The following is a 115,343-nucleotide window of genomic DNA, read 5'->3' as shown; positions in this document are numbered from 1 at the left end:
GGCGCGTTCGTGGTCCGCATATCCGATCGTTCCGGAACCACCGATCGGAACCGGCGCGGGTGAGGACCGGGAGCGGCGATTCGCCGAGGTTCCCGAATCCGGATGGCACGCTTTGGTCACGTGGGCGATCGGTCCCGACCACGTGGTCCGCTGCCTGGACCTGCGTCCCCCCGAACCGGTCCGTGTGGTCTATGGAAGGAAAGGGCGGCGTACCGTCCAGGTCGAGGAGAGGACCCGCGGGGATCGGTCGGCCGTGGACGCGCAGATCCACGACTACCTCACCGATGCGCGGGTGCCCTCACAGCCGTGCGGGTACCGGTGGTTCGTCGAACTCCCCGACGGAGTCGACGACGGCGATCAGCTCTTCGGCCGTTTCAGAGCGGGACTGCTGGACATCCCGGCCGGCCACCGGCCCTCCCGCGAGCGCGACGCCATGATCGCGGCCGCCGAGGCTCTGTATGGGGCCGCACCTCGAAGACGGCCTGAGCAGCCCCCGGATGACTGACCCGGCATGGCGACGGCCCCGCGCTTCACGGCGCGGGGCCGTTTCGTACGTGAGGCCTCCCCGCCTCGGACACCCCCTCGGTCCCGCATTTCAGACCGGAGCGGCCGGGGCCTCCCACGGAACCCCCGGTTCCGGGCGGTCAAGGTGAGCGAGCACCACGGCGGATGCTCGTGTGCGGTCGCGGTCTGTCCGGCCTGGTGGGCGTGTTCCCACAGGCCGGCCACGCGCCGGGCGAGGGGCCGAGCGGGGCGGGGCGCGGAGTGCCCGGTGACGTCCAGCGCGTCACTCCCAGGTGAGGGTCATCGGGTTGTTCGGGCGGTCCAGCACCAGGCGGCCGGCGTCGCTGTCGGGCCGGGGACGGGTGTCCGGGATGCCGAAGCGGACGGTGCGGTCGCGGTACCCCTGATCCCAGGTGACGATCTCGCGCGCGACCTGTTCGGCGAGCCGCTGTCCTGCGATGCCGTGTCCGATGACGCCGACCTCGTAGCGTTTACCGCCGTCGGGGCCGGGGGCGGCGGCGCGGATGGTGAGGTAGGCGAAGCCGTCTGCGGCGGCGGTGGCCATGGCCACGGTGGGAAACGCCGGCTTGACCAGGCCGCTCTCCCTGGCCGAGGGGTCCACTTCCATGCGCATGAGGGGGTTGGGCAGCCGACAGGCCAGCCACAGGAACAGCCATTCGAAGGACTCCATCGGAGCGAAGCACGCCCCGGTCCAGCTTTCGTGGCGGGCTGTGGCGAACACCCCGGCAAGAGCGTCGGGGTCGGTGGCATGAGCGTTGTCCCGGTGGGTCTGCAGCCGCACCTCCGCGGTTCCGGTCAGGTCGATGACACCGCGGGCGTCGTCGCCGATGCCGCGCAGCGGCATGAACGTGCACATTTCACTACCGCGGTCGACCCAGCCGCCCTCACCGCGTTCGAAGATGATGCTGCGGGAGACGGCGCCGGCCAGCCGGACGGGAACGACCAGGCGGCCGCCAGGGGTGAGTTGCTCCAGCCAGGGGGTGGGGATCTCGAAACAGCCGACGGTGGCGATGACGCGGTCGAACGGTGCCGTTTCGCCGTGGCCGAGCGCGCCGTCGGAGACGACGACATCGACACGTGGGATACCGGCGGCGGCGAGGTGCTCGCGGGCGCCCGTGACGAGGTCGTCGTCGATGTCGATGGTGGTGACGTGACCGGCCGTGCCGGTGATCGTGGCCATGAGGGCGGCGTTGTAGCCGGTGCCCGCGCCGAGTTCGAGGATCCTGTGACCGGGGCGGATCTGGAGCTGCTCCAGCATCAACGCGACGATCCTCGGCTGGGAGGCCGCGCTGATATGAACGCCGGTCTCGTCGTATTTGGTGTAGACCGGCTCGTCGGCGTATGCCGTGGGAAGCGGGACGCCGGGCAGGAAGAGGTGCCGCGGCACCTGCCGCAAGGCGGTCTCCACAGCGGGGGTACGGACCGTGCCGTTCTCGACGAGCTCGTCGACGAGCTTGGCGCGCAGCTCGTCGACGGAGGCGGCGGAAGCATCACTCACAGTAGTCGTCACTCGGGAGACCTTACTGGTGTGGAACGGCGGTGGTAGCGGAAACGCCCCCGGAGTTCTCCCATGCCCGGCCCATCGGCCGGACCGGGCGCGTACCAGGCACTGATGTGGACCCGGGTGGGGACGGATCCGTCCTGTCGCCATCGCCTTGGCAAGGGCGCGCCCTCTCGCCGACGGTCATGGAGGCGGTGGTGGGCGGCCCAGCGTCTGCGTCGGCGCTCACGTACTGGTTCGCCCGGTCGGGCCTGGCCGACGCCGTCATCGAGCGGGCGAGCGCGGACAGGCCGATACCTGTCCCGACGCCTTCCGCGTGCGCGGTCAACGCCCGCGCGACCCCATCCCCGCCCTGCTCGCCGAAGTCCTCTCCGCGCACTGGGACGGTCCCTGATCATCGCTGATCCGGGCCATGGTCCTGCGGACGGCGACGCCTACCGGGGACCGGAGGAGATCCTCGCCGGCCCGGGCGGGATCACCGCCGCCCAGTTGGCCGCCGGGCCCCATCCGCCCCCTGAGGCGGCCGGACGCACCGGCCCGAAGCGGCCCTGGCCCGGCTGGAACAGTGGGCCTGCGGCGGAACCTGCCGCCTGCCCACCGGCGAGGGGCGGCAACGGTGCGGATCGGTCGATCCGTGAGCCGGCCAGGCCGGCGGTCCGCGGTGTGGCGGCGGTGGCCGTGGTGGTGTCCTGCCGGCACGCCCATGCCGTGGTCACCCGGTACGGCGAGACCGGGATGGCGGCGTGGATGATCCCGTTGACCGTCGACGGTCTGGTCCATGCGAGCTCGATGGTGATCCTGGACGCCGCGCGCAACCGGTCGAAGGCGCCGGTGCCGGCGTGGGTCCTGCCGTGGGCGGACCGTTCCGGCGCCCGAGGAGTCCGAGAAGAACCGGCCGGGCACCGTGACCCGGGAGACGGAGACCCGGCACGGGACATGCCGCCGACGGCCACCGGGTGAGCCCCTGGGCCCCTTCCCGGGGCCGGGATTCACGCGGTGGCCGTCGGTGCGCCGAGGAGGCCCCGCGGCGGCGGAGCCGAACCGCTAGCCGGGGTTACGCGCGGAGACCAGGGCGTAGCCGAGCTCCGGGGTGTGTTCGATCCTGCGCGCCTCTTCGACCCGCTTCTCGAACTCCTCGACGCCGATCGCCCGCACATACTCGTCGCGGCAGGAGAGCGCCCCTTCGATGAAGTAGCGGATCGAGCGCCGCGTGTTCCGCATGGCGTCGGTGACCTCGGTGGGGATCAGCCCGGCCTTTTCGAGGAGGTCACCGTACTCGTCGAACCTCGCCATGGCGTAGGTCTCCTCGGTCGAGGACGCGCCGGCGGAGTTGTAGCGTTCCTGCGCCGAGACCTCGTGCACGGTCAGGTCCGCGATGGAGACCCGGCCCCCGGGGCGCAGCACGCGGGCGATCTCGCGCAGCACCTGGACCTTGTCCGGCATGTGGACCATCGATTCCAGGGCCATCACGCCGTCGAACGAATCGTCCGGGTAGGGCAGTGACATCGCGTCGGCCACCTCGTAGCGCACCCGGTCGTCCAGCCCGGCCGCACGGGCGCCTTCGGTGGCGACCTCGATCTGGCGTGGGCTGATCGAGATGCCGACGATCTCGACCTCGTAGCGGCGGGCGAGGCGCAGGGCGGGGGAGCCGGTCCCGCAGCCGATGTCGAGGATGCGCTGCCCGGGGCGCGGGTCGAGGCGCGAGATGACCTCGTCCGTCATCCTGTCCAGGGCCTGGCCGAAGGTGCTCTGGTCGTTCTCGTCGTCCCAGTAACCGTAGTGGAGGTTGCCGTTCCACAGCTTCGCCACGACGGTGGTGATCTCGTCGTAGGCGTCGGCGACCTTGGAGCTGTCCGGGGCGTTCTGCGTCATTGGGCCTCCTGGTGTGTCAACGTGGTCGCTTTCCATAGGGGCGGGCGGGAGTGCGTCTTCGCCGGGGCCTTCGGGGTCAGTTCTTCTTGCGGGCGAGGGTGAGGCCGTCGCCGACGGACAGCAGCACCAGTTCGACCCGCTCGTCGGCCAGGGCGTGGTCGTTGAAGCCGCGGATGCCCTGGACGGCGTCGGAGGTCTTGGTGGGGTCGATGACCTCGCCCGCGTAAAGGGTGTTGTCGGCCAGGATGAGGCCGCCGGGACGGATGCGCGGGACGATTTCGTTCCAGTAGTCGATGTAGCTCTGCTTGTCGGCGTCGATGAAGGCCATGTCGAACATCGGGTCGCGGGGGAGCGCGCGCAGGGTGTCCACCGCGGGGCCGATGCGCGAGGTGATCTTGTGCGCCACGCCGGCCTTCTCCCAGTAGCGGCGGGCCATCGACGCCCACTCTTCGTTGATGTCGCAGGTCAAGATGGTGCCGTCGTCCGGGATTCCAAGGGCCAGGCACAGGGACGAGTAGCCCGTGAACGTGCCGATCTCGATGATGTCGCGGGTGTGGGACAGCTGGGCGAGGAGCGTCATGAACCTGCCCTGCTCCGGACTGATCTGCATGATGACCGAGTCCGGGTGCCGGCGCTCGTTCTCCGCGGCGAGTTCCTGCAACACCGAGGCCGGCGGAGTGCTGTGTTCGACCAGGTATTCGTAGAGCTTCGGGCTGAAGATCTCGGAGGTGATCACCGGGTTCCCTTCATGACGCGGACGAGTGGACGGTCGTCTCTTCTGGTGGAGCGCACGGGGTCAGGTCATTTTCCGCAGTGCCTCCAGGTCGGTCTTCCCGGTGCCGCTGATGGGCATGGTCGGCTGCCGGCGGAACAGCGCGGGGACCATCTGCCGGGGGAGGTGTTCCTGGAGGAAGGCGCGGAGTTCCCCCGCCGAGGGTGCGTTCTCCGCGGCCGCGACGAAGTGCGCCGCGAGCATGGTCTCGCCCAGAGGGCTGAGGACGTCGACCACCGCGCACTCCTCGACCCCGGGATGTCTGCGCAGGGCCGCCTCGATCTCCCCCAGCTCGATCCTGTGGCCGCGCAGCTGGACCTGGCGGTCACGGCGCCCGAGGTAGTAGAGCGTGGCGCCGTACAGCCTCGCCCAGTCGCCGGTGCGGTAGGCCGCCTCTCCGTCGACCGTCACGAACCGCCGCGCCGTGGTCTCGGGCCGGTTCAGGTAGCCCGACGCCAGCCCCGCCCCCGACACCAGGAGCTCGCCCGGTTCCCCTTCGGGGACCTCTTTCAGCGTGTCGTCGACGAGGCGGACCCGCAGATGCGGCAGCGGCCGCCCGATGGGGGTGTGCCCGGGATCGGCGCTCGGGGGTGGCGGGTCGAGCGGGCAGCTGCTGACGACGACCGCGGTCTCGGTGAGGCCGTAGAGGTTGTACATCCGGGCCTGCGGCGCGGCACCGGTCCGCTTCCAGCGGGCGACGGTCTCCAGGTTCACGGCCTCCCCGCCGAGGAAGACGCGGCGCAGCGCGGGCAGCGGAGCGGGGTCGCCCTCCAGGGCGGACACGAGGTAGCCGAATTCGGTGGGGACCTGGTTGAGGACGCTGACGCCTTCGGCCCGCAGCAGGTCGAGGAAGCGCACCGGGTCGTGCGTCCTCTCTTTGGAGACCACGATCAGCCGGCCCCCGCTCAACAGGGCTCCCCACAGCTCCCAGACGCTGAAGTCGAAGGAGGGGGAGTGGAAGAGCGTCCACACGTCACCGGGCGTGGGGGCGATGAGGGGGCGCGCCGCGTCGAGCATCGCCAGGACCTGGCGGTGACCGACGACCACCCCCTTGGGGTGTCCGGTGGACCCGGAGGTGTAGATGACGTAGGCGGCCCCCTCGGCGATCTCCTCCTTCGCGTGGGGGGGCCGGCCGGTGCGCGCCACGCGGGGAGCACCGCCGTCCTCGTCCCATTCCACGATGGTCGAGAGCCGGGCGTCCTCCTCGATATAGGTCTGCCGTTCTTCCGGGTAGTGCGGATCGATCGGGACGTAGGCGGATCCGTGCGCCAGGATGCCGATGATCCCCACCGCGATGTCCACCCCGCGGGGCAGGCGCAGACCCACCAGGCCGCCGGGGGGCACACCGGCGTCGTGCAACGCGCGGGCCAGGGCCGACGCCCGCTGCTTCAGCCGGGCGTAGGTCAGCGCCCGCGAGTCGTCGCGGACCGCCACCGCGTCCGGACGCTCACGCACGACCTGCCAGAGTCTGCCGTGCAGGCTTGTCGAGGACTGTCCCAAAAGCATGTTCCTCACCTCGGAGAGGGGCCGTGGGGCGTCGGGGCTAGAAGATCTCCGGGCAGTGCGGTTCCCGGTCCTCCAGGAACGCGGCGGACAGGTCGCGGGCGACGCCGCGATCGACGATGTCGACCGTGCCCGCCGCGGCCAGCGTCCCCAGCCGGGTGCCGCCCAACAGGAGGGCGCCGAGGTCGGCGATGTCCATCCGTAGGTGGGGGGCGGCGGTGACGGGGTGGGCGTTCGCCGTACCGTCCGATTCGACCCTCAGGCGCCACCGGCCCTGGTTCCATGGACAGAGGCGGTCGGTGACCTCCAGCACCGCCTCGACGGGGCGGGCGTAGCGTCGGGCGCCGAGCGCGCGCTCCAGGTCGACCACGCGCACCCAGAGGTTGTCGCTGAGCTGTGGCCGGGGCGCGCGCAGGTCGGAGAGCAGGTCGAGGAGGGGTTCGTCGGGCGCCACCGAGTCCACCGCGATCTCGGCCACCAGGTCCAGGTCGAGGAGGTGACGCCACAGGGACCGGTAGGCCTGCGGGGTGGCCGCGACCAGTTCCACCACCGTGACCGTGCAGGCGGCGCCGAGGTCGTTGAACGCCGGGGCGACCCGGTACACCGCGTACCCCTGCGGGTGCACGGCGAACCGGGGAGGGTCGTCGGGGGCGTCGGCGCCGAGGATCTGCGCCCAGTGCCGGTGGTCGCGCTGCAGCCACCCGGTCCGCTGGGCGGACACCTCCGTGTAGGGCAGGAGCAGGCGGGGGTCATCCGGCGCGCACTCCACCTCGTCGACCAGGCCGTCGGTGTCCAGGCCCGGCCGAAACGCCGCCCGGCCGGGCACCCGGATCCGGGCCTGGCGCGTGGCGATCCCATAACCGAACCGCCGGTAGATGCCGCTTTCCGAGGCCAGCAGGATGCTGATGGGCTGCTCGCCGCGCCGGTAGGTCTCGTCCAGCTGCGCGCGTACCAGTGCGGTGAGCCCGCCGCGGCGACGGTGGGTGGCGGTGATCGACATGCCGGTCATGGCCGCGGCCGGGCACTGACGCTCTCCGGGCAGTGTGATGGTCCGAGCGAACGCGCCCCCGCCGCCGACCAGCCGTTCACGGTGGAAGACGCCGTGGAAGCGCTCGGAGCCGAACCGGTCCAGGTAGCGCCGGCGCTCCTGGGGGCCGGGGCGGTTGAAGAACACGGCGGCGGCGACGTCGTGGAAATCCGCGATCTCATCGGCGTCGAGCCTGCGTGCGACCAGCCGATCGTCGGCCCGGCCGGTGCTGTCCGGCATTTCGCCTCCTGGTTGCTTGAACGGTCCGTCTCGCCACGACTTCGATGTCAGGAGGGGGAGACCTCGGAGGCGGAGGCGTGGAGCCCTTCGATGTGGGCGAGGCAGTGCGCCCTGGTCCCGGAGAAACCCGCGGCGCGCCAGCCCGGGGGGATGTCGCGGTTTCGCGGCCACAGCGAGCGGTCTCCGGCCTCGTTCACCACCACGGTGCAGGGGTAGTCCGGGTCGTCCGACAGGAAGGCGGACATGGGGGGCTCCTTTCGTGCGAGGTTCACAGGGTCTTCTCCGTGACGGCCAGGGTCCCGTTGGACCATCCCTCGACGTCGAGGCAGGCCGCGGGGGTGTGGGCGGGGTTCCCCGCGGGCGTGGGGAAGCGGTCGTCCCCGGCCGGGTTAGGGAGGCCGTCGGAGCGGTCGGCCACGCGCAGCAGCACCGGTTCGCGCGTCAGCTCCAGCACCAGGCGGAAACCTTCGGCGGGGACGGCGTGCAGCCACAACTCCCACGGCCCGTCGTCGGCGGGGGAGGTGGGGACGGAAGCCGGCCCCCCGACCAGTGACCAGGAGCGCACCGCGCCGGAACGCACGGCCAGCGAGATCTGGCGGGCTCCTCGGGGGGAGGACACGTCGACCACCACGCGCCGCCCGTGCTCGTGCGTTTTCTCCGAGACCACGTCGAGCACGGGGGGTGGCAGCTCCAGCAGGGCTGCCGGCGCGTGCAGGAGGTCCCTGTTCCACCCCGGGAAGTAGACGTCGAGGGGGCCTTTGCCGGGGCGGTCACCCAGGAACGGCCGGGTGGCCTCCCCCGGCGCGTCGTCGGTGCTCAGCCAGAACGCCCGCCGCCGGTCGGTGTCGACCAGGTACATCAGCGCATAGGGGTGGGGGCGGTCCGGCGTCGGGCGCGCCAACCGGAACTGGCGTAGGGCCAGCGCGCCGGCGGCCGTCAGGCAGGTCCCCAGCAGCAGGCGCCGCGTCCGCTTCCCGGTCTGGCGCCACATGAGCGGTCCGGCGAGCTCTCCGCCCAGCTGTAGCAGCGCCATGGCCGGTACGGCGATCCGGGGGGTCAGCCCCTGGTAGGTGAGCGCGGCGCGCGGGGCGAGCAGCGCCACGGCGGGGACGGCCGCCGCCACCTGCCCGAGGAGGCGGACGCTCGACCTCGGGGAGGTGGCCGTGAGCAGGGCGATCCCGCTGCCCACCAGGGGCAGGGCGGGAAGATGCGCGGCGCCGGGCAGCCACCGGGCGCAGCCCAGGGCCGCGGCGGCCAGCGGGACCGCGGCCGAGGCCATCCGGAGCTCGTCCAAGCCCGGTCGGCGGGTGGCCGCACCGGCCATCGAGAGCAGCCCCAGCGTGGCGAACAGCTCCTCGGAGCGGTAGAAGTCGCCGTGGCGGCGGAACTCCGGGCGGACCCGGCCCAGCAGGGACACCAGCCCCTGGGCGGCCAACGCTCCTCCCGCCAGCCGCCCCCACAGCGCCGCCTGCCCGCGCAACAGGTCGCGCGGCGAGATGCCGGACCTTCGCATCCAGCGCGCGAGGGCCCCCGCCCAGAGCGCGGCCGCGGCGGCGGCCAGCGGGCCGGCCGCCCACCGGGGATAGGAGAGGGTCACGCCGTTGGCGACGGTGAAGTAGGCCGACTCCCGCTCCTCAAGAGCGGACAGGTCGGTGTTGCGCAGCCGCTCGGCGAGCGCGAGTGCGAGCTCCCCGTGGTGTTGCAGACTGGCGGGATCGACATGTTCGATGTCGTCCAGGCGCGTGTGGTAGTAGGCGAAGTCGCCGATGTGGGCGAAGTTGAGTCCGGGAATCCCCCACGCGCGCGCGACGGCGAAGTCGGTGCTGTTGGGGATGCGCCGGTACACCTCGCCGAACAGGGAATCGACGAAATGGGGAAGGCCGCTGCGGGTCAAGGCCGCCACCAGGTCCGCTTCGCCGGACCCGGTCTCGAACATCAGGACGGGGCCGGAGGTGCCGCGCGCCTCGAAGTTCAGCATCGCGCCGACCCGCCGGGCCAACGGCTCCTCCTCGAAGAGCGCTTTGGCGCCCAAGAGCCCCAGTTCCTCGCCGTCGGTGAGGGCGATGACGACATCGTTGCGGCCCGGACCGCGGCTCTGCAACGCGCGGGCGACCTCGACCAGCGCCGCGGCCGGGACGCCGGCGTCGCTGGCCCCGGGCCCCTGGGCGACCGAGTCGTAGTGGCTGGTCAGGAGCACCGCCTTGCCTCCGGGGGACGTTCCCGGCAGGCGGGCCACGATGTTGTGGATCTTGCCGGCGGCCAGGTTGGCGGGGCCGTAGGGCATGCGGCCGTACCCCTCGGCGGCCACGGTCTCCTGCACGTGGACGTCGAATCCCGCCCGCGTCAACTCCTCGACCAGGTAGGCTCGGGCCTTCTCCGCGGCGGGGGAGCCGGTGGGCCGCGGCTCCCGCGCGATCGTGTGCAGATGGCGTTGCGCCCGCTCCGCCGAGAAGTGGTCGGGCGGAGCCTCGGCAGTGACCGGCGCGGGCGGGCGCATGGCCCGGATCGCCGCCGCCGCCCCGGCCACAAGGGCCAGCGGCAGCCCGACCCCGGTCAGTGCCTTGGCGATGGGGGGCATGGACGTTCTCCTTCTTCGGAGCCGACGGTGGTCTGGCGGGTTTCGGCGACAGGTCACTCCCGCGGCGGCAAGGACAGCAGCGACAGCCTTTGGCGGCGCAGCCGGCCCAGCACGCTGGGGCCCGACAAGGAGGCCGGACCGCGCGACCCCGAGGAGGCGAGCAGGCTCGGCTCCTCGCCGACGAAGTGCGCGCAGACGTTGCGGTGCGCGTCGTAGGTGGTCGCCAGGACCGACTCGAACTCCTCCACCTGCCCGGGGGCGTGCCGGGCGAACTGGGCCCAGGAACGGCTCACGGCTCGGATCTGACGGATCAGCTCCTCGTGGTCCCGCCAGTGCAGGCCGCTCATCCTCGGAGGGGCGACGGGCGGCATGAGGGTGGGACGGATCCGCGTGGTGTAGTCGGTCGGGCTGGCATCGGCGGCGAAGCGCAGCGTGGCGCGTCCGCTGCCCATCATCACGGCGGCCACCCCGAGGGCGGTGCGGGCGGATGCCAGGGCTCCGCGCTGCTGCGCCTGGCGGGCGTGGGCCAGGGCGAGCGCGCACGCCTGGCAGATCGCCATGAACAGGTGGTGGCCTCGCACCCACCGGACGAGGACGCCATCGTCGGCGTTGGACTCCGGCCCCTCCTCGGGCGGGAAGGCCAGGGGCGGCGGAGAGGACGGCCGGTCGTCCCCGCCGAGCCAGCCGAGCACCGTGTCGAAGCCGTGCACCAGGTCGGCCCACTCCTCCGCGGGAATGCGCGTCCCGTAGTCCGCCGCCGCCTCGACCACCCCGGCGGCGGCCTTGAGCAGACCGTCGAGCATCAGCAGCAGCGGCGGTCCGGCCACCCGGACGATGCCGAACGCCTCGTCGTTGTCCCGGTTGGCCTGCGACTCCCTCGGGTCCGCCTCGACCGGTTCGGGGGCGGGGAGGGGCAGCGTCTTGCGCGCGGCCCGCATCGCCTCGGCGAACAGGGAGAGATCACCGCGGACATCGATGGCGCCGGTCCGTTCGGTGATCGGCGCGACCAGGTCTGGCACCGGGCCGATCGGGGGCAGGGCGGTCAGCTCTTCGGGGATTCCCAGATGGAACGGGATGTCGGCCGACTGGGACGGACTCCAATCCATCAGTGGCTCCTTCCGTTCGCGCTGGAGCCCTCGCCGGTGGGGCTCGGCAGGAACCCGATCCCCTCCAGATAGCGAAGGATCGAATGCGCCATCGATTCGTCGATGGGCGGGCAGGAGATTCCCGACCCCGCCAGCTGGCGAAGGGTGTTCGCGCATTCCTCTTCGGGCCGGGTCTCGTGGATGTAGCGGGGGTCCAGGGCCCGGTAGGTCTCTACGGAGGCGTCTCGGACCAGCGGGGCGATGGGGTAGAGCGGGTGGGCCGGGCCGACTTCCAGGGCCCGCCGTCGGCCTTCCTCGAACGGGACGGTGTCGAATTCATAGCCGTAGGTTCTGACCCACTCGGCGAACTGCTGCGTCGGAATGGGGCGCGGATTGAACACGTGGTAGAACTCGCCCAGGGAATCGCTTTGCAGCGAGATGTGCACGATCGCCTGCGCGGTGTAGTCCACCGGCACGGAGTCGAGGATCCTCGGGAAGTCGGGAACGACCCCCATGGCCAGATAGCCGCGCAGCGCCACCAGCAGGTAGTCGGTGGTCTGGGTCACGCCCGAGCGCGTGTGGCCCATGATCAGGCCGGGGCGGAAGATGGTCACCGGGATGCCGCGCTCCCGCGCCATGTTCACGACCTTCTCCGCCGCCCACTTGCTCCCGGTGTAGCCGGCCGGCACACCGACGGCGGAGTGCAGTGGCGCGTCGTTCTCCAGGAACGGCCGAGGGCTGTGGGTGGCCAGGAGCGTGTCGATCGTCGAGACGTAGTGCACCGCCTTCAAGGTGCGGGTGCAGGCGAGCTCGATGATGCGGTGGGTCCCGACGACGTTGGGCTCCTTCAGCGCGGAGTAGGGGTAGACGAAGTTGACCAGCGCCCCGTTGTGGTAGATCGCATCGACCGTCTCGGCCAGCTCGTTCCACTTCTGTTCCGCCAGTCCGAGCCGGGGCTCGCCCAGGTCGCCGGCCAGGCAGCGGACCCGCTCGATGCGCCTGCCGACATCGATGCCATAGCCGCGCAGGCCCTCGACGATGCGCTGCTGCGCGGCCTCGTCGTCTCGCGCCCGGCACAGGCACACGACTTCCGCGTCCGTGCGGAGCAGGAGCTCTTCGAGCAGATGCAGCCCGAGGTAGCCGGTGGCGCCGGTCAGGAGCACCCGGTTCGGCGCCGTCCAGTTCGCGTGCGGGAGCCCGTCGGGGCTCACCCCGGCGTCCAACCGCCCGTCGGCCTCCAGGGTCGCCGAGTGCTTGCGGGCCAAGACGCCGTCCATCCCCTCCTTGCGGTAGATGCCGATCACCTCGGCCACACCGGCCACAGTGGGCACCTTGAAGAACTCGTGCAGCGGGATCTCCACCCCCAGGCGCTCGACCAGCACCGAGGTGAGCCGGGCGATGCTGATCGAGGTCCCGCCGGCCTCGAAGAAACCGGTGTGCACGTCGATCTCGTCCAGGCCGAGGACGTCGCAGAACAGGTCGGCGACCTCGCGCTCCACCTCGTCGCGCGGTGCGGTGCGCACCGGCGAGGTGGTCGGCGTCGAGAACAGGGCGGCGATGGCCGCCCGGTCCACCTTTCCGTGCGGGGTCCGCGGCAGCTCCGAGACGGTTTCCACCACATCGGGCACCATGTGCGCGGGCAGGGAGGCGCGCAGCGCTGCGCGGAAGCCCTCCGCGGCCGGCCCCGCCTCCTCCTCGGCGACGATGGCCGCGGCCAGCCGCGCCGAGGCGCTGCCCGCGTCGAGCACCACGCAGGCCGCCTCCCGGATATCGGCGCGGCTGGTCAGGGCCGCGTCCACCTCGCCCAGCTCCACCCGGTACCCGCGGACCTTGACCTGGTCGTCGACGCGGCCGAGGAACTGGACGGCGCCGTCGGGCAGTCTCCGGCCGAGGTCGCCGGTGCGGTAGAGGCGCGCGCCCGGGATAGGGCCGAACGGGTCGGGCAGGAACCGCTCCGCGGTCAGGCCGGGGCGGCGGTGGTAGCCGCGGGCGACCCCGGCACCGCCGAGCACGATCTCGCCGACCACCCCGTCGGGGACCGGCCTCAGCTCGGAGTCGACGACGTGGATCTGGGTGTTGGCCAGCGGCCCGCCGATGGGGACGGGGGCGGGGAGCCGTTCCTCGGCGGCTCCAAGGGGGATCCGGTAGGCCGAACCGTCGATGGTCGCCTCCGTGGGCCCGTACAGCTGGGCGACCTCGGCCAGCCACCGCCCGCGGACGCGGGTGATGAGCGCCTCGGGAAGGGCCTCGCCCCCGGTGAGCACGAGGCGGATCCGGCTGCACTCCCCGGCGGCCGGGTGCTCCGCCAAGGCCCCGATCAGCGACGGCACCCCGCCCAGGACGGACACGCCTTCGTCGCGCAGCAGCCGGATCAGCCCCACGGGGTCGCCCATCTCCTCATCGGAGGCGAGGACGACGGCGGCGCCGGCGGTCAGCGGCCACAACAGGGCCCACAGCGAGGGGTCGAAGGTGAAGGCGTGGTTGTGCAGGACGCGGTCCTCACGGGTGAGCCCCCAGGTTTCCTGGCGCCAGGCGATGTTGTTCAGCAGGCCCGCGTGGGGCACCTCCACCCCCTTGGGCGCGCCGCTGCTGCCCGAGGTGTAGATCAGGCAGGCGATGCCCTCCGGCCGGGCCTCGAACGGGGCGCCGCCGGCGGGGCGCGCGGTGAGCTGGTCGAGCCGGAGCACCCGGCCGGGTGGTTCCCAGCCCCCCGTGGCCGCGGACTCGGTCAGCACCACGCGCGGGGCGCAGTCGTCCAACAGGTATTCGACGCGCTGCCGGGGGTGCGCGGGATCGATCGGGACGTGGACCGCCCCGGCGCGCATGGTCCCGATCGCCGCCGCCAGCGCGTCGGGGGTGCGCCGCATCATCACGGCGACCCGGTCGCCCGGGGCCACGCCGGCCTCGGCCAGGATCGCCGCCACGACGGAGGCGCGGTCCCACAGCGTGGCGTAGTCGATGCCGGCGCCCCGGCAGCGGACGGCCGTCGCCTGGGGGGTCGTCCGTGCCCGCTCGCCGATGAGGTGGACGACCGTCTCCGGTCCCCGCTCCCGCCGCGGCCCCCGGCCGGCGGCCAGGACCCGCTCTTGCTCCTGCGGGGCGAGCAGCGGCAGATCCTCCACGCCCGCCTCCGGCGCCGGGCCCTGGAGCACCGCCTCCAGGGCCAGCAGGTAGGCGTCCAGCACCCCGCGGACGAACGCCTCGGTGTACAGGTCGGCGTCGAAGTCGGCCCGCACGCGCAGCACGTCCGCGTCCGCGTGCACGAGCAGCGCCACATCGGCGTCGGTGGCCGAGGGGACCTCGGGCAGGGGCCGCGGCCCTCGGCCGGCGCCCTGCGGACGGGGGCGGGCGTCGACGACGCGCAGCTGCGTCTGGAAGGACGGCGCCCGGCTCAGGTCCCGCTTGGGCGGGTGGCGTTCGAGGAGGTAGGCCAGCGGCGGACGCGGGGCGGTGTGGTCGAGCTCGGCCAGGGCGGCGCGCAGCACCTCGGCGATCGTGCCGCCCTCGGCCGAGGTCTGCACGGGACGCATCTCGTCCAGGGCCCCGAGCAGGGGACCATAGGAGTCGGGACGCGGCCGGAAGAGCCCGCTGCGCGCGGTGCGCAGCCCGCAGTGCCGCATGAGGACCAGGTGCCAGGCGGCGAGGGCGGCGGCGGTCAACAGACGGGTGTCGACCGCCTGGAGCGGCAGGCCGGCACGGTCCACGGCGGCGTGGGACCTGCGGGCTCCGCGGACGGCGGGGCGCGCCACGGGCGGCGGGATCTCGGTCGCCGCGGGCCGCTGCTCCCGCGCGGCCCACTCGGCCGCCTCCGCGCGCGCCTCGTGGCCCGCCAACCACTCCCGCCGCTGGGCCAGCACGGTGCTGAGCCGCGCTGCGGCGGCCCGCGGGGCGCCGGACACCGCTGCCGCGATGTGCTCCAGGGAGGTCTCGTCGAAGAGCAGCCGGTGCCCCACGAGCAGCAGCTCGGTTCCGCCCTCGCTCAGGACCGCCCGCAGGAGCGGTCCCGTGGACGTGGAGAACGGCTCCTCGGCGATGTGCGCGAAGGCCGCCGCGTCGGGGCCGCCCCGGAACAGGGCGATGTCGGCGGTGGGCAGCACCAGCCGCACGGGAACCCCGGCGACCTCGGTGAAGACGCTGCGCAACGCCTCCTCGGCGGCCACCAGGGCCCCGAGGTTCCGCTGCGCTTCGGCGAAGTCCAGCGGCTCCTCCAGGCGGAACCGGGCACGCACACCGGCCTGGGCGCCCCCGAGATCCTCCAGCAGCCACGCCCGACGCTGCTCGACGGAGAGCGGATGGGCGGCCGTCGCACCGAAGTCGGCGACAGCGCGGTGCAGCTCTGCGTCGAACCACGGCGTTGCGCCCGGGACGAAATCCCAGTCGGGGGAGGCGTCGCCCACGGGCGCCTGCGCCCGCGACCCCGTGCCGTCCAGGCGTCCCTGACCGCGCGCCACCGCCGCGGCGATCCGGTCCACCGTGGGTTCCAGGTACAGCTGTTTGACGGGGAGGCGGACCCCCAGTTCGGCGTCGATCCTCTGGACCAGCTGCGCGGCGAGCATGGAGTGGCCGCCGACCAGGAAGAAGTCGTCGTGCACGCCGACCCGCTCGGTGCCGAGGAGGTCGCGCCAGATATCGGCGACGCGGCGCTCCAGTTCGGTGCGCGGCTCGGTGTACTCGGCGCCCAGGTCCATGCGGCGTCCCAGCCCCGCGAGCGCGCGGCGGTCCACCTTGCCGTGCGGGGTGAGGGGCACGCGGTCGATCTCATACAGTTCGGCCGGTACGACGGCCTCGGGCAGCGTCTGCGCGGCGTGCTCCCGGACGGTGCGCGCCCACGCCTGGTCGGCGGCGGCCCCCGGGGCCGGCACGATGTGGGCCACGACGCGCGCCGAGGCCCCCTGGCCGGCGACGGTGACCGCGCAGTCGTCGACTCCGGGGGCGCCGCGAAGGGCGCTCTCCACCTCTGCCGGCTCCAACCGGTGGCCGCGGACCTTGACCTGGTCGTCGGTGCGGCCGACGAACTCCAACCGGCCGTCGGGGCGCCGCCGCACGATGTCGCCGGTGCGGTACAGAAGGCCCGGGCGCCACGGGTCGGGCAGGAAGCGTTCGGCGGTGGCGCCGGGGTGGCCCGGGTAGCCGAGACCGACCCCGCGGCCGCCGATCAGCAGTTCCCCGCAGATTCCCGGGGGGACCGGCCGCATCTCCGTGTCGACCACGACCGCCGCCGTGCCGGGGATGGGGGAGCCGATGGTCACGGGGGAGCCGGGGGTCAGCCGAGCGGCGCACGACCAGATGGTCGTCTCGGTGGGCCCGTACAGGTTCCACACCTGGGCGTCCGTGGCCGTCAGCTCCTCGGCGAGGTCGGCGGGCAGGGCTTCGCCGCCGCACAGTATGCGAAACCCGGCGGGCGGGCGCCAGCCGCCGTCCAGGGCCAGCCGCCAGACCGCGGGGGTGGCCTGCGCCGTGGTCACGCCCGGCCGGGAGAGCAGCGCGGCCAAGGTGGCTCCGTCGGCGGCCACGTCATCGCCCGCGACGTGCACGGTGCCGCCGGTGACGAGCGGGCCGAGGAGCTCCAGCAGGGAGATGTCGAAGGTCGTGGTGGTGAGCGCGAGCAGCGTCTCCTTCTCCGCCAGGCCGATCAGCGAGGTCAGGCCCTCGAGGAAGACGGCGAGGTTGCCGTGTGAGAGCAGCACCGGTTTGGGTCGCCCGGTGGTGCCCGAGGTGAACATCACATAGGCGGGCGCTGTGGCCTGCGGCGCCCGGTCGCCGGGGAAGTCCTGTCCCGGGCCGGAGTCGGCGGCCAGGGCGATGGGCAGGGTCGCGTTCGCGAAGGGCGGGGGGACCTCGTCCGGGGCGTCGCAGAGGACGGAACGGACTCCGGCCTGCGTGAGCATGGCCGTCCTGCGGGCCACCGGCAGGTCGGGGGCGACCGGGACGTAGACGGCCGAGGCGCACCAGCAGGCCAGCAGGGCCACCACGGTGCGGCGTCCGCGGTGGCAGTGCACCCCCACCCGGTCACCCGGGCGGATGCCGGCGGCCTGTAGTGCGGTGGCCGTTTCGCGGACGGCGGCCACCAGTTCGCGGTAGGTCAGCGTCCCGTCATCGGCCACCACCGCGGTGAGGTCGGGCCGGCTCTCGGCTCGGCGCAGCACCGCCGGCCAGGGCGCGTAGGCGGCATGGGGCTCCAGGTCCCGCTCAGGGGCCGACGGGGGTGAGGCGGAGCGGGCGGACTCCTGTCCCTCCTCGGCCCGGGACAGCGGCAGCACCGACACCGGGGAGGGGTCCTCGGCGCTCAGCCGCTCCAACAGGACCAGGAACTGCCGGACCAGCCGTTCGGCGGTGGAGCGTTCGAAGAGCTCATCGGAGTACTCCAGAACGCCGCGGCACCCGCCGGAGGCGCTCTCGACGAGGAACAGGGCCAGGTCCAGCCGAGCGGTACCGGAGGCGACCTCGGACACCTCGGCGGTGAGGTCCGGGAGCCGGTATTCGGTCGTGGCCTCCTGCTGAAGGCTCAGCATGACCTGGAACAGCGGGTTGCGGTCGAGCGTCCGTTCGGCTCCGACCGACTTCACCAGGTCGGAGAAGGGGAGATGGGCATGGGGGAGCAGGCCGGTGACGGCCCGTCCCATCCGCCGGGCAAGGGTGCCCAGATCCGGGTCGTCGCGCAGGTCGGCGCGGACCGGGCAGGTGTTGGCCAGGTAGCCGACGACGCCCGCCAGTTCGGGGCGGTCGCGGTTGGCCACGGGTAGGCCGATCAGCAGGTCGTCGGTTCCGCCGTTGCGGCTCAGCACAGCGGCGTAGGCGGCCAGGAAGACGCCGGCCAAGGTGGTCCGGTTGCGCGCGGCCCACGCGCGCAGGTCCGCGGTGAGGCCGGCGGGAACGGCCACCGGGACCTGTCCGCCCGAGAAGGAGGGCTGGGCCGGACGCGCCCTGTCGGTGGGCAGGTCCAATGACCGCGGTGCTCCCGCGAGGGTCTCCTCCCAGTACTTCTCGGCGGCCTTACGCGCCGGGGGCGCGCCGTCGGCCGGCTCGGGGTAGGCGTGCCCGACGAAGTCGGCGAAGTGCAGCTCGACCTCGGCCAGAGCGGGGGGCTGCCCGGCGGCGTGCGCGCGGTAGGCCGCCAACAGCTCATCCGCCACGATCTGCAACGACAGGCCGTCGCACACCGCGTGGTGCACGCACAACGCCAGCACGTGGTGGGCGGGGTCGAGCCTTGCGAGCAAGGCGCGCATCAGCGGCGGCCGGGCCAGGTGCCATCCGCGGCGGGCCTCGCCGGCGAGCAGCCGGGGCAGGTCTTCGGCGTCGGTGTCGGTACTGCGCAACGTCACCGCCGCGCTGGGGACGATCACTTGGAGCAGGCGGCCCTCGACGGTCCGCAGGCCGGTGCGCAGCGCCTCGTGCCGGTCCACGACGGTGTTGAGCGCCGCCTGGAGGGCGCGCTGGTCGAGCGTTCCCCGCAGGTCGATGCGGACGCAGACGTTGTAGGCGCGGGTCGCGGCGGCGTTGAGCTCGCCGAGGAACCACAGGCGCTGCTGCCCCGGCGAGGCCGGAACGGCGACCGGGCCGCTGTTCACAAGGTCGGTCACAGGGGTCTCCTTACGCGGTGGGGAGGTGATCGGCCGGGGCGCGTCCGCTGAGCGCGGGGCCGTCACCGTGCGTCTCCCGTCTCGCTGCTGAGGGAGGCGTCTGAGGCGAAGGTGTGCAGGGGGCGGCGGGGGATGGGACGGATCGCCTCGGAGGCGGGCGCCGGGCCGTTTCGCGTTCCGGGGGCGCTGAGACATCCGGCGATGAACCGGGCCTGCTCACGGACAGAGGGGTGGTTCGTCACGTCGCCGGGCCGGACGTCGACGCCGAACTCCACCGAGAGCGCGCGCGCCAGGGTGGCCGCCAGCAGGGAGTGTCCGCCCAGCGTGTAGAAGTCGTCGTCTGGGCCCACCGTGGGCAGGGAGAGCGTCTGCGCCCACGTTTCGGCGACGCGCTGGGTCAGCGCTTCGACGGGCGTCGCGGTGGCCGGGGCCGCTCCGGTCCGCGGCGTGGCCGCGGCGCGCGCCCGCCTGATCGTGGCCTGCGGGGGACCGATGAGGTCGTCGACGGCCTCGATCAGCTCCTCGCGCAGCCGCTCGGCGGTGTGCGGGGCGCAGCGGAGGGGGTCGAATTCGAGGCGCCCCACAAGGCGCCCTCCGTGTTCGGCGAGGGCGGTGACGATGGGGAGCGGTCCCACGCTGGGCAGCCCGAACACCGGGGTGAGGGTGAGCGGCCCGGACCGCAGGGCCCCGGTGCCCAGAAGCACACCGGCGGTGGAGTCCGGGGCGCCGGGGGTCCGCTCGTAGACGACCAGACTGAGCTCCGGCTCCGGCAGGTGCGCCACGTCCGCGCGGTGGTGCAGGGCCAACTCGTCGAAGTCGACCCACTGATGGGCCCGGGCCTCGCGGATGCGGCCGCCGACCGCGCGGATGATCTCCGCCGGGGTGGCGCCCCGCAGGTCAAGCGGGAGAACGTAATTGGACGAGACGAAGTCGACCACCGTCATCGTCGAGGCGGACCGGCGGTGCTGCGGCATCGTGAGGGGGAGGCGCTCCGCGCCGGTCACCCGGGCCGCGGCCAGGGCCTGGGCGGCGAACAGCAGGGTGTGCCGGGTGGTGTGATGCGCCTTGGCCGCGGCCGCCAGCGCGCTGGTCCGCTCCGGGCCCAGGTCGATGGGCAGGTGGACGGCTTCGCGGGCGAGCGTGGGGCTGTCGGCGGGGGTGGAGCCCGGAAACGGCGGGGAGGTGAGCCGCAGCGGCGGTGTCGGGTCGGCGTAGAGCGCGGTCCAGTAGGGCAACGACCGTTCGCGGCCACGGCGCGCCCTCTCCCGGGCCTGGCCGTCCTGCGGGCGGGAGAGGGGGAACGGCGCCGGCTCCCCGCCGGTCTCCTCCTCGTAGAACAGGCCGAGGAGAGATGCGAGGAGGCCCGTGGACCACAGGTCGACCACGCAATGGTGGATCGCCACCGCCAGGAAAACACCACCAGCCCCGGTGACCAGGTGAGCGCGGAACAGCGCGCCGGAATCAAGGGAGGGAACCACACGGCAGAATCGCCGTAGCGCCTCCGTCACCTCGCTTTCCGGGGCGGTGGGAGAAAACGTTTCCACAGACCAATGCCCATTACCGGGAACGCTGTTGCGAGACGGTATGTACACCTCCCACCCTGATTCACCGCGACGGAACACCGAGCGCAGGACCGGATAGCGCAGAAGCAGGCGGAGAACCGATGTTCTGAGCGCGTCGACATCGGTTTCGCAAGGCAGTCGGAATGCCACTGAGAGCATCAGCCCTGGAGTGGACGGATCGAGTTGGTGCAGCGTACACAGGGCGGCCTGGCGTGCGGTCGCCCGCTTCCACTCCCCGCTATCCGCGCCCGGGAAAGGCTGCTTCGGTGGCTTTCTCTTCGGTGATTCACGCCGATCCATTTCACCTCCGATAACACGCCTGAGCAGTAGAGAGAACGAACTCGACGCCCCTCTGAAGCTCTTCCAGGACGGCCTTGTGGTGTCGGGTCGCGGACATCGGCGCCAACAGGCGAGTTCCGTCCGAGCCACCGAGACCTTACGACCGCGATCGTCCAAGACGGCCGAACCTGTTTTTCTCTGGACAGGGAATGGACAGGTTTGAGAAAGATTTCACCTGTATCCGTCTGCCACCTGCTTCTCTGAGAACAGAGCCGATCAGTGGAATGCGCGGACGTCTTCTGGAGGCGCGGATATGTGCGGCATCGCCGATATGCAGGCCGCGACCTGGTGGCCGTTTGGACACGGAACGAAGGAGAGGCGTTGATGGCGGTGAGTGGAGATGCGCACGGACCCGACCGGCTTCCCGGCCCCGGGCTCCTGCCCGCAGCGTGGCCGCTGCGGGCGGCGTCCATGCTGCGCGACCCCTCGGCGGCACTGACCAGGATGGCCCGGCGCCACGGCGGCCTGTGCGCATGGAACCCGCGCGACCCCCGCCACGTCTTCGTGTTCTCCCCTGACCGCCTGCGGGAGGTCTTCTCTCAGCCCGACGTGTTCGTGGTCGACTCCTTCCGGGAGTTCCGAACCCCGCCGGGTTCCTCCTTCGACCGTCTCGGAGCCGGCCTGACCAGGCTGAACGGGGCCGAGCACCGCCGGCACCGCCAGATCATGCAGCCGCCGCTGCGCCAGCAGCGCGTGCTCGGGCACCGCGAGGCCGTCATCGAACTGACCGAACGCGAGCTGCGCCGCTGGCGGGACCGGCCGCTGATCCGGCTCGACCAGCGGATGTCCGCGCTGATCACCGAGATCGCGGTGCGCACCGTGTTCGGGGTGGAAGCACCGCGGCGCGCCGACCGGCTGCGCCGGTTGGTGAGCCGCTTCCTCGCCCAGGCCGGCTCACCGGCCACCCTGGCCCTGCAGCGGGACCTCCCCGGGACCCCCTACCGCCGGACCATGCGCCTGGCCGAGGAGATCGAGGCGACCATCCGGGAGATCATGGCGGAGCGCCGCAGACAGGGCGCGGAGGGCTCCGACCTGCTTTCCGCGATGCTCACCGCGCGCGATGAGCACGCCCCCGCGCTCACCGACGACGAGATCGTCAGCGAGGCCTACACGGCGTTCTGCCATGAGAGCAGCGCCTCCGCCGTGACCTGGACCCTGTTCCTGCTCGACCAGCACCCCACGGTGCTGGCCGACCTGCGCGACGAGTTGGACGGCGTGCTCGGTGGACGGCCACCGGATGAGGAGGACCTGCCCAAGCTCGAACTGCTCCAGGCGGTCCTCAAGGAGAGCCTGCGCCTGCTGCCGCCCACCCCGCTGTCGATGCGCTACGCGGCCGAGGAGTGCGAGCTGGGGGGCTACCGGATCCCGGCGGGCGCCACGGTCTTCTACAGCCCCTATGTGACCCACCGCAACGCGGCGGTCTTCCCCCGGGCGGCCCGCTTCGACCCCGGGCGGTGGCGGACCGCGCGGCCCACGGTCTATGAGTACCTGCCTTTCGGGGCCGGGCCGCACCACTGCGTCGGGCGGCACTTCGCCCTGCTGGAGATCACGATCGTGCTGAGCATGCTGCTCCAGCGACACCGCTTGTCCCTGGTTCCCGGCACCCGGATCGACCGGGCCAACCGCATGGCCCTGGTGCCCAGGAACGGGATGCCCATGAGGGTCCTCCCGCCGTCGTCGGCGGCCCCCGCGCCGTGGGTGCGGGGCGACATCCGAACCTCGATCGACCTCTCCTGACCCCCACAGCCCGGGAGGCACCATGCCGACCTCGTCCGTACTGATCGTGGGAGCCGGGCCCACCGGCCTGGCGCTCGCCGCCGAGCTCGCCGAGCTCGGCGTCAGCTGCCGGGTGCTCGAACGGCGCCGCGAACCCTCTTCCCTCTCCCGCGCCTTCAGCCTGATGCCGCGCACCCTGGAACTGATGGACATGCGCGGCTGCGCCGACAGGTTCGTCACCGAGGGCCTGCCCTACCGCTTCGCCCCGCTCGGGGATGGACGCCAGCGCAGCCTCGACTACGGGCTGCTGCGCGGCGGCTACCCCTACATCCTGGTCATGCCCCAGTCCAAGATCGAGGAGATCCTGGAGAAGCGGGCCGTCGCCGCCGGGGCCGAGATCCTGCGCGGCGCCGCGGTCACCGGTCTCGCCCAGGACGCGGACGGCGTGCAGATCCAGGTCGAGACGGATGAAGGCGAGCGCACCGAAAGCGCCGACTACCTCGTGGGGTGCGACGGGGTGCGCAGCACCGTACGGGACCTGCTCGGAGTGCGCTTCGTCGGCCGCTCCTACCGCGAATCGGTGATCGTCGCCGACGTGCGGATGGACCGCCCTCCCCGCCCGCCGGTCTACGGGCGCGCCGGGCGCCGGGGCAGCGTGGCGATCTTCCCCTACGGGAACGGCGTCTTCCGCCTCATCGTCCTCGACCACGCGCGGATGGGGATCGCCCCCCAGGTGCCGATCACCCGCGCCGAACTCGAGGAGAGCCTGGAGGCCATCGCCGGGGTCGACTTCGGCCTGCACGACCCTGTGTGGGCATCGCGTTTCCGAAGCGACCAACGGCAGTCCGCACGCTACCGGGTCGGCAGGGTGTTCCTGGCGGGCGACGCCGCGCACACCCACATCCCCTCCGGTGGGCAGGGGCTCCAGATGGGCATCCACGACGCCGCCAACCTGGCCTGGAAGCTCGCCGCCGAGCTGTCGGGCTGGGCGCAACCCTGGCTTCTGGGATCCTATGAGCGGGAACGCCGTTCCATCGCCGAGGAGACGCTCCGCAAGACCGATCTGGTCTTCCGGTTCGAAACGTCGCGCTCCGCGGCGGCCCGCGGGGCGCGCTGGCTCGGCACCCAGCTCATGGGGATCAGCGCTTTGCAGCCGCTGGTCATCGAGCAGTTCGCGGGGATGACGCAAAGGTACCCGCGCGGCAAGGGGGAACACCGCCTCACCGGGGCCCGCATCCCCGACCTCACGCTGCAAGACTATGACGGCGCCACCCACACGGTCTTCCAGCTGCTGCGCCGCCGTCGCTTCGTACTACTGGACCAGACCGCATCGGGCCGCTGCGCGGAGCGCGTCCGCTCCGGCTGGGGCGGCCGCGTCGTGGCGGTCAACGCCCTGGCCTCGGGGGGAGTCCGGTTGGCCGAGACCGTGCTGATCCGTCCGGACGGCTACATCGGCTGGGCCGGCCCCGGGGACCCGCGGAGGCTCCTGCGCGAAGTCACCCGTTGGTGCGGCCCAGCCGATGCGGGCGGCTGAGCGGACCTCAGCCGATGCCCTGCGCGAACCGGAACAGGCCGTCCGGGTCGTAACGGCGCTTCAGCTCCACCAGGCGGTCGAAGTTCTCCGCGTAGTAGGAGCGCTGCCAGTCGGTGAGCGCGGGGTCCACGAACCCCTGGTAGGACTCGCCCAGAGAGTGCGGATCGAAGGCGTCGAAACAGGCGTCCGTCCACGCCCGCGCGGCGGCCTGGTCCTCCTCGGTCGGCTTCTTGAACAGGCCGGCGCTGGCGCTGATCTGGAACTCCGCCGTGCGGTGGACATAGGCCGTCGCGGTCCGAGGCACCTCGTTGGCCCGCCCTCCGAGCCCGAACAGGCTGAGCGCGCGGAACTGGCCCTCGCGCCGGCGGGAGTCGAACGCGCTCAGGATCGCGTCGATGCCGTCGGCGGGTATGGCCTGGCCGCAGAGCCGGTTGCGTTCGACGGCGTAGTCCTGGCGGGGCAGCATCGCCTCGGGCGTGGTCCCGATCCGGTGGCACTGCTCAACGGTCTTGTCCGCGCACTGGTACCAGGCCATCATCGCCTGCTGGTAGGGCAGCTCGTCGAAGACCTCGCTGCCGGGCCGGGTTCCCACGGCCTCCACCAGCTCGTTGACGTGCTTGCGCGCGTCGGCCTCGCTCCCCTGCCAGGCGCCCTGGAGGATGAGCTGGGGAGCCGCCCCGGAACCCGCGTCCATCAGGGCCGCGGCGACCGTGCTGCCCATGGCGCGGGGCACCTGCTGGATCCAGCGCTGCCAGGCGTCGAAGAGGTCGGCGGCGCTGTCCCACTCCCACGTCAGGGTGTGGTTGACCAGGCGTGGAACACGGGTCGGACGGACCGTCAGCTCGGTGACCACCCCGAAGTTGCCGGGACCCGCCCCGCGCAGCGCCCAGAACAGGTCCGCTTCCTCGGTCTCCGAACAGCGCACGACCTCACCGCTGGCCAACACGACCTCGGCCGCCACCAGCTGGTCGCAGCCCATGCCGGCCTGCTTGGTCAACCAGCCGGTTCCCCCACCGAGGAGGTAGCCGGTGATGCCGACGGTCGGGCAGATCCCGCCGACGAGCGCGAGGCCCCGCCTGGCGACCTGGTCCACCGCGTCCACCTGCTGCACGCCGGCCTCCAGGGTCACCAGCTCCCCGGAGGGGTCCACGTGCACCCTGTTCATCCGGCTCATGGCTATGACCAGCCCCTGACCGGTCGAGTAGCCGCCCAGGGAGTGCCCGCCGCCGCGGACGGCGACGTCGACCCCGTGGGCGGCGGCGAACCGCAGGCACTCGCCGACGTCGGCGGAGTTCTGCGGATAGGCCACGGCCTGGGGAGCGATTCCGTCGAACTGCCCGAGGTGGAGGTGACGGGCGTTCGGGTACTCCGGGTCCTCGGGGAGCACCAGATCACCGGTGAGCTCCTGACCCAGCTTCCGCCAGTCGGGGGCGCCGTCGGACGAGGCGGGGGAGTGTCGTGCTCGGATCGAATTCATTCTCACGTCCTCAACTACCTGCTCGATACCTGCGATGAATCGGGCTGCGTGTGTGTCGTCACGGGCTCACCAGGCGACGGGGAGCTCCCGGAACCCGCGGATCACCAATCCTTCCTTGGTCCGCAACTCGGCTACGTCCACGGCGAGCCTCAACCGGGGGAAGCGGGCGATCAAAGCGCCCATCGCCTCTTGGAGCTCGACCCGCGCGAGTCCGGCTCCCAGGCAGTGGTGGGCGCCCAGGCTGAAGGTCAGGTGCGGACAGCGCTCCCGGGTGACCTGGAGCCGGTCCGCGGAGTCGAAGACCTCCTCGTCGCGGTTGGCCGAGATCGTGCAGGGGATGACGGCTTCACCGGCGCGGACCACCACGCCCCCCATCTCGATGTCCTCCTTGGCGACGTAGGGGCTTCCACCGATCGAGGACAGAGGGATGTAGCGCAGCAGCTCCTCGACCGCGCCGGGGACCAGCTTCGGGTCTTGCTGGAGCAGCGCCAGCTGGTCCGGATGCTGCAGGAGGGTGTAGGTCATGAGGGCGATCTCGCTGCCGGTGGTCTCATATCCCGCCGCCAGCACCCCGATCATGGTGTCGAGGATCTCGGTGTCGGTGAACCGGTCGCCTTCGTCGCGGGCCGTCACCACGTCGCTGAGCAGGTCGTCGGTTGGCGCGCGACGGCGCTCGGCGATCAGTTCGGAGAAGTAGGCGGTCAGCTCCGCCCACGCCTCCTCGATGACCTCGCCACGCCGCTCCCCGGTGGTGGCCACGGCGTCCAGGAAACGGACGAAGCGGTGCCGGTGCTCGTAGGGGACGCCGAGTATCTCGCACAGCACCTTGCAGGGCACCGGGAAGGCGAAGTCGGCGACGAGGTCGGCCGGAGGGCCCACCCGCTCCATCTCGTCCAGCAGCTCCTCGGCGATCTCCCGGACACGGCCGCGCCACTGCTCGACCCTGCGCCGGGTGAACGCCTGGGAGAGCAGTTTGCGGCGCCGGGTGTGCTCCGGCGGGTCCATGGTCCCCAGGCCGCCCACCACGGGCTCGGGGGTGAACCGGGGAACGTCGGGGCGCTCCAAGGCCGCGCGGCTGAACCGGGGATCGGTGAGGACCAGACGGTTCTCCTCCATCCGGGTGGCCAGCCAGGCCTCGCCGGCGTAGGGCAGGACGACCCGGGTCATCGTGGGGCGCCGGCGCAGTTCGGCGTACTCCGGTTCGATCTCCAGCGACGTGCCGTCACTGAAAGGGAACTTCGGGGGGATGGGTGAGGTCTCTGCTGTCACCTGTCACTCCTTGGGGGTCGGGGTGGTGGGGTCGCCGCTGCTCAGGGCGGCGCGCAGGAAGGGGGCGCTGGGGCTGGTGCCCGCCGCGACGTCCTCGGGGGGACCGGCCGAGACGACCCGGCCGCCGGCCTCCCCGCCGCCGGGGCCCATGTCGATGACCCAGTCGGCGCGCGACGCCACGTGCAGGTCGTGTTCGGCGATGAGCACGGTGTTGCCGGAGTCGAGTAGGACGTCGAACGCGTCGACCATGCGCTGCACGTCGGCGGGGTGCAGGCCGGTGACCGGTTCGTCGAGCACGACGAGACCACCGCCGCTGCGCGATCCGCGCAGGATCGCGTTGGACAGCTTGAGGCGCTGCGCTTCACCGCCGGACAGCTCGGTGGCGCTCTGCCCCAGGGTGAGGTAGCCGAGCCCGCAGCGCCGCATCGCCTCCAAGGTGGCGCGCAGCGACGGTGTGGAGGCGAAGAACTCCTCGGCGTCGTCGACCGACAGGTCGAGCACCTCGTCCACGCGCAGACCCTGATAGCGCACGGCCAGGACCTCGGGTTCGAAGCGTCGGCCCTCGCACGCCTCGCAGGTGACCCAGACGTCGGGCAGGAAATGCATGTCGACCTGGCGGCGCCCGTAGCCGCTGCACTCATGGCAACGGCCGCTCTGGCCGTTGAAAGAGAAGGCCGAGGCGGTCAGCCCGGCGGACTTCGCGGCGTCGGTGCCGGCGAACAGGCGCCGGATCACGTCGAAGGCCTTGGTGTAGGTGGCGGGCGTGGAGCGGGGGGTCCGTCCGATGGGGTCTTGGTCGACCACCGCCTGCCAGGTGACGGACGTGCCCAGGTCGACCCGCTCGACATGCTCAGGGCGGCGGCCCGCCAGCACCTCGGAGACGGCGCCGGCAACGGCGTCGTTGAGAACGGTGCTCTTGCCGCTACCGCTCACCCCGGTGATGCAGGTCAGCCGGTTGGTCGGAATGCGGATATCGACCTGGCGCACGTTGTGCACGTTGACGCCGCCGAATTCCAGCCACGTGGTCGCGGCCGTCACCGGGCGCGGCTTGCGCAGGACCCGGGCCTCACCGGAGAGGTATTGCGCGGTCACCGAACCGGGGGTGCGCCGGACCTGTTCGGGGGTGCCTTGGGCGACCACCCGGCCGCCGTGGCGTCCCGGCCCCGGGCCGATGTCGATCACATGGTCGGCCTGGGCGATGAGGTCGGGGTCGTGGTCGATGAACAGGACGGTGTTCCCGGCGTCGCGCAGCTCGCGCAGGATCTCTGAGAGCGGGGCCTTGTCCACCGGGTGGAGACCGGCACTGGGCTCGTCGAGGATGAAGATGATGCCGGTGAGCTCGGTGCCGAGCTGGGCCGCGACCCGGGAGCGTTGCAGTTCGCCGCCGGACAGGCTGGGGGCGCTGCGGCCGATCTGGACATGGCCCAGGCCCAGCCGTTCCAGCATTCTCAACCGTGAGATCAGCGGCGGCAGCAGCGTGTCGCCGAGTTCGGCCTGGACCGGGGTCAGCGACCGCCCCAGGTCATCCACCCAGGACCGGACCTCGGCGACGGTGCGCTCGGCCATATCGGCGTAGGTGGCACCGTTGAGGGAAGCGCTGCGAGCGGCCTCGCCGTAACCGCTGCCGGCACAGTCGCGGCAGGCGACCTGCTTCATGAAGGGCAGGTAGCGTTCCTTCGCCCGATCGGTTCCGGCGGCCCCGAACAGGCGCTCGACCTCGGCGAGCGCCCCGCGCAGCGGGTTGTTGAACTTGTAGACGAGTTCGGAGTCGCCCTTCTTGTTGGGCACGTTCACCGTTCCGGCGACGGGACGGTCACCAGTGCCGTAGAGAACGGCGTTGCGGAACTCCTCGGGGAGTTCCCGCCAAGGGCGCCCGATGTCGACCCCGTACATCTCGGCCAGCGGTTTCATCGCCACTTGCTCAGGAGATTTGAGCGAGTTGAACCACGGCGATGCCCCTTCGAGGAGCGGAAGGTCGGGGTCGGTGATGATGAGATCGGGAGTGGAATGCAGGGTCGCCCCGGCGCCGTGGCACGTGGGGCAGCCGCCCTCCGGGCTGTACCGGTCGAAATGCCCGGAACTCAACGCCCGCTGGCTGTCCGGGGCATTTCCATCCAGCGCGATCATGCGGGAGAACAACAGACTCAGATAGGCGTCGATTCCCGTGATCGTCGCCAGCGTCGAACGCGCATTGCGGTTGAGCTTCCGCTGATCGACGGCGAGCGTCGTGGTCAAGCCGGATATCCGGTCCACCTGGGGGCGGTCCCGCGGCGAGATGAAGCGCCGGACAAAAGGAGAGAGACCTTCGAGGTAACGCAGCTGCGCCTCGGAGTTGATCGTGTCCATGGCCAAAGAGGTCTTGCCGCTCCCGCTCACTCCGGAGAAGGCGACCAGGCGTCCCCGGGGGATTCGAACGGAAACATCTTGGAGATTATGCGTCCGGGCCCGGACGACTTCGATCCACGGTGGTGCGGTCGAAATCGGGGAAGGGCCGTCCGGGATGCGCCCATCGGGCTCCTGGGCAGGCGCAGACGCGTCATGGAAAGTATTCATATCGGTGAGTGAAGCATAGAGCGAGGAGTGGTCGGAACGAGTGATGCCCGCCTCCGATCGACCCCTCACCTGTCCCTTTCTAGTGGATTCTTCGTTTTATCGCGGAACGACACCGTGGGGAACGCGAAGGAGGCCGGAAGTCGGGCGCCGCCGGACTGCCGGCGCGGCGCCGTCGACTCCGGTCCTGTCTGTGCTAATCCTCCACGGCGTGCAGCCGATAACCCCGGCCGCGGACCGCTTTGATGGTGAGGCCGAGGGGGGTGAGCTTGCGGCGGATGCGCGTGACGTGCAGATCGAGCGCGTTCCTGGTAGGGGTCGAAGGCTCCTCTGACAGGCGCGCGACGAGATCGGCCCTGGAGACGAGCGCCCCGGGATTCTGAATCAAGCACTCTACGATTTTGGCCTGCACAGGGGATAATGCCACGGACTGCGACCTGTAGTGCAGTAATCCGTCTTCCCCGAGGCGCGGCTCCTGCTCGGCTCTGACTCGTTCTTGCACAACTCTTATTCTTTTCCGGAGGTCGTCTTCTGGGAACGGGGCGCGCACCCAGTCCTCGTACACGTCCCAGTAAGGTGGTGCTTTTTCTCCATGGTCGAGGATCAGGACGCGAGGGATTCCGAGCTTCCGGTACAGGTCAACTTTTTCTCTTTCGAGCGGCCAGCGGGCGATCTTGACATCCTGGGAAACGTTTATCCGTTTTCCTGCAAGTCGCTGCCTTCGCAATTCTCTCCCCTTGGTCGCCGATGGCGGGTGCTGATTCCGCGGCGGCTCCGGTGGGATATCCGCGCAATGGGGGATGAAGGCGGCGTGAGATCGGCCGCATACGGCGGATGCCTCCGGTGATTTGTGACTGGGGCGAATCGGGAACGCGCAGACGAGGAGGGGGAGAGTGACCTCTCCCGTCTCTGCCCAGGCAGAAAAGAAATCGGTCCCCCCGTTCCCCCACCTCGAAACCCGACTGAGCGGGCCGAATGGTTCCGTACTTCTTTCCCACCTGCTCTTGTGGGATTATTCGCCGCTGCCATTAACATGCCGCAGACGTACCGGGACAAGGATAGGAGGGAGATGATTGGACGTCCACATACTCTGATCTTGTGATCCCCTGATAACGCCAGGTGAGCAGGCGAATACGACGGATTGGCCGAAATAGGACACTCTGTCGTATTGCCGAGGTCCTCGCTTTGGGCTACGGCCGCCGGCCCGGCTCTTCCGAAGGTGACGACCTGGAGCTCCTCCTTTCCCGGGAAGTCGAAACGGGCTCAGGCCCGGTCGGGCGGCTCGCCAGCCTCGGTCGCCACCGCCTCCTCGGTGGAGGGCGTACTCGAACGCCCGAGACGGAGAACGAGGAGGACGCTGAGGGCGATGATGGCCGCGGCGATGAAAAGGCCGGTGCGGTAACCCGCCGTCAGCGCCTCAGGTGTGGCGCCGAACGTCGCCGCCGTGGCGATCGCTCCGATGACGGTGATACCGATCGCGGCGCCGAGCTCCTGCGCCGAGTTGAGGAGCCCCGAGGCCAGCCCCTGGTCCCGCTCGGGCACCCCGGTGGTGCCGGCGATGAGGATGGGCGCGTAGGACAGGGCGGCGCCGACCGCGATGAGCAGCAACGGGGGCAGCGCGTCCCGGAAGTAGTTCCCGTCGGTGGGCAGGCGGGCCATGAGCAGCAGACCGGCGATCAAAAGCCCGAACGCGACGAGGAGGACCCGTCGTGGGCCGTAGCGGGTGGTGAGCGTCCCCGCGAGCGGGGATATCAGCAGGATCAACAGGGTGATCGGCGCGAACGCGATGCCTACGGCCAACGGCGAGTAGTCGAGTACGACCTGAAGGTAGAGGGTCGTGAAGAACAGCGCGGCGGCGAGCATCCCCGCGCTGACGGCGAAGAGCACGTTGGCGCCCGCGACGTTGCCGCTGCGCACCACCCTGACGTCCACGAGCGGGGCGGGATGGGTGCGTTCGACCCGGAAGAACAGCGCGAACGCCACGATGCACGCGATGACCAGCCCGGCCACGACCGCGGTGTTCCTGCCCTCCGCGAGGCCCGTCAACCCGAGCAGCGTCAGGGCCAGCGCGACGGTGAGCAGCACCGCCCCCCGCACGTCGAGCGCGGGGCGCTGCTCGGCCCGGCTCTCCCTGAGGTAATAGCGGGCGAGGAGGAGAGCGGCGATCCCGATGGGGACGTTGATGAGGAAGATGCCCCGCCAGCCGACAGCGTCGGTGATCACGCCGCCGAGCAGCTGCCCGGCGATCGCTCCCCCCGAACCGACGGCTCCCCAGTACCCGAGCGCGCGGTTGCGGCCCGCGCCTTCACTGAAGGCCGTGGTGAGCAGCGCCAGCGCGGTGGGGGAGACCATCGCGGCCCCGACACCCTGTCCGGCCCGGCTGATGACCAGCTGCCACTCGGTCTGGGCGAGACCGGTCGCCAGTGAGGCGAGCGTGAAGACCGTCATCCCGATCATGAAGAGCCGGCGCCTGCCGACCAGGTCGCCCGCCCTGCCGAACGCGATGAGCAGGCTGCCGAAGGTCAGCGTGTAGGAGACCGAGACCAGCGGCAGCCGGCTGTCGGGGATCCCGAGGTCGGCGCGGATGCTCGGGACGGCCACATTGACCACGACGACGTCGACGATGAGCATGAACTGCGCGGCGCAGAGCAACAGGAGTGTCAGGAGCGCCGCCCCTGAGATGCGGCCACCCTCTGACGATGCCGAGGGGTCTGTCACGACAGGTTCTCCTTGATGGTGCGGTCTCGAAGCGCCATGCCGTCAGCCGGTCCCTTCAGTCGGGTGTCGTGTCCGCCGGGTGGGTCGCCGCCACGGGGACGTGCGGGGGCACGTTCACCGCGGGCAAGTGGTGGCCTGGCCGCCGATCGTGTCGGTGACTTCGGCGCGCTGCGGGGCGGGACGGCGTCGGTAGCGCCGAACCGCGTGCCGGCGCGCTCGGGCAGGGCCACGTGGTCACATTACTTTATTGCTGTTAATAAAGTAAAGCGGTTATCATCGATCCATGGCTGGACGACCGCGATCTGTTGATGACGAAGTGATCTTCGAAGCCGTCGCCAGCGTCGTCACCGAAGAAGGGCCCGCGGGGGCGACGCTGGCGACAGTGGCCGCCCGTGTGGGCCTCTCAGGGCCCGCGCTGACCCAGAGGTTCGGTTCCAAGCGGGGGCTCCTGGTCGCGTTCGCCGCCAAGGCGGCAAGCCGGGTTCCCGAGGTCTTCTCACAGGTGAGGGCGGTCCACGCTGATCCGGTCACCGCGGTCGTCGAGGCGTTGGTGACGATGCCGGGACGGGTCACCAGCCGCGAGCACCTCGCCAACAACCTCGCCTTGCTACAGATGGACCTCACCGACCCGGACCTGCGGGAACACGCGGTCTTCCAGAGCCGGTCGCTGCGTGCCGAAACCGCGGCCCTGCTCGACGAGGCCGTCCGGGCCGGGCGGCTGGCGGAGGGGACCTCGCCCGAAGCGCTGGCCATGGACCTTTACACGACCTACAGCGGCGCCATGCTCACCTGGGCGATCGACGGCGAGGGCACCTTGGAGGAGTGGATGCGCTCCAACCTCCTGCGGACGCTCGCTCCGCATCTTCGTGGTTCCGGTGGCGCAGACTCCCGCTGACGACCAGGCCGTGAGGTCGGCTCAGCGCGTTGCGCGCTTCGTGGCGAGCGAGGGCCGCTCGGGAACGGCCCTGATCCGCTCCCCGGAGGGTCACCGCGGGGTTGTGCGGTAACCCCGCACCGGCCGATGGCGAGCGCCGTGCCGGCCTGGCCCGCCAGGGCGTAGCGGCGGGTGGTGTCGAGATCGGCCTGCCCCACCGGGTCGGCCACCGCTCCCCGTCCACCGACTCGCTCACGAGGTCGGTGCCGAAGGCGCAGCGCGTGCGGCCAGGACAACCCCGCCGTCGTCGACCGGCCGATGGCCGTCCCGCCCCGAGCGGGCAGACCACCGCGTTCGCGGCCCGGGTGCGCAACCGTCTCCGCCGTCGCGGTCGCGCCCGAGCGGCCGGCGACCATCCGGGACGTTCCGTGCCGCGTGAACGAGAGAACGCCGCCGGTGGGGGGAGACCTCGCGATATGGGCTGAGAACACTCCGACCGGCTCACGGTGGAAGACGTCGCGTTCCGTCCTCGGGGCCTGTGCGCCGGCGGGCCGTCCGCAATCGGCTGAGCCGCGATGAAATCCGAGGCTCCGCTCGGTCGGGGATCTGCTCGTGGACAGACTAGTAGGCAGGGCCGCCGGGGTGCGGGTCGGGAGCCGGAGACGACCGTCACTCCGCCCTTCTTCCGCTACCACCCGGATCCCCTCGCAAGCGGGTCCATCCGCGCGGCGGCCGAGACGTGTGCCTGTTGCGGGCGCGACAGGGGATGGATCTACACGGCCGCCTTCTCCACCGCCCAGGACGTCAGTGGACGATTCTGCCCATGGTGTATCGCGGACGGGAGCGCGGCCGAACGCTTCGAGGGGCAATTCACCGACTCCTACGGACTCGACGGTGTCAGCGAGGACGTCGTGCATGAGGTCACCCGCCGCACCCCGGCTTCCACGCCTGGCAGGATCCGCGGTGGCTCGGGGACGCGGCCGCCTTCCTGGGCGAAGTCGGGTACGCCGAACCGGCGGCGCATCCCGAGGCCCTCGACCGGCTGCGGACCGATATGCGCCTCAGCGGTTGGCGCGACGAAGACCGGATCGAGCGCTTCCTGGCCGACCTGGGCAAGGGGCCGACCGCCATGCTCTTCCGCTGCGTCGTCTGCGGTACCCACCTCGCCTACGCGGACTCGTCCTGAGCACCGTCCGTGCCGGTGGGGCTGCGGTGGATGCGGGGGCGGGTGACGCCGGTGAAGACCGGGAGGTGGCCGGCCTCGCATCGGTGTCAGAGACGGAGACGCCGGGATCCGGCGGGCCGGGACATGACGCGTTCAACGGTCGTGAAGGGGGGCGGCTGTCGCCGGCAGGTGGGCCGGGCCGCGCTGGGGCCGACGCCCGTGGCTTGGGGAGGCCTGGTTCCGGCCCGTGATCGCCCAGGTGCTCGGGTTTTCCCCACGAGTTTCCCAGTTGGTACCCACCGGACATGGAAGAGGCCCTTCACTCTCCTGAGTGAAGGGCCTCTGACCTGCTACTTCTCTGTCGGGACGGCGGGATTTGAACCCACGACCCCTTGACCCCCAGTCAAGTGCGCTGCCAAACTGCGCTACGTCCCGTTGTCCTGCGGTTTCGTTTCCGTCCCCGCGAACAGGTTTAACTCTAGCGCATCCGCGAGGGTGGTCGTGACGCCTTCTTCGGCGTGGCCGGGGATCGCGGGCGCCACCGTGGTCGTGGCGGTGGTTTTCCGCTTCCTGGCCGGAGCGTGTCGGGGCGTCCGCCCTCCTGAGGGCGGAGGGGCTCCGGTACAACCCGGCCACGGTCCCGGGACCGGAAGGGCTCTTTCACGCCGGCCGCGGTTGAGGCCGCGCCGCCTCCCCAGGTTCCGGGGACGGCCCTGCTCAGGATGGTTCCCTCCGCCACTTCGGGTAGGTGCGGGAAGCGATGGAGGAGGGGAATCATGAACGATCACGCACACCTGGTGTCGGGGGCTCCGCCACGGGACGACGACGTGGTGGTGGGGGTGGACGGGTCCGCCGGATCGCAGGCGGCGACCGTGTGGGCGGCCGAGGCCGCGCACCGCCGCGGGGCGGGCCTGCGGGTCGTCCACGCGGCGAGCATGCCCCTGGTCACGATGCCGTTGGGGCATTCGGTGCGGATGCCACCGACCCCGGAGGTGGCCGAACGGGCCTCCGCGCTCCTCGGGGAGACGGTGGAGCGGGCCCGGCAGGTGGAGCCGGAGCTGCGGGTGGGCACCGAACTGTCCGCGCTGGACCCCTCTCACGCGCTCATCGCCGCCTCACGCCACGCCCAGCTGGTCGTCGTCGGCACGCGCGGGGCGTCGGGCGTGCGATCCCGGTTCACGGGCGCCGTGGGGATCCGTGTCAGCGCGCACGCGGAGTGCCCCGTCGCGGTGGTCCCGTCTCTGCCCCACACTCCCTTGGAGGTGCGGGAGCGGCGCCACGTCATCGTCGGCACCGACGGGTCGCCGGGCTCGGATGCGGCGCTGGAGTTCGCGTTCGAGGAGGCGATCCTCACCGAGAGTCCCCTGACGGTGGTGCACGCCTGGCGGATGCCCGCCATGTTCGACCCCGTGATGACCGGTGACGTGGCCGTCGACCTGCGTGACACCGTCGTCTCCCAGGCCGAACAGAGCGTGCGCACCCAGGTCGAGCAGATCCGGCCGCCCGACGCCGACGACCTCCCGGTCAGGATCACGATCGTGGAGGAGCAGCCGGCCCACGCCCTGCTCAGCGCCGCCGAGGAGGCGCGCCTCATCGTCGTGGGCTCCCGCGGCCGGGGCGGTTTCCGTGGCCTGCTCCTCGGCTCGGTGAGTCAGGCCCTGCTGCACCACGCCCACGTCCCCGTGGTGGTGACGCGGATCCCGCGCCATGCCGCCGACCGGGGGCCGGTGCCACCCTCCTGACGCGGCCGTCAGAGGCGCGGTGCCGGCCTTGTCACCGGAACGGCGGGGACAAGAGCCTGCGTGGCAGGGACCGGCCGGCGCGAAAGCGCGGTGGAGACGGCGCCGGCCCCTCGGGGCTGGACCGCTGTCCACCGCCCATCGCGAAGCGGTGGTGGAAGGAGACGCGGCGGCCATGCCGTCGGTGACGGTGGACGGCGACCTCGGGTGCATCGTCCCGGTGACGGCCGGGAGCATGCGGTGCCTCCGCCCGGCCCACGGCTTTCCTCCGGACCGGCTCACCCGTCGCGGCCCCCCGCGCCGGAGATATGCGGGGCGGTGCGTCGAAAGCACCCGCCCTGGTCGTCAGGGCCGGGGATTCCCCCGCGTTCCCGGCGCGCAGAGGGGCGGACGGACCTCGGTGCCGTCCCGGGCAGGCCCTTGCACGCTCGATCGGCAGAGGCGGGGTCGGACTGTCCGAGCCGGTCGAGGCACACCGATCTCACCCGGTCCGCCTCATCGGTCGCTTCGTGAGAACCCTCCTTCGGGACGGGCCGCCCACACGGGCGACGTCCACGCCGACGGCCCGCCCGACCGGCCGCCACGGGCACTCCGGCGGCGTAGGGTCCTAGGCGGTGCAACGCCGGAACCGACCGGTTCGGACGAGAAGGAGTGGTGGCCATGGTGAGGAAGCTCGTGCGGGATCGCGTTCCAGAGATCATCCGCGCCGATGGCGCGGAGCCGGTCATCACCGTCGCCGACGCCGAGGAGTACCGGCGCGAACTGCGCGCCAAGCTCGGCGAGGAGATCCGGGAGTACCTGGAGGCGGGCGAGGATACGGCGGTGGAGGAACTGGCCGACGTCTTGGAGGTCGTGTACGCGCTCGCCACCCTGCACGGCGCGAGCCCGGAGCGGGTGGAGGAGGTCCGCCGGGCCAAGGCCGACGAGCGGGGCGGTTTCGCCGACCGGCTCGTCTGGCACGGCAACCGCCAGCGGTAAGGACGCCGGCTTTCACCTCGGGCGGTGCCGGGCCGAGCGCCGCTGAGGAGCCGTCGAGCTCGCGGGCGGAACGGCGGCCGGACGGTGCGTGCCTCGCGTCCTGGGGGCCGGCCGTCGAGGGGACCCATCGGTCGAGGGGCCGTCGACGCCGGGTCGCCCACTCCGACCTCGCCCGACACCGATCCGCCGTACGGACTCCTCCGCGTTCCGCGCACGCTCGACGACCACGCCGGCCGTGAGCCCGGAGGAGGGACCGGACGCGGACGGCGCCTGCCCCCCTCCGGCCACCCGTCACGTCGGGACCGGCGCGCGAGAGGGAAGGCCGGGCCTGCGGTGGCCGGGCGCACCACTGAGCGCGTTCCCGGGTACACCGACCCGGGGTCTTCGCGTGGCCTCCACCGCCGTCCTGTCCGGAAGAACGACTCCGCCACGGCGAGCACCGGGCAGGGCGACGCGGGAGGTGGCGGGAACGGCCGGCTCTCAGCGACCGCCGGAGCCGACCGCGTCATCGGAGTCCCGCGGGAAGACAGCAGACCGTGGACGCACCCTCCAGCCGGCCTGGCCTCCCCTTGGAGTCCGTATCGCGCCCGTGGGAAGTGACGGCACGCCGAAGGAGACGGCCTGGGCGGCCACCGTCCTCGCCGTCCCACGCGGAGCTGTGGCTGCGCCGCGGTGGAAGGCGAGGGACCCAGGCCACGGTCATCCCGGCCGGCGGGGTCGGACGAGGGCCGCTCGCGATGTCGTGGCGGGAGCCGGGGAGCGGAGACCGCGCTCGAAGAACCGGGCCGGGCAACGACCGGAGCCGGCGCGAGGCCCCTGAGAGCGGCGGGACACCTCACGTCCTGTCGGGCCGGGAGGCCGAGGCCGATCTCAGGGAACCAGCCCCGGCCGATCGCCGCCTAAAGCCGGGGAGCGGGCCGGGCGCGCATCGCGCGGTCTCGGTGGGGAGGCGTCGCCCGCGCTCGTCCTCCGGCGCGTCGCGTCGCGGCTCCGGGACGGGCCGCCGGAGTCACGCGGAGCCGGGCGTGTCCGTCCGGGGACCGGGCGCGCGGAGGTGCCCGAGCGGACGGGGACGGCGGCTATCCGCGTGGGCGGTGGCGGCGGACGGCCCGGGCGTGGGCGTCGGTGAGCAGGTCCCGCACCCGCTCCCGGGTCGTGGGACCGGGATTGACGACGGCCACCCAGGACTGGGGGGCGTACACCGGGTGCGGGATGATCCGGTCGGTGACCGTGTAGTCGATCTCCGCGGCCTGGTCGGCGTGCGCGGCGGGCGGGTAGCCGACCAGCTCCTCGAAGGCGGTCCGCCCCACGGAGATGTTCAGTCGGAACACGCCGGGCCGGTTCAGCTCCGAGGCGGTGTCGAATCCGTCGTAGTCCTTCACGACGATCGTGGCGAACGGCATTCGCTGGGCGCCCATCCCCTCGCCCTCGGGGTCGTAGAGGAAGAACGTGTCCCCCCAGGCGATTTCGGGGGAGCCGTCGCCCTCGGCGGCGGTGAACGCGGTCACGCCCGGTAGTCCGGAGGTGAAAGCGATGATCTCTTCGGGGGCGAACACGGGCTCCTCGCCGGATCGGGCATCGGTGGTCGGGTCGTGGCGTGTGATCTCCATACCTTCGAGTTTCTCATTGAAGTCCTTATTGAACTTTGGGATCGTCTGTCTGCCGGATGACATGGGGGCGATGGAGGAAATCCTCAAATCGGTCTTGAAGCGGTCGGCGCCCTTCGGAGGCGGTCCGCCGCGGTACGCGGGAACGGCGCCGGTAGGCTCCGGGCCGGGTGAACGCTCGGGAGGGGAAGGCGCGTGGGCGACGGGGCGGGTGACGGTCGCGCTGTCCGCTGACGAGGCGCTGGTGCTGTCGGACGGGCTGGAACTCCTGCAGAGGACCGACCTGGGGAGCCTGGTCGACGATCCGGCGGTGTGGGCCCCGATCCATCGGATCGCCACGACGCTCGACACGGGGCTCCCCGACCCGTTCGCCCCCGACTACGCGCGGCGGCTGGAGGCGGCCCGCGGCCGCCTGTGACCGGAGCCTTGACGGGCGCCGACGTCTTCGGCGGCCGACACGTGCCTTCGGTAAGCGGGCCGGGCGCGCCCCCGAAGGCGGGGGCGCGCCCGGGGGCGGTCAGCTCGTCTCGCCGCTCGGAGGCAGGGCGATCAATGGGGGACGCCGCCCGAGTGTCCCCTGGTCGATGCGGCGCCACGCCGTGGCCCAGCGCTGGAACTCGGCCTCGTCGCCGCCGCAGGCGATGACGAAGGCGTTGAGCAGGGTGTAGCGGGGCAGCTCGTTGCCGCCGAGCATGGCGTGGAACGAGCTGGCCGAGCTGAGATGGCCGCAGTCATGGGCCATCTGCTGGAACGAGGGCTGGCCCGCCCAGCGCCGGTAGCGGCGCATCGCCTCGACGAACTCCGCCGGGGTACTGGCCTGCAACGGGTCGGGGCGCAAGTCGTATCCCTCAAGGTCGGCGACCACTCGGTGACGGTTCCTCTTGTCGGTGGAGGGGACGTCCACCTTGACCGCGATACGCAATTCGGTGCGTTCCTGGTGGCGGCTGGTCTCCTCGGCCACCACCGGGACGACGGGGACCTCGCCCCACAGGGTGCCGTCGGCGGCACGGCGGACCCGCCGTGGCTGGGCGTCGGCGGCGACCCGGTAGGTCGTGGGGCGCGCGACCGGGCGCAGCGAGCGGTTGGGGCCGGTGGGGTCGAGCAGGTCGGCTGCGCTCATCGTGCCTCCCGGGGCGCGACGCGCGCGGCGATCTCGCCGGCCAGGCCGAGCGCGGCCAGGCTGATCAGCAGCGCGGTGACGACGTCGTGGCCTCCGGCCTGGATCAGGCAGGCCAGTACCACCACCAGGAGGATCACGGTCACGCGTATGATCGGCGCGGCCGCAGTGAATTTCACGAGCATCGGCGCTCTTTTCTATGGAATTCCTCAACGAGGAGATTGCGTTTGGCCCAGACAATCCGGACGTGGGCCACGGAAAGAAAGCACGCCTGGGGTGGGAGACGGCGTGTTCGTAGCCTCACTCCGGAGGGCCGGTGCCCAGAAAGTACCGTATAAACAACGGCTTCGCTCGGAAAGAGTGCCTGATTCGTCACTCAGAGTCCATGGTGCGTGACATACGAATTCTGCTCCGTCCGGTGGAGAGTGAGACCTCGGCGTCCCGTTCATGTTCTGTTCCGTCCGGTCGCGTTTAAAGATGTCCAGAAACGTCCAGATGGCTCCACGCGCGTCCGAGGTGGTTTATGCCTCGCCGGCGCGGGGATGACGACGTTGGCTGTGAAATTGCTGAGAGGTGATTTACGGTCGGGTAGTATTTGGCGCATATGGCGTGAGCCATATGCGGTGCATGGAGCCGGTTGGCCCAGACAACGGGACGGCGACGAGCCGGGAGACCTCGGCGCCCTCCTACGGCCGGTCCTCGCATCCGGCCGTGCCCCCGCCGTTCGGGTGGGGACACGGCCTTCTTTCAGGTCTGCCGGCCCTCCGCACGGCCTTCCGCGGCCCTCGTGGACCGGTGCGCCGCCAGGTGGTCGGCGGCCCGGCGAGGGCGGCCGAACGGTCCAGGCCGCCTGCCGGCAACGGCGCCACGGGCCGTCCGCCGTGGGCGGGCCGACCTCGCCCCCTCAGCCGGAACGTCCCGGGTACCGGCATGACACGCGACCGTGGGGCATGAGGGCCGCACCGTTCCGGAGGCCGGCGCGGGCCACACCACCCGGTCGGGGTCGTCGGCCTCCGGCGCGCTCGTTGGGGGCTTCGCGGGCCGATGCCGGCGGTCGCGGCCCGCCAGGTGGGGCCGCCGGTGGACACCGTCCCGGCCACGCCCGGACCTGTCCCGGTTCGGTTCGGCGATGAGCGTCGTGCGTGTGGAAGGAGCCGTCCAGGGGTGCCTTCGGGGACGAGCAGGCACCAAGAGAGCGCGCATCGCGACGGTCACCGGCGACGAGGCGGCGGTTTCGTCCCCGGCCGGCCGGGCGGTGATTCTCGCCTGGGATGACGGTCCGGGTGGGGCCGGTGGCCGTGTGGTCGCTCATGCGGGACTCCTGATCGTCCTCGTAGGGGAGGGGCGCCTCGGTGTCCTGTGGGCCGGGTGAGAGGCGTGAAAACCAAGCTAGAGGCCGACGCGCCGCGCCGGCCGGACCGCGCGGGAACCTGTGGACGAACCCCGGCCCCGATTCCCCGGCGCGGGCGGACGGTTGCCGCGACGTCGCCCCGGGCCGCCGGGCGCCTGAAACGCGGCGCACCGGTCCGCGCCGCCGCGACCTTCTTCACGCGACCGTGTGCCCGGTGGGCCCGTCCACACGACGGGGCGCCACACAGGCGCCGTCGACCGGTCCCGGCGGTGACATCGGTGTCCCACCGGGCCGCCCGCCGTCATCGGGGCCGCGGAGAAGGAGCCGCGGACCAGGGAAGATCCACGGACACACCATCCCAGAACGGATCTGTCGCACATCTCCGATAGACATACGGCGTCGCAGATCGACGGACGGCACGCCCTTTCGCGTGCAGGTCCTCCTCATCCGTCGTTGGGAAGGTGATCCGTGGAATCCGAAGGCGTCGATGTCGGCGGGACGAGCGTGGTGGGCGTGGTCCCACCCGCCCGGCCCAGGAAACTGGCGAAGGTTCCCTTCGTCGAACTGGCCGACGGGAGACTGCAGGGGGTCGTGTCGAGCGGCTCCGACATCGCGCGGGTCTACGTCTCCTCGATCACGGCCGGTTCGCACGCGCTCAGTTGCGGCACCAACAACAACCGCCCCTGTGGAGGCCAGCAGGGCACCTTCCTGTGCAAGCACCTGAGGGCGCTGGTGGCCGAGGCCGTCACCCAGTTCGGCCTGCGCCGCGTGGCCGACTACCTGCGCGTCTCCGTCGACGGCGAGGCCGACGCCGACGCCCTGGTCGCCGCGCTCACCCCCGGCGTCGAGCCGTCGCCGCCGGCCGGCGTGGTGTTCAGCCGCTTCCTGCGTTACCTCACCTACCTGGAGCTTCCGGGCACCACCGCTCCGCTGCCCGAGATGCACTGGTTCCCGGCGAGGGGGGTGTCCCGATGAGCGTCCCGCCCGCGGCCCTCGCCGAGCTGACCGCCACCGACCCCTCCGGGGTGGCCGAGGCCCTCGATCTGATCACCGGCGTCGACGGCGCCCTCGAACACGGCCTGGGGCGCCCCGACCCGGCGCACGCCCGGGCGCTCGCCGACCTGGCGGGGGCCATGTCCGCCACCCCGCTCGGCGCCGTGGTGGGCGAGGCGGTCGAGACGATCGCCTCCGGAAGCATCGCCGACACCCAGACCGCGGCCCTGGCCGGCGGGCGCGGCGCGCTGGTCGGCGCGGTCCACGACGCCCTGCTCGCCGCTCTCGACGGCGCCACGGGACGCGCCCGCGACGAGGCCCCCGCCCCGCAGGAGCCCGCCGCCGACGGCGCTGCCGACGAGCGGTTCGGCGGTGTCCGTTCCTGGCTCACCGAACTCGCCATCAACGGCTGGCGCGGAGTCGACGGCGAGCTGGCCTCGGGCGCCGACCAGGCGATCGAGACGCTGCTGGCCGACCCGGCCCTGCGCCGCCCCGCGGTGCTGCTGGACGGACTGGCCGCCGAACTGCGCGCCTGCGCTCCCACCGCGACGATGGAGGGGCTGCCCACCCGTCGCTGGGCCGACCTGTGGGCCCGCGCCCTCGTGCTGACCCAGCGGGGAGCGCTGCCGGGTCCCGGCGCGACGGCCGAGCCGGTCACCGGCCGGCTGCTGCCCTTGGGCGTCGACGTCCACGAGCACGCCACCGCCGTCCAGGCCCAGGTCCACGCCGTCCTCGAACCCGCCGACGGGGGCCCCGCGCGGCTGGTGCGCACCGCGGTGTCCGCGGCCAAGGTCGACGTCATCGTCGGCCCGGCCGTGTGGGGGCTGCTGGCAGACCACCCCGTGCTGCTCGGCGCGCTGGCCGAGCAGTGCTCCCTGGAGGTCGCCGACATGCCTTTGACGGCCGGCGGCGACCTGCTGTGGGACGACGCCCTGGCCGGCAAGGGCGAGCCCGCCGACCCCTTCGTCACCGCGCGGGTCGCGCTGCCGGCCGCCGTCGCCCCGGCCGTGCCGCCGCTGGAGCGCCATCCGACGCGCATCGCCGAACCCGTCCTGCTGGAGGGGTACAAGAAGGCCGAGACCCCGCGGGGGCCCGCCTTCGACCTGGGCGACACCGTGCTGCCCGTGGCCACCGACCGGCTGCCCGCCTGCGGTCCGCTCACCGACAAGCTCGTCGCCTCCTCCTCGGCCTGTATCGGCCTGATGCGCTGGGACGCCGGAGGCTGGTCGGTACAGCCCTTGGCGGTGCAGGCGAAGGTCAAGCGGGTGCTCACCGGCGTGCACACCGGCGACTGGGCGCTGGGCCCCACCGACCCCAAGGTCGCCAAGGCCGAGGCCCGCTACGACGCGCTGGGCGTGCTGCGGGAACGGGCGGGACGGTTGTTGCGGCGGTGAGCGAAACAGTGGACGAGACCGTGACCAACCCCCACGAGAACCGGCGCCAGGTGCTGTACTGGCGGCTGCTGTCCCGGCTGTTCGGCGACGAGGAGCAGGCCGGGCTGGAGGCGGCGAGCGTCGCCGTCGTCGACGACATCGGGCTGCCCCCGGCCCTGCTGGACCCCTCGGTGTCGGTGGACAGCGTGGTACAGCGTTTCCCCGAGCTGGACGGCGCCTTCGACGGTCTGATGGCCGACGACGAGAACCCGGCGACGGACTCCGACGCCGCGCAGGTGGGCGCCGAGGAGGTGCGCCGCGCCGCGCTGGTGTCGAAGCTGCTGCTCAACGTGTTCGCGACCGGTTCGGCCGACGTCAGCGCCGCCCAGCTCGCCACCTGGCAGGCCGACGCCGGATGGCTGGAACGCGCCTGCGGCCACCAGCCGGGTGAATTGCGCTCGCGTCCCGGCGACACGGGTCTGGCCGGGGTGCTCGGCGACATCGAGGGCGACCTGGTGCGTCGGATGCGGCTGCGCGAGGTGCTGGCCGACCCGGCGCTGGCGGCGCGGCTGACGCCGAGCATGTCGCTCATCGAGCAGCTGCTGCACGACAAGGCCAACCTGTCGGGGGTCGCGCTGGCCAACGCCAAGGCGCTGATCCGCAGGTTCGTCGACGAGGTCGCCGAGGTGCTGCGCACCCGGGTGGAGAAGACCAGCGTGGGCCGCATCGACCGGTCGGTTCCGCCCAAGCGGGTGTTCCGCAACCTCGACGTGCAACGCACCATCTGGAAGAACCTCACCAACTACGACCCCGAGGAGCAGCGGCTCTACGTCGACCGGCTGTACTACCGGCACACCGCCCGGCGGGTCGAGCCGGCCCGGCTGATCGTGGTGGTGGACCAGTCGGGTTCCATGGTCGACTCGATGGTCAACTGCACCATCCTGGCGTCGATCTTCGCGGGCCTGCCAAAGGTCGACGTCCACCTGGTGGCCTACGACACCCGGGCGCTGGACCTCACCCCGTGGGTGCACGACCCGTTCGAGACGCTGTTGCGCACCAAGCTCGGCGGCGGCACCGACGGCACCGTCGCGCTGGAGGAGATCCGTCCCAAGATCACCGATCCGCGCAACACGGTCGTCGCCTGGATCTCCGACTTCTACGAGTGGCGTGAGGACGCGGTCTTCAGCGGCATGGAGTCCCTGCACCGCTCCGGCGTCCGCTTCATCCCCGTGGGCTCGGTGACCAGTGGCGGCCGGCAGAGCGTGAACCCGCGCTTCCGAGAACGCTTCAAGGACATGGGCACCCCCGTCCTGTCCGGGCACATCGACAAGCTCGTCTTCGAACTCAAGAACTTCCTCACCTAGGAGACCCCTCATGTCCGACGAAATGCTGCGCGCCACCGCCGAGGTCAAGTACGCCGACGAGCTGGAGTACCTGGAGTCGGTCGACGACGCCCCCAAGCCCTTCTCCTGGCGGCTCAGCCCCAAGATGGTGCGCCTGTTCATCCTGGGCTCCGAGCCCTCCGACGGGCTCGACCGCGAGATCCCGCAGAAATGGTTCGGCGACCGCACCTTCGTCGAACGCAGCATCGTGACCCTGGCCTCCGACCGCGGCCTGCTGCTCATCGGCGACCCCGGCACGGGCAAGAGCTGGCTGGCCGAGCTGCTGTCGGCGGCGATCTGCCGTGACTCCACCCTCGTGGTGCAGGGCACCGCCGGCACCACCGAGGACCACATCAAGTACTCGTGGAACGTCTCGATGGTGATCGCCAAGGGACAGACCCGCGAGTCCATGATCCCCTCGCCGATCATGACCGCGATGGAGAAGGGCGCCATCGGCCGCTTCGAGGAGCTCACCCGCTCCACCAGCGACGTGCAGGACGCCCTGATCTCGATCCTGTCGGAGAAGTACGTGTCGATCCCCGAGCTCGACGACGACAACATCGTCTACGCCAAGCCGGGTTTCTCGATCATCGCCACGGCCAACAGCCGCGACAAGGGCGTCAACGACCTGTCGGCGGCGCTGAAGCGGCGCTTCAACTTCGTGCGGATCCCGGTGGTCACCAGCAGGCGGAGCGAGGCCGAGATCGTCCGCTTCCGCACCACCGAGCTGCTGCGCCGCCACCGCATCGAGCTGGATGTGCCGCCCACGCTGCTCGACATCCTGTTGCAGAGCTTCGGCGACCTGCGCACGGCCGCGGCGTCGGCCAAGAGCGACGACGAGAAGCTGGAGTCGGCGCTGTCCACCGCGGAGCAGATCGGCGTGCTGGAGGACGCCATCCTGCACAGCCACTTCTTCGGCGACCGCACCCTGCGCGCGCAGACGCTGGCGGGCTCCCTGGTCGGTTCGCTGGCCCGCCGCAACCCCGAGGACCTGAGCATCCTGAACAAGTTCTGGCACGGCGTGGTCGAGCCGCGCAGCAAGTCCGACGGCGGCGAGTGGACGGACTTCCTCGAGGGCGGCAAGCAGGCGATCGAGAGCCTGTCATGAGCGGCGCGACCACCACGACCAGCCCCTTCCGCGCGCTGCGCGACCAGCTCGACGCCGCGGCCCAGGCGTTCGCCGACGCCCCCGACGCGGTGTCGGAGATCCTGTCGGGCATGGTCGACGACGTCGACCGGGCGCTGGCCGAGAGACTGGAGATCTTCCCGGTCTGCCACCACTCGCCGGCGTCGGCCCTGGCCATGGCCCGCCGGTTGCGCGAGAAGCGGCCCAAGGTCGTCTACCTGGAGCTGTGCGAGGACCTGCGCGACCTGCTGCCCGAACTGCGTAACTGCCGTCTCCCGGTGGCGTTGCAGGCGTTCGCCAGCGACCTCGACGGGTTCTCGCCGGGCGCCGGACCGCTCAGCGTGGTCGCCCCCATCACCGAGGCCTCCGCCGAGTATCAGGCCATCGCCTACGCCCTGGACACCCCGGGGGTCGAGCTGGTGCTGGTCGACCGGTCGGTGGACCACGTCTTCCAGTGGGACCCCGCCTACTCCGGTGACCCGGACGAGCGGCCCGCTGAGGGGGCGGGGGACGACGACGGCGACGGGGCGGCGATGCACGGTGGCGCGGTCGGCATCGAGATCGGTGACCTGAGGCCGCGCTTCGCCGAGCTGGAGGAGCACCTGCTGCACCACGGCAAGGTGCGGCACTGGTCGGAGTGGTGGGACCAGTACGTCGAGCAGCCGCTGGCCGGCGCCGACTACGACACCTACCGCCAGGTCATGGTGATGATCGGCAGCCTGTTCCGGCGCCTGTCCCCGGCCCGCGCCGAACGGATCGCCGTGGACGAGGACCGCGAGCGCTACATGTGGACGCGCATCCGCGAGCACCTCGCCGCCACCGGCACCGACCCGGCCGAGGGCATGTACGTGTGCGGCGCCTTCCACGCCGCCAGCCGGGTCGAGGAGTTCGGGGTCCAGCCGCGTTCCGAGGGCTTCGAGATCACCCCGCGCACCGCGACGACGTGGCTGTACGGGCTCATCCCCTCCAGCCACGCAGCCATCGAGGCGCAGTTCGGGCTCGCCGGCGGGTCGGTGTCGATCTCCGCGGCCACGTGGCGCAAGCACGTCTCGGCGGGTGGCGTCGCCCCCTTCCGGCTGAAGGGGCAGAAGGGGACGCCGGCCGGCAAGGCGGGGAGGAATTCCCGGGCCGCCGCGGCGACGGTCGGACCGGCCCCGGTCGCCGACCGGCTGTCGGGGTTCCTGGCCAGCCCGCCGACGATGGATCCGTTGGACGAGGCCGAGCTGCTCGGCTGGTGCGTCGACATCGTCCGCCTGGCCCGGCGCAACGGCTACCCGGCCAGCACCGCCGACGCCATCGCGGTGTATGAGACGTCGGTGCTGCTGGCGGGGATGCGCAACCGGGCCCGGCCCACGCCCTACGACTTCCAGGACGCGGCGGTCACCTGCATCGAGAAGGACACCGTGCCGGGACGCCGCGACGTGCGGCGCCTGTGCGAGATCCTGCTCGGCGGCGACCGGATCGGGGAGGTCGGCTACGACGCGCTCCCGCCGTTGGCCCGCGACGTCTACGACCGGCTGGAAGCGCTCGGCGTCGACCTGAAGAAGCGCAGGGTCCAGCGGGTGCTGATGGACCTGCGCGAGCAACCGGAACTGGAGCCGTGTTCGCGGCTGCTGTGGCGGCTGCGCCGGCTGCTGCCCCAGGGTGCGGTCCGGCCCATCACCGGAGCGCTCGGCCTGGGGGAGCGGTCGATCCAGGAGAGCTGGGATCTGTCGATCGGCCACCACCAGCGCGCGCTCATCGAACTGGGCTACGAGGGGGTCACCGTCGAGCAGGTCCTGGAGCAGCGGCTGCGCGCCGCGGCCTGGGACCCCAAGGCCGGCGCGGCGGCGGCGTTGGAGGCCGTCGAGGAGTCCATCCTGCTCCTGGACAACCGTCGGCTCACCGACGAGCTGGGCCGGCGCGCCGTCGAGCTGCTCGCCGCCGAACGGGCCGTGGACGACGCCCCCGAGGTGCTGCGCAGGTTCCGGCGGCTGCTGGGCCACTACCGGGCGACCGAGCCGCGGCTGCCGGCGTGGTGCGCCTCGTTCGTGACCACCGGATTCGCGCACTACTGCACGATGCTGCCGACCTCCTTCGCCACCGAGGAGACCGGGATCCGGCAGGTCGCGGCCATGCTCGGGTTCCTGCTCACCCTGGAGAACACGGCGCTGGCGCTGGGGTGCGAGCGTACCCAGCTCGAACTCGCGGTCAAGCAGTCGCATCCGGAGGAGCCCGCGAAGGTGGCGCTGCTGTGGGCGGCCCAGACCCGGCTGGGGGTGCTGTCCCGGGCGGAGTTGCGTGCGCGCTGCGCGGAGCTGCTGGGCAACCCGCTGGTCGTGCCGGCCTTCCCGCACTACCTGAGCGGTTTCGTGCAGGCGCTGTCGCCGGTGCCGGGGTTGGCGCCGTTCGTGGTGGAGGTGATGTCCGACGCCTTCGCGCGGCTGCCCGACCGGGTGCTGTTGCCGTGGCTGCCCATGCTGATCACCACGCTGCGCGAACACGCCCGGGAGATGGTGCCGGTGCTCCTGCGCGAGGCGGGGCGCACCTTCCCGGCCCGCCTGCCGGAGCTGGACGCGTGGACGCCCCCGTGGGCGCGCCCGGAAGGGGAGCCGGCGGTCGCGGCGTCCCCGGCCGTCGCTGTCCCCGCCGGTCCGCTCACCGACCTGCTCACCGCCCACCCCGCGAGCAGTGACGCGGTGGCCCGGCTGCTGGGGGTCGAGCCGGTGTGGCCCGCCGTGGAAGCGGACGTTTCGGCACCCGCCCATCCGGAGGCGGCCGCTCTGCTGGAGCGCCATCCGGCTCCCGCGGCGGCCTTGGCCGCGCTCTTGGCGGCCCCGCCCCTCGGGGCCTGACGGATCCGGCCGTCCCGGGACGCCCCGGGGCGGCCGGCCGCGTGTTCCGGGAGGCCGTGGGCTCCTCGGCCCCGGCGGACCGTAACGTTGAAAACGCGGCGCCGTTACCATTGCCGCATGTCGACCTCTCCCACGACGACCAGGCAGCGGATCCTGCGCGCCGCGTCGGAGCTGCTGGACCAAGGGGGGCGTGAGGCGGTCTCCACGCGGGCGGTGAGCGCCGCCGCGGGGGTCCAGGCGCCCACGCTCTACCGGCTGTTCGGGGACAAGAACGGCCTGCTCGACGCGGTGGTGGGCGCGGCCTTCGGGGAGTACCTCGCCGGGAAACGCGCCCTGGTCTCGACGGGGGACCCCGTCGAGGACCTGCGGCGCGGCTGGGACCTGCACGTCGCCTTCGGGCTTGACCGACCGCAGGTCTATGTGCTGATGTACGACCTGTTGTACGGCGGCGACCCCGCCGGCACGGCGGCCACCGCGGCCCGCGAGGCGGCCGCCCAGCTGCACCGGATAGTCGCCAGGATCGCCGACGCGGGCCGGCTGCGCATGAGCGTGCGGCGGGCGGCGCAGCTGGTCCACGGAACGAGCAGCGGACTGGTGCTCTCCCTCATCGCCACGCCGCCGGCGGAACGCGACATCGAGATTCTCACGGTGGCCAGGGAGAGCGTGCTGGCCACGATCACCACGCCCGGTGAGGGCGGGGTGGGGGAGCCGGGGGACGACGTGTCGGCACGGGCCGTCGCGCTGCGCGCCGCGTTGCAGCGACGGCCGGCGGGCGTCCTCACCGACGCCGAGCACGGACTGCTGGCCGAGTGGCTCGATCGGCTCGGTGACGCCCGGTCCTGAGGTCCGCCGGACCGATCCCCGGCGCTGCGTCCCGGCCGCCTTCCGGCGGAGGGGACGCGGCACCGGGGGAAACGCAGGAGAGGCCCGCCCCGGGGCCGCCGTCCGTGCCACCAGGGTGTGTTGTGGGGCGGCGAACGGTGGTCCGTGGCGCTTGCCGGGCAGACGCCCCCATCGCCACGGCCGGCCGCCCGGGAGCGGTGGGGCACCGGCCCGGGCGAGAGCGGTCCGGTCATCTCCACGGCGCGTGCCGGCACCGGCCGGGGATCCGTGTCCGAGACGGCCGTCTCAGGCGAGGCCCCCGTTGGCGTAGACGGTCTGACCGTTGACCCAGCGCCCGGGGCCGGCGAGGAAGGCGACCACCTCGGCGATGTCGGCGGGGGTGCCGAGCCGTTCGAGCGGGGTCATCCCGGCCATGCGGTCGATGGTCTCCTGGTCCTTGTCCTTGAGGAACAGCTCGGTGGCGGTGGGACCCGGCGCGACGGCGTTGACGGTGATGTCGCGGCCGCGCAGCTCCTTGGCCAGCACGGGACTGAGGGCGTCGACGGCGGCCTTGGTGGCGGAGTAGACGCTGTAGGTGGGGAGGGCCAGCCGGGGCACCGTGCTGGAGAGGTTGAGGATCGCGCCTCCCGAGCGGACGCGGCGGGCCGCCTGGCGGGCGACGACGAGGGTTCCGCGGATGTTCGTGCGGTGCACGAGGTCGAGGTCGTCGAGGTCGAACTCGGCCAGAGGGGCGAGGAGCATGACGCCGGCGGCGTTGACGACGACGTCCACGCCGCCGAAGGTCCGCTCGGTGGTGTCGAAGGCCGCGGCCACCTCGGTTTCGTCGGCCACGTCGGCCCGCACGGAGACGGCCTGTCCGCCCGCCTTGGTGATGGCGCCGACCGTCGCGGCGGCCGCCTCGTCGTTTCCGCGGTAGACCACGGTGACGGCCATGCCGTCGGTGGCGAGCCGTTCGGCGATCGCCCGGCCGATACCGCGCGAGCCGCCGGTCACGATCGCCACCCGGGCGGTGCTGTCGCCGTTCATGGGATCGTCCCCTTCCCTTTCGGTGATAACGATCATGACGCTATCACCGCTACATTATCGGTGCAAGGAAAATATTGTTATCGCCGATAACCGCAGGTTTTCCGTATCGTCGAGGCGTGGCGTCCCGCGTGATCGCCCTCGTGCCTCGACGTCGCGTGGAGTGTCGGCCCAAGCCGGATGGGGCGGTCTCGTCGCCGGTGTCGCGGGCGCGGAGACGAACAGGGGAGGGGCGCGCAGGGGAGGAGGGGACGGCGCGTCGCCCGGCACCCCGTCTCTGTCCTGGTGGGCGCCCGTCCTGGCGGCCATCGCGGGCGCGAGGGTGATGTGGGCGGGCCCGGAGGGAGGGGAAGAGCGCGGCGGTCCACCTCATCCAGGCGAGAGGGGCGAATCCGGTGCCGGAGACGAGAGGCCCTGTCGGCTTCGGCCTCTCCCGTGTCCATGAGAATCGGCGCGCCCTATCCGTCTTGGGATCACTCCGTTTCCGCGACGAGTTTTGGCACCATACCTCACTCCTGTTTCGGGAAGCGGGGTCCCGTCGCCCTTCGATCATCCCTGTTTGTCCGATTGGTTTATCTCCCTAAAATCGTTGGTATGAAAACAGCGTCAAAGGTCCGACGTGTTATCTGATCTCCTCGTGTAACGGAACGGGCGCCATCCCCTGGCGGACGGTCGCTCCACGGGCCTGCCGGCGAGGACGGGACAACGTCCCGCCTGGCGGGATGCCGATATCCGGAACCCCCGAAGGTGGACGGGCGACCTCCGTCGGTTTTTGCGACGGACCCCGCCGGCCTGACAGGAACCGGGTGAATTATCGAGGGCGGGATCCCGTGTTCCTCGCCCCATGGCGGACGATTGTTCTTCCCATGTCACATCAGGGACTTCGGGACATGTGTTCTCGCGGTTTTCTCCTTCATGTCGTTTTCGCGTTTGAAACACCGATGCCCCATGCCTTTTTCTCCATGGCGTGAGAAGCGCGGCGCGCGCTTTCTCGGCTGCCGGTCCCCCACATGACTCCCGACGAATTCCTTCCGCTGCTCGGCGGTCCTCCCGTCCGTCCCTTCGGGGGTGGGGCGTTCTGTTCCGCGAGCACGACCGGCGCCCCGGTGGGAAGGCGCGTCTACCGGCCCCGCCCGTCGACGCCGGCGGCCCTGTCGCCTCCGGACCCCTGAGGAGGGCGGTGGCCGAGGCCCCTCGGGCTCGTTCGGACCGAGGTCTTCGGCGCGGCCTGACCGGCGTCGCCCCGAGGCCCCGCCTGGCACCGGTGCCGCTCTGGGCGGACCCCGATCCTCCGCCCTCGCAGGCCCCCACCGCGCGGCCTTCGACAGATCCGCGCCCTCGGCTCCGTCCGCTCTTCGCCCGAGCCGGCCCCGGCCCCATGGCCACCCGGCCCTCTTGGCGCGCCCTGGTTCGAGCGCTCCTCCCAGTCCGCCGTCTCAGAACCGTGCTCCCACCTCATTCGCTCACCCAGGAGGTTTCCGCATGGCACATTCCGTCCAGTTGGACGACCTCGACCTCGACTCCCCGGATATCCGGACGAGACTGCGCGCCGCGGGCCCGGTGGCCCGGATCATCCTTCCCGGAGGACTCGCGGTCTGGGCCGTCACCAGCTACACCGAACTGCGTCAGGTCCTGGCCGACCCGGTCACGTTCGTCCGCGGATGGCGTAACTGGCGGGCCCTGGCGACGGGAGAGGCCGACCGCGCGCACCCGCTCGTCGGGATGCTCGCGGGCGTCGAGAGCATGGCCGCCTCCAACGGGACCGACCACCGTCGTGCCCGTTCGGTCCTCCAGGCGGCCTTCACCTCCGGCCGGATCGAACGGCTCCGTCCCCGCGTGCGGGAGATCATCGCCGACCTGTTGCGCCGTCTCGACCGGCCCGGCCGCATCGACCTCAAGGCCGAGTTCGCCTGGCCGCTGCCGGTCCAGATCATCTGCGAGCTCCTCGGCGTGGACAAGGGACGGGCACCGTTCATGGGCGACATCACCACCCGGGTCTTCTCCGGAGATCCCACGGTCGACGACGACGCCCGTGCCTTCCTCGGCGACCTGGCCGGCGGCAAGCGCGAGGCTCCCGGCGACGACTTGACCAGCGTGCTGGTGGCGGCGTGCGACCGTGACGGCCGGATCGCCGAGCACGAGCTCGTCGACAACCTCTACCTGCTCGTCGTGGCCGGCTTCGAGACGACGATGGGAGCCCTCACCAACGGGATACGCGCCCTCCTCACCCACCCCGACCAACTCGAACTGCTGCGCGGCGGCCGTGCCTCATGGAAGAGGGCCGTCGAGGAGATCCTGCGCTGGGACACCAGCGTCGCCCTGCTGCCGGCGGTCTTTCCCGCGCGCGATGTGGAGATCGGGGGTGTGGGAATCCCCGCGGGAGACCCCATCCTCCTCGCCTACTCCGCCGCCAACCGCGATCCCGCGGCCTGGGACGCCCCCGACCGGTTCGACGTCACCCGCGCCGGACGCGGGCACCTGGCCTTCGGCCACGGGGTCCACATGTGCCTGGGGGCGCCCCTGGCCCGGCTGGAACTCGGCGAGGCGCTTCCCGCGCTCTTCCACCGCTTCCCCGACCTGCGCCTGGAGGGAACCGATGAGGATCTGGGGCCCTCCTCCACCAGCCCGATCATGAACCATCCGCGCCGGTTGCCGGCCCGCACCCGTCCTCTATGAGACCGGCCCACGACCGCGCGTGTCCCGGTCCCGCGTCCAGGACACGCGCGAAGGTCCGCGCCCCGTGCCGGAGTCGTCGGCCGGCGACCGTGAACGGCCGCGCGGCCTCGCAGCGGCACCCGAGGCGGGGAGGAGGCGCAGGGGCCGGAGGGTTTCCGCGTGGAGCCGTCCGCCGAGCAGACTGTCGGTGCCGAGCGGGTCCGGGCGGGGCGGGGGCTCTCGCCGCTACGACGGGGCGTCCGTCCCCGATCCTCGGGGAGGCTCCCCGGATCCGGCGGCGAGGCCCGGCCCACGGGGCCGGGCCCGCGCGTGGGCCGCTTTGATAGGCTGCCCCCATGTCGAGTCCTGAGGCGTCCAGAGGCTAGCCACCGGTCACCCGGTGGCCCCTGTCGCCGCCTTCGACATTCGTCGCGCGCTGTCTCGCGCGCTCTTCGTCATTCTCGCGCACGCGCTGTTCTCCGGTGCTCCCTCCCGCTGTCCGGCGGTGGAGGGTGCGCCCGCGCGCGTGCGCCTCGCGGTGTGGGTCCGTGTGGCCGGTGGCTCGCAGCACCGGTTTCGACCAGTCATCTCATGGAGCCCACATGCGACGCAGACGAACACCCTCGATGCCACCCACCGTCTACCTGCTGGCCCTGGCGGTCTTCGCCCAGGGGACCTCGGAGTTCATGCTCGCCGGCCTCGTCGCCGACATATCCACCGACATGCGGGTCCCCTTGTCCGACGCAGGCTTGTTGACCTCGGCGTTCGCGGTCGGCATGGCCGTGGGGGCGCCGTTGATGGCCCTCATGAGCCGACGCTGGCCGCGCCGTTCGTCCCTGACCGTCTTCCTCGCGGTCTTCGCGCTGGTCCACGTCCTCGGCGCGGTGACCACCGATTTCGGGGTCCTCATGACCACCCGCGTCCTCGCCGCCCTGGCCAACGCCGGGTTCATGGCGGTGGGGCTGGCGACCGCGACCGCGTTGGTGCCGCCGAACGCGAAGGGGCGGGCGCTGGCCGTCCTGCTCGGCGGCACCACGATCGCGTGCGTCGCCGGAGTCCCCGCGGGCGCGCTCCTCGGTGAACTCCTCGGCTGGCGCTCGGCCTTCTGGGCGGTCGCGCTGGTCTCCCTGCCCGCGCTCGTCGCGGTCGTGACGTCGGTTCCCGCGGGGAAGACCGGGAACCCGGCCCCGGCAGGACGTCCCAGCGTCGCGACGGAACTGGGGACGCTGCGGCGTCCCCGGCTGCTGGTGACGCTCGTGCTGGGCGCGCTGGTCAACGGGGCGACCTTCTGCACGTTCACCTATCTCGCCCCGATCGTGACGGACGTGGCCGGCATCGGCTCCGCGTGGGTCGCGGCCCTGCTCGCCCTGTTCGGTGTGGGCTCCTTCCTGGGGGTTCGCACCGCTGGGCGCCTCTCCGACACCAGACCGTTGCCGCTGCTGGTCGGCGGGGGAGTCGCGCTGCTGCTCGGATGGGTCGTCTTCGCCCTGGCCGCGTCCATCCCCGCCGTGGTGGTGGCCCTCGCCTTGGTACAGGGAACGCTGTCGTTCGCGGTGGGCGGCACGCTGATCTCCCAGGTCCTCTACGCGGCCTCCGACGCGCCGACCCTGGGGGGAGGCTTCGCCACGGCGTCGCTCAACGTCGGCGCGGCGGCGGGGCCGTGGCTGGGGGGTATCGCCATCGCCGCGGGATATGGCCTGCGTTCGCCGTTGTGGGTCAGTGCCCTGCTCGTCGCCGGTGCCCTCGTGGTCGGGGGAGCGGCGTGGGCGATGGTCCGGGGTCGCGCGGGAGGCGCGCGGCCGGCGGTGCGGGAGACACCGACCCCGTGATCTTCGCCCGTCCTCGTCATCTCGGGTGACCGGCCGTCCGGTGGTGTGGTGCCGTCGGATGGCCGGGGCCGGACCTCAGCGGCCCTCCCGCTCGAGCCGGCCGTAGTGGCGGGCCAGGGCGTGGTAGGCGGCCTTGGGACGCCATGTCTCGGCCTGATCGGGGTCGCGCGCGTCACTGGTGACCGCCACGATCCCGAAGCCGGCGAGGTCGGCGTCGTGGCGTGGGTCGTCGGGGAGGTGCCGCAGCATCGGCTCGCTGAAGACGAAGACGAACGCGCCGTCGACGCCGGCCCGCTCGAACGTGTGCAGGCAGTCGATCAGGTACTGGGCCTGTGCCTCCTCGTCCCGGACGAGATCGCCGCGGATCACGGGAGGGCAGCCACGGTCGTCCAGTACGTCGAACCCCGCGGCGCCGCGCAGGTCGGCGCCCCGATAGGCGCAGCAGCCGAACTCGGTGACCAGTACGGGCCTGCCATGCCCCGTGCGCTGGGCGATGTGGTCGCCGTAGACGTCGCGGTTGTGCTCCTCGCGGTAGGTGTCCAGGCCGATGACGTCGAGCGACGCCCAGTCGACCGTCTCCCAGTCACCCGCGCCGTAGGTCAGCGGGCCGGCGAACTCCTCCCGCGCGATCGCGGCCAGCCGGGACAGGAGCCGGTCGAGCCGTCTGGTGTAGAGGGGCCTGCTCCACAGCAGGTAGGGCAGGAGCCTGCTCCTGCCCGCGAACGAACCGCCCGGCAGGAGGCCCCGCGCCGATAGCGTCAACTCGCATCCGAGGTTCACCCCCGCCGAACGGCCACGCGGGTCGAGCCGGTGGGCGGCGCGGGCGGCCTCGCGCACGCCGGCTTCGAGGTGCCGGCGGGGGGAGTCGAACCTGCGGGGCTGCAACCAGGCGAACAGGCCCAGATCGAGCGCCATACGTCCGGCGTCGAACAGCCGTCGCGGATCGGAGGACATGATCGTCACGGCGTTGCAGTTCAGCTCGTGACGGATCGCGGTGAGGTCGCGTCGGACGTCCTCGGGCCTCCAGTGGGGGCGGGAACAGAAGTCGCGGGTGTAGGCGACCCCCGCGTCGTAGCCGATCCCACGCCACCTCACGCCGGGTCCCTGAGAGGAACGCCGTGCGCCCGGTCCGTGGCCCTGTCACCGCGCCGGAGGGTGGCACGTGGCCGGAGCGGAGAGGTACGGGCGTCCTTCCGCGCCTTCCAGCCTCGGGGACGTCGACGTCTGGTCATGGATCCTCCCGTGGTCCGGGCCGCGCCACGAGGCTACCGGTCCGCGTCGCCCACGGGCAGCGCCGGCCGGGACGGCCACAGGACGCCGGCTTCCGGGGAGGGGCGGAACGCGGTCGCGGGCCGTGTCAACGGGCGGGAGGGGGCGTCGTCCTTGCGGTGCGCAGGGACGACGCCTGCTCGCGCAGCATGCGCACCCGGATGTCGCGGGCGGTGCGCATGTGGTCGCGGGCGATCGTCGTGGCGGCCTCGGCGTCACGGTCGGCGATGGCCCGGAGCAGGCGGGCGTGCTCGGCCAGCGCGGCCTCCCAGCGTCCCGGGGTCGACAGGGTGGACCGGGGCGTGCTCACCAGGTGGACGGGCAGCCGCCGCAACAGGTCGATGTGCACGGGGTTGTGCGTGGCCCGCCAGACCGCCTCGTGGAATTCCAGATTGGTTGCGGCACGGGTGCCGTCGTCCGGATCCTCCAGCGCCTGGTCGCGGGCGAGCAACCCCTCAAGGTGGGCGAGGTCGGCCACGCTGCGCGCGCCGGCCGCCTGCCGGGCGGCCTCGGCCTCCAGCAGGATGCGCGCCTCATAGATCTGCACGACCTCCTCGGGCCCCGGCGCGCGCACCTGGAGGCCGCGAACCCCCGCCTCCAGAAGCCGGTCGTGCTGGAGGCGGCGCAGCGCCTCGCGCACGGGAGTACGCGAGACGCCGAAGCGCTCGGCGACGGCGACCTCGCGCAGGGGCGTCCCCAAGGGAATGGCGCCCGCCAGGATGTCCGCCCGCAGCTGCTCGTAGATGTCCATCACACTCATGTGTCGCGCCGTCGTCCTCGCCTGGTCCGCTGTCGTCCCCGGCCGGTTGGGCGAGCGCTCCCGCCCGACGACCGGACGCCGTGCCGGAGGCCGGCCCGGTGCCGTCCGGGGAGCCGCCGCTGAAAAGCCCTCCCAGCATCTCACCGCCGACGAACGGTCCGGGAAGGGGTGCCCCCTGCGGCCGATCCCGGCCGTGCGGGCCGGCCGGTAGCCGCCGGAGGGGGCCGGGGCGGCACGGTGGGAAGTGGTGGCCGGTCCTTCGCCCTTGGGCGGGGTGAGCGGGGTGAGGCGGCCGTCCTCGACCGGGGGCGAGGAGAGACGTCGCGATCGGCCCCGGTGTCGAGACCACGGACCGTGGCGACGAGGGGGCCGACCGGAACTCCCGTGAGGCGGTCCGGTCCGCCAGGCCGCCGGCGGTGATGTCGCCGGAGCCCTCGCTCCCGTCCTCTCGGCGCGGCGCCGGACGCCTGGAGGACACCGGCGGTGGCGGTCATCGACGCCGTCGCCGCGCCCTCTCCGCCCGACCTGATCGTGGCCGAGGCGACGGCCACGCTGCCGGACCGCGCCTCGATGGCCGACCCGCGCGGGGCCACCCGGCGGACTCGCGCCCCCATGTCCGGCCGTCCCGGTAGGGACCTGGACGCCGCTTTCCGCTGTTTCCACGGTGGCCGGATCCTCGCGGCGCTGCCCTGAGACATCCGATCCGGCCGGAAACGCGGCCGCTCCGGCGTGGGCGAGCCGGCCGGCGGGGCGGGTGGCCGTTCTGTCGGCACGGCCACCCGCCCGCGCACGCCGGGGAGCGGGGGTCACACGGCGGGAACCGCTCCGGTCGCGGCGACGACACGGTCGGCGGTGGCCGACATGCCTCGCGCGTTGGGGTGCACCGGCGCCACCCCGTTCGTCGCGAAGACCCCCTCCACCCAGCGGTTGCGGGAGAGGTCGCACATGCCGTGCCCGCGCTCGTAGACGTCCACGTAGGTGGCGCCGGCCCGCTCGGCCTCCTCGGCGATCATCGCGTTCAGCGCGGTCTGCACCCCGCTGAGGTAGGGCGTGTCGCCGTAGGCGATGGGGACCGCGGGCCAGCACGCCCAGTCGGAGAACAGGTGCAGGTAGCCGACCACGTACACCTCGGCGTTGGGGCTGCGCTCGCCGATCTCGGCGTAGACCTCGGCGAGCCGCGGACGCAGCTCCTCGACGCGCTGGTGCAGTTCGTCTCCGTAGTGGTCCTCGCACGGGTTGTTCCGCGGATCGCTCAGGCTGAGGGCGGCGCAGGTGGTGAGGACCTCGATGAAGCCGAAGTCGTTTCCGCCGATGCCGACGGTGACCAGGTCGGTCTCAGGCGTCAGCGCGTCGAACTGCGCGGTCGTCCCCGAGTGCTGCGGGGTCCGCAGGTCGTCGATGACCGCGCCGCCGCAGCTCATGTCGGTGAACGAGGCCACGCCCAGGTCCTCGGCGACCAGGTGCGGGTAGTTGACGGCCGAGCGTTGACAGGCGGCGTCGGCGACGGGCTGGATTCCCGGCCCGGAGGTGAAGGAGTCGCCGAGCGCGACGTAGTCGACGTCCTGGGCGGCCCGCGCCGGGGAGACCCCCAGCAGGGTGGTCGTGAGCGCGGCGGCACCGAGTACGGCCACGGCGCGGGCGAGCAGGCGCGGGGCCGGGCCACGGCGGGAGGCGGCGGGGGATGTTGCGTCGAGGGACATGCGCATCTCCTCTGTGGGCGCCCGATCGGGGGAACGGGGGAGGGCGCCTGGGGGAGATACTGACGGTGCTCCACCCGGCGCGGTAAGTAACCTGCCGGTAACTTTTCCGTGGGCGGCTCCGGTCCCGCGCCCCGGATCCGGTCCACCGTGCCGCGTGGACCCGCGGCCGTCCGTCGGAGAGGTGGTCTCCCTCCCCGGCATGCTCCGTCTCTCCGCTGAGGCCGGGGGTGTTCCCCGCCCTGGCCGGCCAGGCGCGCGGCCCTCTCGCGGCCGGGGGCCTGGCCGGGGTCCGGTCGTGAGAGGAGGCGTCGCCGGGCCGCCGCGTCTGCCCGCTCTCTTCCCGCGCGACGCTTACGGCCGCGGAAGGCGGGTCCTGTTCCCCGGTCGTTCCCGGAAGGTCGGGCAATCCGCGGCCGAAGCGGCGGGCGACGGAAAGCGCGAATTCGACACGCGCTGTTTCCGGAGCCATTTCAGCGGGATAACGGGGAGTTCAACGAAATGCCCTGGCGGGTCTGATCGAAGAAAATCGGTCTTGAAACGACCGCGTCGGGTCATTAGTCTGCTCGACCGTACCGGAAAATCGGCGACCGTCCTCGCGTGGAGGTCGAAGAGGCGGAACGGGTCACCCCCTCCCTTCTCGCCGCGCGCCATGAATGCCAGACCCCGCCACCCCGTGTGACGAGGGCGGGGCCGCCCCGTCCGCAGGAGCGGGGGTGGCGGTGCGACCGCCAACGTCACGAATCGAAGGGTTCCCCCATGCCCGATTCCGAGCGCGGAAACGCGCACGTGTCGATTTCCGGAAAAGGCCGAGGTGGAAAGGGGGGAGGGCGTCGCGGCCGTTTCCTTTTCGCGCGTTCTCTCGTCGTCGCCGCCCTGCTCGTCCTGGTTCCGGCGTCTCCCGCTTTCGCCGCACCACCCCCGGCACTTCCCGCCAACGCGCCCGAGGCCGACCGGAAGTGGCAACCGGCCTTCGATTACGACACCGACGGCTGTTACCCGACCCCGGCCATCGGTCCCGACGGGACCCTCAATGGGGGTCTCAACACCTCGGGGGCCCTCAACGGGAACTGCCGCGACCAGTCCGATCTCGACAACACCAACTCCTACTCGCGTTCCAGGTGCGACGACAGCGGCTGGTGCGCCTACATGTACGCCCTCTACTTCGAGAAGGACCAGACCCTGCCCGGCTGCTGTGGCCACCGGCACGACCTCGAGCACGTCGTGGTGTGGGTGAGGGACGGACAGGCCCACTACGTCTCGGCGTCGGCCCACGGCGACTACCACACCAGACCCGCCTCCCAGGTCCGCTGGGAGGGGACCCACGCCAAGATCGTCTACCACAAGGACGGGGCGAGCACCCACGCCTTCCGGTTCGCCGCGGCCCACGACGACCCGCCGGAGAACCACTACGGGCAGTGGCAGTACCCGGACCTCGTCGGCTGGGAGGGATATCCCCCCGGCATCCGGGACCGGTTCACCTCCGCCGACTTCGGCAGCGCCACGCTCGACCTCAAGGACGGTGTGTTCGAATCGGCCCTGGAACGGGCCCGGCCCGCGGGCATCGATTTCGACCCCCGCCAGTGAGCCGGATCCGCCCCGCCCCGATGGGAGCGGGGTGGAGGCGTGGACGAGGCGGGGCCGCCGCGGCGTGGGGACGGAGTATGGCGGTGGGGCGCGCGTCGCCCCCGTCGCGTCAGGTCCCCACCGGGGCCACCGTGGCACACCGTTTCGCCGCGTGAAACGGCCGGGACCGTTGCCTCCCGGGTCACCGACGCGTGGTCCGGGAGGCAGCGGCTGTCTCGGTGGGCACGCGCGAGGCGGTGGTCCGGGGACCGGGCGATCCGGGACGCGAGGCGCCCGAGGAAGCGGAGGGGGCGTGACCGCCGGACTCAACAGCGGTGGGGCGAGGCCGGCTCGGACTCCCCATGCCACCAGTGGCGGTCGTCGTCGACCAAGGGCAGGGGGTCGCCCACCGAGGTGGCGGCCGTGCCCTCGTGGAGGGGCTGCGCGGCCTCCCGGAAGGGGGCCAGCAACTCCTCGACGGTGTGCACCTCGCCGTTGGCGACCACCATGCGCACCGCGGCCGCGGCCGTGATGTCGCTGAGGGGATCCCCCTCGACCAGCGCGATGTCGGCGAGCCGGCCCTTCTTGACGGCCCCCAGGTGATCGCCGAGTCCCAGCCAGCGCGCGGCGGTGCCGGTCGTCACCATCAGCGCCTCGCGCGGGGTGAACCCGTGGTGGACCAGCGCGCGCATGTTCTGGTGCAGGCTGATCGCCACGTTGTCCAGCGGGGCGTCTGTACCGCCGAGGATGATCCCCCCGCCGCGGTGGATCTCCAGCAGCATGGCCACCTGGCCCTTGAGGGCTTCGCGGTTCAACCGGGCGGCCGGCGTGTCCTCCCGGGCGGCCTCGACCTTGTCCCGCAGGGCGTGGTACTCCCAGTCGGGATAGAGCACGCGGGTCCGCTCGTCGTCGGCCAGGGAGGCATCCTCGGCGTACAACGCCTGGGAGGTGAACAGTGTCGGCGTGATCGGCATCCTCGACTTCGCGAACAGCCGCGTCGCGTCCGCGTAGGAGCGTCCCAGCCGGCTGACGGTGTGGGAGTAGCCCAGCCGGTTGGTGGCCCCGGTGTGCTCCATGCCGTCCATGCCCAGGTGCACCGCCGGGTAGAGATAGTGCGAGGTGAGCGGCAGGTCGTCGGCGTGGGCCCGGGCGATCGCGTTCCTTTGCAGCGACACCGGTAACCGGACGTAGGTCTTGACCAGGTCGTAGTCCAGGGCGATGGCGCGCCCCAGCTCCAGCTCCAGCTGCTCCTCGTCGTGGGTGGGGCGCATGAAGTTGTAGTAGACGCGGGTGCCGTCGATGGCCTCGCCGGTGCCGAGAAGGCGGGGGCCGAGGACCTTGCCCGCGTCCAACGCCTCGCGGGTCTCCAGCATGCGATAGGCCGGATCGCCGGGCGAGCGGACGGTCGTGACACCGTAGGCCAGCCACAGCGGTCCCTGCCGCGAGCCCCACTGGCGGCCCCGCAAGTGCCAGTGCACGTGTGCGTCGACGAGGCCGGGCATCGCGGTCAGGTGCGTGGCGTCGATGACCCGGGTGTCGCCTTCCCCGGTGTGGTCGCCGCGCGCCTCGACAGCCGTGATGCGGTCGTCCTCGATCACGATGTCGACGTCGCGGCGCAGCCGCGTCGCCGTGCCGTCCCACAGGGCGCCGACCTGGAGGATGGTCCGCCCCTTGGGGCGGCGCCGCCTCCAGGTGAGCGGCAGGTCCACCGTCGTGGGGCGTCCGCCGGCCGCCGGGACCTGGCGCAGGCGGCCGTTGTTGAGGTAGAGCAGCCGCGCGGAGTCGCCGCTCCAGCTCGGCGCGTCCGCGGCCTCGGTGGTCACCTGCCGCGGTTCGCCGTCGAAGGAGCCGTCGCCGTTCACCGCCACGGTCCACAGCACGCTCTCCATGACGAAGGCCATGCGGGAGCCGTCGGGGGACCACACGGGTCCGTCGTCGCCGCGGGTCGACAGCGATCGGTGGGGAGCGGGCTCGATGTAGCGGGTCGCCCCGGAGCGCAGGTCGACGGTGAGGATCTGGCTCGTCCCCTCGCGGAACCGGCGCGATCGCGGCCGCACCGCCGCGAGGGCCAGCACGCCGCCGTCGGGGGACCACGTGGGACGGCCGGGCTGGAAGAGGGCGGGAAGCACCTGCCGGGCCGAGCCGTCCTCGAGCCGTAACACCCACGTGGCGCCGTTGTGGTCCTGGTAGGCGATGTGCCGTCCGTCGGGGGACCAACGCGGGGTGATCTGCGCGCCGTCGAGGTGGGTCAGCCGTTCGTCGGTGCCGGTGTCGAGGTGGTGGCGCCACAGCGCGGGGGCTCCCGCGCGGTCGCTGGAGTACACCAGCGATTTCCCGTCGGGATGCCAGTCGGGGTCGGCGGCGAACGACCCGTCGTCGACGAACGCGCGGGGGCGCTCGCCGATGGGCATCACCCACAGCGCCCCCAGGGCACCGAAGGCGACCCGCGCGCCGTCAGGGGAGAGCACCGGTCCGGCGATCCCCCGCACCGCGTGGCGGGCGGTGTCGTCGGGGGAGCGGCGCGGGCCCCGGGAGGCGGGCCTGCGGTAGGGGACGCGGGCCCGTACGGCGACGTCGGAAACACGCCCGGTACGGGTCTCACGGATGCGCACGTGCCCGTCGGCGGTGTAGAGGAGCCGTCCCGCGCCGAGCCAGGACAGGGCGCCGGGGAAGACGTCCTCCGTGCCGCTGACGGCCTGCCCGCCGACCACCAGTTGTGCGGTGTCGCCGTGGGCGCGCACGTAGGCGAGGGTCGTCCCGTCCTCGGCCAGGACGGGGGAGAAGACGGCGGTGTCCTCCTGGGCGGCGACCAGTTCCCGGGTCGTCGCGTCGAGGTGGGTGACCTGGATCCGGGCGCCGTCCACGGTGTGCACGATCCCGCCGCCGTCAGGGGTCCAACTGGGGCTCGCCGCGTCGGACCCGTCCGAGGTGAGCCGGGTGAGCCGCCCCGAGGCCAGATCGTGCAGCCAGACGGCGTAGCCGTCACCGCGGTCGCTGACCAGGGCGACGGTGCGGCCGTCGGGGGAGAAGCGCGGTTCGCGGTGGTCATGGGGGCCGCTGGTGAGCCTGCGGGGCCGTCCGTCGGGCAGGTCGAGCAGGTACAGGTGGTAGTTGCCTTCGCGATAGGCCTGGAAGACCAGGCTTCGCGAGTCGGGGGAGAAGTGGGGGCGGGTGGCGTCGTGGAGATCGCCGGTCAACCGGCGGGCGGTGCCTCCCGTGGCGGGGGCCAGCCAGATCGACGTGTACAGGTCGAAGGCGATCCAGGCGCCATCAGGGGAGGCGGTCGCCGAGATGTTGGTCCCCTCGGTGACGGTCAACTGGGGGCCCTCCGCCGCTTCGGCGGGGCGTGCCGTCACGGCCGGGCCGGAGGAGGCCAGGGCCCAGGCGGTGCCGCCGGCCAGCGCGGCCTTGCCGGACGTCGTCAGGAGTTCACGACGGTCCAGTGAGGCCGGGGAATCGAGCTCCCCGGCCGTGGGCGAGGTGGAGTCGGGGGATGGGGCTGGGGAGGACGGACGGCGCATGTGGGCTCCACGGGATCGCCGGGGCTGTCGTTACCGAAGAACCATCACCCAAGAACAGTCCGTAATCAAGGGTCGCGCAGGTCCGATAGGCGGCCGGATGCCGCCATGGCCGTCCGGGCGCTCCCGCCACCGTTGGGGACACCACGAGCCGGGGGAGTGGCCCTGATCCGAGCCGGGGGCGGGCCGTCCTAGGAGTACTGCCGCACGATCCCTTCGGCCAGGAGCCGGATCCTCTCGCGGGCTTCGGGAGGCCCGGTCACGGTGAGGCTGTCACCGAACTGGAGGAGAGAGTGCAGGCCCTCGAGCCCCTGGACCGCGACCGTGACCCTCACCCGGTCCGCGGCCGTGGCGGGGTGGACGGTCAACCGGCTGCCGAGGATGCGCCTGGCACGGTCGAGCTGACGCTGATCGAGCTCGGCCTGCACCCGCAGCCCCGCCGCGCCCTCCCAGCCGGCGGTCAGCTCCGCCGCGGCGTCGGCCAGGCCCACCCCCGGGCGTGGCCGCCGAGGGACGCGCAGCGGCTGCCACTCGATGAGCCGTTCCAGCGCGTACAGGCGCGGGCGTCCCGAGTGGTCCGCCACCAGGTACCACCTTCCCGCCTTGGCCAGCAGGCCGTAGGGGTCGACGACGCGCCAGGTCCCCTCGCTCTGCGTCGACCGGCGGTAGCGAATCCGCAGGCGTACCGCGCGGCGCAGGTCGCCCAGCAAGGCCGCCGGCGGCGTTCCCTCCGGCGGCCGGGAGAACCAGGGGCTGTTGTCGGTGACGACGACCGCGCTCAGGGGCAGCGTGGCGGTGTCCGACGCCACGGCGCCCGACCGTACCTTCCGCAGCGCGCGGCGGCCGTCGGCCGTGGCTCCGAGCTGCTCGTGCTGCCGGTCGTCGAGACCACGCAGCACGAGATGGTCGCGTTCGTCGGGGGTGAGCCGCGAGGTGTCGAGCGCGCCTCCCGGCAGCAGGGTCACCCCTCCCCGGCGTCCTCGGCGGATCAGCAAGGGGAAACCCGCCTCCTGGAGCCATCGCAGGTCGCGAAGGACCGTGCGCACGGACACCCCGACCTGGGCGGCCAGGTCGGAGGTTGTCGAGCTCTCCCGGGTCTGGAGGGCCAGCAGTAGTGAGAAGAAGCGGTCCGGGGTCACGTCTCCAAAGATCTCAGAGAAACATGACGGGATCGGTCGGGTATGACCGGCAGGGTCCTCACGTCCGGCACAACGACCACGTGAAGGAGACCGTGATGCCGACCTCGGCCGTGTTCATCGTCTACGTCAACGACGCCCCCGCGGCGGCGCGCTTCTACGCCGACCTCCTGGAGAGGGGGCCCGACTTCGAGACCCCCCGCTACGTCTCCTTCGATCTCGGTGACGGCGCGGCCCTCTCCCTGTGGAGCGGACAGGCCGGTGACCTGTCCCCGGCCACGCCGCGCACCAGCGAGTTCTGCCTGACCCTGTCGGAGGGACCCGCGGCCATCGACGCGCTGTTTCGGCGGTGGGCCGCCATGGGGGTCCGTGTGGTCAGTGAGCCGCGCGACGAGACGTTCGGGCGTACCTTCGTCGTCGCGGACCCCGACGGCAATCTCATCCGCGTGGCCCCCGCCGACTGACCGGTGAAGGCCGTGGCGCCGCGCCGAGACGGTGCGGGCCGCCACCGGCGGGTCCGGCGAGGGCCGGGCCCGCCCCGCCGTCGCCGGGGGCGACGTCCGTGACGCCCGGCCCCCGGTCCTAGGGGGTCGCCCCCTTCTCTCTGCCCTCCAACCCCTCCAGGAAGAGGGCGAGACCGTCGAGGTGATGGCGCAGGGAGAAGTCGAAGAGCGCGTCCAGGTCGGTGACCGCGTCGGGACACCGCTGGAGGGCCGCCTGCCGGGGACGGCTCTGCTCAGGCGCCCTCGGCGGGGAGGATGCGGCGGAGCCCGCGGTGGCCGCCGCGCGGCTGCCACTCCCTCGGGTAGCCGATGGAGACCTCGTGGAAGGGGACGCCGTCCTCCACCGTCGTCCGGGGGATGTGGAGGTGCCCGTAGACGACGGCCTTCGCGCGGAAGCGCACGTGCCAGTCGGCGCTGTGCTCGGTGCCGCACCACTGCGCGAACTCGGGGTAGCGCAGGATGCGCGTCGGTTCGCGGGTGAGCGGCCAGTGGTTGACCAGGACGGTGGGCAGGTCGGGGTCCACCTGGGCGAGACGGTCCCGGGTCGTCTCCACACGGGCCCTGCACCAGGCCGCTCGACTCGGATACGGATCGGGGTGCAGCATCATCTCGTCGGTGCAGACCACCCCGGTCTCATAGGCCCGGGCCAGGCTCTCCTCGGGCGTCGTGGTCCCCGGCGCGAGGAAGCTGTAGTCGTACAGCAGGAAGAGCGGGGCCACGACCACCGGTCCCCCCGCGCCCGCCCAGACGGGGAACGGGTCTTCGGGGGTGGTGATCCCGAGGCCGCGGCACAGCCTCACCAGGTGGTTATAGCGCTGGACGCCGCGCAGTTGGAGCGGGTCGTCGCGCGGGGTCCACAACTCGTGATTGCCGGGGACCCAGATGACCCGGGCGAAACGTTCGGCGAGTGTCGCGAGCGCCCACTCGATGTCGGTGCTGAGCTCGCCCACGTCGCCGGCGACGATCAGCCAGTCCTTCGGGGTCCAGGGGAGGAGTTCCTCCAGGACCTTGCGGTTCTCCCGGTAGAAGACGTGGAGGTCGCTGACCGCCAGGAGGTTCCCGGAGGCGCTGGAGGGAAGGCTCATGGCCCCAACGATACTCAGGTATCTCCAAAGCGGAGATATTCGCATTTTCCGGACGAAATTAATCGGCGGATAGATCCTTTCCCAGGCGGTGGGAACGGAGGGGCAGGCCGGGGACGTTCCTCGCCAGGGGCGAGGCCGCCCGGACCCGGAAAGGCCGGCGGAGGCGGGGGACCCCGCCGGGAGCTGCGAGGCGGGACCGGGACGGCGCGGCGGACCGGATCCGGTGGACGGCCCCTCCCGGCTGGTGACACCGTGGGCGCGGCTCGGCGGGGACAGGGACAGGTGGGGCCGTGCCACCGCGGACACGCCTCCACCCTTTCCCGCCCTGGCCGGGCGCCGCCTCCCGCCCGCCCCGTCCGGGGGACCGGCCCCTGTGCCGGGCCGTCAGTTCCTGACGACCCGTGTCCCGCAGGCGCGGTCGTGCAGCCCCCGGTGCGTCGGCTCGTCGCGGAGCAGCGCGATGCCGTTGACGAGGTGGCCCAGCCCGCAGGGAAGGCCGAGCAGACCGAGGAGGACGGCGCGCAGCGCCGCGGCCCCCTTTCCGGGCGGTCGCCCCGTCGCGGCCACGACCCTGATCCCGCAGGCGAGTTTGCCCAGCGTCCGGCCGTGGCGGGCGGTGGGGAGCCAGTGGTAGAGGAAGACGGCGGCCAGGCCGGTGAGTCCGGCACCGCCCAGGAAGAGGTTGAGCGTGACCTGGTTGTCGGGGATCACGCCCAGTCCCAGGGTCAGCCCCAGTCCGGTCAGCATCACCGCGAAGTAGGCGAGGAACAGGAGGCCGGAACAGACGAGGGTGTCGATCAGCCACGCCGCCAGCCGCGCCCCGGGCGCGGCGGGGACGGGGCCGGTCGGCCACGGGCCTGAGGGGAAGGGCGGGTGGGCGGGAGAGGTCGGCGGGACGGCCGTGGACGGGGGGAGCCACGGGGAGGCCGGCCGTTGCCGTCGGGGGTCGGGGGGAAGGGACACGGGGGTTCCTCGCTCTCTCGTTCGGGGATGGACCGTATCCTCCACCATGGCCGTGACGCGGCGGCCCGATGGTGTTCTCGGCCCTCCGCCACGGGATCCCGAGGTGCGGGGTTGTCCGTAGAGGGCGCCCCGGCGAGCGGGACGGCAACGGGCCCCGGGCCCCACCCTCGGGGAGACCACCGAGGCCCCTCCCGGGGCGGAACCTCCTCGGCGGCGCGGCCTCGCTGTCTCGGGTGCGCGCACCCTGCGGGAGGCTGGACGCGCTGAGGCGGCCCCGGCGAAGCGCCGCCGGGGCCGCCCGGCGGCGGACCCGCCTTACTCGGCCGGGATGGGCTCCGCCTCGGTGGCGTCGTCGCCGTCGGCCAGGGCGGCCAGGCGCGGCGTCAACTCCTGTAGCGCGTAGGGCAGGCTCAGCACGGACCCGAACGACAGCGCGCCGTTGATCCGGCTCATCTCCGGCATCGTCAGGTAGCGGCCCTCGCGGGCGACGTCGAGGCGCTGGAACACCGCCTGGTTGGTGACGCTGTTCTCCTCGTCGCCGTACACGCCCACCAGCAGGACGTCGGCCTCGAGCACCTCCAGCTGCTCCAGGCTGACCTGCTTGGGCTCGCGGTTCTCGTCGGTGAACAGCGCGGCGGCCTCCTCGGGCAGCTTGAACCCGAGCTGGGTGAGGAAGCCCGGGGCCGGCCCCTCGGCGTAGGCCCAGGCCTCGCCGCCGATGGAGGTGGCCAGCAGGGCGGTGGACTCGGCGAACTCGGGGTGCTCGGCGCGCACGTCCTCGAACTGCTGCTCGATGTCTTGGACAAGGGCCTCGGCGTCGTCGACGCGGTCCAGGGCGACGCCGATGGTGCGGGCGATCTCCTGCCAGGTCGCGCCGTAGTCGGCCTTGTCGGCCGGCTGGGCGATGGTGGGCGCGATCCCGCTCAGGGTCGAGTACTCGTCCTCGGTGAGACCCGAGTTGATGCCGACGATGAGGTCGGGGGCCAAGGAGCCGATCTGCTCGAAGTTCAGCGACTCCACGGGCAGCACCTCGGGGAGCTCGGCGTCGCCGAGGGCGTCGGCGGCCCAGGGCCACAGCGCGCCGTCGTGACCGCCGAACCACTCGCGCACGCCCACGGGGGCGACACCGAGGGCGAGCAGGTAGTCCTGTTCGGTCAGCCCGACGGTGACCACGCGCGAGGGGACGCCGGAGATCTCGGTCGTCCCGTACTTGTGCTCGATGCTGCGGGTGGAGCCGCCCTCCCCGCTTCCGCCTCCGTCCTCGGGGGCGCACCCGACCATGCCGAGGACCGTGATGCCGCCCAGCCCGAAGAGCGCGCTGCGCCGGGAGATCGGGGGGAGGACCGGACCGGTCGTGCCGAGGGGCCGGCGCCGTGCACGGAGGGGGCGCGCGGTCGGTGTCGTTCTGCTCAACGTCGTGCTCTCCTGATGTCTTCGGTGGGGGCCCGCCGGTCGGTCCGCGTAGGGGGCCGGAATGGGGATTTCGGGGAGGTCGGGTCCGTGGGGAGGAGCCGACCGGTGCGGGCCCGGGAGGGCGTGGCAGCCGTGCAGGTGAACCGGCAGGCCACGTCCACCCCTGTGGACCGATGGTTAGGTTAGCCTAGGCTGACTCGACATGTCATGGGAGGGGCGGGGACGTCGGTCCGTCGGCGCGGGGGTGTAGAAGCCGATGTGCGGGGGAGCGGAGTCGTGTGCGGCGTCCGGTAACCGGGCGGACACCGGGCGTCGCACCCCTGGGGTCCTAGGCCGGGCGGGCGTGGAGGGGTTTTCCGCCGGCCCGTGTCGCCGGAGCCGTTCGGGGCAGCGGAATCGTCGACAGGCCCGGGCGCCACACGAACGGACGCCCCGGGCGGTAGGCCGACGACAGAGGAGGTCCATCGTGGCCACGCAGCACACCCCGGCCGACGACATCGTCTTCGACCTGGTCAGCGTCCAGTACCACGCGCTCCAGGGAGCGGAGAACAACGACCGGTTCCGCCGCGACGCCGAAGGGCACGCCGACGTCCAGGAGTTCTTCGAGGAGGTCGCCAAGCAGGACGCCTGGCGCGCGCAGCGCTGCCACGAACTCCTGGGCGAGCTGACCCGTGGACAGGGACTCGGTTCGAGCTGACGGGATCGCTCCGGCCCGTCCGGACGGGAAGCGGGCCCCGGCCGGCCCCGGGTTCTCGTGGTCGTTGCAGCACCCCACGTGAAGGGGTGGGATGGGCGACTTCGAGGTCCGGGACCGCCGGGAGCCCCACGGCCCGAGGAGGCCGGCCCGCGAGCGGGAGGCATACTTGCGCCTCCTGGACCAGGAAGTCTCCTACGCCGAGGCGTGCCGCATCGGCGGCATCACCACCTGGACCGGCAAGCGGTGGCGCAATGGCCGCAACGCCTCGGGCCGTAACAAGGCGGCACCACCGGCCAACGCGGTGGTGCCGCCTCGTTGATGGCGAGGCTGGCGGTTCCTTTTCCGCTTCGCTCCCATGACCGCCAGGGAACCGTCGGCACGATCCCTGCCCACCGGCGGAAGAGGGGCGGGTGCCCCCGGCGGTTCCACGGGGTCAGGTGGCGGGCGCGGGAGAGAGCACGGAGTCGTAGACCGACAGGACACGCGGGGCCAGTCGGTCCCAGCGGTACCCCGCCGCGCGGCGGCGAGCGGCCCGCCCCATGCGGATCCGCGCGGGGGCGTCGTCGAGCAGGCGGGCCAGGGCGTCGGCCAGGGCGCGCTCGGCGTCCACCGGCACCAACAGACCGGTGACCCCGTTCTCGACGACCTCCGGCAGACCGCCGGTGTCGGTCGCCACCACCGGCACGCCGACGCGCATCGCCTCGACCGCGGCCGTGCCCAGCTCCTCGTAGCGCGAGGGGAGTGCGAGCAGGGCGGCGCCGGAGAGGAGGGCCGGCACCCGCGCGTGCGGCACGAAACCGAGGAAGCGCACCCGGGAGGAGAGCCCCAGCCGAGCGGAGAGGGAACGCAGCTCCGCGCGGGCGGGGCCGTCGCCGGCCACGACGAGACGGGTGTCGCGGTCACCGAGCAGGGAGAAGGCGCGTATCAGCGTGTGCACGCCCTTCTCGTGGTGGAGGCGGCCCAGGTACAGGACGTAGGAGCCGGGCGGCTCCTCCAGCCCGTCGGGGCAGCCGGCCGCGTCGGCGAACTCGTCCTCGGCCACCCCCGACGGGATGACGTGGATTCTGGCGGGATCGGTGCCGTGGACGCGGGTCAGGCGCGCGCCGCGTTCGGTGAGGACGATGACGGCGGCGGCCTTGCTCGCCGCCGCGGCCTCGGCCCGGCCGCCCAGGACCTTGAGGAGGGCCGAACGGGGGCCGTGGACGCTCACGGTGTGCCGGACGCTGCAGTGCACGGTCATGACGAGGGGGAGCCGCCGCGCGCGGGCCGTCAGCAGGGCGAGCGGGGCCGCGGCGATGTCCTCTCCCAGATGGACGTGGACCAGATCGGCGTTCTCCGCTAGTCGGGGCAGGAGGGCGGCGGCCGGAAGCGCGTACCCCTGTCGCGCCCACGGCAGGGGCAGCCCCAGGCGTATCACCCGGCCGTGCCGGCCGAAGCGCTGACGCGCGGGTGTGCCGGGAGGGCGGGTCGTGACGATCGTCTGGACGACTCCGTGCCTGTCGAGTTCCTCGCTGAGCCGGGCGGCGTGGTTCTGCATGCCCCCGACGGGGTCGAACGCGCGTCCCCGTCCCGACAGCGCCTCCGGTGGTGTCTCAAAGACCGAGCACAGGCGTAGTACCCGCATGTTCCCCCGTTCGGTGTCCCCGTGGCCATCGCTACCCGGCACACCGATGCGCACACTGCTGGATCCGGGCGACGCCAGGTCGCACACTCCGTGCCTATTTGACTGATTTTGCTGCCATGTCCACCGTTTCGTGATCTCGCATACCTACCGGTCGGTTTCAGGATCTGTGAGTATGACGCACAACACAGGAGGCCCGTTCGGAGGAGGACACGCCCATGGTGAACCTGGCGACCGTTCTGGAGGACAGCGCCCGCCAGTACCCGGATCGCACCGCGCTCGTCTTCGGCGACCAACGCCTCCCCTACTCCCTGGTGGACGCCATCGCGGCCCAGGTGGCCAACCTGCTCGTCGCGCGCGGGATCGGACCGGGGGACAAGGTCGCCCTCGCCTGCCCCAACCTCCCCTACTTCCCCTTCGTCTACTACGGGATCCTCAAGGCCGGGGCGGTGGTGGTGCCCCTCAACGTGCTGCTCCAGCCGGCGGAGATCGCCTACCACCTGGACGACTCCGACGCCAAGGCCTTCTTCTGCTTCGAGGGCACCCCCGAGCTTCCCCTCGGTCAGCGCGGGTTCGAGGGCTTCGCGCAGGCCACGAAGGCCGAACACTTCTTCGTGCTGCCGGCCACGGCGCTGGCCACGACCTCCTCCGTCGACGGGGCCGAGACCCTGTGGGCGGCGCTCCAGGGCATGGAGACCGGCTTCGACACCGTTCGGACCTCGGCCGAGGACACCGCGGTCATCCTCTACACCAGCGGGACCACCGGCCGGCCCAAAGGGGCCGAGCTGAGCCACCTGAACATGCTGATGAACGCCATGGTCTCCGACGGGATGATCCCGAGAGAGGAGGGCGGTGACGTCGCCCTGGCGGTCCTGCCGCTGTTCCACTCCTTCGGGCAGAGCTCGGTCATGAACGTGAGCATGCTTCGGGCCGGCACCCTGGTGCTGATGCCGAGGTTCGAGCCGGTCGGCGCGCTGGAGCTGATGCGCCGGGAGAAGGTGACCACCTTCGCGGGCGTGCCGACCATGTACTGGGCCATGCTCTCCGCGGTCCACGCCGGCGACGCCGAAGTGCCCCAGACGCTGAGATCGGCGGTCTCCGGTGGTTCCGCGCTGCCGGTCGAGGTCCTCAAGGACTTCAACCGGACCTTCGGCGTGCAGGTCCTGGAGGGCTACGGACTGTCGGAGACCTCGCCGACGGCGAGCTTCAACCAGATGCACCGGCCGACCAAGCCCGGCACGATCGGCTTCCCCATCTGGGGGGTGGAGATGCGGCTGGTCGACGCGGAGTGGAACACGATCGAGGGCGAGGGGCCGGGCGAGATCGCGATCCGCGGCCACAACGTGATGAAGGGCTACTACAACCGTCCGGAGGCCACGGCCCAGGTGATGAGGGACGGCTGGCTCCGTACCGGTGACATCGCCACACGGGACGAGGACGGCTACTACACCATCGTCGACCGGGCCAAGGACATGATCATCCGCGGCGGGTTCAACGTCTACCCCCGCGAGATCGAGGAGGTCCTGTTGACGCACGAGGAGGTCTCGCTCGCGGCGGTGGTGGGCGTCCCCCACGACTCCCACGGCGAGGAGATCAAGGCCTACGTGATCCGCACGCCCGGTGCCTCCCTCACCGAGGAGGAGCTGATCGCCTGGAGCAAGGAGCGGATGGCCGCCTACAAGTACCCGCGCATCGTGGAGTTCCGCGACGAGCTTCCGATGAACGCCACGGGCAAGATCCTCAAGCGCGAACTGCGCTGATCCGGCATTTCGCCCCCCATCGCCGGCGCCGCGGGGCGCCGGATCCCCCGCCCGGACGCTACGCGCGGTCACCGGCCTCCTGAACGGGGACCGGTGGCCAGGCATCCGGGGCGAGGACCCCCAGCACATAGGCGCGGGCCACCAGCGCCGTCCGCGTGCGCACGTTCCACAACCGCGACAACCGGCGCAGGTGGTAGTTGACCCCGTCGACGGTCATGCCGACGTCCTCGGCGATCCGCGCGGTCGTCTCGCCCCGGGCCGCCCCGGCCAGGATCCGCGCCTCGACCCGGGACACCCCGCCGGCCCTGTCGTCCACGCCGGTGTCGGCCGAGGCGGAGACCGCGCGCAGGGTCAGCAGCAGGACGGGCCGGGCCCCCGGGACCTGACTGACGACGTCCACGGTCAGTTCGCCGTGACGTCCGCTGCCGTTGGCCACGCGCCAGCCCACGTCGATCGAGAAGCGCGCCCTGTGCCGCAGCCGGAGCGCGTCCAGCAGGGGACGCATCCGCGCGCTGTCGCGGGGCCGGAACAGATCCAGGGCGTTGCGCCCGCTCAGCCGTCCTGGAAGGGTCCCCCATTCCGCGGCCATCGCCAGGTTCGCCAGCAGGACCACGCCATCGGCGGAGCACACCGCGACGGGCACCGGCAGGGTGTCGAACAGCAACGCCGCGCGGTTGCGCCACAGTAGGGCCTCACCGTCCGTCGTGGAGACGTCGATCGCGTCCCAGGGCGGGAAGGCACCGGCCCCGGCGTCCTCGTCGCGCATGTCCTCCGCCCCCTCCGACGGTCTCGTGGTGGCGGGTGATCTCTCCCGCAACGCTACATGTTCGTGTAGCGGCCCTGGGGGCGGGCGCTGTTCGCGTGGGGAGAGAGTAGGTGGGGTGGACGGCCGCGCCACCGCCGTGCGCGGTGGCCGTCCACCACCCCGCAGTCGACACGACCGGAAGACAGGTGATCGCCGTGCTCGCCGGACGGCTCAACGTCAAGACCCGCACGTTCTCCCTGGAGGAGGTTCCCGTGCCCCGACCCGGGCCGGGACAGGTCCGCATCAAGGTCAAGGCCGCGGGCGTGTGCCTGTCGGACGTGCACCTCATCGACGGCACCCTGACGCCCCGGCTGCTGCCGGGCGACACGGTCACCCTCGGCCACGAGGTCTCCGGCGTGGTCGACGAGCTCGGGCCGGAGGTGACCGGCTGGGAACCGGGCCACAGGGTCCTCCTACAGGCGGGGGAGGAGCGCCGGGGAGCGGTCTGGACCCGTGGTGTGGACTATGACGGCGGATGGGCCGAGTACGCCCTGGCCACCGCGTCGACCCTGGTGCCCATCCCCGACGATCTGCCCTTCGAGCAGGCCGCGATCATCCCCGACGCGGTCTCCACGCCCTGGGCCGCGGTGACCGCGACCGGTGACGTCCGGGCGGCCCAGCCGGTCGGCGTGTGGGGCGTGGGCGGGCTGGGGGCGCACGCCGTGCAGCTGCTCCGCCTGGTCGGCGCGGCCCCGATCGTCGCGATCGATCCGCTGCCCGAGGCGCGGGAGCGCGCCCTCCAGTTCGGAGCCGATATCGCCCTGGATCCCGCCGACCCGTCACTGTCCCAGCGGGTGCGTGCCGAGACCGGCGGGGCCGGACTGGCCGTCGCCTTCGACTTCGCCGGGGTGGCCGCGGTGCGCGAGCAGGCGGTGGCCTGTCTCGGGCCCGGGGGTCGGCTCGTCCTCGTGGGCCTGACCGACAGGCCGCTGGAGATCCGCAACGGGACCACCTTCAGCTACTTCCAGCAGCAGATCCGGGGGCACTACGGCTCCTCCGAGGAGCACCTGACCCAGTTGGTGGAGCTGACCCGCCGGCACCGGTTGGAGTTCTCCCGGTCGGTCAGCGAGGTCCTGCCGCTGGCGGAGGCGGACCGGGCGGTGGAGCGGCTGCTGCGCAAGGAGGGCAACCCCATCCGGCTGGTCCTCACGCCCTGATCCGTGTCCGGGGCCGGGCAAGACCGCACCCGTCCCCGGCAAAGTTCCGGTGGTCAAGTGCGTCCCGCGGGTCAACGCGCGGCCTGTCGGCGGTCTCTTCTGCGTATGCTCCGCCCTCCTGGAGGTTTCCCCGGGGGAGGGGGGACGGGTATGCGTTCGACAGGCGCGCGGGGCCGGCGTAACGGCCTCGCGGCCGGGGAGGGACGCGACGGCCCTTCGGAGGGCGACCGGCCGGGACGGCACGGCCGGCATCGCCCCTTCCCCGGTGTCCGGCACCCGCAAGGTCCCGGACGGTGCCGGATGACCGTGGCAGGAACGGGGGACGGCGATGACGTGGGACGACCTCAACGGCCGGGGCGCCTTCACGGCGCTGATGCTGTTCGCGGTGGGGGTGGCCAACTTCCTCCAGGGCCTGACGGCCCTGTTCTCGGCCGACTACTACGCCGTCCCCGCAGAAGGGCTCGCCTTCGCCGGGTACGTCTTCTGGGGCATCGTCTTGACCCTGTGGGGTCCCTTGCTCGTCGTGGGGGCCTACGCGCTGTTGAAGGGGCTGGACTGGGCGCGCGGGTACTGCGCGGTGGTGGCGGTGTTGAACATCGTCGCGCAGTTCGCCTTCCTGGCCGCGTTCCCGTTGTGGTCGGTGGTGGTGATCGCCCTCGACGTGCTCGTCGTCTACGGGGTGACGACCGGATGGCCCTGGCGCGGTGACGCGCCGGCCGGTGCCGAGACGGCGCGGGGCGAGGAGACGGCGCAGTCGGGCGGGGCGACGGCCGGTGGACGCCGCGCTCCCCGGCACGCGGGGCGCGGGGCCCCCGCGCCACGGGCGGGGGACCGCGAGCGGCAGGAAACGCAAGGAGGCCGGGAAGGATGAGCGGCCCGGCAGGATGAGACGGTCCCGTCCCCCGGACCGGTTCCCCTGGGTGGGCGCGGGCGCCCGCGCCCTCGGTGTTCCCCCTGGTCCCGCCGCTGGAGGGAGACGAGGGTCACGCCGTGGTGAGGGGGCCGTGGGACGGGACGCGGTTTGGAGGGGAAATCTCCGGGGATCGCTGGGGTGGGTCCGACAGGGTGGCCTTGAACCTGCGTTCGTCAGATGAGAAAGGGGACATCGTGTCGATTCCCGGAGCCGTCTCCACCCGACCCGTGGTGGATGACCACCGTGAGATCTCCGTTCTCGAACAGCGGAGAGCCGAGACCGACGAGCTGCTGGCGGCCTTCGCGGCCCTCCCGCACGACCACCCTGACCGGGAGGACCTCCAGCGCCGCATCGTGGAGCACTACAGCTCCTTCGTCATGCAGCAGGCCCGCCGGTACCGCAACCGTGGGGAACCGCTGGAGGACATCGTCCAGGCGGGCATGCTGGGCCTGGTCAAAGCCATCCAGGGGTTCGACCCCTCCGTCGGGCGTCCCTTCCTGGCCTATGCCACGCCGATGGTGCTCGGCGAGATCAAGCGGCACTTCCGCGACCGCACCTGGGCGGTGCACGTGCCGCGCAGACTCCAGGAGAAGCGCTCCGAACTCAACCGGTTCACCGCCGACTTCGCCCAGCGCACCGGCCGCGCTCCGACCACCGCCGAGATCGGCAAGGCGCTGGAACTCGATGAGGAGGAGGCCGGCGAGGTCATCATCGCGGCATCGGCCTACAGCGCGATGTCGCTGGACGTTCCGGTCGGCGAGAACGAGGAGCCGGTGACCCTCGCCGACGTCCAGGGCGAGATCGACCTGAACCTGGAGAACGTCGTCGACCGCGAGGCGCTCGCCGCCGCGCTGGAGAGCCTGCCCGCCCGAGAGCTCAAGATCCTCCTGCTGCGCTTCTTCGGAAACAAGACCCAAAGCGAGATCGCCGGGCTGATGGGCATCTCCCAGATGCACGTCTCCCGGCTGTTGTCCAAGGCCCTTGCCCGGCTACGCGCCGAGATGAGCCGTTAGGGTGGCCTTCTGACACGCGCGAGGGAGAATCGTCCGGCGGCGGGACGGCCGGCCCGCGAGGCCGGTGGCCCGGTCGGGGGTGGGGCGCAATGCCTCGCGCGTGCGGGCGATGATGACGGTTGGTGAAAGGGGTCCTGTGGACGGCGAGACCGGCGAGACCGCTTGGGAGGACCTGGACGACGACGAGTTGCTGGACCGCGCGGCCCGGCTGATCCAGCGGGAGCCGCTCCATCCGGGGGTGGTGGGGCTGGTCGAGGCGATCAGACGCGTGGGGATGGAACGCGGGGGCGACACCGGGCGCTCCTGAGACCGTCGCGGTCCGCGGCTCACGCCGGAGGCTGCCATTCCAACAGGTCCTGGATCCCGTCGTCGATGAGCTGGTCTTGGGTGTAGACGACGGCGTCGAGTGTCACGCGGTGGCGCCGGTCGATCTCCAGTGCGCCGTCGTGGCGGCGCGCGACCACGGCGTCGGGGCCGGCCCACAGCAGGGCCAGCCGAAGTTCGGGAGGAATGGTCGAGGTGGGCATGAAGGGACCTTCCGTGAGCTTTCGGGTGCGGTCCCAGGGTTACACGCGCAGCCCCCAGACGTGGTCAAGGACAGGTCTAGAAGAGTTCCGGACTGCTTTGGAAACGGTCCGTCCGGGGTAGCGGAACCTCCGGCCGGGTGAGGCCCGTCACGATAGCGGCGAAGCGGGAATGCCGTGTCCACGAGCCGGGTTTGCCCCGGAGGCAAAGGATCGTGGATCAACGAGGTGGATTTCTCATGACGACCGTCCCCGACATCACCCTGAACAACGGCGTGCGCATTCCGCAGCTGGGTTTCGGGGTCTGGCAGGTGGACGACGCCGAGGTGGTGGAGCCCGTCCGGGTCGCCCTGGAGACCGGCTACCGCAGCATCGACACCGCCGCGGCCTACGGAAACGAGCGCGGGGTCGGCGAGGCGATCCGCGCCTCCGGGCTGGAGCGGAGCGAGGTCTTCGTCACCTCGAAGCTGTGGAACAGCGACCAGGGCTACGACACGACGATGCGGGCCTTCGACGCCACGATGGAGCGGTTGGGCCTCGACGTCTTGGACCTCTACCTCATCCACTGGCCGCTGCCCGAGCGCGGCACCTACGTCGAGACCTGGAAGGCCCTGGAACGGCTCTACGTCGACGGGCGCGTCCGGGCGATCGGGGTCTCCAACTTCACCGTCGACAACCTGCGCCGGATCATGGACGAGGGCGGCATCGTCCCGGCGGTCAACCAGATCGAGCTGCACCCCAACCTCGTGCAGACCGAGCTGCGCGACTTCCACGCCCGCAACGGCATCGCGACCGAGGCGTGGAGCCCCCTGGGCCAGGGACACCTCCTCGACGACCCGGTGATCGGTCGTATCGCCGAGGCGCACGGACACACCCCCGCCCAGGTGATCCTGCGCTGGCACCTCCAGCTCGGCAACATCGCCATCCCCAAGTCCGTCACACCCGAGCGCATCCGCGCCAACTTCAACGTCTTCGGCTTCGAGCTGAGCGAGGCCGAGATGGGGGAGATCTCGGCCTTGGACGCGGGACGCCGTTTCGGTCCCGACCCCGTGACGTTCAACGGGGTCTGATCCCGGCGAAGGGGGCGGGGCCGTGGCACATGCCACGGCCCCGCCCCCTTCGTGTCCGTCAGGCGAGTTCGCGGCGCTTCAGGGCGCCGGCGAGCGTCGCCTCAGGCCCCTTGCGGGCGAGCCGGACCAGGTAGACGACGGCCGCCGCGAAGATGCTGACGGGGACCGCCATGATCACGGTCAGGGCGATGAGTTCTGCGATTCCGAGTGCTCCCATAGCGGCCATCGTAGGCAATGCCGGGGCCGGCCGGCAGCGGGGTGGGCGGTCGCGGCCTCCGCGGGGCGCTCGGTCACAGGTAGCCCAGGCGCGAGAGCTCGGTGTGGGCGGTCGAACGGATCTCCTCCCGCTGCTGCGGGCTCAGCCGCGTCCGCCACGAGCCGATCCCCGCGGACCCCGTCCGAACCAGCTCCACCGCCGAGACCCGGGCCGAGGCGAACTCCGACAGCCGTTCCGCGGCCTCGACCTCCCCGCCCGGCAGATCCTCATAACGCAGTGTCAACAGCCGCTCCCGGCCCAGTTCGCCGCGTAGCCGCGCCGCCATCCGGACCGCCCCGCGCCAGCGCAACGCGCTCTTGGCGGCCAGGGACAGCTTCGGGTACTCGTCGCGCTCTTCCTCGGTCTCGATACCGAAGAAGGGGTTGGGCAGCTCGTCGTCCAGGTTGGCCATGCCGGGCCGAAACCACGCCAGCGAACGCTCGTCGGCCAGCATGTCGGCGACCACGTCCCTGCCGTCCCGGATGATCTGGACGAAGAGCGCGTCGTCGAAGGCGTCGCGTAGGGCGGCGGCGCTGTAGAGCAGGTCGGGGCTGGCGTCGCCGAAACGGTTCGCCTTTCCCGCGTGGCGGCACGGCCGTGCGGCGTCACGCGCCGCGACGTTCTCGTCGGGGCAGCGAGGACAGGTGAAGGGGGTGAGCTGCCATGCCTCGGCGAAGGCGTCCCGCACCAGCGTCGCGGCGCCCGAACGCCGTTCCTCCGCGATGGAGGGCCGCCGCGCGAAGGCGTAGACGGCGTGCAACACACTGGGCTGGCCCGAGGTGAGGTGGAAGCCGGGAACCCGGCCGAGCGCGCGGGCGACCAGGTCGACCCCCGAATGCGGGGCGCCCAGCACGAAGACGGGGCGGCGGACCTTCGTGCCGTTGACCACGAGGATGTATGGCGGCTGTTTCATGAGTAGGTCGATTTTGGCACTGTTCGTGGGGCTTTGCAGTAGCGGCATCGTCGGTCGCGCGGGCACTGACAGAATGGGCGGACATCGCACGCCCACACGGATGCGGGGAAACATGACTTCCACCTCGGGTATCGCCGACGTCGCCGCCTGGCTCGCCGACAGCGACCGCGTGACGGTGCTCACTGGCGCCGGGATCTCCACCGAGTCCGGCATCCCCGACTTCCGCGGACCGCAAGGAGTGTGGACCACCGACCCGGGGGCGGCGGCGCTGTTCGACATCGACGTCTACCGTTCCGACGCCGACGTGCGCCGCAGGGTCTGGCAGATGCGGCGCGCCAGCCCGATCTGGGAGGCCGAGCCCAACGCCGCGCACCGCGCGCTGGCCGACCTCGACCGGGCCGGCCGGCTGCACGCGCTCGTCACCCAGAACATCGACGGTCTCCACCAGCAGGCCGGAACCGACCCCGACCACGTCATCGAGGTCCACGGCACCATCCACCGGGTCGTGTGCCTGGCCTGTGGACTGCGCACTCCCACCCCCGAGGTCCTGGAGCGGTTGGAGGAGGAGTCCGACCCGAAGTGCCGACGCTGCGGCGGCATCCAGAAGGCCGACACGATCTCTTTCGGACAGCGGTTGCGGGAGGACGTGCTCCAGGCAGCCATCGACGCCGCGCAGGAGTGCGACCTGTTCCTCGCCGTCGGCACGTCGCTGTCGGTACATCCGGTCGCCGGCCTGTGCGACCTCGCGGTAGAAGGGGGAGCCGGGCTGGTGATCGTCAACGCCCAGCCCACCCCCTACGACGAGGTGGCCGACGCGCTGCTGCGCGACCCCATCGGACGGGTGCTGCCCGAACTGGCGCGCCGGATCCTCGGCGACGCGGGCTGAGACGGCGGGCGGTGGAGCGGGCCGCTCACCACCGTCCCGCCAGCACCGCGCGGACCGCCTCGACGTGGTCGTTGTGCTCCTGGGCGAGGCGGCGCACCGACGCGCGCGCCCCCTTGGCCACGCCGATGGGGCGGACATGGCGGGCCAGAAGCGGGACCAGCCGCGCGCCGAGCCGGTGGGCGTGACCGCGCAACTGGCGCAAGACGAACACCTGGAAACGCAGTCGCTCGTCGGAGTCGAGACCGTCGGCCAGTTCGAACGCCCGCTCATAGGCGGCGACCAGCACGTCGTCACCACCGTCCACGGGACCGAACGCCAGCGTCATCAGGACGTGCGCGTCCGAGGGCGCGTCGTCACGTCGCGCGGTCACGTCCCCGCCGAAGACGCGCACCAACGGTTCCAGGGCGTGCACGAGGCGCTGGGTGCCGGAGTCGGCGAGCAGAGCGCACTCGCGGGCCACGAACTCCAGGTCGGTCTGCGCGCTCGGGGGCGTGCCGGCGCACCCCGCGGCGCAGACGGCGCCGGGGCCTACGGTCAGCCCGTCATGACCCTCCCGCACCTCCAGCGCATACACCAGGCTCACCCACTGTTCCGGGGGAAGCTGGGACTTCCACAGGTGGGCGTGGCGGCGCCAGCGCCGCACGGCGTCGGCGCCGAACAGGTCGCGCAGGGGGACCGCCCCGCCGTGGACGGCGACCAGGGCCAGCATCAGGTTGGCGGTGTAGGCGGCCTCACGCGCGGCCACACTGGCGGGAACCGGTGCGTAGCCCCCATAGGGGTGGTCGTGGTGGGCCACGCCGGGGCCGCGTAACAGTTCGGCCAGGACGATGCGCAGCTCGTCGCGGATCCCCGGAGCCAGGAGCGACAGCCGTTCGGTGAGGAACCTCGGTATCTCGCCCGACACCGACAGCGGAGTGAAGGACAGCAACGCGCGCAGGAACATGTCGTCGGGTGGCGATGGCCGGATCGCGCGCAGGTCGCGGACCCGGGCCTCGGCCAGGTCGGCCAACTCCTCGGCGACGAGACGGGCCACCAGGTACTCGCCGAGCGCCGGGTGGGTGAACGACAGCCGTCCCACGGGGCCGTCGGCGGGGACGGCGCAGCCCATCCGGGCCGGATCCAGGGGCGGGGCACAGTGCGGCGGCCAGTGCAGCAGCCGGGAGCGGTCCTCGGCGATCACCTCGGCCGGCGCGTGCCAGCCCCCGCGGTTGAACATGGAGAACGCCATCAGCGACGTGGTGAGCAGGGCGCGCTCGATCCGGCCGGTGCGCACGGGCGGGTCGGTGTCGGCTTCGGGAGGGCGGCCGGTCACACGGGGGTCGGCGCGGTCGGCGCTCTCGGCGAGCCGGCGAAGCCAGCGCTCGTAGAGCACGGTCTCGCGCAGGGGTGCCGACAGCCGGCGCAGCGCGTTGCCGACACCGTCGTAGAGGGCGAGCAGCAGCAGGAGCATCGGCCTGCGCGCCAACCCCAGGTGGGGGGTGAGGGCCTCGATGTCCAAGGGGGCCACCCCGTTATGGCTGAAGTAGCCGGCGTTGACCCGGTTCCAGGTGTCCAGCCACGCGGCGATCTGATCGTCGGTGAAGTCCTCCAGACGCACCGCGACGCTGCCGGCAGGGAAACGCACCCGGACCGCCGTCAGGTCGCGGCAGGTCACCACGATCACCACGGGGGCGTCACCACCGGCCCGCTCCCGCTGGAAGCGTGACAGCCGTTCCAGCAGCTCCGAACGCGACACGGTGGCGCGGCTGGTCAACTCCTCCAGACCATCCAGGACGAGCACGGGCAACGCGCCGTCCCCGCGCGCGGACTCCTCCAGGACCGGGTCGACGACACCGCGCAGCCGCCCGGTGATCTCGGCGGTGCCGTCCCCGGGGGCGAGCTCGTGCGCCGCGACCCGCACCACCGCGAAGTCGGCCTCGGGAAGGCGGGCCGCCAGCACGTGGGTCAACGCGGTCTTTCCGCAACCCGAGGGGCCGAGGACGACCAGCGGCGCGCTCAACGCCCGGGGAGAGGTCAGGTGGCCCAGAAGGAACTCCGCCAGGTCGTCGCGTACCCGCGAGGCCGTCTCCCACCACTCGGGGTCGTGGGGCCGCGCGGCCGGCCCGATCTCGGCGGCGCGGAAGCGGGGATCGACGTAGGCGATGCCGAGCGGCGGAAGGTGGACCGCCGTCGCCCCGGGGGCGAGCGCCGCGACGGGGGCGACGAGGCGCTCACGGTGGTCCCGGGCCGCCTTCGCTCGCTCGGGCGACGGGGTGCCGCCCGTGCTGATCGACTGCAGACGGTTGCGCAACCGGACGAGCCCGCTCGCGGCCTCCGGCAGGGCGGCGTGCCGCTGCCGTTCGATGTGGAGGTTCGCCCACGCCCCGAACTCCGGGAAACCCGCCGCGAGCTTGTCGCGCAGCTCCTCGTAACGCAGCAGGCAGCGGTCGGCCAGGCCGGAACCGAGCCGGTCGGCGATCGCGCTGCGGTAGGCCTCGCCCAGCTCCTCCCACATCGGCATCCGCCGCACCACGGCGGGGAGCTGTTTGCAGCGCCGCGCGTAGAAGCGGCGCACCCGGGCGCGGGCGTCACCGGGGGGACGTTGCGGACGGGGCAGCGGCGGCGCCGACCCCACCAACAGCATCACGAACTCGCCGAGGTGACGGGGGCTGGAGGCGTCGACGGTCGCGGCGTCCAGGCCGGTCCCCGGGCCGTTGAGCTCGAACGGCAGCTCGGTGTCGTCCAGGGCCTCGAAGAACGCGGTCACCACGATCGCGGTGTGCGCCGCGGCGATGCGCCGCGTGCGCTCCAACCGGCCGAGCCGGTGCGCCTCGCGCTCCAGACGGTTCACCGCCCGGTGCGCGAAGCGCACGAGGTCGGTACGGGCGGCGAGAAGGTCGGTCTCCTCACCGCGGGCGAGACGGTCGATGAGGTGGATCACCCGCTCCTCGTCGGCCCCGAGGAAACGGATCGCGTCGGAATAACGGACGGGCTCGCGCATGGCACCACCGAGGGGTCACCGGGATCCGGAGATGAACGCCGTGACCATCCTGACGCCTGCACCCCCGTCCCGTCAGGGGGTTGCCGGTGGTTTTCCACGCGAGGCGGAGCGGGGACGGGAAGGACAGCGGGCCGGTGCCGCCGTCCTCCCGCAAGGAAGCGGTTTCTCAGCTGGCGCTGCCGCCGGATCCTCCCGGGTAAAGGGCCGCCCGGCCGGGAGCGACGGGTCGTCCAGGCACGTCGTCCGAGGGCGGGGCGTCCAGCGGCTCCATCGCGTCGGTGATCACCCGGCCCAGCACCGTGTCGGCGGTCTCGCCGTGGCGCAGGAAGGGGCGCAGGGCGTCCATCGCGGAACGGACGTCGGCGGTGGTGATCCCCCGGGCCGACCGGACGTCGTGCAAGAAGCTCTCCACGACCCGCACCAGGGCGGCGCGTTCGGGGACCGCGTCGGAGGTCAGCGCGAGGTCCTCCGCGGCCTGGCGCAGCACGATCAGCTCCACCCGCCCCAGCGTCGGGCTCGACAACAGCCGCGTGTAGCGCTCCAGCCGGCCGGGCGCGTCGGCCCGGGGCCGTCCCAGGCGCAGCTCCAGTACGTCATAGGTCTCCGCCCACGCCAGGTCGGGGTCGATGGGGTCCACGAACCAGGTCCCCAGGTCCTCACCGGCGTGGAACAGGTAGGGCAGCAGCATCAGCACCATCCGGCTCGCGGTGCCGTTGGCGCGCAGGGCCATGGAGCGCAGCAGTTTGGAGGTGACCCCGTCATAGGGGACGACGATGGAGTAGGGGTCGGCGACCGCGAGGGGGCCGGTGACGTCGGCGCGCAGCTCGAACCCGATGCACTCGCCGACGTTGACCGGTTCGGGGCGGCCGCGCTGCACCACGCTGCGCGGCCGATCTCCCAGGTATCCGAGATGGCGGACCCTGATCGCGTCGATCGTGCCGTGCCACTCGGCGGCGGTCATCCCGCGCCACAGCCCGCTCATCCCCCGCCAGGACTGCCAGGGGTCCCGCGAGTCGGGGAAGAGCTCGGCGATGTCGATCTCCCCCTCCTCGACCAGGGTCAGCAGGACGACCAGGTTCGTGCTGTGCAGCGCCTGACGCTGGGTGATGGGGATCCGGCGGGGGGCGTAGTCGGAGAAGGAGCGGTGGGGCGAAGGGAAGGGGGCCTCCCGGAACAGGTCGACCAGCAGGGCGCGGCACTCCCCGCGTTCCTCCGGCAGACGGGTGAACCAGTCCTGCAACAGGTCGTCGGCGAACTCCAGCACCGCCGAGCGTCCCGGCAGCGCGGCAAACGACGTGATCGCGTAGAGGAGCCCGTCGTTGAGGGGTTCGGCGTAGCGCCGTCGCCGCGCGTGCCGGCGTTCCTCGACCAGTTCCCGCAGGGCCTCCACCACCATCCGGGCGACCAGGAACTCGCCGAACGTGGCGTGCAGGAACTCATAGACGCTGCGCGCTCCGCCGTCCTGGAGGGCCCGCGCCTCGTGCACGAAGAAGAAACGGCCGAGTACCTGGTCGGCGTCGTCGATCCGGCCGTGCAGCCCCGGATCGCCGGTGTGCGTGCCGGAGTCGGGGAACAGCACGGCGAGATCGGCGCCCAGCTCCTCGGCCGTCACCGTCTGGCCGCGGCGGGCGAACATGGCCATCGCCACCACCTCCAGGCGCCGTAGCTCGTCGTCGATCGCGCGCCGCAACCCGGGGGCGTCCAGGTGGGGGCGGTGTTTGCGCACCTCCCGCTCGGCAAAAGAGCTGAGCAGTTGCTGGTAGAGGCCGGCCCGGGACAGGCCGGCCGTGGCGTTGCGCAGGGCGTTGCCGTCGGCGTCGTAGATCATCAGCATCATCAGCAGCAACGGCTGCTCGGCGAGCTCGCGGTGGGCCAGCACGATGTCGAGGGTGAGCGGCCGTAGCCCGCGCGAGAGGAGCTCGTCGGCGTTGAGCCCGCTCCACACGTCGAGCATCCGGGAGATCCGCCCCTCGTCAAAGGGCTCCAGCAGGATCACCGGCGTCGACTCGGGAAAGCGGACGCGGTCGGCCACCACGGTGCGGCTGGTGACGATCACGGCGATCGGCCGGCCCAGGGCGGACTGGTCCCGTTGGAACTCCTGCACACGTTCCAGGTAGTCCGAGCGGTTCACCCCGGTGGCCTGGAGCAGTTCGTCGAAGCCGTCGAGGATGACGACGGGCAGCGCGTCGCCGGCGGAGTCGGCGAGGTCCCGCCAGGCGACGTCGGTGTGGAGCACCGCCGCCATGCCCTCTTCGATCTGGCGTCGGATGGGGGCGTCGGCCTGGACCGCGCGCAGCTCGACCCGTATCGGTAGGAACGCGCCCAGGGGCAGGCGGGCCGCGAGCATCTCGGTCAGCTTGGACTTGCCCGCACCGGGGTGGCCCAGGACGACCAGGGGGCCGTCCGTCGCGTCGGGCTGGGTCAGCAGCGACACCAGCAGCGGTTGCAGGTCCTCGTGGACCTCGGCGCCCTCCCACCAGGAGAGCGAGGAGGGCCGGCTCTCGCCCGAGGTGAACCCGAGCCGGCCGCGCGGGGCCAGGTAGGCCTCCTCCATCGTGGGCAGGCGCAGGCCGGCGGGAACGTCGTGGGAGCTGAGCAGGGGACGACGCAGCACGCGCCGGTAGATCTCGGTGAGCTCGGCGCGGTGCCGTTCGGCGGAGTTCCCCGAAGGGAGACGGCCCACCATCTCCTCCAGGCCGGCCAGCCCCACGGCGAGCCGGTCGATGTCGGCCCGCGTGGTCGCGTGCTCGGTCGCGGCCACCCACACGCCGAACTCCGCGACGTCGGCGGCCAAGGCGTGGTAGGACTCCCAATAGCGCCGCTCGGCCAGGGCGGGGACCTGGGTCCGGATCAGCTCGCCCACGGTGCGGCGCTCGCCGTCGCCCAGCCGCTCCCACGCCGCCAGACCGTGCAGGAAGCGCAGGAGGAGTTCGGCGCGCGACGTGTAGATCCGGGCGATGCGCTCGGTGCGCAACCCGATGGGGGGACGCACACTCCACGAGGTCAGCGTCGAGGAGAACAGGCCGTGCTGCTCCTCCGGGGTGATCTCCAGGTCGGCCAGGGACAGGGGGCAGCCGGGGGAGGCCAGCACCTCGCCGACCGCCTCGAAGAAGGCGGTGACGACGATGACCTGGTGGGCCGCTGCGATGCGCTCGCTGCGGTCGTGGCGCGACGTGCCGTCGATCCTCCCGCGCAGGCGGACCAGCGCGTCACGGCCGTGCTCGAGCACCATTTCGCGCACCCCCAGCAGGTCCGGGACGCCGAGCAGGCCCAGTCCCCCCTCGATCAGCCGTCCGGCGAAGTCCAGGGCCGCGGGGTCGTCCGCGCCGAGGATCTGTAGTGCGTCGGTGTAGCTCAGCTTCTTCGCCATGCGGGGGTGGCCTCTCCGAAAAACCGGTACCGGCTGGGCGTGCCTATTGTGTACAAACCGTGACGGTTAGCGGAACCCGCCCCCGGGCACGTGCCCGTGCGGCCACTACCACCGTCCCCGTCGATCAGGAGGCCCCATGCCGTCCCCCATCCGCAACATCACCATCGACTGCGCCGATCCGCACGCGCTCGCGGAGTTCTGGGCGCGGGTGATCGGCGTACCGGTCGACCCGCGGAGCGGCCCCGGGGCGGACGAGGCCTACATCGACACCCCCGACGGGCAGCCGGGGCTGCTCTTCCTCCGGGTTCCCGAGGGGAAAGTGGTCAAGAACCGGGTCCACCTCGACCTGGGGCCCTCGGAGGCGACCCGGGACGAGGAGGTGGAGCGGCTGGTCGGGATCGGGGCCACGTTCCTCTCGGACTTCCGTACGCCCGACGGCAAGGGGTTCGTGGTCCTCGCCGACCCCGAGGGCAACGAGTTCTGTGTCGAGCGCAGCGACGCCGAACTGGCCGCCGCGGGGGACAGCGCCGACTGAGCCGCACCCGGAGCGGGACGATGCCGCACCCGCGCGCGGCATCGTCCCGCCCCAGAGGGGAGAGGTCAGGGCAGCCGCCAGTCGACCGGTTCGGCGCCCTGCTCCTCCAACAGGGCGTTGGCCCGGCTGAAGGGGCGCGAGCCGAAGAAGCCGTTGTGCGCCGACATCGGACTGGGGTGGGTGGACTCCACGCACGGCACGCCCGGCATCAGCGGGCGCAGGTTGCGCGCGTCGCGGCCCCACAGGATCGCCACCATCGGCTTGCCGCGCTCGGCGAGCGCGCGGATGGCCTGTTCGGTGACCTCCTCCCAGCCCTTGCCGCGGTGCGAGCCGGGCTTGCGCGGGAGTACCGTGAGAACGCGGTTGAGCAGCAGCACACCGCGCTCGGTCCACGGCGTGAGATCGCCGTTGGAGGGCATGGGCAGCCCCAGGTCCTCGGTGTACTCCTTGTAGATGTTGCGCAGGCTGCCCGGCAGCTTGACGTCCGGCGCCACGGAGAAGCTCAGACCCACCGCGTGCCCGGGAGTGGGGTAGGGGTCCTGTCCCACGAGGAGCACCCGGACGTCGTCGAAGGGCTGCTGGAAGGCGCGCAGCACGTCCTTCCCGGCCGGCAGGTAGGTGCGGCCCGCGGCGACCTCGGCCCGCAGGAAGTCCCCCATCTGCGAGATCCGGCCGGCGACGGGCTCCATGGCCTTGGCCCAGCCGGGCTCCATGATTTCGTTCAACGGTCGTCCTGACATGGCGTTGACACTATCGGCGGACGGCGACAAGCATGACCGTATTCGCCACGAAACGCCCACCAGCGGGGCGGTGTGCGTCAGTGGGCGCGCTCCCACCAGTGCGCCAACCGGTCCCGTGCCCGAGCGGTGCGCGCGTCCTCGGAGCCGTACAGCCGCACCTGGTCGGCGAGCAGGTCGTGGTACTGGCGGGCGGCCCCGGCGGGGTCGCCCGCGTGCCCGGTGTGGGCCGCGCGGTGGTGGCGCGCGGCCAACGTGTTCGGGTCGTCGGGTCCCAGGGCCCGGCTCAGGTCACCGACCAGCTCCCCCAGCAGGACCGCCGCGCGTCGGTGGTGTCCCGCCCCGCCGACGTCGAAGGCCAGGTGCAGGCGGGTGAGCAGGACCCGCTCGGAGCCCTCCCCGTATGCCGCGGTCAGGTCGGGCAGCAGGGCCGCGCGCAGGCGCGCGGCCTCGGCGTGCCGTCCACAGCGGCTCATGTTGACGGCGAGGTGGTGGCGTACCGTCAACGTCTCGGGGTGGCGGGGGCCATAAAGCCGCTCCACATCGGGCAGGAGGCCGCCGAACAGTTCGACCGCCCGTTCCGGCGCGCCGGCCCTGTCCCACCGGAGGGCCTGTCCGCGCCGCGCGCGAAGGGTCTCGGGAAGGTCCTCGCCCGGCACGTCGACCGGCTCGGCCAGGGCGTCGGCCGCGGCACCGCCCGAGGCGGCCCGTTCCCCGATGTCCACCGGGCCCTGTTCGAGGGCACGGTGCCCCAGCGGGCCGGGTGGCGGTGCGGCCGGGACGGTGGCGGCCGGGGGTGGCGTGGCGACGGTGGCGCGCCTGGCCGTCCCGGTCCCGGCCAGCAGGGCGGCCAAGCGGGCGCCCACCTGCGCGGCGTCGCGGGGGCGGCGCCACGGGTCCTTCGCCAACAACTCCAGCACCAGGTCCGACAGTTCCATGGGAAGGTCCGGCCGGAGCCGGTGAGGCGGGCGAGGCGCCTCGTGGATGTGCATGCGAAGGACCGCGAGGACGTCCTCGGCGTGGAAGGGGGGTTCCCCGGTCAGCATCCGGTACAGGATCGTCCCGAAGGAGTACAGGTCGCCCGCGACGCCGACCGGCAGCCCCTGAGCCTGCTCCGGGGACATGTACAGGGGAGTGCCGAACACGTCGCCGGTCCGGGCGGGGCGCCGACCGTGCGCCGCGGCGCCGTGGAGGCCGGCGATGCCGAAGTCGAGGATCTTGACGGTCCCCTCGCCGTCGGGATCGCCGCCCGAGGCCGTGACCATGAGGTTGCCCGGTTTGACGTCCCGGTGCACGACTCCCAGGTGTGCGCCGCGGCCAGTCCGGCGCACACCTGGGCTCCCCAGCGCACCGCCAGGGGCACCGGGAGCCTGCGCCGCTCCCGCAACACGCCGCTGAGCGGAAGGCCGCGCACCAGTTCCATCACGGCATAGACCGACTCCTCGTGGACGCCGTAGTCGTAGAGGATGACGATGTTGGGGTGCCCGGCGAGTCGGGCGGTCACGCGCGCCTCACGGTGGAAGCGGGCCACCGTCAGGTCGTCGTCGACCAGTTCCGGCCGCAACAGCTTGACCGCCACCGCGCGGCCGAGCCGCTCGTCGCGGCCCCGCCACACCTCGCCCATCCCACCGCCGCCGAGTCTCTCCGTCAGCCGGTAGCGTCCGGCCAGCACGTCGCGCACCGCCTCACCCTTCCCGCGGGAGATCCCCCGCGGCAGCGTAGCCGTTCGCCCTCCTCGCGTCTCCGTTGTTTTCCGGGGGAGCCCACCGGGGCGCGGGAGGCGCGGGGACGCCCCAGGAGGGCGGACCGTTGCGCGGGGGCCGCGCGACGGTCCGGCCTCGGTCGGCACGGCGGCACCCATGCTCCTCGACGGTCGCAGGGGGCGGCGGGGATCCGGGCGACCGGGCGAGGCGCCGCCGCGGCCGGGCGGCGTCGCGGCTCACTCCCCCTCGTCCTCCGGCGCGACCCCGACACCCACGCGCAGCACCCCCTCGGTCTCGGACAGTTCCACGGCCAGCTCGTTGGCGTCGCCCCTGCCACGGACACGCAGGACGAGATCGATCGCCGGCCCTCCGGGCCAACCGTCGTCGCCGCGGCGGTTGGTGTCGACCTGCTGAATGGTGAAGCCCCGCCGGGTGGCCAGGGAGAGGATCGAGCGCAGCACACCCCGGCCGTCCTCGTAGCCGATCCGCAGCGTCGAGGTCTTGGGGACGGAGCGGGTCAGCAACCGGAGCAGCACCGGATATCCGTAGGTGACGACGAAGTGGGCGAGGGTCACGAACGTCGCGATCACCCACAGCCCCGCGCCGCACGCCGTTCCCACCGCCGCCGACACCCACACCGCGGCGGCGGTGGTCAGACCGCGCACCATGTCGCGGCGGACGAAGATCAGCCCCCCACCGATGAAACCGATGCCCGAGACGATCTGGGCGGCCACCCGTGAGGGGTCCAACATGATGGTGGTGCCGTTCAGGATGTCACCGAAGCCGTACTTGCTCACCAGCATGAACAGCGCTGCGCCGAGTCCGACCAGGGTGTGCGTGCGCAGTCCGGCGCTCTTCTGGCGCAGTTCGCGTTCCAACCCGATCAGCGAGCACAGGATCAGCGCGGCCGACAGAGCGACCAACTGGGGCCATCCCTGCCCGGTGAAATCCAGGAGGTTGGTCTGTACCGCGGCTACCGTCAACCCTTCACCCCATCCCGCCCTGGCGCCGGACGCGGGATCACGTCGGCGCGGCCGTCTTTCTGCTCAACGGGTCCGCGATGTCCTCCAGGGAACGCCGTGCGGCTTCAACTCCAAGGAAAAGTTCGACCAATCCCCCCAAGATCATCAGGCCCGCGCCCAGGTAGTACCCGAATGTGACCTGTCCGATGTCGCCGCTTGCGACAAGGGCACCGAACAGTCCAGGCCCCAAAATGCCGCCGAGGGCGGTTCCAATCGCGTAGAAGAGGGCGATGGCCTGAGGGCGGGTCTCCATCGGGAAGATCTCGCTGACGGTCAGGTAGGCCGAGCTCGCCCCCGCTGAGGCGACGAAGAACACCGCGCACCAGCACAGCGTCAGGGTGGTGGCGGTGAGGACCTCGGCCTGGAACAGCGCTCCGGTGCCGATCAGCAGCAGACCGGAGCCGATGTAGGTGGCGGCGATCATCGGCCGCCGTCCCAGCGTGTCGAACAGGGGGCCGAGGAGGACCGGACCGAGGAAGTTACCCAGGGCCAGGGGCACGATGAACAGGGGGGCCACGGCGGAGGGGACGTCGAAGAACGTGGTCAGCACCAGGGCCTGGGTGAAGAACACCGCGTTGTACAGGAACGCCTGTCCCGCGAACAACGCCAGGCCGAGCAGGGTGCGGCGCGGATAGGTGCGCACCAGCGTGGTGCCCACCTCGCGGAACGTCGTGGTGGTGCGCTGCTCCAGCGTCAGCGTGCTCGCGGGTTCGGGAAGCCAGTCGCGGTGGGTCTCGCGTTCGACCTCCGCCTCGATCCGACGGACCACGCGCTCGGCCTCCTCCTCACGGCCGTGGATGACCAGCCAGCGTGGACTCTCGGGGACGATCCGCCGCACGACGATGATGATCAGGCCGAGCAGGCCGCCGATCGCGAACGTCAGCCGCCAGCCGATGTCCTCGGGGAGCAGATCCGGATCGAGCAGGGGGAAGGCCATCGCGGCACCGGCCGCGGCCCCCAACCAGTAGGAGCCGTTGACGATCAACGCGATCCGGCCGCGCAACCGGGCGGGCACCATTTCGTCGATCGCGGAGTTGATGGCGGCGTACTCGCCGCCGATCCCGAATCCGGTGAAGAACCGGCAGACGTAGAACCACAGGGCGTTGCCGGACAGCGCCGTGAGCACGGTGGCGGTGAGGTAGACGCCGAGCGTGGCGAGGAAGATGCGCCGGCGCCCGTAGCGTTCGGTCAGATGGCCGAAGAAGAGCGCTCCCAGGCAGGCGCCCACGATGTAGATCGACGCCGCCAGGCCGACCTGGGCCTCGCTGATGCCCAGGCCGCTGCCGGGCTCGGTGATGCGCGACCCGACCGCGCCCACGATCGTGACCTCAAGGCCGTCGAGGATCCACACGCTGCCCAGGCCGACGAGAACGAGCCAGTGCCATCGGGCCCAGGGGAGCCGGTCCATCCGGGCCGGGATGTCGGTCGTGACGTTCATGCCCGTCACCCTGTCCCGATAGGTCTTCCCGTAACAGCGGGGAAGGGCGCTATCACTGTGGGGTGGGGAAGAAGTCACCCTCAGACGGGAACCTGGACGTCCATGTTGCGCACAAGCGCGCGTTCTCGCCGCGAGCGGATCGCGGCGAGAACGCGCGGGACGGGATCAGGGCTCGGCGCGGCGGTGGCCGTCCTGGTGGGACAGGTTCAACGCCGTCGTCACCAGGGGCACGTGGCTGAACGCCTGCGGGAAGTTCCCCACCTGCCGGCCCAGGCGCGGGTCGTACTCCTCGGCGAGGAGCCCGACGTCGTTGCGCAGGGCCAGCAGCCGGCCGAACAGCTCCCGGGCCTCCTTCTCGCGGCCGATCGACAGCAGCGCGTTGGCCATCCAGAAGCTGCACGCCAGGAAGGCGCCCTCGTCACCGGGCAGCTGGTCGGCGACGCCCTCGCGGTCGGTCCGGTAGCGCAGGACGAAACCGTCGACCATCAGGTCGTCGCGGATCGCCTCGATCGTGCCGATGACGCGCGGATCGTCGTAGGGCAGGAAACCCACCTCGGGGATGAGCAGCAGCGCGGCGTCCAGCTCCTCGCTGCCGTAGTACTGGGTGAAGGTGTTGCGCTGGGAGTCGTAGCCGTACTCGCACACCTCGGCGTGGATGGTGTCGCGCAGCGCCCGCCAGCGCTCGACCGGCCCCTCCTTGCCGAACTCCTCGATCATGCGCACCGCGCGGTCGGCGGCCACCCAGGCCATCACCTTGGAGTGCACGAAGTGCTGGCGCGGGCCACGCACCTCCCACAGGCCCTCATCGGGTTCGTCCCAGCACCACTCCAGGTAGTTGACGAGCGAGCGCTGTAGACCCCACACGTGCTCGCCCCCTTGCAGCCCCGAGCGTCGGGCCAGGTGCAACACGTCCATCACCTCGCCGTAGACGTCGAGCTGGTACTGGCCGACGGCGGCGTTGCCGATGCGCACCGGGCGGGAGTTCTCGTAACCCGGCAGCCATTCGGCCTCCCACTCGGCGAGCCGGCGCTCGCCGCGCACCCCGTACATGATCTGCATGTGCTGGGGCTCGCCGGCCACCGCGCGCACCAGCCATTCGCGCCAGGCCTGTGCCTCGTCGGTGTAGCCGCTGCGGATCAGCGCCTCCAACGTGATCGTGGCGTCGCGCAGCCAGCAGTAGCGGTAGTCCCAGTTGCGCACCCCGCCGATGTCCTCGGGCAGCGAGGTGGTGGGAGCGGCGACGATGCCGCCGGTGGGCTGGTAGGTGAGGGCCTTGAGGGTGATCAGGGAGCGGATGACCGCGTCGCGGTAGTCGCCCTCGTAGGTGCACTTCTCGACCCACTCGTGCCAGAAGCGTTCGGTCCGGGAGAGCGCCTTCTCGGCGTCGAGGTGGTCGGACTCCTCGACGTGGGAGGGGTGCCAGGTCATGACGAAGGGGATGCGCTGCCCCGCGCTGACGACGAAGGTCGCGTCGTGGGTGAAGTTGTGACCCTCCAGGGGGACGGGGGAGCTGATCCACACCGAATCGGGTCCGGCGACGGCCACCACCTCGGTGCCGTTGCGGTGGATCCAGGGGACCACGTTGCCGTAGTCGAAGCGCAGCCGTAGCGAGGTGCTCATCCGCACCGTTCCACGCACGCCCTCGACGATGCGCACGATGTGGGGCGCGCCGCCGCGCGGCGGCATGAAGTCGATGATCCGGACGGTGCCCTCGGGGGTGTCCCACTCCGTCTCCAGGATCAGGGTCTCGGGGCGGTAGCGGCGCCGAGTGGCCCGTGGCTCGGCCGTCGCGGGCCGGATCCACCAGTTCCCATTCTGCTCGTCCCCGAGCACCGCTGCGAAGCAGGCGGGGGAATCGAAATGGGGGAGACACAACCAGTCGATAGAGCCGTCGCGGCCTACCAGAGCAGCGGTCTGCATGTCGCCGATCAGTGCGTAGTCCTCGATCCAGCCAGGCACGCGGATCACCCCCCGAAAACTCCAGATTCAGACAAAGATCACGTTCTTGCGGACGTACCGTATCCAACTCTGCGGGGTAGGAGATCCCGTTCTCCCGCGCTCGCCGGGCCGGTGTCGGTGGCGCAGGTCCGACCGTCCCGTCGCCCTGCCACGGGCCGCCGTTCACCCGGGCGCCGGATGGACGACGCTGGGGCCCACGCTACCGGGAAAAGATGTGCATCCGGAGCTTTTCGCGATCAATTGTGAATCAATGGACAGAGGGCTTGGGAGTGCGCCCGCCCGCGACCGGCCGGGCTCAGTCCTCGGCGGGGCGCGCGGCCGGTTCCGCGATGCCGAACAACGGCAGGAACACCTGGGCGAGCGGACCGATGGTCAGCGCGAAGAGCAGGGTGCCCACGCCCACGGTACCGCCGAGGAGGAACCCGACGATCACCACGGCCACCTCGATGCCGGTGCGGGCCCGGCGCACCGACAGCCCCCGTGCGGCCAGTCCGGTCATGAGCCCGTCGCGCGGGCCGGGGCCCAGGCCGGCCCCGATGTAGCAGCCGGTGGCCACGGCGGTGGTCAGGATGCCGAGCGCCAGGAGCAGGCAGCGCCAGCCCAGGGAGTCGGGCTGGGGGAGCCAGGCCAGGGAGAGGTCCACCGACACCCCGACGATGACGACGTTGCTGAGCGTGCCCAGGCCGGGGCGTTGGCGCAGGGGGATCCACAGCAGGATCAGCAGCGCGCCGACGGTGATGCTCCAGGTGCCGATGGACAGTCCGGTCTGGCGGGACAGGCCCTGGTGGAGGACGTCCCACGGCATGGCGCCCAGGTGTGAGCTCACCTGGAGCGCGCCCCCCAACCCGTACAGGTACAGGCCGACGTACAGCTGGAGAAGTCGGCGCATCCGTGGGCGCGGCAGCATCGGGGTAATGAGTACACGGCGCCTAAAACGGGATATAGCGGACAGGGTGTGGCGAGTGGAAGGAGGGAAGGGGGTGAAACGGACCATGTGCGTAATATTGACGTGTTTAATCCGCCTGTTGTAGGGCCAATCCCGGAAAGTGGCACCATGGTGGTCGGCGAACGGCGAATCAACGGTCATCTCCTGGCCCGGCTCATCGGAGCCATTCCGCGGACCCGCCCCTACTACCTGGCGGTGGCCCGCGCGATCAGCGGGCTCGTCCTGGACGGGCGCGTTCCCACCCACACCCGCCTGCCCGCCGAACGCGACCTCGCGACCGCGCTGGGGGTCAGCCGCAACACCGTGACGGCGGCCTACGCCTGGTTGCGGGAGAACGGCTACCTGGACAGCCGCCAGGGGGCCGGGAGCTGGACGGTCCTCCCCGGTGTCGGGGCCGGGGGGCTGGCCCCGTTCGTCCCCGACACCGAGCACATCGACCTCGGGGTCGCCGCGCCCCCGGCCATCGACGGTCTTCGGACCGCCGCGCGGTTGGCCGGGGAACAGCTCGCCGCCCATGTGGGCGGCCAGGGGTACGCCCCGCTGGGACTCCCCGAGCTGCGCCACGCCGTCGCCCGCCGTTACGTCGAGCGCGGTCTGCCCACCACGCCCGAACAGATCTTCGTCACCAACGGCGCCCAGCAGGCCGTCGCGCTGCTGATGGAGCTGCTGGTGGGGCCGGGGGACGGCGTCGTGGTGGAATCGCCGACCTACCCCCACCCCCTGGACACCGCGCGCCATCTGGGAGCGCGGCTGCGCCCCGTCGGCGTCTCGCCGCGGGGTTGGGAGATGGAGTACCTCCTCGACGCCCTGCGCCAGTGGCGCCCGGCCCTGGCCTACCTCATCCCCGACTTCCACAACCCGACCGGGGCGCTCATGGACGACGGGCAACGGGCCGAACTCGTGGCCGGGGCGCGCCGCGCGGGGACCGCGCTGATCATCGACGAGTCCGTCGCGGAGCTGGCGATCGACTCGGGTGAGCAGCCCGCCCCCGTGGCGGTCCACGACACCGATGGCCGCGTGCACACCGTGGGGTCGGCCGCGAAACTGCTGTGGGGTGGTCTGCGGATCGGCTGGATCCGCACGACGCCGCCCATGGCGGCGCGGCTGATGGCGCTGCGGCAACGCTTCGACCTGGCCAGTCCCGTCCTCGAACAGTTGACGGTCACCCATCTGCTCTCCGACGTCATGCGCATCCGGGCCGAGCGCAGCCGTCAGCTCCGGCGCAACCGGGACGCGCTCGCCGCCGCCCTGCGCGAGCGGCTGCCGGACTGGGAGTTCGTCCTTCCCGAAGGGGGACTGGTCCTGTGGGCCCGGCTGCCCCACCCGGTGGCGAGCACGCTGGGGGAGAACGCCCACCGCCACGGGGTCCACCCCGCGCCGGGACCGGTCTTCGGCGCCGAGGGCACCCTGGAGCACTACGTCCGGTTGGCCTACACCCAGCCACCCGAGATCCTGGTGGACGCGGTCCGCCGGCTCGCCGGCGCCTACGCCGACACGGTGGCCCGTCCGGCTCCGACCCCGCGTGAGCTGTACGTGTAGCTCCGAGGCGCCGGCATTGTCCCGATGGCTGGATATGCCCTGGTTGACGAATGCGTGACCATCTCTTGAAAGTGGCCATGCTCCGTGGTGCGATGTGCGCATATGTCGTGATCTGGATCACATGTGCTGAGCGGAGTGAGGCCATGGGAACGACCGACGTGCTGCGCGCGCGTGCCGAGGTAGAGGCCGAGATCAAGGACAAGACGCTGATCGACTGGTTCCGCGACGCCGCCGACGACAGCGGAGAGGCCCCCGCCCTCTCCGACCGGGTGGGCGACACCTGGCGGACCCTCACCTGGCGGCAGTACCGAAGCGCGGTCCTGAAGACCGCGGCCGCCTACGTCGAGATCGGCGTCGCCCCCGGCGACGTCGTCGCACTGATGCTGCCCAACCGCGCCGAGCACCTGCTCGCCGACCTTGGAGCGGTGCACGCGGGCGCGGTCCCGCTGACGGTCTACGCCACCCTCGCCCCCGAGCAGATCGCCTACATCGCCGCCGACTGCTCCGCCAAGGTCGCCGTGCTCGACGGGACGGACCAGCTCGCCTGCTGGGAGCCGATCCTGGACCGGCTGCCCCACCTGCACACCCTCGTCCTGCGCGACCCCGACGCGGTGCCCCCCGAAGGCCGGATCGCCGGCCGGCGCGTCCTCGGCTGGGCCCGCTTCCAGGAGATGGGACGGCGGCGCCACGACACCGGTGACCCCGAGGTCGCCCGGCGCATGGAGGCGGTGACCCCCGGGGACGACGCGACGCTCCTCTACACCTCCGGCACCACCGGCGAACCCAAGGGGGTCCACGAGACCCACCACCAGGTCCTCTACCAGGTCACCGTCGCCCAACGGGCCACCAACCTCCCCCGGCACGGGGTCACGCTGTCCTACCTGCCCCTGGCGCACATCGCCGAGCGCGTCCTGAGCGTCTACATGCCGATCAAGGTCCGCGGTCACGTCCACTTCTGTCCCGACCACGACCAGCTCGGCGCCTACCTCGGCCTGGTGCGGCCCGACGGGCTGTTCGGTGTTCCGCGGGTGTGGGAGAAGCTCCAGGCGAGGCTGTCCACCGCGCTCGCCGCCGCACCGGCGCACCGGCGCGCCGCGATCGAGGACGCGGCCGAGGTCGCCCGCGCCCACGTCATGGCCGGACAGTACGGACACGAGCCCGCCCCCGCGCTGGCCGAACGCTACGCCCGGGTCGACGCGCAGGTACTCCGCCCGATCCGCGGGCTCATCGGCCTGGACCGCGCGACCTACTACGCCAGCGCCGCCGCGCCGATGCCCGAGGAGGTGCTGCGCTTCTTCGCCGGACTGGGCATCACCATCCGCGACATCTACGGCATGACCGAGAACTGCGGCGCGGTCTCCGCCAACCGCGCCGACGCCTACAGGTTCGGCAGCGTCGGCCGCCCGCTGGACGGCATCGAGGTGCGCGTCGCCGAGGACGGCGAGATCCAGGTGCGCGGTCCGGTCAACACCACCGGTTACCACGGCCTGCCGCGGGCCAGCGCCGCCCTGTTCGACGCCGACGGCTGGCTGCACACCGGCGACATCGGGCGTATCGACGCCGACGGGTTCCTCTACGTCGTGGACCGCAAGAAGGAGCTGATCATCACGGCGGGAGGGGAGAACATCGCGCCGGCCGCGATCGAGAACCTCCTCAAGGAGCACCGGCTCATCGGCCAGGCGCTCGCCTACGGAGACCGCCGCCCCTACCCGGTCGCGCTGCTCACCCTCGACCCCGATGTCGCGCCGGCCTGGGCGCGCGAGGCCGGCGTGGACACCACCGACCTCGCCGAGCTCGCCCGCCACCCGGCGGTGCTGGCCGAGGTGGGAGAGGCGGTCGCCCGGGCCAACCGCAGGCTGGCCCGCGTGCAGCAGGTCAAGAGATGGCGGCTGCTGCCGGTGGAGTGGACCGCGCAGAGCGAGGAGCTGACCCCCTCGCTCAAGCTCAAACGCCGCGTCGTCCAGGCCAGGTACGCCCGCGAGATCGAGGAGCTGTACCGCTCCTGAACGGGCCGCACCCTCCCGCGCGGCGTGCCGCGGTCACCTCGCGCCTCACCCCGTGAAACGCCCGGCGAAGCGGGCGACCTCCTCCAGCACCTCCGCGCGGTTCGTCTCGTTGAACACCTCGTGTTGCGCCCCGGGGAACAACCGGGCGGTGAAGTCGGGGCCCGCGAAGTCCGTGATGCCCACCAGCGTGTCCGCCACCGGCACCAGCCGGTCCTGCGAGCCGTGCAGCCAGAGCAGCGGCAGGTGGGTGCGACCGCTTTCGGTGATCCGCCCAAGCTCCGTGGTGATCGCCGCGAGCGTGGGACGTTTGAACGGGCCGTGCCAGACCAGCTCGTCGGCGACGTAGGCGGCGCCGACCGAGGGATCGCGCGACAGCGTCGCCGGATCGATCGGGGTCTCGGGGATCGGGGTGGCGGCCAAAAGCTCCTCCGCCACCGTCCAGCGCCCCAGCACCGGCCCCGACAGCACGAGACCGCTGACCCCGTCAGGGTGGCGCTGGGTGTAGCGGGCCGCGATCAACCCGCCCAGGGAGTGACCGACCAGCACCAGGGGCAGCGACCGGTAGGCCGTGCGGGCCTGGGTGACGACGCGGTGCACGTCGTCGACGACCTCGGCGAAGTCCTCGATCAGCACCCGTTCCCCCGAGGAACGGCCGTGCCCGCGATGGTCCAGGCCGTAGACGGCCGCGCCACGCTCGCAAAGGAACCGGGCGACCTGCTCGTAACGCCCGATGTGCTCACCGTAGCCGTGCACCAGCACGGCCAGCCAGGTGGGCTCGGCGGAGGTGGCCGCCCACGCCTTGGCGAACAGCCGTTCCGATCCGCCGGGACCGCCCGGCAGCCCCCACTCCCGTGTGCCGACCACGTGCCCGTCCTCTCCTCCATGCTCGGGTGCGCCACCGGAAGGCTAGTCCTCGGGCAGGGCCGTGCGAAACACCGAATCCGGCGCCGAGGGGCGGCGCCTTCCCGTGTCTTTCGACGAGGCCGGGGCGATGCGACGGGGCAGGGGAGGCACAACGGAAGAGAACGGGGGCGTTCCGCCCGTTCCCTGCTTGGAAACACGGTGGTGCTCTCTTCTAGGGTGGGGAAGTGGCGGGAGGCGACCGAGGACTCCGCGCCCCGCACCCCATCCGCCGCCGTCATGGGAGGTGACGCCAGTGTTGGCCGATTCCTATGGAAGGACAGCCACCGATCTGAGGGTCTCCCTCACGGATCGGTGCAACCTGCGCTGCTCCTACTGCATGCCCCCCGAGGGCCTGGACTGGCTGCCCAAACCCGAACTGCTCACCGACGACGAGCTCAACCGGCTGATCCGCATCGGTGTGACGATGCTGGGGATCGAGGAGGTGCGCTTCACCGGCGGCGAACCGCTGCTGCGGCGTGGCCTGCCCGGGATCGTCGCCGCCACCACGGCACTGGAACCCCGGCCCAGCACGGCCCTGACCACCAACGGGATCGGGCTGGCCCGCCTGGCTCCGGCCCTGGCCGAGGCGGGACTGCGGCGGGTCAACGTCTCCCTCGACACGCTCGACCCCGACGTGTTCGAACGGCTCGCCCGCCGCCGGCGTCTGGACGACGTACTGGAGGGCATGGCCGGGGCCGCCGCGGCCGGCCTCGTCCCGGTCAAGGTCAACGCGGTCCTCATGCGCGGTGTCAACGACCACGAGGCGACGCGGTTGCTGCGCTACTGCCTCGACCACGGCTACGAGCTGCGCTTCATCGAACAGATGCCGCTGGACGCCCAGCACGGCTGGCGGCGCGACAACATGATCACCGCCGAGGAGATCCTCGACCGCCTCAGCGCGGAGTTCCACCTGGAGCCCGCCGGCGACGCCGAGCGCGGCAGCGCGCCCGCCGAGGTGTTCTGGGTCGACGGTGGACCGCAACGGGTCGGCGTCATCGGTTCGGTGACCCGCCCCTTCTGCGGTGCCTGCGACCGCGTCCGGCTGACCGCCGACGGACAGATCCGCAACTGCCTGTTCGCCCGTGAGGAGTCGGACCTGCGCGCGCTGTTGCGCGGCGGGGCGGACGACGAGGAGATCGCCCAGCGGTGGCGGGCCGCGGTCGCCGGCAAGCTTCCGGGGCACGGCATCAACGACCCCAGTTTCCTGCAACCCTCCCGCCCGATGTCGGCCATCGGGGGGTGAGCCGGAGCCGGTCCGGCCGGATCCGCCCGGGCATCCGCGGCAGGAAATGATTTGCCCTCCTGTGGTGGCTTCTGACTTGATGGTTGGGACACGGTGAACATGACCCACCGTGCCGTTCCGCCCGATTGACGAGGAGGAGGCCCATGCCGCACACCGAAGCCCCCGGGGTCCGGGTCCCCATCCGGATGTGGGCCGACCCGGCGACGGTCGAACAGGCGGCCATGGACCAGCTGCGCAACGTCACCATGCTGCCGTGGGTCCACGGCCTGGCCGTCATGCCCGACGTCCACTACGGCAAGGGCGCGACGGTCGGCTCGGTCATCGCCATGCGCGACGCCGTCTCCCCCTCGGCGGTCGGAGTGGACATCGGCTGCGGCATGACCGCGGTCAAGACCTCGCTGCGGGCCGAGGACCTGCCCGACGACCTCGGCCGGCTGCGCTCCAGCCTGGAGAAGGCGATCCCCGTCGGCTTCCACATGCACGACACCCCCGTCGATCCACGCCGCGTGCACGGGCTCGCGACCTCCGACTGGGGCCGTTTCTGGGAGGGGTTCGAGACGCTGGCGCCCGCCGTGCGCGGCCGGCGCGAACGCGCCGCCAAGCAGATCGGGACGCTGGGCGGCGGCAACCACTTCCTGGAGATCTGCCTCGACGACGACGCGACGGTCTGGGCGGTGCTGCACTCCGGCTCCCGCAACATCGGCAAGGAGCTCGCCGAGTACCACATCGAACAGGCGCGCCGGCTCCCGCACAACCAGGACCTTCCCGACCGCGACCTGGCCGTGTTCATCGCCGGCACGCCGCAGATGCAGGCCTACCGGCGCGACCTGTTCTGGGCCCAGGACTACGCCCGCCGCAACCGCGACGTCATGATGGGGTTGACCTGTGACGTGCTGCGCCGGTCCTTCCCCCGGGTGCGGTTCGACGAGTGGATCTCCTGTCACCACAACTACGTGGCCGAGGAGACCTACGAGGGCGTGGACGTGCTGGTCACCCGCAAGGGGGCCATCCGGGCCGGCAGGGGCGAGCTCGGCATCATCCCCGGGTCGATGGCCACCGGCACCTACATCGTCCGTGGCCTGGGCAACCCGTTGTCGTTCAACTCCGCCTCCCACGGAGCCGGACGGCGGATGAGCCGCAACAAGGCGAAGAAGACCTTCACCCAGGCCGACCTGATCGAGCAGACCAAGGGGGTGGAGTGCCGTAAGGACGTCGGTGTCCTCGACGAGATCCCCGCCGCCTACAAGGACATCAACGAGGTCATCTCGGCCCAAAGCGACCTGGTCGAGGTCGTCGCCCACCTGCGCCAGATCATCTGCGTCAAAGGGTGACCCACGCGCGGCGCCAATGGTGAGGCCCGCGGGCGACAGGCCCCGAAGCCCGGCTTCGGGGCCTGTGCGCGTTCTCGGGGAGATCAGGGGGCCGTGTGCTCGGTGGTGGGGAGCGGGACGGAAATGGCCGTATGCGCTTTCGGATGCCTCCCGGAAATGCCGGCCGGGGGCCTCTGGGAGAAGGTCGGTGTTTCACCGATTTCGCTCAGGGCAGCGTCCAACATGAACCTCCGATGGCCGGTTCGAGATCCGGCCCCGACCCCACGGGAGGCAGGAAATGGACACGGGCCTGATCATCGGCCTCGTCATCATCGCGGTCATCGTGGTGATCGCTGTGGCCGCCGCGCTCGTGATTCTGCCCGGGCGTCGAAGCAGGCACCTCAAGCAGAAATTCGGCCCGGAATACGACCGGGAACTGCGCCGCCACCCCGACCGTCGCAGCGCCGAACGGGAACTCGCCCGCCGTGAGAAACGGCACGCGAAATTGCACATCCGGCCGCTTTCCGCGGAATCGCGTACGCAATACGCGGAAGGGTGGGCGCGAATTCAGGAGCGGTTCGTCGACGAACCCGTCGAAGCGGTTCGCGAGGCCGACCGGCTGGTGACACGTCTCATGGCCGACCGCGGCTACCCCACCGACGGTTACGAGCAGCAGGTCGCCGACCTGTCCGTGGAGCACGCCCGCACGATCGGGCACTACCGGGACGGTCGCGAGATCGGCGAGCGTGGCGCGCGCGGCGAGGCCACGACCGAGGACCTGCGCAACGCCATGGTCCACTACCGGACCCTCTTCGCCGAACTGCTGGAGACCGATCCACGCGGCGCCGACGGACAGAGCGAGCACGGACCGACCGAGCACGGCGCGGCTCACCGACCGTCGACGGACTCCCCGCGCAGTGACGCCGCACGCTGACCACGAGGACCACGGACCCGAAGGAGGAGCATCCGTGCATTCCGAACGCGACACCCGAACCGCCCCCGACGACGTCGAGGCCAGCCGCCGTGAGGCGCGCTGGAACTTCCGCCGCTCGGAGAAGCGGCGCAGCGCCCACGAGGCGTCCGCCGGCGACCAAAGGGCCGACGACACCATGGTCGGCTTCGTCGACACCCACCCCGACGACCACGACACCGCATCCACCGGGGAACACGCCGACACCACCACGCGGTTGTCCCGCGACCCGGCCGTGGCGGCCTCCACCGACAGCGGCCGGGTTCCGGCGCCGCGGACCGCCGCCGCGCGCGGCGGCGCCGGATCGAGCCCGGCGGCGACCGGTGGGGAGGACTACCGCACACGCTGGCGTGAGCTCCAGGGCGACTTCGTCGACGACCCGCAGCGCGCCGTGCGCGAGGCGGACCGGCTCGTCGGCCACGCCGTGGAGGAGCTGACGGCCGCACTCAACGAACACCGGCGCGCCCTCGAACGCCGGTGGAGCGGCGACGGCGCCACCGCCGACACCGAGGAGCTGCGCCAGGCCCTGCGCGGCTACAGGGGGCTGCTGGAGCGGCTGGTGGCCGCCAACGGCCCGACCTCCGGCCTCTGACGGGGAGGGGCGGGGCCCGGACCGGACGGTCCGGGCCCCGCTCCATGTCCGGCTTCTCATGGTGGCAACACCCCGGCGCGCGGGGATCCCAGGCGAGACGCCCGACGCCGGGCCGGGCCGTTCCCGGCCGGCGGCCGGCTTTTCGAGGTGCGGCATCCCCGGAAAGCCGCCGTGCCGTCCGGTGTCCCGTCACGACCGCGTCAACATCGCGGCCCGGCGCGTCAAGCCCGCGTCAAAACCCCTCCCGGCGGGCGAACGCCTCCACCTAGCGTGATCCACGGCCCGCACCGGGCCGCACGGCACCCGCGCGCGAGAGAGGCGACGCAATGATGGACACCGACATACCGAGACCGGGACGGGCCGCCGTCCTGTTCGTCCCCGTCCACGAGGGGAAGGGGGCCGTCGCGCTGCGGTCGGCCCGCCTGGGATCGGGGGAACGGGTCGTGCCGGCCTTCACCACGGCCCCGCGCCTACGCGCGGCCATGGGGGCCGGCCAGCGCTGGATCCGCCTGGCGGAGCCGGCGGTGCGCGCGCTGACCGCCCCGCTGGGGATCTCACGCCTGTGGATCGACCCGCTGGTCGTGGCATCGGGACCGGCCCCCGCCGGTCGGGAACGTGACAGGGCCGGCGCGCGCCACGGCGTGCGAGCCCAGGGCTGAGGCGGGACATGGACAGCACACAGACCCCCGTTCCCTGTGGCGCTCCGTGGCCGCACCGCGCGGTGTGGGCCACGGCCGGAGAACTCGTGATCGACGGTGTCGCGATGGCGGCCCTCGCCCGGCGCTACGGCACCCCCGTCTACGTCATGGCCGAACGCGACGTCCGGGATCGCTGCCGGGCCTACCGGTCGGCCCTGCCCGGCGCCGAGATCGCCTACGCGGGCAAGGCGTTCCTGTGCCGGGAGATGGTCAGGTGGATCGAGGAGGAGGGGCTCTGGCTGGACCTCGCCTCCTCGGGGGAGCTCGCGGTCGCCCGCACCGCCGGGTTCCCGCCCGAGCGGGTCCTGGTGCACGGGAACGCCAAGACCCCGCGTGACCTCGCCGCGGCGCTGGACCTCGGCGTGGGCCGCATCGTGGTGGACTCCATCGGCGAGATCAACCGGATCGCGGCCGGCGCCTCACGCGCTCGCCCACAGCGGGTCATGCTGCGGGTGACCCCCGGTGTGACGACCCGGACCCATCCCGCCGTGGCCACCGGGGGCGAGGACCAGAAGTTCGGCCTGTCGATCTCCTCGGGCGCCGCGCTGGAGGCGGTCCGGCGGGTCCTGGACCATCCCGAACTCGTGCTGACCGGGCTGCACTGCCACATCGGGTCACAGCTCGGCGAGGTCCGGCCCTATCTCATCGCGCTGCGCCGCCTCGTCGCCCTCCTCGCCGAGATCCGGGACCGGCACGGGCGGGTCCTCGACGAGCTGAACCTCGGCGGAGGGCATGGCGTCGCCACCCGTCCCGGTGGCGCGGCGTTGGACGTCACCCGGCTGGGGCCGCGCCTCACCGCCACGCTGCGCGCCGCCTGCGCGGCCTGCGATCTGCCGGTTCCCCGCCTGTTCGTGGAGCCGGGCCGGGCGATCGCCGCCGCCGCGGGGGTCACCCTGTACCGGGTGGTGGCGATCAAAGCGCGCCCGGGCGGAGGGGCCTATGTCGCGGTGGACGGCGGGATGAGCGACAACCCCCGTCCCGCGCTGTACGGCGCCCACCACGAGGTGGCGCTGGTGGGGCGGCGCAGCGAGGCCCCGCTGCGCACCATGACGATCGCGGGACGCCACTGCGAGGCGGGCGATCTGCTGGCGGCCGACGTCGCGCTGCCCGCCGACGTGCGCCCGGGTGACCTGCTGGCCTTCGCGGGGACCGGCGCCTACAACCACGCGATGGCGTCCAACTACAACCTCGTCGCGCGCCCGCCGGTCGTGGCGGTCCGCGCGGGGACCGCGCGCCTGATCGTCCGCGCGGAGACGGAGGCCGACCTGCTGGCCCGCGACATGGCGCCGGCCGGCGTCGCCGTCCGTCAGGGCCGGACCGTTGAACCCGTGGGGCATCCTGGGAAGGGGTGACGTCGACGGGACGCGCCCGGTGCGGATCCAGGGGGCCTGATGGCACGGACGCGATCCTTCGACGCGGTCATCCTGGCCGGCGGCGCCGCGCGCCGGCTGGGGGGTGTGGACAAGCCGGGGCTCGACGTCGGCGGGACCACACTGGTGGAGCGCGTCGCGGCGGCGGCGCGCGGTGCGCGGCGGCTGGTGATCGTGGGGCCCGAACGCTCCCGTCCGGCCGCCCGCTACGTCCGGGAGGACCCGCCCGGGGGCGGCCCGGTCCCGGCGCTGCGGGCCGGGATCGCCCAGGTGGATGCCCCGTGGTGCGCCGTGCTCGCCGCCGACATGCCTTTCTTCACCGCCGCCGATCTCGAGCGCCTGCTCGCGGCGGCCGAGGGGGCGAACGGGGCGGTCGCGGTGGACGCCGAGGGGCATCCGCAGTGGCTGGCGGGGATCTGGTCGACCCATGCGCTTCGTCGGGCCCTGGCCGACTACGCGGGGCGGTCGCTGCGCGGTCTCCTCGCCCCGTTGGAACCGGTGCGGGTCTCCCCGGCCGACCTGGCGGACAGCGGGATCGCGGTTTTCGACTGCGACACCCCCGAGGCGCTCGCCCGGGCCCGCGCCACGGTGAGGCCGCCTCGGCCGGATGAGGCCACCGGCTGAGCCGCCCTCTCAGTCCTCCAGGTCCTCGAAGGGGACCGTCTCGCGGAGGAAGCCGCGGACGTCCAGGAACGAGGTGAGGTAGGCCCGGTGCTCGTCGCAGGCGAGCCAGGTCTTGCGGCGCTCGGGGGTGTGCAGGCGGGGGTTGTTCCACCGCAGCGCCCACCGGGCGGGGAGGGCGCATCCCCGGCGGGAGCAGCGCGCCTCGTGCGGGCCTGTGGGCCGCGCCTGTTCGTCGTCCTCGTTGCGCATTCTTTACCCCCGGGCTCGAAAAGCGTGATCTCGACCGGGAAAAGGTCAAGGGGGAATCCCGGGCGACAAAAAGCGACGCCGGGTGGCTACGGGGGCAAACCACCCGACGTCGCATGCGGTGTTTCGACGGGGGCTCGAAACACCGACCGTGCGCTTCGACGGGGGACCGAAGCGCTGATTCCCAATGTACACCGCCCATCCCCCCTGTACGTCAAGAGTCTGTTACGACGTGATCTCGGGAGAGTCCCGTACTTTCCTTGCCCTTTGGCCCTAAAACACCACCAAGGGCACCGGAGTACCACTGGTCACACCCGGGAGATCGGTCACGGGCGGGTTGCTTTGAGTTCACGGAATCGTCAAGTCCCCCCGTTGTCCCGGCCGGCGGATCGGGATTGGCCGGCGAAGGGTGGGGAAGCGGCTTCGCCACATCGATTCTGGGGGATGAACCATGTCCGAGCACACCTATCGCGTCACCGAAATCGTGGGAACCTCGCCAGAGGGCGTCGAGAAGGCGATCCGCAACGGAATCGCCCGGGCCTCCTCGACGCTGCGCGGCCTGGACTGGTTCGAGGTCACCGAGCTGCGCGGCCACATCGAGAACGGCGAGATCGCGCACTTCCAGGTGGGATTGAAGATCGGCTTCCGCCTGGAGGGGTGAAAGGGGTCGGTCGCGCCGCGGGACCCGCGCTGTCGCGCGGCGCGACCCTCACCGGCGACGCACCCGCACAGACGGCGCCGGCCCCGGCTCCGGGGGCTTCCCGGGGCATGGAGACAGCTTAAACCAAGTTAGCCAGTAGGAAAAGAGGGAAATTGGTCCGGGATCGACCCCGCCCCGCGTACGCCGACACGGGGCGGGGTCACGCCGTCACGAGGCCTGGCTCACCGTCGACATGTTGAAGTCCGGCACGCGCACCGGAGGCATCATGCTGCGGGGGAAGAAATCACCGACCTCCCGGGACAGGGCCGCGACGCTCGCTCCCGCCTCCGAGATCCGGCCGAGCAGGCCGACCGGCGACTCGTTGAAGCGGAAGTTGTTCACCGCGCCCACGACCTCGCCGTCCTCGACCAGGTAGACACCGTCACGGGTCAGCCCCGTCAGCAGCATCGTCTGGGGGTCCACCGTGCGGATGTACCACAGACAGGTCAAGAGCAGGCCGCGGGTGGTGCCCGCGACCAGGTCGTCCAGCGTCGCGGTGGCACCGGGCAGCTCCAGGACGAGGTTGTCCACCGGCGGGGTGAGCGGCAACCCCGTCAGCTCGGCGGAGTGGCGGGTCTGCCCCAGCGCGGCCAGCTCCCCCTTGCGCACCCACTCCACCGGCCCCCGGGGCAGGCCGTTGTCGAACGCGCTGAGCCACCGTCCCGGGGCGCCGGAGAGCACGAACGGCGCGCACTCCAGCCCCGGCTGGGCCGGGTCGCTGCGCAACGTCAGCGGAAGCCCGGCCAGGCGTTCGCCCACCCGGGTGCCGCCCCCGGGCGCGGAGAAGGCGGTACGCCCCTCGAAGGCGTCACGCGCCCCGATGTCGAAGTACAGGTTGATCATCAGGTCGGCGACGGCCTCGGGAGGCAGCACCGTCTCATAACGCCCGGCGGGCAGGTCCACCCGACGCCGTCCCCAGGCCAGCCGCCGGTCCAGCTCGGCCGCCAGCGCCTCGACGTCGATGTCGGCGAAGTCCCGGGTGGCCCGGCCCACCCAGGCGGAGTGCGCCGCGCCCGAGGCCGACTCGCCGGACTTCGCGTTGATATCGACGGTGCCGCTCGGCTGGTCGTGCCGCAACCGCACACCGCTGGAGGTGCCCAGGTAGGTCGAGCTCATGGTGTGCTCGGCATAGCCGTACAGGAGGTTCCCCCGGCCCCTGGCCCTCTCGAAGGCCGCCCCGAGCCGGGGGGCGAAGCGTTCGAAGACCGCGATCCCGGTCTCGGCCGGAGGGGAGTCCCAATCGGTGGCCGGAGCCTGTTCCGGTGTGATCAGGGGACGCGCCTCCTCGGCGGGCGGCGCGTCACGGCTCGCCGCCTCGGCCGCGCGCACCAGGTCCTCCAGCAGGTCATCGCGCAGCCCGCTGCGCCGCACCACACCCGCCGACACGCCGGCCCGTCCACCGGTCAACGAGACCACCGTGACGGTGCGTCCCCGGGTGAGGCCGTTGGTGGTGAGGGAGTTGCCCGCCCAACGTAGGTTGGCCGTGCTGTCCTCGCTCACGATCACCATGCAGTCGTCTGATCGGGACAGCCCGAGCGCCCGTTCGACGATCTCCTGCGGGGAAGCGGACTGGTTCACGCCATACCTTTCACTCACGTCGCTCACGCCCCGGCCTCCTGCACGGTGTTGAGCACCCGTACACCCTCGAACAGCGCGCTCGGACAGCCGTGGCTGACCGGTGCCACCTGTCCCGGCTGGCCCTTGCCGCAGTTGAACGCGCCGCCCAGCACGTAGGTCTGCGGACCGCCCAGGGCCCGCATCGAGTTCCAGAACTCCGTCGTGGTGGCCTGGTAGGCGACGTCGCGCACCTGCCCGGCGATCCTCCCGCCCTCGATGAGGTAGAAACGCTGACCGGTGAACTGGAAGTTGTAGCGCTGCATGTCGATGGACCAGCTCCGGTCGCCGACGATGTAGATGCCGCGCTCCACCCCCGAGATCAGCTCCTCGGTGGAGGGGCCGTCCGGCGCGGGGGCCAGCGACACGTTGGCCATGCGCTGGATCGGCATGGTCGCGGGCGAGTCGGCGAAGGCGCAGCCGTTGGAGCGCTCAAGGCCCTGGAGCCGGGAGATGCGGCGGTCGCGCTGGTAGCCGACGAGGACGCCGTCGCGGATCAGGTCGAAGGAGGAGGTCTGCACGCCCTCGTCGTCGTAGCCGATGCTGGCCAGCCCGTGTTCCACCGTGCGGTCGCCGGTCACGTTCATGATCGGCGAACCGTAGCGCAGCGTTCCCAGGCCGTCCACCGTGGCGAAGGAGGTCCCCGCGTAGGCGGCCTCATAGCCCAGGGCGCGGTCGAGCTCGGTGGCGTGCCCGATCGACTCGTGGATGGTCAGCCACAGGTTGGAGGGGTCGATGACCAGGTCGTAGTGGCCGGGGGTGACGCTGGGGGCGGCGAGCTTGGCGGCGAGCAGGTCCGGCAGGTCGGCGAGTTCCGCCTCCAGGAGCGGGACGTACTCATACCCCCGCCCCGCCGGCGGCAGCAGCGTGCGCATACCGTCGAAGCGCCCCTCGGAGGTGGCCAGGGCCTCGATCTGGGGGGCGAGCCGGACGCGCTGCTGGGTGGTCACGGTGCCGGCGGTGTCGGCGTAGAACTTCTGTTCCTTGACCTGCCTGAGCGAGGCGTCCACGTGGTCGACTCTTGAATCGGCCAGCAGGCGGTGGCTCCACTCGGCCAGCAGGGCGATCTTGTCGTGGACGGGGACCTCGAAGGGGTCGCTCTGGTAGGACGACACCCAGGTGACGTCGCGATGGGCCGGCTCGGCGGCCAGCTCGATCGGCTCGGTGTTGATCGAGGAGGCCACCTGCGCCACCTCCACCGCGCGGGAGGCCACCGCCGCGGCGGCGTCCGGGGTCAGGGTGGTTCCCGCGGCGAAGCCCCAGGTGCCCTTGTGGATGACCCGCACCGCGAATCCCAGGGTCTCGGAGTCCGCGGCCGTCTCCACCTCTCCGTCGGTCAGGGCGAGGTTTTGACCGCGGATGCGTTCGAGTCGGAAGTCGGCGTGGTCTACGCCGAGGTCACGGGCGCGTTGCAGGGCCGCGTCGGCGAGCCCGCGCAACGGCAGGTCGAGGAAGTCAGGGTCGATATCACGCACGTGTCGCAACGTAGTGCCTGGACGGCCGCCGGACCAGGTCGACGTCCCCCGACTTCGCCGTTTCGGCCCCGCTGCCGCCGGGACGGGGAGGGGAAGAGCGCAGGTGGGACGGGAAATAGGGGATCAGATATGTCGCCTGGGAGGCTTTCTGCGTTTACCGCCGTGGGTGTGGTATCGGCCATGAGATAACGCCCTGTCCGGGCGTCTGCCGGCTGTTAACGTTGTCCCATCACGCGGTTCTCACGCCTCGCCATCGGCGCGGCGGCCGGGTGAGGAAACACCCCCATTTCATCCCCTCGGGGATGGAACAGGTCATTGCGTCAAAGCGCCGTTCGGTGCCTGTCCTCCGCCATTCGTGCGACCGCCTCCTCGGTGGGTCGAACCGTGGCGGGACGCGCCCGCACGGGGAAGTCCCTTGATCGGGTGATCCGATGATGGGACGTATTGAGGTCTCGTGTCGCCCGCACGCCGTCCGCGTCCCGAGACCACCACTTCCCGTTCCACCGCCTTTCGCAGCGTCAGCAGGAGCCACCGTGTCCGTGAGGATCGTTCCCCTCGCATTGGGCAACTTCGCCGTCAACACCGGCGCCTACCTCGTCTCGGGCCTGCTTCCCGATATCGCCGAGGCGACCGGCACCACGGTTCCCTCGGCCGGCCTGCTCGTCACCGTCTACGCCCTGGCCTACGCCATCGGGGCGCCCCTGTGGGCCGGCCTGCTGGGTCCCCTGGACCGGCGCCGAGTGCTGTGGGCCGCGCTGGGCGTGTGCGCCGTCGGAAACCTCCTGACCGCGCTGGCGCCGGGGCTGCTCTGGCTGGCCGGGGCCCGCGTCGTGGTGGCGATCGGCGCGAGCGTGTTCACCCCCACGGCCCTCGTCCTGGCGGCCGACCTGGCCCGACCCGAGCGGCGAGGCGCTCTCGTCGCCCTGGTCGTCACGGGCTCGGCCCTCGCCCCCGTCCTCGGGGTCCCGGCCGGAGTCCTCCTCTCCCAGCACCTCGGCGCCCAGGCCGTGTTCGCGGTCGTCGCCGTGCTGGTCCTGGCCGCGGCGGCGGGGATCGGCGCGCTGCCTCAGACACCGCGGCCGCCGCGAACCTCGCTGCGCTCCGGACTGGCGCCGCTGGGAGAGGGCGCGCTGACCAAGGTGCTGGGGGTGTCCGCTCTCGCCGCCCTCGCCGACTCCACCGCCTACACCTTCGTCGTACCGTTGCTGAGCGGTTTCGGAGGGGCGACCGGGCAGGCGGTGGGCCTGTTCCTGGTCTGCTACGGCCTGGCCGGCGCGGCCGGTACCTCGATCGCCGGCTGGGCCAGCGACCGGTTCGGCCCGGCGGTGGCGATGGGGGCCTCCCTGACGGCGCTGGCCCTGGGGCTCCTCGCCCTCCCCCTCACCGACGGCGCGCCCCTCCCGGTCCTGCTCTGCGTCGTGCTGTGGGGGCTGGGGGCCTGGGGGGTCGCGCCCGCGGCGCAGGCGCGGCTCCTCCAGGTGACACCCGTGGCCGTCGGCGCCGCGTCGGCGCTCAACGTCTCGGCGATCTGGCTGGGGATGGGACTGGGCGGGACGCTCGGCGGGGAGACGGTGGAAGAGCTCGGGACCTCCGGTCTGGGACCGGTCGGCGGGGCCGTGGCCCTGGGCGCGCTCGCCCTGGCGCTCCTGGCCGCGCGACCGCGCCGGGCCGGTCTCCCGGCGGCGCTGGCCGCGCCCGAGACGGCCGGCCCGTGAGCCCGGGCGTCCGGCTCACCCCGAGGCCGGAGCGCCCCGCTGGACGTCGACGTGCACGTGGTCGAGGTGCCGCAGGATCTCGTTGGTGGGGTCGGGGGAGTCGTAGTCGCGCCAGCCCGCCACGGAGAACCGGGTGCTCCAGATCCGGTCGTCGAAGATGATCACGGCGAGGTCGAGCTCCTCGGCGTGGGCCACCAGCCAGTGCGCGAGCAACCAGCCGGCCCGCCGGTTCTCCTCGTCGACCGGGCGGTAGAAGATGTCGATGGCCCGTCCGTCGTAGTGGGCGGAGTCCGCGCCGTGGCCACTGTCGACCCCGCCCGGCTGGAACCCGCCGAGGCTCTGCTCGCCGAACACCTCGGCCATGGCCGTGCGGACCCGTTCGGCGCGGGGGGTCAGGCCCGTGTCCGTCATCTCCTCCACGGGCAGGTCCGCATCGGCCTGGGCGCGGCAGGTCAGGCTGGGACCGGCGTCATCGGGCGGGCCCGAACGCAGCCGTTCCAGCACCAGCGGATCGATTCCGTCGGTGGCCGGGGCCTCGGCGCCGCGCGCCTCCAAGGCGACCGCCGTCGTCGCCCGACGCGCCTCCTCGACCGTCAGCCCAACGGTTCCCGTGGAGGTCTCCACCGAGCACGCCGGCCCCCACGGAAGGGCGGTGGGGGCCAGGCGGTCGCTCACCCACCGTCCGCCCAACACCGCCACCAGCGCCACGACCCCGACCACGCACAGCGTGGCCACCAATCCCCGTATCCACCGCATACCGTGACTTTAGGGTGGGCGCGGGAGCGGTCGCGCCCCACGGCCGTGATCACAGCGCGCCCCACAGCACGAACAGGCCACCCCCTATGAGGGAGAACGCCCAGATCCGGTCCATGGTCACCCACGACAGGCGCAGCGCGTTCACCCCGAAGAAGTCGTAGACGACAAGGGCGACGACACCGGTCGCCACGAGCATCGCCACCGTGTGCACGCCGGTCGCCGCAAGTCCGAGCAGGGTCGCGTCGGCCAGCTCCCATCCGCCCTCGGGCACCGCCACCGCCTCTTCGGAGGCGACCGGGACAGGGTGGGGACGGCCATGCCCGTGCCCGTGTCCGTGCCCCCCGCCCCCCGTGGCCCCCTCGGCGATGTCGCCGGCCAGCACCGGCAGGAGCATCAGCCCGGCGCCGTGCAACGACGACATCAGGAAGGACCACCCGGCGAGCTGCCACGACGACGGACGCACGTCACGCCAGTGAAAGTGGGACCGGGAGAGGAGCACGCCCAGCCCCGCGACGGTGACGACCGCCCCTCCGGCCACGGCGAACCAGTGCGACGCGACGAGGGAGCCGGTCACCGTCACCGCCACGGCGACCACCGCGACCGACGCGGCGTGTCCGCCGACGATGGCCGGCAACGACCACAGCAGCGCGGCCCGGCTACATTCCTGTAACCCCCGAGAGACCGCGACCAGCCAGCCCATGCCCGGATTGATCCCATGGAAGATCCCCATACCCACGAGGAGCAGCACCTGGCCGGTGGTCATGGCCTCTCCGATCGGCGGGCGAGGACGGGCCATCCGGATCGTCACACGCCTTCGTCCGGCGTTCAACGGGGGTGGCGCGAATCGGTCAGAGCCCGTCAGCATCGACTCCCAAGGGCATTCGTCACAATCGGCGTGGGGAATAGGTCCTTTTCCGGCCTGGCTGTGCGTGGTGGCCCATTGGACGACACGAGGCGAGAGGCGGAACACGTGAAGGCTTCGACGAGGGCGGGGAACAACGGCGGCAGGGACACCGTGTCGCGTCCCGACGGCACGCGACCGCGCGACCTCCCGGCGGTGAGCCCCCAGACGTTCCGGCAGACCCTGGGGTCGCACGCGGCGGGGGTGGTGGTCGTGACCGCCCATCCCGGCGACGTGCCGGTCGGCGTCACCGCGACCTCGTTCACCAGTGTCAGCCTGGACCCGCCCCTGGTCTCCTTCTACATCGACGCGCGTTCGGGGTCGTGGCCGGGCATCCGCGACTCCGCGACGTTTGCGATCAACATCCTGGACGAGGGACAGCGCGACCTCGCCGCGCGTTTCGCCACCAGAGGGATCGACAGGTTCGCCGCGCCGACCACGTGGTATCCGGCTCCCGGGGGCGCCCCACTGCTCGACGGGACCGTCGGGCACGTCCTGTGCCGCCGGCACGACCTGCTCGCCGTGGGCGACCACTGGCTCGTGGTGGGGAGGGTGATCGACGCGGCGGTACGCGAGGAGGGACGCCCGCTGCTCTACCACCGCAGTCGCTACGGGCGCTTCGACGCCTGAGGCGGGCCGGATCGGCTCCGACCCGCCAGGTCACGACCTCAGATGACGCCCTGGGCCAGCATGGCCTCGGCCACCCGTTCGAAGCCGGCGATGTTGGCGCCGACGACGTAGTCACCGGGCCGCCCGTAGCGTTCGGCGGTCTGCACGCATGCGTCGTGGATGTCGCGCATGACCTCGGCCAGACGGGTCTCGGTCCGGGAGAAGGACCAGGACTCGCGCGCCGCGTTCTGCTGCATCTCCAGGGCGCTGGTCGCCACGCCGCCGGCGTTGGCGGCCTTGCCCGGGCCGAAGGCGACCCCGGCCTCCTGGAGGACGCGCACCCCTTCCGGGGTGGTGGGCATGTTCGCGCCCTCGGCGACCGCGATCACGCCGTTGCGCACCAGGGTCGCGGCGTCCTCCCCGGTCAGCTCGTTCTGGGTGGCGCAGGGCAGGGCCACGTCACAGGGGACGTCCCAGACGCCTCCGGTCGTGACGTACCGGGCGTCGCCGCCACGCCGTTCGGCGTAGTCTGCGACGCGCCCCCGCTCGATCTCCTTGATCTGCTTGAGCAGATCGAGATCGATGCCCTTCTCGTCGACGACGTAACCACCGGAGTCGGAGCAGGTGACCACGGTCGCGCCCAGCTGCTGGGCCTTTTCGATCGCGTACAGCGCGACGTTTCCCGAACCGGAGACCGCGACACGCAGCCCCTCCAGGGAGCGTCCGCGCGCCCGCAGCATCTCGGCGGTGAACAGCACGACCCCGTAACCGGTCGCCTCGGTGCGTACCTGCGAGCCGCCCCAGGCCGTCCCCTTGCCGGTGAGGACGCCCGCCTCGTAGCGGTTGGTGATGCGCCGGTACTGGCCGAACAGGTAACCGATCTCGCGGCCGCCCACGCCGATGTCCCCCGCGGGGACGTCGGTGTGCTCGCCCAGGTGACGGTACAGCTCGGTCATGAACGACTGGCAGAAGCGCATGACCTCGGCGTCGGAACGCCCCTTGGGGTCGAAGTCGCTGCCGCCCTTGCCGCCCCCGATGGACAGACCGGTGAGCGCGTTCTTGAAGATCTGCTCGAAACCGAGGAACTTCACGATGCCGAGGTTCACCGTCGGGTGGAAGC

At 72.0% G+C, this 115,343-nt stretch carries 88 protein-coding genes, 1 tRNA gene and 2 pseudogenes (2 of these 91 running past the window's edge); 42 read left to right on the top strand and 49 right to left on the bottom strand.

The annotated features are described in order from the left end of the window. Positions 1-505, top strand: the 3' portion of a protein-coding gene (locus B5D66_RS01985; protein WP_144290654.1) for a DUF5956 family protein. It extends 5 nt beyond the left edge of the window; 505 of the gene's 510 nt are visible here — the last part of the coding sequence; its start codon lies beyond the left edge, outside the window; it ends in the stop codon at positions 503-505. A gap of 282 nt (positions 506-787) precedes the next feature. On the opposite strand, the gene fxlM is transcribed toward B5D66_RS01985, so the two are convergent. Next, the gene (fxlM, locus tag B5D66_RS01980; RefSeq protein WP_078759809.1) at positions 788-2,035 is read right to left on the bottom strand and encodes a methyltransferase, FxLD system; all 1,248 of its coding nucleotides are present in this window, start codon (positions 2,033-2,035) and stop codon (positions 788-790) included. Positions 2,036-2,689: 654 nt separating this feature from the next. On the opposite strand from fxlM, the gene B5D66_RS25875 reads away from it, so the two are divergent. Beyond that, positions 2,690-2,986, top strand: a complete 297-nt coding sequence (locus B5D66_RS25875) for a DUF2637 domain-containing protein (protein WP_235000643.1) — start codon at positions 2,690-2,692, stop codon at positions 2,984-2,986. A gap of 84 nt (positions 2,987-3,070) precedes the next feature. Here B5D66_RS25875 and B5D66_RS01970 read toward each other — a convergent pair whose 3' ends face one another. The 9 genes from B5D66_RS01970 to B5D66_RS01930 all read right to left on the bottom strand — a co-directional run bounded on the left by B5D66_RS01970 (position 3,071) and on the right by B5D66_RS01930 (position 20,545). Next, positions 3,071-3,898: an SAM-dependent methyltransferase gene (locus tag B5D66_RS01970; RefSeq protein WP_159457198.1), complete on the bottom strand. Its 828-nt coding sequence runs from the start codon at positions 3,896-3,898 to the stop codon at positions 3,071-3,073. Between the two features lie 76 nt (positions 3,899-3,974). Beyond that, the gene (locus tag B5D66_RS01965; RefSeq protein ID WP_078759807.1) at positions 3,975-4,634 is read right to left on the bottom strand and encodes an O-methyltransferase; all 660 of its coding nucleotides are present in this window, start codon (positions 4,632-4,634) and stop codon (positions 3,975-3,977) included. A gap of 60 nt (positions 4,635-4,694) precedes the next feature. Next, a complete protein-coding gene (locus tag B5D66_RS01960; protein ID WP_078759806.1) occupies positions 4,695-6,176 on the bottom strand; it encodes an amino acid adenylation domain-containing protein in 1,482 nt (493 codons plus the stop codon). A gap of 37 nt (positions 6,177-6,213) precedes the next feature. Next, positions 6,214-7,440 carry a GNAT family N-acetyltransferase gene (locus tag B5D66_RS01955; RefSeq protein ID WP_078759805.1) on the bottom strand — a complete coding sequence of 409 codons (1,227 nt, stop codon included), beginning with the start codon at positions 7,438-7,440 and terminating at the stop codon, positions 6,214-6,216. Positions 7,441-7,487: 47 nt separating this feature from the next. Continuing rightward, positions 7,488-7,685, bottom strand: a complete 198-nt coding sequence (locus tag B5D66_RS01950) for an MbtH family protein (protein ID WP_078759804.1) — start codon at positions 7,683-7,685, stop codon at positions 7,488-7,490. A 23-nt stretch (positions 7,686-7,708) separates the two neighbouring features. After that, positions 7,709-10,018, bottom strand: coding sequence for a M28 family peptidase (locus B5D66_RS01945; RefSeq protein WP_078759803.1), 2,310 nt, complete (start codon positions 10,016-10,018; stop codon positions 7,709-7,711). 53 nt (positions 10,019-10,071) lie between these two features. After that, a complete protein-coding gene (locus B5D66_RS01940) occupies positions 10,072-11,124 on the bottom strand; it encodes a hypothetical protein (RefSeq protein WP_078759802.1) in 1,053 nt (350 codons plus the stop codon). After that, on the bottom strand, positions 11,124-18,683 hold the full coding sequence (locus B5D66_RS01935; RefSeq protein WP_159457197.1) for a non-ribosomal peptide synthetase: 7,560 nt from the start codon (positions 18,681-18,683) through the stop codon (positions 11,124-11,126). The genes B5D66_RS01940 and B5D66_RS01935 overlap by 1 nt, the downstream gene beginning before the upstream one ends. A 62-nt stretch (positions 18,684-18,745) precedes the next feature. Next, positions 18,746-20,545 (bottom strand): condensation domain-containing protein, encoded by a 1,800-nt coding sequence (locus B5D66_RS01930; protein WP_078759800.1) that lies wholly within the window; start codon positions 20,543-20,545, stop codon positions 18,746-18,748. A 363-nt stretch (positions 20,546-20,908) separates the two neighbouring features. Between B5D66_RS01930 and B5D66_RS01925 the strand changes: the two genes are divergently transcribed. Further along, positions 20,909-22,321, top strand: a complete 1,413-nt coding sequence (locus B5D66_RS01925) for a cytochrome P450 (RefSeq protein ID WP_078759799.1) — start codon at positions 20,909-20,911, stop codon at positions 22,319-22,321. Between the two features lie 22 nt (positions 22,322-22,343). Next, positions 22,344-23,834 (top strand): FAD-dependent monooxygenase, encoded by a 1,491-nt coding sequence (locus B5D66_RS01920; protein WP_078759798.1) that lies wholly within the window; start codon positions 22,344-22,346, stop codon positions 23,832-23,834. 7 nt (positions 23,835-23,841) lie between these two features. Here the strand turns inward: B5D66_RS01920 and B5D66_RS01915 are convergent, their stop codons facing one another. The 5 genes from B5D66_RS01915 to B5D66_RS01895 all read right to left on the bottom strand — a co-directional run bounded on the left by B5D66_RS01915 (position 23,842) and on the right by B5D66_RS01895 (position 31,848). Next, on the bottom strand, positions 23,842-25,311 hold the full coding sequence (locus B5D66_RS01915) for an FAD-binding oxidoreductase (protein ID WP_078759797.1): 1,470 nt from the start codon (positions 25,309-25,311) through the stop codon (positions 23,842-23,844). A gap of 66 nt (positions 25,312-25,377) precedes the next feature. Then, positions 25,378-26,580: a cytochrome P450 gene (locus tag B5D66_RS01910; protein ID WP_200813479.1), complete on the bottom strand. Its 1,203-nt coding sequence runs from the start codon at positions 26,578-26,580 to the stop codon at positions 25,378-25,380. Between the two features lie 3 nt (positions 26,581-26,583). Beyond that, positions 26,584-28,926 carry an excinuclease ABC subunit UvrA gene (locus B5D66_RS01905; RefSeq protein WP_235000638.1) on the bottom strand — a complete coding sequence of 781 codons (2,343 nt, stop codon included), beginning with the start codon at positions 28,924-28,926 and terminating at the stop codon, positions 26,584-26,586. Between the two features lie 400 nt (positions 28,927-29,326). Then, positions 29,327-29,857, bottom strand: coding sequence for a winged helix-turn-helix domain-containing protein (locus B5D66_RS01900; RefSeq protein ID WP_159457195.1), 531 nt, complete (start codon positions 29,855-29,857; stop codon positions 29,327-29,329). A 536-nt stretch (positions 29,858-30,393) separates the two neighbouring features. Beyond that, complete coding sequence (locus B5D66_RS01895; RefSeq protein WP_144290653.1) at positions 30,394-31,848, bottom strand: MFS transporter; 1,455 nt, start codon at positions 31,846-31,848, stop codon at positions 30,394-30,396. A gap of 283 nt (positions 31,849-32,131) precedes the next feature. Between B5D66_RS01895 and B5D66_RS01890 the strand changes: the two genes are divergently transcribed. Both B5D66_RS01890 and B5D66_RS26515 read left to right on the top strand, forming a co-directional pair. Further along, positions 32,132-32,743: a TetR/AcrR family transcriptional regulator gene (locus tag B5D66_RS01890; protein ID WP_078759795.1), complete on the top strand. Its 612-nt coding sequence runs from the start codon at positions 32,132-32,134 to the stop codon at positions 32,741-32,743. Positions 32,744-33,297: 554 nt separating this feature from the next. Then, positions 33,298-33,908, top strand: a pseudogene (locus tag B5D66_RS26515) (CbrC family protein). Positions 33,909-34,248: 340 nt separating this feature from the next. Here B5D66_RS26515 and B5D66_RS01880 read toward each other — a convergent pair. Beyond that, a tRNA-Pro gene (locus B5D66_RS01880) sits at positions 34,249-34,322 on the bottom strand. Positions 34,323-34,663: 341 nt separating this feature from the next. Here B5D66_RS01880 and B5D66_RS01875 point away from each other — a divergent pair. After that, on the top strand, positions 34,664-35,629 hold the full coding sequence (locus B5D66_RS01875) for a universal stress protein (protein ID WP_078759794.1): 966 nt from the start codon (positions 34,664-34,666) through the stop codon (positions 35,627-35,629). A gap of 657 nt (positions 35,630-36,286) precedes the next feature. Beyond that, positions 36,287-36,604, top strand: a complete 318-nt coding sequence (locus B5D66_RS01870) for a nucleoside triphosphate pyrophosphohydrolase (protein WP_078759793.1) — start codon at positions 36,287-36,289, stop codon at positions 36,602-36,604. Positions 36,605-37,683: 1,079 nt separating this feature from the next. On the opposite strand, the gene B5D66_RS01865 is transcribed toward B5D66_RS01870, so the two are convergent. Beyond that, positions 37,684-38,214, bottom strand: coding sequence for a DUF6194 family protein (locus B5D66_RS01865; protein ID WP_235000636.1), 531 nt, complete (start codon positions 38,212-38,214; stop codon positions 37,684-37,686). 208 nt (positions 38,215-38,422) lie between these two features. On the opposite strand from B5D66_RS01865, the gene B5D66_RS01860 reads away from it, so the two are divergent. Next, positions 38,423-38,629: a hypothetical protein gene (locus B5D66_RS01860; RefSeq protein WP_078759792.1), complete on the top strand. Its 207-nt coding sequence runs from the start codon at positions 38,423-38,425 to the stop codon at positions 38,627-38,629. A 99-nt stretch (positions 38,630-38,728) separates the two neighbouring features. Here B5D66_RS01860 and B5D66_RS25860 read toward each other — a convergent pair whose 3' ends face one another. Together B5D66_RS25860 and B5D66_RS25370 are read right to left on the bottom strand one after the other, a co-directional pair. Further along, positions 38,729-39,331 carry a hypothetical protein gene (locus B5D66_RS25860; protein ID WP_235000635.1) on the bottom strand — a complete coding sequence of 201 codons (603 nt, stop codon included), beginning with the start codon at positions 39,329-39,331 and terminating at the stop codon, positions 38,729-38,731. Beyond that, the gene (locus B5D66_RS25370) at positions 39,328-39,474 is read right to left on the bottom strand and encodes a hypothetical protein (RefSeq protein ID WP_159457194.1); all 147 of its coding nucleotides are present in this window, start codon (positions 39,472-39,474) and stop codon (positions 39,328-39,330) included. Before B5D66_RS25370 ends, B5D66_RS25860 begins: the two co-directional genes overlap by 4 nt. Positions 39,475-41,147: 1,673 nt before the next feature. Here B5D66_RS25370 and B5D66_RS01845 point away from each other — a divergent pair. The 6 genes from B5D66_RS01845 to B5D66_RS01820 all read left to right on the top strand — a co-directional run bounded on the left by B5D66_RS01845 (position 41,148) and on the right by B5D66_RS01820 (position 49,230). Continuing rightward, positions 41,148-41,654, top strand: a complete 507-nt coding sequence (locus B5D66_RS01845; RefSeq protein ID WP_078759790.1) for a hypothetical protein — start codon at positions 41,148-41,150, stop codon at positions 41,652-41,654. Beyond that, positions 41,651-43,066 (top strand): hypothetical protein, encoded by a 1,416-nt coding sequence (locus B5D66_RS01840; RefSeq protein WP_078759789.1) that lies wholly within the window; start codon positions 41,651-41,653, stop codon positions 43,064-43,066. The genes B5D66_RS01845 and B5D66_RS01840 overlap by 4 nt, the downstream gene beginning before the upstream one ends. After that, a complete protein-coding gene (locus B5D66_RS01835; protein ID WP_078759788.1) occupies positions 43,063-44,409 on the top strand; it encodes a VWA domain-containing protein in 1,347 nt (448 codons plus the stop codon). The genes B5D66_RS01840 and B5D66_RS01835 overlap by 4 nt, the downstream gene beginning before the upstream one ends. A gap of 10 nt (positions 44,410-44,419) precedes the next feature. Beyond that, the gene (locus B5D66_RS01830) at positions 44,420-45,535 is read left to right on the top strand and encodes an ATP-binding protein (protein ID WP_078759787.1); all 1,116 of its coding nucleotides are present in this window, start codon (positions 44,420-44,422) and stop codon (positions 45,533-45,535) included. Next, on the top strand, positions 45,532-48,387 hold the full coding sequence (locus B5D66_RS01825; RefSeq protein ID WP_078759786.1) for a DUF5682 family protein: 2,856 nt from the start codon (positions 45,532-45,534) through the stop codon (positions 48,385-48,387). The genes B5D66_RS01830 and B5D66_RS01825 overlap by 4 nt, the downstream gene beginning before the upstream one ends. Positions 48,388-48,504: 117 nt before the next feature. Continuing rightward, positions 48,505-49,230 carry a TetR/AcrR family transcriptional regulator gene (locus B5D66_RS01820; protein ID WP_078759785.1) on the top strand — a complete coding sequence of 242 codons (726 nt, stop codon included), beginning with the start codon at positions 48,505-48,507 and terminating at the stop codon, positions 49,228-49,230. A gap of 285 nt (positions 49,231-49,515) precedes the next feature. On the opposite strand, the gene B5D66_RS01815 is transcribed toward B5D66_RS01820, so the two are convergent. After that, positions 49,516-50,256 (bottom strand): SDR family oxidoreductase, encoded by a 741-nt coding sequence (locus tag B5D66_RS01815; protein ID WP_078759784.1) that lies wholly within the window; start codon positions 50,254-50,256, stop codon positions 49,516-49,518. 1,479 nt (positions 50,257-51,735) lie between these two features. Here B5D66_RS01815 and B5D66_RS01810 point away from each other — a divergent pair. Together B5D66_RS01810 and B5D66_RS01805 are read left to right on the top strand one after the other, a co-directional pair. Further along, complete coding sequence (locus B5D66_RS01810; protein ID WP_078759783.1) at positions 51,736-52,929, top strand: cytochrome P450 family protein; 1,194 nt, start codon at positions 51,736-51,738, stop codon at positions 52,927-52,929. A 605-nt stretch (positions 52,930-53,534) separates the two neighbouring features. Next, positions 53,535-54,737 (top strand): Cmx/CmrA family chloramphenicol efflux MFS transporter, encoded by a 1,203-nt coding sequence (locus B5D66_RS01805; RefSeq protein ID WP_078759782.1) that lies wholly within the window; start codon positions 53,535-53,537, stop codon positions 54,735-54,737. Positions 54,738-54,812: 75 nt separating this feature from the next. Here B5D66_RS01805 and B5D66_RS01800 read toward each other — a convergent pair whose 3' ends face one another. Both B5D66_RS01800 and B5D66_RS01795 read right to left on the bottom strand, forming a co-directional pair. Then, on the bottom strand, positions 54,813-55,832 hold the full coding sequence (locus B5D66_RS01800) for a hypothetical protein (RefSeq protein WP_078759781.1): 1,020 nt from the start codon (positions 55,830-55,832) through the stop codon (positions 54,813-54,815). A 262-nt stretch (positions 55,833-56,094) separates the two neighbouring features. Continuing rightward, entirely contained in the window at positions 56,095-56,766 is a 672-nt protein-coding gene (locus tag B5D66_RS01795) for a GntR family transcriptional regulator (RefSeq protein ID WP_078759780.1), read from the bottom strand. A gap of 483 nt (positions 56,767-57,249) precedes the next feature. Between B5D66_RS01795 and B5D66_RS01790 the strand changes: the two genes are divergently transcribed. Further along, positions 57,250-57,459 (top strand): hypothetical protein, encoded by a 210-nt coding sequence (locus B5D66_RS01790; protein ID WP_078759779.1) that lies wholly within the window; start codon positions 57,250-57,252, stop codon positions 57,457-57,459. A 113-nt stretch (positions 57,460-57,572) separates the two neighbouring features. Here B5D66_RS01790 and B5D66_RS01785 read toward each other — a convergent pair whose 3' ends face one another. Beyond that, the gene (locus B5D66_RS01785) at positions 57,573-58,466 is read right to left on the bottom strand and encodes an SGNH/GDSL hydrolase family protein (RefSeq protein ID WP_078759778.1); all 894 of its coding nucleotides are present in this window, start codon (positions 58,464-58,466) and stop codon (positions 57,573-57,575) included. Positions 58,467-59,222: 756 nt separating this feature from the next. On the opposite strand from B5D66_RS01785, the gene B5D66_RS01780 reads away from it, so the two are divergent. Continuing rightward, positions 59,223-60,050, top strand: a complete 828-nt coding sequence (locus tag B5D66_RS01780) for an NPP1 family protein (protein WP_078759777.1) — start codon at positions 59,223-59,225, stop codon at positions 60,048-60,050. Between the two features lie 305 nt (positions 60,051-60,355). On the opposite strand, the gene B5D66_RS01775 is transcribed toward B5D66_RS01780, so the two are convergent. Beyond that, a complete protein-coding gene (locus B5D66_RS01775) occupies positions 60,356-63,550 on the bottom strand; it encodes an amidohydrolase family protein (protein WP_078759776.1) in 3,195 nt (1,064 codons plus the stop codon). 188 nt (positions 63,551-63,738) lie between these two features. Further along, positions 63,739-64,686 carry a helix-turn-helix transcriptional regulator gene (locus B5D66_RS01770; protein ID WP_078759775.1) on the bottom strand — a complete coding sequence of 316 codons (948 nt, stop codon included), beginning with the start codon at positions 64,684-64,686 and terminating at the stop codon, positions 63,739-63,741. Positions 64,687-64,781: 95 nt separating this feature from the next. Between B5D66_RS01770 and B5D66_RS01765 the strand changes: the two genes are divergently transcribed. Beyond that, positions 64,782-65,147: a VOC family protein gene (locus B5D66_RS01765; protein WP_078760028.1), complete on the top strand. Its 366-nt coding sequence runs from the start codon at positions 64,782-64,784 to the stop codon at positions 65,145-65,147. A gap of 272 nt (positions 65,148-65,419) precedes the next feature. On the opposite strand, the gene B5D66_RS01760 is transcribed toward B5D66_RS01765, so the two are convergent. The 3 genes from B5D66_RS01760 to B5D66_RS01750 all read right to left on the bottom strand — a co-directional run bounded on the left by B5D66_RS01760 (position 65,420) and on the right by B5D66_RS01750 (position 68,647). Further along, positions 65,420-66,271, bottom strand: coding sequence for a metallophosphoesterase family protein (locus tag B5D66_RS01760; protein ID WP_078759774.1), 852 nt, complete (start codon positions 66,269-66,271; stop codon positions 65,420-65,422). A gap of 384 nt (positions 66,272-66,655) precedes the next feature. Next, a complete protein-coding gene (locus tag B5D66_RS01755) occupies positions 66,656-67,234 on the bottom strand; it encodes an RDD family protein (RefSeq protein ID WP_159457193.1) in 579 nt (192 codons plus the stop codon). 315 nt (positions 67,235-67,549) lie between these two features. Further along, positions 67,550-68,647, bottom strand: coding sequence for an ABC transporter substrate-binding protein (locus tag B5D66_RS01750; RefSeq protein ID WP_078759772.1), 1,098 nt, complete (start codon positions 68,645-68,647; stop codon positions 67,550-67,552). Positions 68,648-69,113: 466 nt separating this feature from the next. Here B5D66_RS01750 and B5D66_RS01745 point away from each other — a divergent pair, with 466 nt between their 5' ends. Together B5D66_RS01745 and B5D66_RS25365 are read left to right on the top strand one after the other, a co-directional pair. Next, entirely contained in the window at positions 69,114-69,344 is a 231-nt protein-coding gene (locus tag B5D66_RS01745) for a hypothetical protein (protein ID WP_078759771.1), read from the top strand. Between the two features lie 166 nt (positions 69,345-69,510). Continuing rightward, positions 69,511-69,663 carry a hypothetical protein gene (locus B5D66_RS25365; RefSeq protein WP_159457192.1) on the top strand — a complete coding sequence of 51 codons (153 nt, stop codon included), beginning with the start codon at positions 69,511-69,513 and terminating at the stop codon, positions 69,661-69,663. A gap of 114 nt (positions 69,664-69,777) precedes the next feature. Here B5D66_RS25365 and B5D66_RS01735 read toward each other — a convergent pair whose 3' ends face one another. Further along, positions 69,778-70,968 carry a glycosyltransferase family 4 protein gene (locus B5D66_RS01735; protein WP_144290652.1) on the bottom strand — a complete coding sequence of 397 codons (1,191 nt, stop codon included), beginning with the start codon at positions 70,966-70,968 and terminating at the stop codon, positions 69,778-69,780. 215 nt (positions 70,969-71,183) lie between these two features. Between B5D66_RS01735 and B5D66_RS01730 the strand changes: the two genes are divergently transcribed. Beyond that, positions 71,184-72,725 (top strand): long-chain-fatty-acid--CoA ligase, encoded by a 1,542-nt coding sequence (locus tag B5D66_RS01730; RefSeq protein ID WP_078759768.1) that lies wholly within the window; start codon positions 71,184-71,186, stop codon positions 72,723-72,725. A 58-nt stretch (positions 72,726-72,783) separates the two neighbouring features. Here B5D66_RS01730 and B5D66_RS01725 read toward each other — a convergent pair whose 3' ends face one another. Further along, the gene (locus B5D66_RS01725; RefSeq protein WP_078759767.1) at positions 72,784-73,491 is read right to left on the bottom strand and encodes a helix-turn-helix transcriptional regulator; all 708 of its coding nucleotides are present in this window, start codon (positions 73,489-73,491) and stop codon (positions 72,784-72,786) included. Positions 73,492-73,676: 185 nt separating this feature from the next. On the opposite strand from B5D66_RS01725, the gene B5D66_RS01720 reads away from it, so the two are divergent. The 4 genes from B5D66_RS01720 to B5D66_RS25360 all read left to right on the top strand — a co-directional run bounded on the left by B5D66_RS01720 (position 73,677) and on the right by B5D66_RS25360 (position 76,920). Further along, positions 73,677-74,687 carry a zinc-binding dehydrogenase gene (locus B5D66_RS01720; RefSeq protein WP_078759766.1) on the top strand — a complete coding sequence of 337 codons (1,011 nt, stop codon included), beginning with the start codon at positions 73,677-73,679 and terminating at the stop codon, positions 74,685-74,687. A gap of 328 nt (positions 74,688-75,015) precedes the next feature. Further along, entirely contained in the window at positions 75,016-75,558 is a 543-nt protein-coding gene (locus tag B5D66_RS01715) for a DUF7144 family membrane protein (RefSeq protein ID WP_078759765.1), read from the top strand. Positions 75,559-75,794: 236 nt separating this feature from the next. Next, complete coding sequence (locus B5D66_RS01710; protein ID WP_235000633.1) at positions 75,795-76,613, top strand: SigB/SigF/SigG family RNA polymerase sigma factor; 819 nt, start codon at positions 75,795-75,797, stop codon at positions 76,611-76,613. 136 nt (positions 76,614-76,749) lie between these two features. Continuing rightward, positions 76,750-76,920 (top strand): hypothetical protein, encoded by a 171-nt coding sequence (locus tag B5D66_RS25360; RefSeq protein ID WP_159457191.1) that lies wholly within the window; start codon positions 76,750-76,752, stop codon positions 76,918-76,920. A 19-nt stretch (positions 76,921-76,939) separates the two neighbouring features. Here B5D66_RS25360 and B5D66_RS01705 read toward each other — a convergent pair whose 3' ends face one another. Next, positions 76,940-77,140 carry a hypothetical protein gene (locus tag B5D66_RS01705; protein ID WP_078759764.1) on the bottom strand — a complete coding sequence of 67 codons (201 nt, stop codon included), beginning with the start codon at positions 77,138-77,140 and terminating at the stop codon, positions 76,940-76,942. Positions 77,141-77,376: 236 nt separating this feature from the next. Between B5D66_RS01705 and B5D66_RS01700 the strand changes: the two genes are divergently transcribed. After that, the gene (locus B5D66_RS01700; protein ID WP_078759763.1) at positions 77,377-78,207 is read left to right on the top strand and encodes an aldo/keto reductase; all 831 of its coding nucleotides are present in this window, start codon (positions 77,377-77,379) and stop codon (positions 78,205-78,207) included. A gap of 58 nt (positions 78,208-78,265) precedes the next feature. On the opposite strand, the gene B5D66_RS25620 is transcribed toward B5D66_RS01700, so the two are convergent. Further along, positions 78,266-78,424 (bottom strand): hypothetical protein, encoded by a 159-nt coding sequence (locus B5D66_RS25620; protein WP_200813477.1) that lies wholly within the window; start codon positions 78,422-78,424, stop codon positions 78,266-78,268. A 73-nt stretch (positions 78,425-78,497) separates the two neighbouring features. Continuing rightward, positions 78,498-79,376, bottom strand: a complete 879-nt coding sequence (locus B5D66_RS01695) for a sulfotransferase (protein ID WP_078759762.1) — start codon at positions 79,374-79,376, stop codon at positions 78,498-78,500. A gap of 112 nt (positions 79,377-79,488) precedes the next feature. Here B5D66_RS01695 and B5D66_RS01690 point away from each other — a divergent pair, with 112 nt between their 5' ends. Further along, positions 79,489-80,262 (top strand): SIR2 family NAD-dependent protein deacylase, encoded by a 774-nt coding sequence (locus B5D66_RS01690; RefSeq protein WP_078759761.1) that lies wholly within the window; start codon positions 79,489-79,491, stop codon positions 80,260-80,262. A 25-nt stretch (positions 80,263-80,287) separates the two neighbouring features. Here the strand turns inward: B5D66_RS01690 and B5D66_RS01685 are convergent, their stop codons facing one another. After that, the gene (locus B5D66_RS01685) at positions 80,288-83,242 is read right to left on the bottom strand and encodes an NACHT N-terminal helical domain 7-containing protein (protein WP_078759760.1); all 2,955 of its coding nucleotides are present in this window, start codon (positions 83,240-83,242) and stop codon (positions 80,288-80,290) included. A 166-nt stretch (positions 83,243-83,408) separates the two neighbouring features. Continuing rightward, positions 83,409-86,612, bottom strand: coding sequence for an NACHT domain-containing protein (locus tag B5D66_RS01680; RefSeq protein WP_078759759.1), 3,204 nt, complete (start codon positions 86,610-86,612; stop codon positions 83,409-83,411). Positions 86,613-86,748: 136 nt separating this feature from the next. Between B5D66_RS01680 and B5D66_RS25355 the strand changes: the two genes are divergently transcribed. Then, on the top strand, positions 86,749-87,147 hold the full coding sequence (locus B5D66_RS25355) for a VOC family protein (protein ID WP_078759758.1): 399 nt from the start codon (positions 86,749-86,751) through the stop codon (positions 87,145-87,147). A gap of 65 nt (positions 87,148-87,212) precedes the next feature. Here the strand turns inward: B5D66_RS25355 and B5D66_RS01670 are convergent, their stop codons facing one another. The 7 genes and pseudogenes from B5D66_RS01670 to yczE all read right to left on the bottom strand — a co-directional run bounded on the left by B5D66_RS01670 (position 87,213) and on the right by yczE (position 94,895). Continuing rightward, positions 87,213-87,887, bottom strand: coding sequence for a uracil-DNA glycosylase (locus B5D66_RS01670; RefSeq protein ID WP_078759757.1), 675 nt, complete (start codon positions 87,885-87,887; stop codon positions 87,213-87,215). 77 nt (positions 87,888-87,964) lie between these two features. Beyond that, positions 87,965-89,215: a protein kinase domain-containing protein gene (locus B5D66_RS01665; RefSeq protein ID WP_327307626.1), complete on the bottom strand. Its 1,251-nt coding sequence runs from the start codon at positions 89,213-89,215 to the stop codon at positions 87,965-87,967. Between the two features lie 32 nt (positions 89,216-89,247). Next, positions 89,248-89,508: pseudogene (locus tag B5D66_RS26415) on the bottom strand (protein kinase domain-containing protein); the annotation flags it as partial. Positions 89,509-89,823: 315 nt separating this feature from the next. After that, the gene (locus B5D66_RS01660; protein ID WP_078759756.1) at positions 89,824-90,570 is read right to left on the bottom strand and encodes an MgtC/SapB family protein; all 747 of its coding nucleotides are present in this window, start codon (positions 90,568-90,570) and stop codon (positions 89,824-89,826) included. Between the two features lie 37 nt (positions 90,571-90,607). Then, positions 90,608-92,047, bottom strand: a complete 1,440-nt coding sequence (locus B5D66_RS01655; protein ID WP_078759755.1) for an MFS transporter — start codon at positions 92,045-92,047, stop codon at positions 90,608-90,610. 165 nt (positions 92,048-92,212) lie between these two features. Then, positions 92,213-94,006: a glycoside hydrolase family 15 protein gene (locus B5D66_RS01650; protein ID WP_268804992.1), complete on the bottom strand. Its 1,794-nt coding sequence runs from the start codon at positions 94,004-94,006 to the stop codon at positions 92,213-92,215. Between the two features lie 295 nt (positions 94,007-94,301). Next, the gene (gene yczE, locus B5D66_RS01645; protein ID WP_235000631.1) at positions 94,302-94,895 is read right to left on the bottom strand and encodes a membrane protein YczE; all 594 of its coding nucleotides are present in this window, start codon (positions 94,893-94,895) and stop codon (positions 94,302-94,304) included. Positions 94,896-95,060: 165 nt separating this feature from the next. Here yczE and yczR point away from each other — a divergent pair, with 165 nt between their 5' ends. Both yczR and B5D66_RS01635 read left to right on the top strand, forming a co-directional pair. Further along, the gene (gene yczR, locus B5D66_RS01640; RefSeq protein WP_078759754.1) at positions 95,061-96,491 is read left to right on the top strand and encodes a MocR-like transcription factor YczR; all 1,431 of its coding nucleotides are present in this window, start codon (positions 95,061-95,063) and stop codon (positions 96,489-96,491) included. Positions 96,492-96,634: 143 nt separating this feature from the next. Continuing rightward, positions 96,635-98,497 (top strand): AMP-dependent synthetase/ligase, encoded by a 1,863-nt coding sequence (locus tag B5D66_RS01635; protein ID WP_078759753.1) that lies wholly within the window; start codon positions 96,635-96,637, stop codon positions 98,495-98,497. A 45-nt stretch (positions 98,498-98,542) separates the two neighbouring features. On the opposite strand, the gene B5D66_RS01630 is transcribed toward B5D66_RS01635, so the two are convergent. Then, on the bottom strand, positions 98,543-99,361 hold the full coding sequence (locus B5D66_RS01630) for an alpha/beta hydrolase (protein WP_078759752.1): 819 nt from the start codon (positions 99,359-99,361) through the stop codon (positions 98,543-98,545). A gap of 292 nt (positions 99,362-99,653) precedes the next feature. On the opposite strand from B5D66_RS01630, the gene moaA reads away from it, so the two are divergent. From moaA to mobA, 7 genes are all read left to right on the top strand, one after another. Then, positions 99,654-100,643, top strand: coding sequence for a GTP 3',8-cyclase MoaA (moaA, locus tag B5D66_RS01625; RefSeq protein ID WP_078759751.1), 990 nt, complete (start codon positions 99,654-99,656; stop codon positions 100,641-100,643). 143 nt (positions 100,644-100,786) lie between these two features. After that, positions 100,787-101,974 (top strand): RtcB family protein, encoded by a 1,188-nt coding sequence (locus B5D66_RS01620; protein ID WP_078759750.1) that lies wholly within the window; start codon positions 100,787-100,789, stop codon positions 101,972-101,974. Positions 101,975-102,251: 277 nt separating this feature from the next. Next, a complete protein-coding gene (locus tag B5D66_RS01615; RefSeq protein ID WP_200813476.1) occupies positions 102,252-102,887 on the top strand; it encodes a hypothetical protein in 636 nt (211 codons plus the stop codon). A gap of 34 nt (positions 102,888-102,921) precedes the next feature. Continuing rightward, a complete protein-coding gene (locus B5D66_RS24890; protein WP_144290650.1) occupies positions 102,922-103,515 on the top strand; it encodes a hypothetical protein in 594 nt (197 codons plus the stop codon). A gap of 326 nt (positions 103,516-103,841) precedes the next feature. Then, complete coding sequence (locus tag B5D66_RS01605; protein ID WP_144290649.1) at positions 103,842-104,174, top strand: SAV_915 family protein; 333 nt, start codon at positions 103,842-103,844, stop codon at positions 104,172-104,174. A gap of 8 nt (positions 104,175-104,182) precedes the next feature. After that, positions 104,183-105,565, top strand: a complete 1,383-nt coding sequence (lysA, locus tag B5D66_RS01600; protein WP_078759748.1) for a diaminopimelate decarboxylase — start codon at positions 104,183-104,185, stop codon at positions 105,563-105,565. 39 nt (positions 105,566-105,604) lie between these two features. Then, entirely contained in the window at positions 105,605-106,207 is a 603-nt protein-coding gene (gene mobA / locus B5D66_RS01595; RefSeq protein WP_078759747.1) for a molybdenum cofactor guanylyltransferase, read from the top strand. 9 nt (positions 106,208-106,216) lie between these two features. Here the strand turns inward: mobA and B5D66_RS01590 are convergent, their stop codons facing one another. Next, positions 106,217-106,456: a hypothetical protein gene (locus B5D66_RS01590; protein ID WP_078759746.1), complete on the bottom strand. Its 240-nt coding sequence runs from the start codon at positions 106,454-106,456 to the stop codon at positions 106,217-106,219. A 448-nt stretch (positions 106,457-106,904) separates the two neighbouring features. On the opposite strand from B5D66_RS01590, the gene B5D66_RS01585 reads away from it, so the two are divergent. Next, complete coding sequence (locus tag B5D66_RS01585) at positions 106,905-107,114, top strand: dodecin (RefSeq protein WP_078759745.1); 210 nt, start codon at positions 106,905-106,907, stop codon at positions 107,112-107,114. 207 nt (positions 107,115-107,321) lie between these two features. Here the strand turns inward: B5D66_RS01585 and B5D66_RS01580 are convergent, their stop codons facing one another. After that, entirely contained in the window at positions 107,322-108,731 is a 1,410-nt protein-coding gene (locus tag B5D66_RS01580; protein WP_235000629.1) for a metallopeptidase TldD-related protein, read from the bottom strand. A 23-nt stretch (positions 108,732-108,754) separates the two neighbouring features. Continuing rightward, entirely contained in the window at positions 108,755-110,242 is a 1,488-nt protein-coding gene (locus tag B5D66_RS01575) for a TldD/PmbA family protein (RefSeq protein ID WP_078759744.1), read from the bottom strand. 539 nt (positions 110,243-110,781) lie between these two features. On the opposite strand from B5D66_RS01575, the gene B5D66_RS01570 reads away from it, so the two are divergent. After that, a complete protein-coding gene (locus B5D66_RS01570; protein WP_159457190.1) occupies positions 110,782-111,957 on the top strand; it encodes an MFS transporter in 1,176 nt (391 codons plus the stop codon). A gap of 15 nt (positions 111,958-111,972) precedes the next feature. On the opposite strand, the gene B5D66_RS01565 is transcribed toward B5D66_RS01570, so the two are convergent. Further along, positions 111,973-112,713, bottom strand: coding sequence for a VldE C-terminal domain-containing protein (locus B5D66_RS01565; protein ID WP_078759742.1), 741 nt, complete (start codon positions 112,711-112,713; stop codon positions 111,973-111,975). A gap of 49 nt (positions 112,714-112,762) precedes the next feature. Further along, the gene (locus B5D66_RS01560) at positions 112,763-113,476 is read right to left on the bottom strand and encodes a cell wall anchor protein (protein ID WP_078760023.1); all 714 of its coding nucleotides are present in this window, start codon (positions 113,474-113,476) and stop codon (positions 112,763-112,765) included. 207 nt (positions 113,477-113,683) lie between these two features. On the opposite strand from B5D66_RS01560, the gene B5D66_RS25855 reads away from it, so the two are divergent. Beyond that, on the top strand, positions 113,684-114,244 hold the full coding sequence (locus tag B5D66_RS25855) for a flavin reductase family protein (RefSeq protein WP_327307617.1): 561 nt from the start codon (positions 113,684-113,686) through the stop codon (positions 114,242-114,244). 38 nt (positions 114,245-114,282) lie between these two features. On the opposite strand, the gene gdhA is transcribed toward B5D66_RS25855, so the two are convergent. Continuing rightward, positions 114,283-115,343, bottom strand: partial view of an NADP-specific glutamate dehydrogenase gene (gene gdhA / locus B5D66_RS01550; protein WP_078759741.1) — the 3' portion only. The gene runs 295 nt beyond the window's last position; 1,061 of the gene's 1,356 nt are visible here — the last part of the coding sequence; its start codon lies off the right edge, out of view — the gene reads right to left on this strand; the stop codon is at positions 114,283-114,285.

It is taken from the genome of Marinactinospora thermotolerans DSM 45154, assembly GCF_900167435.1.
Classification (GTDB): domain Bacteria; phylum Actinomycetota; class Actinomycetes; order Streptosporangiales; family Streptosporangiaceae; genus Marinactinospora; species Marinactinospora thermotolerans.
Note: the sequence above shows the minus strand (reverse complement) of the source record. Positions and strands in the feature narration are given on the sequence as shown.

Excerpts from the sequence above, each read along its gene's own strand:
- B5D66_RS01970 (WP_159457198.1), bottom strand. The coding sequence starts at position 3,898 with ATGACGCAGAACGCCCCGGACAGCTCCAAGGTCGCCGACGCCTACGAC.
- B5D66_RS01960 (WP_078759806.1), bottom strand. The coding sequence starts at position 6,176 with ATGCTTTTGGGACAGTCCTCGACAAGCCTGCACGGCAGACTCTGGCAG.
- B5D66_RS01955 (WP_078759805.1), bottom strand. The coding sequence starts at position 7,440 with ATGCCGGACAGCACCGGCCGGGCCGACGATCGGCTGGTCGCACGCAGG.
- B5D66_RS01950 (WP_078759804.1), bottom strand. The coding sequence starts at position 7,685 with ATGTCCGCCTTCCTGTCGGACGACCCGGACTACCCCTGCACCGTGGTG.
- B5D66_RS01945 (WP_078759803.1), bottom strand. The coding sequence starts at position 10,018 with ATGCCCCCCATCGCCAAGGCACTGACCGGGGTCGGGCTGCCGCTGGCC.
- B5D66_RS01940 (WP_078759802.1), bottom strand. The coding sequence starts at position 11,124 with ATGGATTGGAGTCCGTCCCAGTCGGCCGACATCCCGTTCCATCTGGGA.
- B5D66_RS01930 (WP_078759800.1), bottom strand. The coding sequence starts at position 20,545 with ATGGATCGGCGTGAATCACCGAAGAGAAAGCCACCGAAGCAGCCTTTC.
- B5D66_RS01925 (WP_078759799.1), top strand. The coding sequence starts at position 20,909 with ATGGCGGTGAGTGGAGATGCGCACGGACCCGACCGGCTTCCCGGCCCC.
- B5D66_RS01920 (WP_078759798.1), top strand. The coding sequence starts at position 22,344 with ATGCCGACCTCGTCCGTACTGATCGTGGGAGCCGGGCCCACCGGCCTG.
- B5D66_RS01915 (WP_078759797.1), bottom strand. The coding sequence starts at position 25,311 with ATGAATTCGATCCGAGCACGACACTCCCCCGCCTCGTCCGACGGCGCC.
- B5D66_RS01905 (WP_235000638.1), bottom strand. The coding sequence starts at position 28,926 with ATGGACACGATCAACTCCGAGGCGCAGCTGCGTTACCTCGAAGGTCTC.
- B5D66_RS01890 (WP_078759795.1), top strand. The coding sequence starts at position 32,132 with ATGGCTGGACGACCGCGATCTGTTGATGACGAAGTGATCTTCGAAGCC.
- B5D66_RS01875 (WP_078759794.1), top strand. The coding sequence starts at position 34,664 with ATGAACGATCACGCACACCTGGTGTCGGGGGCTCCGCCACGGGACGAC.
- B5D66_RS01870 (WP_078759793.1), top strand. The coding sequence starts at position 36,287 with ATGGTGAGGAAGCTCGTGCGGGATCGCGTTCCAGAGATCATCCGCGCC.
- B5D66_RS01865 (WP_235000636.1), bottom strand. The coding sequence starts at position 38,214 with ATGGAGATCACACGCCACGACCCGACCACCGATGCCCGATCCGGCGAG.
- B5D66_RS25860 (WP_235000635.1), bottom strand. The coding sequence starts at position 39,331 with ATGAGCGCAGCCGACCTGCTCGACCCCACCGGCCCCAACCGCTCGCTG.
- B5D66_RS01840 (WP_078759789.1), top strand. The coding sequence starts at position 41,651 with ATGAGCGTCCCGCCCGCGGCCCTCGCCGAGCTGACCGCCACCGACCCC.
- B5D66_RS01830 (WP_078759787.1), top strand. The coding sequence starts at position 44,420 with ATGTCCGACGAAATGCTGCGCGCCACCGCCGAGGTCAAGTACGCCGAC.
- B5D66_RS01825 (WP_078759786.1), top strand. The coding sequence starts at position 45,532 with ATGAGCGGCGCGACCACCACGACCAGCCCCTTCCGCGCGCTGCGCGAC.
- B5D66_RS01820 (WP_078759785.1), top strand. The coding sequence starts at position 48,505 with ATGTCGACCTCTCCCACGACGACCAGGCAGCGGATCCTGCGCGCCGCG.
- B5D66_RS01815 (WP_078759784.1), bottom strand. The coding sequence starts at position 50,256 with ATGAACGGCGACAGCACCGCCCGGGTGGCGATCGTGACCGGCGGCTCG.
- B5D66_RS01810 (WP_078759783.1), top strand. The coding sequence starts at position 51,736 with ATGGCACATTCCGTCCAGTTGGACGACCTCGACCTCGACTCCCCGGAT.
- B5D66_RS01805 (WP_078759782.1), top strand. The coding sequence starts at position 53,535 with ATGCCACCCACCGTCTACCTGCTGGCCCTGGCGGTCTTCGCCCAGGGG.
- B5D66_RS01795 (WP_078759780.1), bottom strand. The coding sequence starts at position 56,766 with ATGAGTGTGATGGACATCTACGAGCAGCTGCGGGCGGACATCCTGGCG.
- B5D66_RS01785 (WP_078759778.1), bottom strand. The coding sequence starts at position 58,466 with ATGTCCCTCGACGCAACATCCCCCGCCGCCTCCCGCCGTGGCCCGGCC.
- B5D66_RS01780 (WP_078759777.1), top strand. The coding sequence starts at position 59,223 with ATGCCCGATTCCGAGCGCGGAAACGCGCACGTGTCGATTTCCGGAAAA.
- B5D66_RS01775 (WP_078759776.1), bottom strand. The coding sequence starts at position 63,550 with ATGCGCCGTCCGTCCTCCCCAGCCCCATCCCCCGACTCCACCTCGCCC.
- B5D66_RS01765 (WP_078760028.1), top strand. The coding sequence starts at position 64,782 with ATGCCGACCTCGGCCGTGTTCATCGTCTACGTCAACGACGCCCCCGCG.
- B5D66_RS01760 (WP_078759774.1), bottom strand. The coding sequence starts at position 66,271 with ATGAGCCTTCCCTCCAGCGCCTCCGGGAACCTCCTGGCGGTCAGCGAC.
- B5D66_RS01735 (WP_144290652.1), bottom strand. The coding sequence starts at position 70,968 with ATGCGGGTACTACGCCTGTGCTCGGTCTTTGAGACACCACCGGAGGCG.
- B5D66_RS01730 (WP_078759768.1), top strand. The coding sequence starts at position 71,184 with ATGGTGAACCTGGCGACCGTTCTGGAGGACAGCGCCCGCCAGTACCCG.
- B5D66_RS01725 (WP_078759767.1), bottom strand. The coding sequence starts at position 73,491 with ATGCGCGACGAGGACGCCGGGGCCGGTGCCTTCCCGCCCTGGGACGCG.
- B5D66_RS01715 (WP_078759765.1), top strand. The coding sequence starts at position 75,016 with ATGACGTGGGACGACCTCAACGGCCGGGGCGCCTTCACGGCGCTGATG.
- B5D66_RS01705 (WP_078759764.1), bottom strand. The coding sequence starts at position 77,140 with ATGCCCACCTCGACCATTCCTCCCGAACTTCGGCTGGCCCTGCTGTGG.
- B5D66_RS01700 (WP_078759763.1), top strand. The coding sequence starts at position 77,377 with ATGACGACCGTCCCCGACATCACCCTGAACAACGGCGTGCGCATTCCG.
- B5D66_RS25620 (WP_200813477.1), bottom strand. The coding sequence starts at position 78,424 with ATGGGAGCACTCGGAATCGCAGAACTCATCGCCCTGACCGTGATCATG.
- B5D66_RS01695 (WP_078759762.1), bottom strand. The coding sequence starts at position 79,376 with ATGAAACAGCCGCCATACATCCTCGTGGTCAACGGCACGAAGGTCCGC.
- B5D66_RS01690 (WP_078759761.1), top strand. The coding sequence starts at position 79,489 with ATGACTTCCACCTCGGGTATCGCCGACGTCGCCGCCTGGCTCGCCGAC.
- B5D66_RS01685 (WP_078759760.1), bottom strand. The coding sequence starts at position 83,242 with ATGCGCGAGCCCGTCCGTTATTCCGACGCGATCCGTTTCCTCGGGGCC.
- B5D66_RS01680 (WP_078759759.1), bottom strand. The coding sequence starts at position 86,612 with ATGGCGAAGAAGCTGAGCTACACCGACGCACTACAGATCCTCGGCGCG.
- B5D66_RS25355 (WP_078759758.1), top strand. The coding sequence starts at position 86,749 with ATGCCGTCCCCCATCCGCAACATCACCATCGACTGCGCCGATCCGCAC.
- B5D66_RS01670 (WP_078759757.1), bottom strand. The coding sequence starts at position 87,887 with ATGTCAGGACGACCGTTGAACGAAATCATGGAGCCCGGCTGGGCCAAG.
- B5D66_RS01655 (WP_078759755.1), bottom strand. The coding sequence starts at position 92,047 with ATGAACGTCACGACCGACATCCCGGCCCGGATGGACCGGCTCCCCTGG.
- yczE (WP_235000631.1), bottom strand. The coding sequence starts at position 94,895 with ATGCGCCGACTTCTCCAGCTGTACGTCGGCCTGTACCTGTACGGGTTG.
- yczR (WP_078759754.1), top strand. The coding sequence starts at position 95,061 with ATGGTGGTCGGCGAACGGCGAATCAACGGTCATCTCCTGGCCCGGCTC.
- B5D66_RS01635 (WP_078759753.1), top strand. The coding sequence starts at position 96,635 with ATGGGAACGACCGACGTGCTGCGCGCGCGTGCCGAGGTAGAGGCCGAG.
- B5D66_RS01620 (WP_078759750.1), top strand. The coding sequence starts at position 100,787 with ATGCCGCACACCGAAGCCCCCGGGGTCCGGGTCCCCATCCGGATGTGG.
- B5D66_RS01615 (WP_200813476.1), top strand. The coding sequence starts at position 102,252 with ATGGACACGGGCCTGATCATCGGCCTCGTCATCATCGCGGTCATCGTG.
- B5D66_RS01605 (WP_144290649.1), top strand. The coding sequence starts at position 103,842 with ATGATGGACACCGACATACCGAGACCGGGACGGGCCGCCGTCCTGTTC.
- lysA (WP_078759748.1), top strand. The coding sequence starts at position 104,183 with ATGGACAGCACACAGACCCCCGTTCCCTGTGGCGCTCCGTGGCCGCAC.
- mobA (WP_078759747.1), top strand. The coding sequence starts at position 105,605 with ATGGCACGGACGCGATCCTTCGACGCGGTCATCCTGGCCGGCGGCGCC.
- B5D66_RS01590 (WP_078759746.1), bottom strand. The coding sequence starts at position 106,456 with ATGCGCAACGAGGACGACGAACAGGCGCGGCCCACAGGCCCGCACGAG.
- B5D66_RS01585 (WP_078759745.1), top strand. The coding sequence starts at position 106,905 with ATGTCCGAGCACACCTATCGCGTCACCGAAATCGTGGGAACCTCGCCA.
- B5D66_RS01565 (WP_078759742.1), bottom strand. The coding sequence starts at position 112,713 with ATGCGGTGGATACGGGGATTGGTGGCCACGCTGTGCGTGGTCGGGGTC.
- B5D66_RS01560 (WP_078760023.1), bottom strand. The coding sequence starts at position 113,476 with ATGACCACCGGCCAGGTGCTGCTCCTCGTGGGTATGGGGATCTTCCAT.